The organism is Variovorax sp. JS1663, from assembly GCF_002157355.1.
Classification (GTDB): Bacteria; Pseudomonadota; Gammaproteobacteria; order Burkholderiales; family Burkholderiaceae_C; genus Variovorax.
Map to the genome: position 1 here is coordinate 1 of NZ_LYMK01000014.1, position 110,586 is coordinate 110,586.

Here is a 110,586-nt window from a genome sequence, read left to right on the forward strand (position 1 = left end):
GACGTCTGGGAGCACGCCTACTACATCGACTACCGCAACCTGCGCCCGAAGTTCGTGGAGACCTTCCTGGCCAAGCTGGTGAACTGGGACTTTGCCCAGAAGAACTTCGGCTGACCGGTCGCAGCATGAAAAAAGCCGACCTGCGGGCCGGCTTTTTTCATGGGAAAGAGGGAGTTCAGCGCCTGTTTGCGAACAGCTCTCCGCCGAGCTTGGCGCCCTTTTTGATGTTCTTGCGGGTGAACCAGCCCTGGTTCATTTCGAGCACGAAGCGAACCGGCTCCTCCGAGCAATGGGAGTCGTCGGTCATTGGCTTCATGTCCGCCAGATTGACGATGCGACCATCGTCGGCCACGAAGGCGGCGGTCAGCGGCAGCAGGGTGTTGCGCATCCAGAAGCACTGGGTAGCCGGCTGCCCGAAGACGAAGATCATGCCTTCGGTCTGCGGCATTTCCTTGCGGAACATGAGCCCGATCTGGTGTTGCTCGGGCGTTTGGGCTACCTGAGCATCGATCTGGTACATGCCGGCCGTCAGTTTCACCCGCGGCAACTGGGTCTGAGGTTCCTGGGCATGGGCGCAAGCCAATGAGGCCGACAGTGCGAGCAGGGCGAGAAGACGCTGGAACATGAAGACGGTTTTCCGAACGCGGACGACGAGAAAGAAATAGGGATGCCCGCTGCTGCTGCGGGTACGCCAATGACCGATATGCCGCAAAGCTTACATCCTAGAAAGCTGTCGTCGACCGGTCACGGTAAATTCCGGTAGACGAAAAAAAAGCGCTCCAGAGGAACGCTTTTTTTGCGTGGCGGCCCAGCTTACTGGGGCGTGCCGCCTTGAACCGGCACCGGCTTCTTGCCGCCGCCCTTGGCCGGACGACGTGCGTCGCGCGAGTCACGGCGAGCCTGGGCAGCCTTGTCGGCGCCGGTCTTCGTCACGCCGCCGCTGCCTTCTGCCACGTTCTTTTGGTCACCGGCAGCTTCCTTCACCTGGCCGGCCGGACGCGCGGCCTTGCGCGCCTCGGCGCGGTCAGCTGCCTTGCCCTGGCCCTGCGGGTTGATTTCGGCGGGTTGGGTCTGAGCGAACGCGGCAGCGGCGAACAGGCCGGCAATCATCACTGCGAGAACTTTCTTCATTACGGATTCCTCTTGTGGAGATGGTTTGAAAATGCCTCCCGGCCAGCAGAAGGTCAGCCAACAACGAGGGCTTCAGGGCCACGGTTGACAGAACCCTCGGGCTCCTCCGGTTGCATCTAAAATTCTACGGCTATTCAGCCGGCTGGAAACATAGTGTCTTCCTGCCTTCAAATCACCCCGGAGTTCCCGCTCTCATGTCCAGCTATCAGCACATCAAAGTCCCGACCGAAGGGCAGAAGATCACGGTCAATGCCGACAATTCCCTGAACGTGCCGGACCAGCCGATCATTCCCTTCATCGAGGGTGACGGCACAGGCCTCGACATCACGCCCGTGATGATCAAGGTGGTGGACGCGGCGGTGGCCAAGACCTACGGCGGCAGGAAGAAGATCCAATGGATGGAGGTCTACGCCGGCGAGAAGTCGACCAAGGTGTACGGCCCGGACGTCTGGCTGCCAGAGGAGACGCTGCACGCGGTGCGCGAGTACGTGGTGTCGATCAAGGGCCCGCTCACCACCCCGGTCGGCGGCGGCATCCGTTCGCTGAACGTCGCACTGCGGCAGGAGCTTGACCTGTACGTTTGCCTGCGCCCCATCCAGTATTTCGAAGGCGTTCCCAGCCCGGTGAAGGAGCCGCAGAAGACCAACATGGTGATCTTCCGCGAGAACTCGGAAGACATCTATGCCGGCATCGAGTTCGAGGCCGAGAGCGACAAGGCCAAGAAGCTCATCAAGTTCCTGCAGGACGAGTTCGGCGTCAAGAAGATCCGCTTCCCCAATACCTCCGGCATCGGCATCAAGCCGGTTTCGCGCGAGGGCACCGAGCGCCTGGTGCGCAAGGCGATCCAGTACGCGATCGACAACGACAAGCCCAGCGTGACGCTTGTGCACAAGGGCAACATCATGAAGTTCACCGAAGGCGGCTTCCGTGATTGGGGCTACGGGCTGGCCGCCCGCGAGTTCGGGGCCGAGCTGATCGACGGCGGCCCGTGGATGAAGTTCAAGAATCCGAAGACCGGCAAGGACATCACGATCAAGGACTCGATCGCCGATGCTTTCCTGCAACAGATCCTGCTGCGCCCGGCCGAATACAGCGTGATCGCCACCCTGAACTTGAACGGCGATTACGTCTCGGACGCCCTGGCCGCCCAGGTCGGCGGGATCGGGATCGCCCCGGGCGCCAACCTGAGCGACACGGTCGCCATGTTCGAGGCGACCCACGGCACGGCGCCCAAGTACGCCGGCAAGGACTACGTCAATCCCGGCTCCGAAATACTCTCGGCCGAGATGATGCTACGCCACATGGGCTGGACCGAGGCCGCCGACCTGATCATCAGTTCGATGGAAAAGTCCATCGTCAGCAAGAAGGTGACCTACGACTTCGCCCGCCTGATGGACGGGGCCACTCAAGTGAGCTGCTCGGGGTTCGGCCAAGTCATGATCGACAACATGTGAGGCGGTCTGCCAAGCGTCTGACGGCGCTTCCTCCGCCAAGCCCCGGTTCCACAAGGCGCCGGGGCTTTTTTTCCGTAACGGGAGGCGCAAAATCGAACGGCGGGGCACGCTGCTTGCATGTGCGCCTGCGGCGCCTTTGTGCGGTCGCCGTCTTGAATGTCACAAAGCTGCCACCAGTTGTCCGAGCACGGCCACTGCAAGCGGCGGTCGGCTCGATAAAATGAAATTCATGGCTACGAAAATCCCCTCGACTCCGCCCACGCCGCCGGCCGTGAAGCCGGGGCGGGATGACGGCGATGCGGTCGTGATCGAGCGGCGCCCGCAGAAAACCGCGCCGCCGCAGATGTATCAGGTGGTGATGCTGAACGACGACTACACGCCCATGGAATTCGTGGTGGTCGTGATCCAGGAGTTCTTCAACAAAGACCGGGAAACCGCCACCCAGATCATGCTCAAGATCCATCTCGACGGGCGAGGCGTCTGCGGCGTTTATTCACGCGACATGGCAGCCACGAAGGTCAATCAGGTGATGGAGGCGGCCCACCAGGCGGGGCACCCTCTGCAGTGCGTCAGTGAACCGGTTGAATAAATCGCGCTCCAACCCATCTGAGAATTTATTTACAGCAAAGCCAAAGGAAATCACATGATTGCCCAGGAACTGGAAGTCAGCTTGCACATGGCTTTTGTGGAAGCCAGGCAGCAACGGCACGAGTTCATCACGGTAGAGCATCTCTTGCTCGCTTTGCTGGACAACCCGAGCGCCGCCGAAGTTCTGCGCGCCTGCTCGGCCAACGTCGACGACCTGCGCGCGTCGCTCACCAACTTCATCAAGGACAACACGCCCCAGGTGGCGGGAACCGACGACGTGGACACCCAGCCCACGCTCGGCTTCCAGCGCGTGATCCAGCGCGCCATCATGCATGTGCAGTCCACCGGCAACGGCAAGAAGGAAGTCACCGGCGCGAACGTTCTGGTCGCGATCTTCGGCGAGAAGGACTCCCACGCCGTCTACTACCTGCACCAGCAGGGCGTGACCCGCCTGGACGTGGTGAACTTCATCGCCCACGGCATCAAGAAGAGCGACCCCCCGGAAGCGGCCAAGAGCAGCGGCGAATCCGCATCCGAGGGCGAAGAGGGCGGCGGCGAGAAGAACGAGAAGTCCTCCCCGCTCGAGCAGTTTACCCAGAACCTCAACCAGATGGCCAAGGACGGCAAGATCGATCCGCTGATCGGCCGCGAGTACGAGGTCGAGCGCGTGATCCAGATCCTGTGCCGCCGGCGCAAGAACAATCCGCTGCTGGTGGGCGAGGCCGGCGTCGGAAAGACGGCGATCGCCGAAGGCCTGGCTTGGCGCATCACGCAGGGTGATGTGCCGGAGATCCTGGCCGAATCCTTCGTGTACTCGCTCGACATGGGCGCGCTGCTGGCCGGCACCAAGTACCGCGGCGACTTCGAGCAGCGCCTGAAGGGCGTTCTCAAGTCCCTCAAGGACAAGCCGAACGCGATCCTCTTCATCGACGAGATCCACACGCTGATCGGCGCCGGCGCCGCCTCGGGCGGCACGCTGGACGCATCGAACCTGCTGAAGCCCGCGCTGTCCAGCGGCCAGCTCAAGTGCATCGGCGCCACCACCTTCACCGAGTACCGCGGCATCTTCGAGAAGGATGCGGCCCTGTCGCGTCGCTTCCAGAAGGTCGATGTGGTCGAGCCGACGGTGCAGGAGACAGTCGACATCCTCAAGGGCCTGAAGTCGCGCTTCGAGGAGCACCATGGCGTGAAGTACGGCCCTGCGGCGCTGCAGGCCGCAGCCGAGCTCAGCGCCAAGTACATCAACGACCGCCACCTGCCCGACAAGGCCATCGACGTGATCGACGAGGCCGGCGCGTCGCAGCGCATCCTGCCTGCGAACAAGCGCAAGAAGACCATCGGCAAGAGCGAAGTCGAGGAAATCGTCGCGAAGATAGCGCGCATTCCCCCGGCCAACGTGTCGAACGACGACCGCGGCAAGCTGCAGAACATCGAGCGCGACCTCAAGAGCGTGGTGTTCGGCCAGGACAAGGCGCTTGAGGTACTGGCCTCGTCCGTCAAGATGGCGCGTTCGGGCCTCGGCCGGGACGACAAGCCGATCGGTTCGTTCCTGTTCAGCGGTCCCACCGGCGTCGGCAAGACCGAGGCGGCGAAGCAGCTGGCCTACATCATGGGCATCGAGCTGATCCGCTTCGACATGTCCGAGTACATGGAGCGCCATGCGGTGAGCCGCCTGATCGGCGCGCCGCCCGGCTACGTCGGCTTCGACCAGGGTGGCCTCCTGACCGAGGCGATCACGAAGAAGCCGCACGCGGTGCTCCTGCTCGACGAGATCGAGAAGGCGCATCCGGACATCTTCAACGTCCTGCTGCAGGTGATGGACCATGGCACGCTGACGGACAACAACGGTCGCAAGGCCGACTTCCGCAACGTGATCATCGTCATGACGACCAACGCGGGCGCCGAGACGATGAACAAGTCGACCATCGGCTTCACCAATCCGCGCCAGGCCGGCGACGAGATGGGCGACATCAAGCGCCTGTTCACGCCGGAGTTCCGCAACCGCCTGGACGCGATCGTGAGCTTCAAGTCGCTGGACGAGCAGATCATCCTCCGCGTGGTCGACAAGTTCCTGCTGCAGCTGGAGACGCAACTGGCCGAGAAGAAGGTGGACGTCACGTTCACCGACGTCCTGCGCAAGCACCTGGCGAAGAAGGGCTTCGATCCGCTGATGGGCGCGCGGCCGATGCAGCGCCTGATCCAGGACACGATCCGCCGCGCCCTGGCCGACGAGTTGCTGTTCGGACGCCTGCAGGACGGCGGCCGTCTGACGGTGGACCTCGACGACAAGGAAGAGGTGCAGCTGGACATCCAGCCCCTGCCGAAGAAGGAAGGGCGTTCCAAGCCCGAAGCGGAAGAGGCCGCCACGGGCTGACCCGCAGGCTGCAAGCTTCTTCACGCCAGGCCGGTAGCATTCGCGCTACCGGCCTTTTTCTTTGACCCCCCTTTCCCTTGATCCTCCCCGAGCTCAGCCACGAATGGAAGACCGGCCTCTCCCTCGCCTGGAGTGGCTACATCGCGGTGCTTTCCGTCTGGATCGTGATGCAGAAGCGAGCGCCGGTCTCGACGATGAGCTGGATCCTCTCGCTCGCGTTGCTGCCTTTCGCGGGTTTCCTCATCTACTACTTCCTCGGGCCGCAGCGGCTGAAGAAGCAGCGTCTCAAGCGGCTGCGCAGCCGCGCCATCGCCCAAGCGCCTGCCGACGTGGCCAGCTTGCGCGAGGCGGCCGAACGGGCGCCGCCCGCGCTGCGGCAGATGGCCGCGCTCGGCACGGCCGCCTGCGGTCTGCCGGTGTCGACCGCGACGTCCGCGGTGCTGCTGTCCGGCGGCGCCTCCACCTTCGATGCCATCTTCGAGGCGATCCGCCGGGCGCGTGATCACATCCACCTCGAGTACTACATCTTCGAGCCCGACAGGACGGGCACCGCACTGCGCGACCTGCTCATCGAGCGTGCCCGCGAGGGCGTCACGGTGCGCCTGCTGCTGGACGCGCTGGGTTCCAAGCGCATCGGCCGCCGTTTCATGGCACCCATGCTGGCGGCCGGTATCGAGGTGGCGCTGTTCCACGACACCCGCATCGGCCGGCGGCTGCGGCCGGTCACCAACTACCGCACCCACCGCAAGATCGTGGTGTGCGATGGCCGCATCGGCTTCACCGGCGGCGTCAACATCACGGACGAGGAAGACCGCCGGATCCGCCCCGATGCCTACCATGACGCCCACCTTCGCATCGAGGGCAGCGCCGTGCGCTGGCTGCAGACCACTTTCCTCGAGGACTGGACCTACGCCACCGGCGAGGCCCCGCGCCGCCTCAACGAGACCCTCGACGCCCTGCTGCCGCGCCTGCCGGCGCACGAGAGCGCCGGCGACATTCCCGTGCAGATCGTCACCAGCGGCCCCGACAGCGCCCTCGAGGCCATCCATCGCGTGCACGTCGCGGCCATCCACTCGGCGTCGCAGCGCGCGTGGCTTACCACGCCGTATTTCGTCCCGGGCGAGCCGGCCCTGATGGCGCTGACCAGCGCGGCGCTGCGCGGCGTCGACGTGCGTCTGCTGGTGCCTCGCCGCAGCGACTCGCTGATCGTGAGCGCCGCGGCGCGTTCCTACTACGACGAGCTGATGGCGGCCGGCGTCAAGATCTGGGAGTACAAGGCGCGCATGCTGCACTCCAAGACGCTGGTGGTGGACGACCATTGCGCGATGATCGGCACCGCCAACTTCGACAACCGCAGCTTCCGGCTCAACTTCGAGGTGTGCGCGGTGATCTACGGCCCGGCACTCGCCCGGCCGCTTGCAGCCCAGTTCGAGACCGACCTGCAAAGCGCCGCGCAGGTGCGGCACCCGCGGCGCCAGCCCTTCGTGCGCCGGCTCGGCGATGCCACGGCGCGCCTGTTCTCGCCGCTGCTCTAGGATCGGGCGGCCTGCACCAACGAACGCAAAAAAGGAAAAGGGAGGAAAGCACTCTGATGATCCAGCAAACATTTCTCTGGCACGACTACGAAACCTTCGGCGCCGTGCCGCGCCGCGACCGGCCCGCGCAGTTCGCCGCCATCCGCACCGACGCCGAGCTCAACGAGATCGGCGAGCCGCTGATGATCTACTGCAAGCCCGCGCCGGACTACCTGCCGAGCCCGGAGGCGTGCCTCATCACCGGCATCACGCCCCAGCTGTGCCTGGAGCGCGGCTTGCCCGAGCACGAGTTTGCCGCGCGGATCGAGGCGGCCTTCTCCCAGCCCGGCACCATCGGCGTGGGCTACAACACGATCCGCTTCGACGACGAGGTGACGCGCTTCCTGTTCTGGCGCAACCTCATCGATCCTTACGCGCGCGAGTGGCAGAACGACTGCGGCCGCTGGGACCTGCTCGACGTGGTGCGCCTGTGCTATGCGCTGCGGCCCGACGGCATCGAGTGGCCGAAGAAGGAGGACGGCACCCAGAGCTTCAAGCTCGAGGACCTGGCGCGTGCCAACGGCCTGCTGCACGAATCGGCCCACGATGCCCTGTCCGACGTGCGCGCAACCATCGCGCTGGCGCGCTTGATCCGCACGCGCCAGCCCAGGCTTTTCGACTTCGCGCTGGGCCTGCACAAGAAAGACCGCGTCGCCAGCGAGCTGGGCCTGCCGGCCACGCGCGAGTCGGCACGGCCCTTCCTGCACGTCTCCGGCATGTTCCCGGCCGAGCGCGGCTGCCTGGCCGTGATGTGGCCGCTGGCGAGCCATCCCACCAACAAGAACGAGCTGCTCGCCTGGGACTTGGCGCACGACCCCAGCGAGCTGCGCGACCTCGACGTGGCCACGCTGCGCCTGCGCCTGTTCACGCGCACGGCCGATCTGCCGGAGGGCGTGCTGCGCCTGCCGGTGAAGGGCGTGCACCTCAACAAGTCGCCGATGGTCGTCGGCAACCTCAAGACCCTGGCGCCGGCGATGGCCGCACGATGGCGCATCGACGTCGAGCAGGCGATGCGCCATGCCGAGCTGGCCGCCGCCTTGCCTGACATGAGCGCGATCTGGCCGCAGGTCTACGAGCGGCCGCGCGAAGCGACGCCCGATGTCGACGAAGACCTCTACGGCGGCTTCGTCGGCAATGGCGACCGCCGCCGGCTCACGCAGCTGCGCGCCCTGTCGCCGGACGAGCTGGCGCGCTCGCGTACCGGCTTCGACGATCCTCGGCTGGAGGAACTGGTGTTCCGCTACCGCGCACGCAATTTTTCCGACACACTCGAGGCCGCGGATGCCGAGCGCTGGGAGGCGCACCGTGCCGCGCGTCTGCTCGAAGGCGAGGGCGGGGCGCGCAACGTGGACCAGCTCTTCGCCGAGATCGATGCCCTGGCCGAAACGGCCGACGAGCGCGGCGAGGAAATCCTGGGCGCGCTCTACGAATACGCGGAGGCGATCGCGCCCACCGCCTGAGGAAAGGAGGCATCCATGCCTGTTGGAGGAGACCCCATGATTCTCGTGACCGGAGACATCGTCGCCAGACCAGATACGCTGGACCGGGTGCTCGCCCTGAGCCTGGAGCACGTGCGCCGCTCGCGTGCGGAACCCGGCTGCATCTCGCATGCGGTGCACCGGGACGAGGAGAACGCGCTGCGCCTCGTCTTCGTCGAGCAGTGGAGCGATCGCACGGCGCTGCTCGCGCATTTCGCCGTGCCGGCCTCGCGCGCTTTCGCCAAGGCCGTCGGTGGCCTGGCGGCGCAGGCGCCGACTCTGCAGATCTACGACGCCCAGCCAGTTCAGCTTTGAGCGGACGCGGTTGCGTTTCGCTCAGCGCTGAGGCGGCATCCAGCTCGTCGACGCAGGCCGGCCTGCCAGCTGCAGCGTGGCCGTGGCCGCCGGTGTCTCGGCAAGCAGCCGGCCCTGGCGCCAGACCTTGAGCCGCGGCGCGCGCAGCCGGATCGCCTCGACCGGATCGCGCGCCTGCAGCAGCACGAAGCTGGCGTCACAGCCGGCCTCCAGCCCGTAGCCCTGCAGCCCGAAGACCTTCGCCGCATTCACCGTCACCGCGTCGAAGCACTGGCGCATGCCTTGCTGGCTGGTCATCTGCGCCACGTGCAGCCCCATGTGCGCGACCTCCAGCATGTCGCCCGAGCCCATGCCGTACCACGGGTCCATCACGCAGTCGTGGCCGAAGGCGACGTTCACGTCTTGCGCCATCAGCTCCGGCACGCGCGTCATGCCGCGTCGCTTGGGATAGCTGTCGTGGCGCCCCTGCAGCGTGATGTTGATCAGCGGGTTGGCCACCACGCTCACGCCGGCCTCGGCAATGAGCGGCAGCAGCTTGCTGACGTAGTAGTTGTCCATCGAATGCATGGAGGTGCAGTGCGAGCCGGTCGCGCGCCCCTGCAGCCCGAGGCGCTGCGCCTCGAAGGCCAGCGTCTCGATGTGGCGCGAGAGCGGGTCGTCCGACTCGTCGCAGTGCATGTCCACCGGGAGGCCGCGCTCGGCGGCCAGCTCGCACAGCAGCTTGACGCTGGCGGCGCCGTCGGCCATGGTGCGCTCGAAATGAGGGATGCCGCCGACCACGTCCACACCCTTGTCGAGGGCGCGCTTCAGGTTGTCGACGCCGCCCTTCGTGCGAAGCACGCCATCCTGCGGGAAGGCGACCAGCTGCAGCGTGAGGTAGGGCGCCACGCGCTTCTTCACCTCGAGCAGCGCATCGACCGCCAGCAGGCTCGGATCGCTGGTGTCGACGTGGCTGCGGATGGCCAGCAGCCCCTTGGCCACCGCCCAGTCGCAGTAGGCCAGCGCGCGCTCGACCAATGCCTCGGCCGTCAGCAGCGGCTTGAGTTCACCCCACAGCGCGATGCCTTCGAGCAGCGTGCCGCTCTGGTTGACGCGCGGCAGGCCGTAGCTCAGTGTGGCGTCCATGTGGAAATGCGGATCGACGAAATGCGGTGCGACCAGCAGTCCGCCGGCGTCCACCTTGTCCTTCGCGGGCGCGTCGAGTCCGGCCGTGACTTCGGCGATGCGGCCATCCTGCACCGCGATCGACATCCCGCTGCGGCCATCGGGCAAGGCGGCGTCGTGAATCAGTAGATCGAGCATGGCTTCAGCGTTCTCCCTTGCGGTAGGGCTTCATGAGGGCCTGCGGATAGCCGGCCTTGCGCGCCACCAGCACCAGCGCCACGATCGACAGCACGTAGGGCAGCATCAGGTAGAGCTGGTAGGGCAGCAGCGCGTCGCCCGATTGTTGCAGCCGCAGCTGCAGCGCGTCGAAGAAGGCGAACAGCAGGGCGCCCAGGAGGGCCTTGCCCGGCCGCCAGGAGGCGAACACCACCAGTGCGACGCAGATCCAGCCGCGGCCGTTGACCATGTTGAAGAAGAAGGCGTTGAAGGCAGAGAGCGTGAGGAAGGAGCCCGCCACGCCCATCAGCGCCGACCCGGCGACGATCGCGCCGGTGCGCACCGCCGCCACCGATGCGCCCTGGCCCTCGGCCGCCTGCGGGTTCTCGCCCACCATGCGCAGCGTCAGGCCCAGCGGCGTGCGGTAGAGCAGGTAGGCGAGCAGCGGCACCAGCAGCAGCGCCAGCAGCGTGAGCGGCGTCTGGGCACTGAGCACCGGGACGGGCAGCCAGTCCATCGGGGCGAAAGGCGTCACCGTCGGCGGCGTGTTGACCTTGGGGAAGCTCACGCGGTAGCCGTAGTAGCTCAGCGCCGTCGCCAGCAGCGTGATGCCCAGGCCCGACACATGCTGCGACAGCGCCAGCCCCACGGTGAGCAGTGCATGCAGCAGCCCGAAGACCGCGCCCGTCAACGCCGCCACCGCCACGCCTGCCCACAGCGGCGCACCTGCGTACACCGCGAGCCAGCCGGCGAAGGCGCCCGCGACCATGATGCCCTCGATGCCCAGGTTCAGCACGCCCGCACGCTCGCACAGCAGTACGCCCAGGGTGCCGAAGACCAGCGGCGTGGCGATGCGCAGCACCGCGACCCAGAAGGCCTGGTTGGAGAGGATGTCGGCTATCTCCATCGCACTCTGTACTGGGTGAGAAGGGTGGCCACCAGCACGGCGATCAGCGAGGCGGCCACGATCACGTCCGCGATGTAGGTGGGCACGCCGATGGCGCGGCTCATGGTGTCGGCCCCCACCTGCACGCCGGCCACGAACACCCCAGCGGCCAGCACGCCCAGCGGATGCAGCGCCGCGAGCATCGCGATCACGATGCCGCTGTAGCCGTAGCCCGGCGACATGTCCAGCGTGACGTAGCTGGTGCGGCCGGCGACCTCGATGGCGCCGGCCAGCCCTGCGAGCGCACCCGAGATCAGCGCCACCAGCACCACCGTGCGCGTGACCGGTACGCCGGCGAAGGCTGCGGCGCGCGCATTGGCCCCCAGTGCGCGGATGTCGAAGCCGATCACGGTGTACTTGAAGAGCACCCAGGCCAGCACCGCCAGCACCGCGGCCCACAGCAGCCCCGTGTGGACGCGGGTCTGCGCCACCAGCCGTCCGAGTTCCAGCTCGGACTGCAGCGACACGCTCTGCGGCCAGCCCATCGCGGCCGGGTCCTTCATTGGCCCGTCGAGCAGGGCCGAGACGCCCAGCAGCACGATGAAGTTGATCAGCAGCGTGGTGACCACCTCGTCCACGCCCAGCCGGTTCTTCATCAGCGCCGGCCCGAGCAGCAGCAGGGCGCCGACGCAGGCCGCGGCCGCCATCATCAGCGGGAACAGCAGCCAGGGTGGCAGTGCGAAGCCGGCGCCGCCATGCAGCCCGCCCACCGCCACCGCGGCCAGCGCACCGCCGTAGAACTGTCCCTCGGCGCCGATGTTGAAGAGCCGGGCCTTGAAGGCGACGGTGGCGGCCAGTCCGGTGAGGATCAGTGGCGTGGCGCGCGTCAGCGTCTCGCTCCAGGCGAAGAGCGAGCCGAAGCCGCCCTGCAGCAGCAGGACGTAGGTGCGGCCCACCGGCGCGCCGGCCCACAGCACCAGCAGCGCGCTGACCAGCAGCGTGAAGCCGACCGCGCCCACGGGTGCCAGCAGCAGTGCCGCGCGCGAGGTCGCGTGGCGGCGCTCCAGCCGCATCATGTGGCGCTCCCCGCCATGGCCAGGCCGATGGCCTCGCGCGTCCAGGACGACGCCGGCCGCGGTTCGCCCAGCCGGCCGCCGTGCATGACTGCCACCCGGTCGCCGAGGGCCAGCACCTCGTCCAGGTCGTCGGAGATCAGCAGCACCGCGGCGCCCGCATCGCGCGCCGCGATCAACTGCTGCTGCACGTAGGCGACCGCACCGATGTCCAGCCCCCAGGTCGGCTGGTGCGCGACGATCAGGCGCGCCGCCTTGTGCTTTGCGCCTTCCGGCGCCAGCAGTGCACGCCCCAGGATCAGCTTCTGCATGTTGCCGCCCGAGAGCGAGCGCGCCGGTGCCTCCAGCCCGGCGCCGCGCACGTCGAAGGCCTTCTCGATGCGCCGCGCGTGGGCGCGGGCGGCCGCGCGCCGCACCCACAGCCAGCGCGAGAAGGCCGAGTGGCGCAATCGTTCCGACACCGCGTTCTCCCACACCGCCAGGTCGCCCACCACGCCGACCGCGTGCCGGTCTTCCGGGATGCGCGCCACGCCGCGCTGCACCAGCCGCGCGGGCGCGGCGGAGAGGGGGCGTCCCATCAGTTGCGCCGTGCCCGCCGTCGCTCGGCGGGTGCCGCTCAGCAGCTCCGCCAACGCCACCTGGCCGTTGCCCGAGACGCCGGCCACCGCCATGATCTCGCCGGCGCGCAGGGTGAGCGAAACGTCGTGCAGCCGGTCATGCCCGCCGCCCCCGGTGCGCACGTGGTCGAGCACGCACACGGCATCGCCTACCTGCCGCGCCGGCGTGCGCGTGACGCCTTGCACCGCATGGCCGACCATCCACAGTGCAAGCTGCGCTGCGGTGGTCTCTCGCGTGGGCGCCTCGGCCACCAGGCGGCCGCCGCGCAGCACGGCCACGCGGTGCGAGACGCGCAGCACCTCGTCCAGCTTGTGGCTGATGAAGATGATCGAGAGGCCCTGGGCCACCATCTGCGCCAGGGTGCCGAACAGCGCCTCGCTCTCCTGCGGCGTCAGCACCGCGGTCGGCTCGTCCAGGATCAGGATGCGTGCGCCGCGGTAGAGCGCCTTGAGGATCTCCGCCCGCTGCCGCTCGCCCACCGAGAGGCTGCCCACGCGCGCGTCGGGCTGCACCGGCAGGCCGAAGCGCTGCGAGACCTCCAGCAGCTTTGCCCGCGCCGCCGAGCGCCGCGAGAAGGGCTGCCACAGCGGCTCGGTGCCCATCATCACGTTGTCCAGCACGCTCAGGTTGTCGGCCAGCGTGAAATGCTGGTGCACCATGCCGATGCCCGCCGCCAGCGCCGCCTTGGGCAGCCCGGGCGCCAGCGGCCGGCCGAACACCTCGATCTCGCCTTCGTCGGCCACGTAGTGGCCGAACAGGATCGACATCAGCGTGGACTTGCCCGCGCCGTTCTCGCCCAGCAGGGCAAGCACCTCGCCGGCGCCGAGTTCGAGCGAGATCGCATCGTTGGCAACCAGCGCGCCGAAGCGCTTGGTGATGCCGCGCAGCCGAAGGGCGGGGGTGAGGGCGCCGGGCGCTTGCTGGAGGCGCGCCTCATCCACCGCCCGCTGCCCTCACCCCAACCCTCTCCCGGAGGGAGAGGGAGCAGAAGCGCCTCATCGTGCCTACTTGGCCGTCGACTTGGGTTGGCCGTCGTCCACCTTGACCGTGAACTTGCCCGAGAGGATCTCCGCCTCCCTGGCCTTGACTTTGGCCACGACCTCGGCCGGCACCTTCTTCTCGAAGCTGCCCAGCGGCGCGAGCTCGGAGCCTTTGTGCTTCATGTGCGAGTAGACGCCGTAGTCCTCGGCGGTGAACTTGCCTTCCTTCACCAGTTTGATCGCGCGGTCGGCCGAGGGCTCGAAGTTCCACAGGGCAGACGCCACCACCGTGTCCGGGTACTTGTCCTGCGTGTTGATCACATTGCCGATGGCGAGCTTGCCGCGTTCCTTGGCCGCGTCGCTCACGCCGAAGCGCTCCGCGTACATCACGTCCGCGCCCTTGTCGATCATCGCGAAGGCGGCTTCCTTGGCCTTGGGCGGGTCGAACCAGCTGTTGATGAAGCTCACGCTGAACTCCACCTTGGGGTTGGTCTCCTTCGCGCCGGCCATGAAGGCGTTCATCAGCCGGTTGACCTCGGGAATGGGAAAGCCGCCGACCATGCCGATCCTGTTGGTCTTGGTCATGCCGCCGGCCACCATGCCGGACAGGTAGGCCGGCTCCTGGATGTAGTTGTCGAAGACCGAGAAGTTGGGCGCCTGGGGCTTGAGCGAGGAGCCCATCAGGAAGGCCGTCTTCGGGAAGTCCTTGGCCACCTTGCGCGCGGCCGCCTCGACGCCGAAGACCTCGCCCAGGATCAGTTGGTTGCCGGCCTGTGCGTACTCGCGCATCACGCGCTCGTAGTCCGCGTTGGCGACGTTCTCGGTGGCCTTGTACTCGATCTCGCCACGCGCCTCTGCCGCCTTCAGCGCCTTGTGGATGCGGCCCACCCATTGCTGCTCGAAGGGCACGGTGTAGACCGCCGCCACCTTGAGCTTGGCCTGCGCGAGCGCGAAGCCGGGCGCGCCGGCCGCAGCGAGCGCAGCGGCGACGGCGATGGAGCGGGCGATCAGGTGGCGGCGTAGGGGCACGGACTTCTCCTCGTTGGTTGGACGTTGTTTACTTGGTTCCGAATATGCGGTCACCCGCGTCGCCCAGCCCGGGCAGGATGTAGCCGTGGCTGTTGAGCTCGCGGTCGATGGCCGCGGTGTAGATGGGCACGTCGGGGTGCGCGGCCTGCATGGTGCGGATGCCCTCGGGGCAGGTCAGCAGGCAGACGAACTTGATCGACTTCGGGTTCAGCTCCTTGAGCCGCTCCACTGCCGCGACGGCGGAGTTGCCGGTGGCGAGCATCGGGTCCACGACGATGCAGTCGCGTTCGCCCATCTCGCCGGGCATCTTGAAGTAGTACTCGACCGCGGTCAGCGTCTTGGGGTCGCGGTACAGGCCGATGTGGCCCACGCGCGCACCGGGCACCACGCTGAGCATGCCGTCGAGGATGCCCGTGCCGGCGCGCAGGATGGAGACCAGCACCACCTTCTTGCCGTCGATCACCTTGGCGTTCATGGTCTCCAGCGGCGTCTCGATCTCGATGTCCTGCATCGCCATGTCGCGCGTGACCTCGTAGGCCATCAGCATGCTGATTTCGTTGAGGAGGCGCCGGAAGCTGTTGGTGCTGGCCTCCTTGCGGCGCATCAGCGTGAGCTTGTGCTGGACGAGGGGATGGTCGACGAGGTGGACGTTGCTCATGGAAGGTCTTCTTGGCGTTGCGAAAGAAAGCAGAGTCTAGAAGACCGTGCCGTCGCTCTCGATGCGCAAGGGTGGCGTTCCGCCACGCAAGCGTTGTGCCAGCGCGCGGCCGGCGGCCCAGGTGCCGCCCTCCAGCACGCGGGCGAGCGGCAGTTCCTCCTCGCTGCGGCCCAGCACCTGGCGCACCCGCGGCGCGAGCTCGTCGAGCAGGGCGATGGTCAGGGCCCGCCATTCGACGATGAACTCGTCGCCCACCGTCCAGAGGCGCTCCAGCAGCGCCGGGTCGCGGGGCACGATCACGCCGCTGTCGAGCAGCAGGCCGCCGTTGCGGTACTCGGGCAGGGCCGTGAGGGCATCGAGGTGCCGTACCTTGACGCCGGCCCATTCGAAGGGCTCGATCAGCGAATAGGTGAGCCACTGCGAGAGCTTGTGGAAGGGCATCCAGCCGTTGGTGAGGCCGGGCCCGCGCACCGCGCCGTGGCGCCAGCAGTCGCCCAGTGCCAGCGCGGCGTCGTCCGGCGCGATGCCGCCGATCGCGTCGCCGGAGCGCGTGCCGCTGCTGTCGATCACGTTGGCGGCCGGCCAGATGCGGGACAGCGATTCCAGCAACAGCGAGAGGATGTCGTGTGCGGTGGTCTCGGCCGTCGGCGGCGCGGCCGGGCCGAAGGGGCTGACCAGCGCGTCGAAGATGCCACCGGGCCGGCCGTCCTCGCCGAAGGTCCCGGGCTGCTCGCTCATCGCTTCGCCCAGGCGCCGCAGCAGGGTCGCGCGGCCGGTCAGACCCACGAGCTGATTCATGTCGTTCACCTGGAAGGCATCGCCCAGGCGGTCCGTCACCAGCCCGCGCAGCCCGACGGCATCGACCTGCAGCGGGCGCTCGGGGTTGGAGGAGAACAGGCCGCCGGTGAAGGCATGGAAGCTGGCCACGCCCAGGCCCTCGGAGCGGCCGAAGCGCTTGCCGGTGGCCGGCTCGGTGTAGTGCCAGCAGGGGCCGGCGCCCGCGTCGAGCAGCACGCTCACCACCGCCAGGTCGATGTGGGCGCGGGCGCGCTGGGTCGGGTTCAGGTCGCCCAGCAGGCGATTGAGTTCCTGCAGCCGGTCCACGCCGCCCGCCTCGAAGTGGCGCCAGCGGCTGTGGTAGGGGATGGCGTGCTTCGGATAGCGCTCGCGCGTCACGTCGGCCACCGTGCGCGCCATCGCGTCGAAGGCGGCTTCGTCGCCGATGGTGAACCACTGCGACTCGCCGCGCCGCGCGCGCGCCAGCAGCGCATCCGCGCGGATGCGGATGGCGCGCGTGGTGCGCAGGAAGGCGGCGGCGCCGGCGGGGCGGCTCGTGTCCGGGGCGAACTCCAGCGCCGGGTCGACATGGCCATCCGCGTCCGCATGGCGCACCGCGGCGTTGGCGGTGGGGCGATCGGGATCGAGTCCGTAGTTGTTCTTGGTCATGAGTCCAGTGTCCTTCCCTTGGCCTTCTTGAGTTCCTCGGCATCGGGGACGACGCCGGGCGTGAAGTAGCCGGCCGCCATCTTGGCGTCCATCTCCACGCGCGCGTCGGCCGGGATCAGCTCGTCGGGGATGTTGATGCGCTCGCCGATCTCGATGCCCGAACCGACGATGGCGTCGAACTTCATGTTGCTCATCGACACGAGCCGATGGATCTTGCGGATGCCCAGCCAATGGAAGACGTCGGGCATCAGCTCCTGGAAGCGCATGTCCTGCACGCCGGCCACGCATTCGGTGCGGGCGAAGTACTGGTCGGCCGTGTCGCCGCCAACCTGGCGCTTGCGCGCGTTGTAGACCAGGAATTTGGTCACCTCGCCGAGCGCCCGGCCTTCCTTGCGGGAGTAGGCGATCAGGCCCACGCCACCGCGCTGCGCACCGCGGATGCATTCCTCGATCGCGTGCGTGAGGTAGGGCCGGCAGGTGCAGATGTCGGAGCCGAACACGTCGGAGCCGTTGCATTCGTCGTGGATGCGCGCGGTGAGCTCGACCTCCGGGTTGGCCAGGTCGCGCGGGTTGCCGAAGATGTAGAGGGTCTGGCCGCCGATCGGCGGCAGGAACACCTCGAGATCGGAGCGCGTCACCAGTTCGGGGTACATGCCGCCCGTCTCCTCGAAGAGCACGCGGCGCAGGTCGGTCTCGGAGCAGCCGAAGCGGCGCGCCACCTCGGGCAGGTACCACACGGGCTCGACCGCGGCCTTGGTGACCATGGCCGCGCCGCCGGGCGTGAGGAACTTGCCGTCGGCCTGGAGCCGGCCCTTCTGCAGCCCCTCGATCACCTCGGGCAGGATCACGTGCGCCTTGGTCACCGCGATCGTGGGGCGGATGTCGTAGCCCGCGGCCAGTTCGGCGGCGAAGGCATCTGCCACCACCGCGCCCCAGGGGTCGAGCGAGACGATGCGGCCCGGCTCGCCCCATTGCGGATAGGGTCCGATCACATCGGTCGGCGCGGTGTTGGTCAGGTCGGCCTTGTGCTCGCGCTTGAGGGCACCGGCCGCCACGGCCAGCGCGCGGTACACGCTGTAGGAGCCGCTGTGCGTGCCGATCACGTTGCGGTGGGCGCGCTTGGTGGTGGTGCCCACCACCGGTCCGCGCTCGGCCGCGGTGGGCGCGCCCCATTGGATCGGCAGGGCGCCGAAGCCGCCCGCATGCGAGGTCAGGCGGATGTGTGAGCGCTGCGGGGCGCTCGGCGCGGAAGAGGAGGGCTCGGAGGAAGTCGGGGGAAGGGTCGGTGTGGAAGGAGTCGGAACGGCGTCAACGGACATTGCAGGCCCTCAAAAAACACAATGTAGCGAGGGCTTCCGTGGCTGGCAAGCCACGGGTGCAACGGCCGGCGCGGGCTTCAGCGAAGGCGCAGCAGGCGGTCCAGCGAGAGGCTGCCCGCGCCGCGGCCGGCCAGGTACAGCAGCAAGGCGGCCCACGACAGGTGCGTGGGCCAGGCATCGGGGTAGACGAAGACCTGGATCACCAGCGTCATGCCCAGCAGGGCCAGCGCCGAGAAGCGCGTGGCCAGGCCCAGCACCAGCAGCACCGGGAACAGGTGCTCGGCGTAGGCCGCCAGGTGGGCCGCGATCTCCGGCGGCACGAGCGGCAGCTTGTATTCGGTGCGGAACAGCTCGTAGGCGCCCGGCGTCAGCATGAGGAAGCCTTCGACCTTGGTGCGGCCCGAGAGAAAGAAGATCGCCGCGATGCTCAGGCGGGAGGCGAGCGCCAGCAGGTCGTGCGAGACCAGCCGCGAGAGCAGGTCGGCGGCGTGGGTCCACCTGGCGCGCAGGCCATGCGCAGGCGTGTCGGCGAGGGCGGACGAGGTGGCGGGATGGGCGCTCATGATGATCCTTTGGCTGGATGGTCGGTGGTGGTGGTGAAGGCTCCGGCGCGCAGCAATGCAGCGAGCAGGGCCGCGAGGTCGGCATCGGCGTCGATTGCCAATGCGCATTCGGCCGCTTCGCCCAGCGGCCGGCCGGCCGCACAGGCGTCGAGGAAGGTGCAGGCGGCGTGGTCGATGGCCTGCCAGGCCACGCTGTCGAAGGGACGCGTGAGCAGGGCGCCTTCACCCTGCCAAACCAACTCCGCGTTCTCCTGACCGTCGGTGCGGTTGCGTGCCCAGATGCTGTAGATCGGCTGCTGGTCGAACCAGGCCCAGCGCGCCGCCGGATGGGGGCGCAGCACCAGCGCCGCGATCTGCTCGGGGGCATGGCGTGCGAGCCACGCCGTGTCGAGCGCAGGTGCATCCTCGGCCGCATGGGCCTCGCGCCAGAGCGCATCGAGGCAAGCGACGCCGCCGAGATAGCCCAGCTCGGCAGCGGGTTCGAAGTCTTGCAGGAAGCCGGCAAAGTCCTCGCCATAGCCAAGCAGCCGGCCGTCGCGCGGCGGGTGGGCCGCGACGTGAATCGCCGCAGCGGCGCGGAACCACTCGCTGCCCACCAGCCGGGCCACGGCCGGGAAGTTGGCTTCCAGCGCATCGATGCAGCCCTTCATCACGGTGTTGCGGTAGACCGCGAAGGCGGGCTGGGCCGCGAGGCGCTGCACTGCGGGGTTGTCTGCCGCGTCCGGTGCGAAGAGGGCGCGTGCAAATGCGTCCTGAAAGCTCATGCTGCAGCCTCCTGCTCTTCGGCGGGCGCAGCCAGCGCGGCATCGGCCACGGCACGCTCGCGCATCAGTTCCTCGAAGGCCGGCACCTGGCCGTCGCGTTCGATCAATGTGGGTCGCGCGCCGGCCCGGTCGACGAAGCGCCGGTACAGGCGCCAGACCTCGGGCGCTACCTGCGCGTCGTGGGAGTCGATCAAGAGCTTCGCGCCCAGGGCCGGGTCCTGCGAATGCCCCGCCAGGTGGATCTCGCTGACCGCTGAGGCCGGAAAGCGGTCCAGCCAGGCCTCGGCCGAGTAGCCCAGGTTGCAGGCCGACACGTGCACGTTGTTGATGTCCAGCAGCAGCGTGCAGCCGGTGCGGCAGACGAGTTCGGCCAGGAAGTCGATCTCGTCCCAGGTGTGACCATCGAAGCGCAGGTAGTGCGACGGGTTCTCGATGGCGATGGGCCTTCCCAGTACATCCTGCGTGCGGCCGATGTGGGCGGCGATGCGGCGCAGCGCCTCCGTCGTTCGGGCAAAGGGCAGCAGGTCGGGCAGGTAGCGGCCGTTCCACGCCGACCAGGCCAGGTGCTCGGAAACGAGCGCCGGCTCGATGCGCCGCTCCAGCGCCGCCAGTCGTTCCAGCTGCCCGGCATCGGGCGGCGCCTCCCCCGCAAGCGAGAGCGAGACGCCGTGCAGCGAGACCGGATGGTGCCTGCGCACCGCCTCCAGCCAAGCCAGCCGGGGACCGCCTGCCACCATGTAGTTCTCGGGATGCACCTCGAACCACAGGCCGTCAGCCCGTGCCGACAGCGCCGCGTCGTAGTGCTCCGGTTTGAGGCCGAGGCCGGCCCCGAGCGCAGGGAAGGACATGGTGACAGGCGTCGCGCGCATCAGGACTTGATGGGCGTCAGCGAGCCCATGCCCTTGGGCGTCTTGATCGCCGCGCAGGTGCCGGCCGGCACGTTCTTCCAGGCATTGCCCTGGTAGTCCATCTTCGAAGTGCCGGCGCAGGTGGTGCCGGGGCCCGCGGCGCAGTCGTTCTTGCCTGCCATCGAGACGCCGTAGCATTTCTCCATCGCTGGCATCTTGTCGGCCATGGGCTTGCTGTCCTGCGCCATGGCGGAGCCGGCGGCGAGGGCGCCCAGGGCGAGGGCGGTGATGGCGAGGGGACGTGTGATCATGGAAAGTGCTCCAGTGGTTGAGTGAAAGTTGCAACCGCGCCGCTGGTGCGCGGTCGTCTCTACTTCGCGGCCGGCGCGGGAGCCGTTACAGCACGCGGCACAATCCGCCGGATTTCTTTTTTTGTCGTGGCTGTAACCGGCGCGGGCCGAAGCGCGAATGACCCATGGGAGCAAGATGGCAAGGAACGATGCGGAAGCGGTGCTGCACGACCTGTTCGTGCGCGGCCTGGGCGGCGATGCCGTGGCCTATCGCGACTTCCTGCAGAAGCTCAGCGCGCACCTGCGCGCCTATCTGGCCCGGCGCCTGTTCGGCTGGCCGGACGAAGTGGAAGACCTTGTCCAGGAGTGCCTGCTCGCGATGCACAACCAGCGCCACACCTACCAGAGCGACCAGCCGCTGACGGCCTGGGTGCATGCCATCGCGCGCTACAAGATGATCGACCTGCTGCGCGCGAAGTCCGGGCGCGAGGCGCTCCACGATCCGCTCGACGACGACCTGGCCGTGTTCGCCGACTCCGCCACCGAGGCCAGCGATGCCAGGCGTGACCTGTCGGGGCTTCTCGAGACCTTGCCCGACCGGCATCGGCTGCCGATCGTGCACGTCAAGCTGGAGGGGCTGTCGGTGGCCGAGACGGCGAAGCTCACGGGCATGTCGGAATCGGCGGTGAAGGTGGGCATCCACCGCGGGCTCAAGGCCCTGGCGCTGAAGATCGGAAAGACCTCATCATGAAGACAGACGAACTCGTGGCCCTGCTGGCCGCGCAAGCGGAACCCGTGCAGCGGCATGCCGCTGCGCGCCGCTTCGCGATCGCCCTCGCGCTCGGCGTGCCCCTGGCGATCGCGGTGATGGCCATCGAATACGGTGTGCGGCGCGACCTGCTGCAGACCCTGTTCTGGCCGATGTTCTGGATGAAGCTGGTATTCCCGGTCTGCGTGGCGATCGCCGGTTTCGTGATCGTGCAGCGGCTGGCGCGCCCCGGCGTGCGGGTGCGCAGGGCCTGGTTGGGGCTGGCGGTGCCGGTGCTGCTGGTTTGGGCGATCGGGCTGGCCAGCTGGCTGGCGGCACCGGCCGAGGATCGTGCGGCCATGGTCTGGGGCCAGACCTGGCGCAGCTGCGTCTTCAATATCTCGGTGATCACGCTGCCCGTGTTCATCGCCTCGCTGGCGGCATTGAAGAGCCTCGCGCCGACGCAGCCGGCGCTTGCCGGCGCGGCCGCGGGCGTCATGTCCGCGGGAGCGGGCGCCGCGGTCTATGCGCTGCATTGCCCGGAACTGGCCGCGCCCTTCCTGGGGATCTGGTACGTGCTGGGGATGGCGCTGCCGGCGGTAGCGGGCGCGCTCATCGGGCATCAGTTGCTGCGGTGGTGAGCGAGGCAGGGCGCCGCAGCGTCGCCCGCCGCCGTCCTCAGCGACGCGACTTCGCCCCGAAGATCCCTCCCAGCACCCCCCGCAGGATCTCCTTGCCCACCTGCGTTCCCATGGTCCGCATCGCCGACTTGGCCATGGTCTGGGCCAGTCCATCGCGCTTGCCGCCGCGCGGCCCAGTCGAGCCGAACAGGATCTCGTTGAGGCTGCCCATCACGCCGCCCGATTCGGCCGGCGCTGCGGCGCCGGGTTTCCCGGCAGATGCAGGAGGCGCATCCGGCGCCGTCTCGGCCCGCCCCTTGAGCTTCTCGTAGGCCGACTCCCGGTCCACCGCCTTCTCGTACACGCCGGCCACCAGCGAGTTCGCCATCAGCGCCTGCCGCTGTGCCGGGGTGATCGGGCCGATCTGGCTGCCCGGCGGCAGCACATAGACGCGCTCGGTGATGCTGGGACGGCCCTTCGGGTCGAGGAAGCTGACCAGCGCCTCACCCACCGCCAGCTCGGTGATCGCGGCCTCGATGTCCAGGCCCGGCTTCTGCCGCATCGTGGTGGCCGTGGCCTTGACCGCCTTCTGGTCGCGCGGCGTGAAGGCGCGCAGCGCGTGCTGCACGCGGTTGCCCAGCTGGGCGAGCACGCTGTCCGGGATGTCGAGCGGGTTCTGCGTGACGAAGAACACCCCCACGCCCTTGGAACGCACCAGGCGCACCACGAGTTCGATGCGCTCGACCAGGGCCTTGGGCGCCTCGTTGAAGAGCAGGTGCGCCTCGTCGAAGAAGAAGACCAGCTTGGGCTGGTCCGGGTCACCGATCTCGGGCAACTGCTCGAACAGCTCCGACAGCAACCACAGCAGGAAGGTGGCGTACAGGCGCGGCGAATTCATCAGCTTGTCGGCCGCCAGGATGTTGACCACGCCCTTGCCGCCCTCGGTCTGCATGAAGTCCGAGATGTTGAGCATGGGCTCGCCGAAAAACCTGTCGCCACCCTGGGTCTCGATGGCGAGCAGCCCGCGCTGGATCGCACCCACGCTGGCGGCGCTGATGTTGCCGTACTCGGTGGTGAACTGGCTGGCGTTCTCGCCCACATGCTGCAGCATGGCGCGCAGGTCCTTCAGGTCCAGCAGCAGCAGGCCGTTGTCGTCGGCAATCTTGAACACCAGGTTCAGCACGCCGGACTGGGTCTCGTTGAGGTTGAGCATGCGGCCCAGGAGCAGGGGGCCCATGTCGGAGATGGTGGCGCGCACCGGGTGGCCCTGTTCGCCGAACACGTCCCACAGCGTGACGGGGCAGGCCAGCGGCGGGGGCAGGTCGAGGCCGCGCTCCTTCAGCGTGGCGGCCATCTTGTCGCCGATGTGGCCCTGCTGGCTGGCGCCGGTCAGGTCGCCCTTGACGTCGGCCATGAAGACCGGCACGCCGATGGACGATAGTTTCTCGGCGATGGTCTGCAGCGTGACGGTCTTGCCCGTGCCGGTGGCGCCGGTGATCAGGCCGTGGCGATTGGCCAGGCCCGGCAGCAGGTTGCATTCGATGGTGTCGTGGCGGGCAATCAGAAGGGGGTCGGCCATGGGTGCTCCCGGTCATTGGACTCAGGCGCAGTCTATCCAAGGGCGGCTCCTATAATTCCGACCCCGTGCGATAGTTCATCAAAAGTTCCCCGGAGTTGCTCTTGTCATCAGCCCAGTCTTCCCCTTCCGCCGTCGGCGATGCGCCCGAACAGTCCGCCCTGGAGAACGAGCTGGCCGTGCTTCTGGTCGAATCGCTGAACCTGGAGATCGCGCCCGCCGAGATCGTGCCCACGGCACCGCTCTACGGCGAAGGCCTGGGGCTCGATTCGATCGACATCCTGGAAGTCGCGCTCGAGGTCTCGCGCAAGTACGGTTTCCAGCTGCGTTCGGACGACGAGCGCAACCAGCAGATCTTCCAGTCGCTGCGCAGTCTCGCAGCCCACGTCGCCCAGAACCGCGGCGACTCCTGATCCATGTCTCGATGGCGCATGGCGCTCCTGCTGCTCGCGGGGGTGGGCTATGCCGGGATTTCCCATTGGATGATGCTCTTCCATGCCGCCGAGCCCTGGGCGGTGGGGGTGCTGCTCGGGCCGCTGTGGCTGACCGCGCTCGGCCTGGCGGGTAGCCGCTTCGGAACGCCCGGCCTGGCGGTGGCCGGGCTGGCCGGCGTGCTGGGCTTCGCGCTCGTGCTGCGGGGCGAGGCCGGCGATCCCAACCGGCTGTACATGCTCCAGCACGTGGGCATCAACGCGCTCTTGTGCGGCTGGTTCGGCGGCACGCTGCGGCGCGACCGGCTCTCGCTGATCGGCCAGTTCGCGCAGCGCATCCATCCGCTGTCGCCCACGATGCACGACTACACCCGCCGCGTGACCTGGGTGTGGACCGCGTACTTCGCGCTGATCGCCCTGGCATCGGTGGTGGTCTACGCGACCCTGCCCTTCGCAGCCTGGTCGGTGCTGGCGAACCTGCTGACGCCCCTGATGGTCGGCATCCTCTTCGTGGGCGAGTATCTGCTGCGCTACCGTCTGCATCCCGAATTCGAGCGCACCCGGCTGATCGATACAGTGCGCGCCTTCTACAGCGCACCGACCGACCGACCGGCAGCGCGGCAATGAATGTGAGCCGAGCTTGAGCCCTGCCGATCTTCTTCCGCTTCTGGCCCCACGCGATCCGGATGCGCCGCTCGCCTGGCGCGCCGGCCAGCCGGTCAGTGCCCGCGCGTTCCTGGCCGACGTGGCGCGCCTGGCGCCGCAACTGCCGGACGGCGGCCCGGCCGTCAACCTCTGCGGCGACCGCTACGACTTCGCGCTCGGCCTGTCGGCAGCGCTGGTGCGCGGCCAGACCAGCCTGCTGCCGCCCGACGCGCGGCCCGATACCCTGGCGCGGCTGACCGAATCCGGCGGCCATGCCTATGCGCTGGTGGACGACCCGGCGCTCGACACGCCCGGCATGCCGCGCGTGCTGATCGAGCGCCGCCATGCGCTGCCGGAGGGCATGGGCGACATGGCGGTGCCCGGTATCGCAGCCCACCTTCATGCGGTGAGCCTGCTGACTTCGGGCTCCACCGGCGCGCCGCAACCGCATGCCAAGTCGTGGCAGACGCTGGTCGGTGATGTGGCGGCCGCGGTGGGCCGTTTGTCCGAGTTCCTGGGGCGTCCCTCGCTGGCCGGGCTCACGCTGGTGGCCACGGTGCCGGTGCAGCACAGCTACGGCCTCGAATCCTCCGCGCTGCTGGCGATGCTTGGCGGGGCCGCTTTCGACAGTGGCCGGCCTTTCTTCCCGGCCGACGTGGCGCAGGCGCTGGCCTCGGTGCCGCAGCCGCGGGCGCTGGTGACCACGCCCTTCCATCTGAAGACGCTGCTGCTGTCGGGCATCGCGCTGCCGCCGGTGGACCTGATCCTCTCGGCCACCGCGCCGCTGTCGCCGCAGCTGGCGGCCCAGGCCGAGCAGGCCATGGGCGGCCAGCTGGTCGAGATCTACGGCAGCACGGAATCGGGCCAGGTCGCGACGCGGCGCCCGACCCGGAGCGAAGTCTGGGAGACCTTCGGCGAGATCCGTGTGCATGCGGAACACGACGCGGAGGGGGCCGAGCGCTTCATCTTCGCGGGTGACTTCGTCCCCGAGCCGACGCCGATGGCCGACATCCTGGAACTGGTCGACGATCGGCGCTTCCGCCTGCTCGGACGCGCCAACGACCTGATCCACGTCGCCGGCCGGCGCAGCTCGCTGGGCTACCTCAACCACCACCTCAACAGCATCCCCGGCGTCGAGGACGGCGCCTTCTGGCTGCCCGACGACGTGACCGACGGCGTGGTGCGCCCGGTCGCCTTCGTGGTGGCGCCCACGCTGGACGCGCACGCCATCATCGCGGCGCTGCGCGAGCGGCTGGAAGCGGTGTTCGTGCCGCGCCGGGTGGTGCACGTGAACGCCTTCCCCCGTGCCGGCACCGGCAAGCTGACCGTGCGCGCGCTGCGCGAGTTCGCGCTGGCGCAGCTCGCCTCCGACGGCACGCCGGTGCAGCTCAGCCACGAGGTGCCCGCGGACCATCCCGCCTTTGCCGGCCATTTCCCGGGCCAGCCCCTGCTGCCCGGTGCATTGCTGCTGGCCGAGGTGCTGGAGGCCGCGCAGGGCGTGCCGGCGCTGGCCGCCCGGCTGGGCCCTCGGCCCACGCTCGCGGCCGCCAAGTTCCTGGCGCCGGTGCGCCCGGGCAGCCGCCTCCTGATCGACCTCGTGCCCGAGACGGGTGCCTCGCGCGGCCTGCGCTTCGAGGTGCGGATGGACGAGGTAGTGGCCGTCAGCGGCCGCTGGACACCCGGCCCCGAACCATGAGCATCGCGCAGCCCCCCGAGGCCGGCGACGCGAAACCGCGCCAGGCCGACTGGGCGCGCGCGCCCGAGCGCAGCAACATGCTGGCGCTGCGCGTGATCTGCTGGATCGCGCTGCGCTGCGGGCGGCCGGCCGCGCGGCTGGTGCTGCATCCGGTCTGCCTGTATTTCCTGCTGTTCGCGCCTACGCCGCGCCGGCACATCAAGCGCTACCTGTTCCGCGCCATCGGCCCGCGCGCCGGCTGGGCCGACGGCTACCGGCTGCTTCATGCCTTCGCCTCCACCGTGCTGGATCGCATCTACTTCCTGCGCGGCCGCATGGACCTGTTCGACGTGCGGGTGCAGGGCAATGTGCCGGTGGAGGAAGAAGCGCTCGCCGGCCGCGGCGCCTTCATGCTGGGCGCGCACATGGGCAGCTTCGAGGCCCTGGGCGGCTGCAAGCACCATGCGCCGCGGCCGGAGGACCTGCGCATCGCAATGCTCATGTACCCCGACAACGCCCGGCAGATCAACGCCGTGCTGGAGGCGATCGCGCTGCCGGAGCTGCGCCCGCACATCATCGCGCTGGGCCGCCCGCATGCCATGCTGGCGCTGCGCGAATGGCTGGACGGCGGCGGCCTGGCCGGCCTGCTGGCCGACCGCACGCTGGCCGGAGCGGATGAGGCGGACGCGCAGCGCAGCAGCACCGTCCCGCTGCCTTTTCTCGGCGTACCGGCGCCCTTCAACGACGGCCCCTTCCGGCTGGCCGCACTGCTGCGCCGCAAGGTGTTCTTCATGGCGGGGCTCTATGCGGGCGGGGCGCGCTACGATGTCCATTTCGAGCTCCTGGCGGACTTCAGCGAACGCGTCACGGACCCGGCCGAACGGGAACGCCGCATCCGCGCCGCGCTCGAAAGCTACGTCGCGCGGCTCGAGGCCCTGTGTCGCGCCTACCCCTACAACTGGTTCAACTTCCATGATTTCTGGCTCGAAGATTCGGCTTGAGCGCTGGTGCCGGTGGCTGCTGGGGCCCCTGGCCCTGGCCCTTTTCGCATCGTCCGCCTGGGCCTTCGATCTGCCCGAGCTGATGAGCCTGCTCGCGAAGCAGAAGAACGGCGAGGCGCGCTTCACCGAGCAGCGCTTCGTGCGCGGCCTCGAAGGCCCGCTGGATGCGAGCGGCACGCTGAGCTTCCAGGCGCCCGACAAGCTGACCCGGCGCACGGTCTCGCCGCGGGCCGAGACGATGACGGTCGATGGCAACATGCTGACCCTGTCGCGCGGCGGCCGCACGCGCACGCTGACGCTGGACAGCATGCCCGAGCTGCTCGGCATGGTCGAGGCCATGCGCAGCACGCTGAACGGCAACGCGCAGACCCTGCAGCGCTACTTCCGCAGCACGCTCACCGGCACGTCCGACAAGTGGGCGCTGGAGCTGGTGCCCATCGACGACAAGCTCGCGGCCCAGGTGCGCTCGTTGCGCCTGAACGGCAAGGCGGGCGAGGTGCTGGGCGTCGAGATGGAATTCATCGGCGGCGACCGCTCGGTCATGGTCATCACGCCGGTGCGCGGCGCGTCGTGACGGCGCGGGAGGCACCGACATCGAACCGTCGGCGCATGGCGCTGGCGATCGTCGTCTGGCTGCTGGCGCTGGCGGCCGGCATCGCGCTGATCGCGCGCACGCATTTCAGCGCCGACCTCTCGGCCTTCCTGCCGGAGAGCCCGGACGAGCGGCAGCGCGTGCTGATCGAGCAGCTGCAGAGCGGCATCGCCTCGCGCACGCTCTTCATCGGCATCGAGGGCGGGCGCGACGCGGCGCAGCGTGCCGACGTGTCGCGCGCGGTGGCGGCATCCATGCGCGAGAGCAAGCTGTTCGACCAGGTACAGAACGGCGAGACCGGCGACTGGAAGGAGGCCGGCACCTGGCTGTTCGACAACCGCTACCGGCTCGCCCCCGATATCGCGCCCGAGCGCTTCACCGCGGAGGGCCTGCGCGAGGCCATCGGCTACACCCTGTCGCTGCTGGGCACGCCGGCCGGCAACCTGGTCAAGCCGCTGCTGGAGCGCGACCCCACCGGGGAGACGCAGCGCATCGCCGAAGGGTTGATTCCGGCGAGCTCGCCGCGCAGCGAGCAGGGCGTGTGGGTCTCGCGCACGGCGCCGCGCGCCCTGATCCTGGCCACCACCCACGCGGCCGGCAGCGACCTGGATGCGCAGGCACAGGCCATCGCCCGCATCCACCAGGCCTTCGATCAGGCCACGCGCGCGATGAAGGGTGCAGGTCCGCGCCTGCAGCTCACTGGCGCGCCGGTGTTCTCGGTCGAGAGCCGCGACCAGATCAAGCAGGAGGCCATCCATCTCGCGGCCGTCGGCGGCATCGTGATGGGCGCCTTGCTGTTGCTGGCCTTCGCCTCGCCGCGCGCGCTGGTGGTGGCACTGCTACCGGTCGCCACCGGCGTGGTCGGCGGGACTGCGGCCGTGGCCCTGGTCTTCGGCGAAGTGCATGGGCTCACCATGGGCTTCGGCAGCACGCTGATCGGGGAGACGGTGGACTACGCGATCTACTACCTGATCCAGGCGCGCGGCGCCGCAGTCGCCGGCACCGGATGGATGCGCTGGCGCGAGATCCACTGGCCCACGGTGCGGCTGGGCCTGCTCACCTCGGTCTGCGGTTTCGCGGCGCTGGTGTTCTCGGGCTTTCCGGGGCTGGCGCAGCTGGGTGTGTTCTCGCTGGCCGGCCTGGTCGCCGCCGCGCTGGTCGCGCGCTTCGTGCTGCCGGTGCTGGCGCCGGACGGTGCGGCCGGCATGGGCATGCGGCGCCAGATGGCGCACATCGCCGGCCTGATCGTGCGGGCGCTGCCGCGGCTGCGCTGGATCTTCGCCGGCCTGGGCATCGCGGCCCTGGCACTGGTGCTGTGGCAGGGCGGCCACCTGTGGCGCGCCGACCTGAGCGCGATGAGCCCGGTGCCGAAGGCTGCGCAGAAACTGGACGAGGAACTGCGCGCCGACATCGGCGCCAGCGACGGCGGCACTCTGGTGGTGGTGCGCGGCGCCGACGAACAAGCTGCGCTGCGCAACACGGAGGCGGCCGCGGCGAAGCTCGAGGCGCTGGTCGGGCAGGGCGAGCTCGCCGGCTTCGAGAGCGTGACCCGCGTGTTGCCCAGCGAGGCGGCGCAGGCGGCGCGCGTCGCCAGCCTGCCCGATGCCGCGACGCTGAAGACCCGCCTCGCCGAGGCGACCCGCGGCCTGCCGCTGCCCGCGGCGCGGCTGGCGCCTTTTCTGGCCGACGTGGAGGCTGCACGCGGCCAGCCGATGGTCCGTCGCGCGGATCTCGACGGTGGCCCGCTGGGTGCGGTGGTGAGCGCCCTGATGTTCGAGCGCCCCGGCGGCGGATGGTCCACGCTGATCGCGCTGCATCCTGGCGAGCGCTTCGATGCCGGCCGCCTCGCGTCCGCGCTGGAAGGCATGCCGGAGGTGCAGGTGGTCAATGTCGGCGACGAACTGCGCAGCCTGTACCGGCGCTACCTGCACGAGGCCTTCGTGCAGGTGATGCTCGGCGCCGCCGCCGTGGTGCTGCTGCTGGGCGCCTGGCTGCGCTCGGGCCGCCGCCTGCTGGCCGTGTGCGAGCCCCTGCTGGTCGCGGTGCTGCTCACGCTGGGCGGGCTGGCCCTGCTGCAGGTGCCGCTGGGCATCCTGCACCTGGTGGGCCTGCTGCTGGTGGTAGCCGTGGGCTCCAACTACGCGCTCTTCTTCGACCAGTTGCGCGAGACCGGCCGGGCCGACGAGGACACGCTGGCCTCGCTGCTGCTGGCCAACCTGACGACGGTGGTGTCCTTCACGCTGATCGCGATCTCGGACATCCCCGCGCTCTCTGCCATTGGCCGCGTGGTGGCGCCCGGCGCGCTGCTCGCGCTGCTGCTGTCGGCTGCCTTCGCGCGTGGGCCCGTGCGGGCGGAAGCGGCATCGCGCTGATGGGAGAATCGTCGCCCATGTTTTCGAGCCCGCCTGCCTCCGGAACCTGGCCCTGGCCGGTCTTCGTGCGCGCCAGCGCGCTCTGGCACCTGGTGGCGCTGGCGGTGGCACTGTTCGTTCCGGGCGCATGGCCCTGGGCCCTGGCTGCCGTGGTGCTCAACCACTTGCTGATCACCGCCGCCGGCCTTACGCCGCGCAGCCAGCTGCTGGGGCCGAACATCACGCGGTTGCCCGATGCCGCGGCCGCACGCCGGGAGATCGCAGTCACCATCGATGATGGGCCCGATCCCGCGGTCACGCCGCAGGTGCTGGACCTGCTCGACGCGCACGGGCAGCGGGCCACCTTCTTCTGCATCGCCGAGCGCGTGCAGGCGCATCCCGCACTCGCGCGCGAGATCGTGGCGCGCGGCCACAGCATCCAGAACCATACGGCGCGCCATCGACACAACTTTTCCTTCCTCGGGCCGCGTGGCTTCCAGGCCGAAATCGAGCGCGCGCAGCAGATGCTGCTAGCGGTGACGGGCGAACGCCCGATCTGCTTCCGCGCGCCGGCCGGGTTGCGCAACCCCTTCCTCGCGCCCGTGCTGCACCGCCTCGGCCTGGTGCTGGTGAGCTGGACCCGCCGCGGCTTCGACACCCGCGAGCGCGATGCGGTCACCGTGCTGGCGCGCCTCACCCGGGACCTGAAGGCCGGCGACATCCTGCTCCTGCACGACGGCCATGCCGCGCGCACGGCGGCTGGTCGGCCGGTGATCCTCGAGGTCCTGCCTCTTTTGCTCGAACGCCTGCGCACCGACGGCCTGCGCGCCGTGACCCTGCCGCAAGCCCTGACCCCCGCATGAACGACAGCCTTTCCACCGACGCCGCCTGGCGCCAACTGCATGAAGCGGCCAGCGCGCCGTACAGGAAGGCCGGCAACTTCGCCTGGCATTTCGCCCGCGGCAAGCTGGGTCGCGACCCGGTGTTCCGCGGCCTCGTCGAACGGGGCCTGATCGGCAAGCGCCGCCGCCGCGTGGTCGACATCGGCTGCGGCCAGGGCCTGTTCGCCAGCCTGTTGTCGTCGATGGCGGCGATGCAGAGGGAGCCCGGCCGCTGGCCCGCGACGTGGGCAGCCACGCCGGCCGGGGCCGACTACACCGGTATCGAGCTGATGCCGAAGGACGTGGCGCGTGCCGAGGCGTCCATCGGCCATCTTCAGCCCAGGCCGCGCTTCGTATGCGAGGACATGTGCACGGCCGCGATGCCGGCCTGCGACCTGGTGGTGATCCTCGATGTGCTGCACTACGTGGACCATGCGGCGCAGGAGCGCGTGCTGCGGCGGGTCCGCGGCGCGCTGCAGCCCGGCGGCCGCCTGCTGCTGCGCGTGGGCGATATGGCCAGCCGGCGCGGCTTCGCCGTCAGCCAGTGGGTCGACCGCACGGTCACGCGCATCCGCGGGCACAAGGTGTCGCCGACCTGGGGCCGCACCGTGGCCGAGTGGACGGCGCTGCTGCAGGGCCTCGGTTTTTCACCGGTGTTGAGCATCCCGATGAGCGAGGGCACCCCTTTTGCCAACGTGCTGCTGGTGGCCGATGCCGGCAAGGAGTCTTCGTCGTCATGAGTGCACCGCAACAGCTCGACCGCGCCGGCATTGCGCGCCTGATCCCCCACAGCGGCAGCATGTGCCTGCTGGAGCGCCTGGAGTCCTGGGACGCACAGCACATCCATTGCAGCACCGGCAGCCATCGGGAGGCCGACAACCCCCTGCGCACGGCCGGCGGCCTGCTGTCGCCCAATGCGATCGAGTACGCGGCGCAGGCGATGGCCCTGCACGGCGGCCTGATTGCAAAGGAGGGCAGCGAGCCTTCGGCCGGGTTCCTGGCCAGCGCGCGCAACGTGCGGCTGGCCGTCACGCGGCTCGACGGCATCGAGGGCGCGCTGCAGGTGCATGCGCAGCGCGTCTCCGGCGACGCGAGCCAGATCCTCTACGAATTCGCGGTGAAAGACGAAGCGGGCCGTGCGCTGGCCGAAGGCCGCGCGGTGGTCGTGCTCAACACGCCGCTTGCCACGGAAGGCAGGACATCCTCATGAGCCTCGACGGAAAACGTGCACTGATCACCGGTGCCAGTGGTGCTTTGGGCGCAGCCATCGCGCAGCGCCTGGCGCGCGACGGCGCCGTCGTGCTGCTGCATGCCAATTCGAGGCCGGAGGCCGTCGAGCAGCTGGCGGCTTCCATCACGGCCGCGGGCGGCCGGGCTGAGTGTCATGTCTTCGACCTCGGCAGCGACGAGTCCACGCGCCAGGCCTGCGAGACGATCCTGAAGGGCGGGCCAGTACAGGTGCTGGTCAACAACGCTGGCATTCACGATGACGCGGTGCTGCCCGGCATGAGTGCGGCGCAATGGCACAAGGTGATCGACGTCTCGCTGCACGGCTTCTTCCGCGTCACGCAGCCGCTGCTGCTGCCGATGCTGCGCACGCGCTGGGGGCGGATCATCAACATGTCGTCGGTGGCTTCGCTGACAGGCAACCGCGGGCAGGTGAACTACGCCGCGGCGAAGGGCGCGCTCAACAGCGCGACCAAGGCGCTGTCGCTCGAGGTGGCGGCGCGCGGCGTGACGGTCAACGCGATCGCGCCTGGGATCATCGCGTCGCCCATGGCGGACGGGGCCTTCGACAAGGCCTTGATCGATCAGCTGGTGCCGGTGAAGCGGGCGGGCAGGCCGGAGGAGGTGGCGGCGCTGACTGCGTTTCTGGCGAGCGAGGAGGCCGGGTACATCACTGGCCAGGTCATCTCGATCAACGGCGGAATGGTCTAGCGCTGGAACGGCGGCGCGCGCCGCAGCCGCCGCTGCAGCAGATCGGGCAGTCTGAACACGAACTCGATCACCAGCCTGGCGTGCATCCAGGTCAGCAGCGTGTTGTCGCGCAGGTAGTTGAAGTGCGAGACGCCGCCTTCCTCGGCCGTGAGGTACTTGACCGGCGCATCGATGTTGACGGGCTTGACGCCGCGCCAGGCCAGGCGCACCACCGCCTCGGTGTCGAAGTCGAAGCGGCGCATCCAGGGCTGGCGCGCCATGACGGCGATCAGCGCGCCCACCGGGTACACGCGAAAGCCGTAGAGCGAATCGCCGATGCCAGCGAACAGGGTCTCGAGCTGGGTCCAGCTGTTGGAGACCTTGCGTCCGCGCACCCGCAGGAGCGGTGCCGAGGCGTCGAAGACGGGCCGTCCCAGCACCATGGTCTCCGGCCGTGCCTGCGAGGCCTGCATGAACGCGGGGATCAGGTCCGCGGGATGCTGCCCGTCCGAATCCATGGTGAGCACGTGCGTGAAGCCCGCTTCCTGCGCCGCGCGCAGGCCGTGCAGCACGGCCGCGCCCTTGCCCTGGTTCCGGGGCAGCACCCACACGCGCAGGCCCGGGTCGCCGGCCGCCATCTGCTGCAGCCGTTCGCCGGTGCCGTCGGTGCTGCCGTCGACCACCACCCAGACCGGATTCCATTGCGCGCGCGCCGCGCTCACGGTGGAGAACAGGCGCTCGCCTGTGTTGTAGCTGGGAATCAGGACAAGGTGGGTGCGCGAGACTGCTGGCATGCGGGCTGCGCGTCGTTGGCGCGCTGTTCCATCGGGTGTCGGAAGTATTGTTCGATCTCAGCCAGCAGGGCGTCGCTGTTCTGCTGGGGTGCGAAACGCCGGCCCAGCCGCAGCGTGAAGACGATCGGTAGCGGCGGCACGCGCCACAGCGGCCAGCCTTTGGCGAGGTAGGGCGAGTCGGTGTCGATGAAAACGGTCTGGATCGGCGCCTGGGCCAGCTTGGCGATCAGGGTGACGCCAGGGCGGAAGGCGTTGAGCGGTGGCGTGACCGTGCGCGTGCCTTCGGGGAAGATCACCAACTGGCCGCCCGCCTGGAGGTCTTCCACCGCCAGCTTGATCATGGTGCGGGCGGAGTCGTTGCGGATGTAGCGCGCCAGGCGCGCGCCGGCGCCGAGGAAGATGTTTCGCATCAGGTCGGCCTTCATGATGCAGGCGCTGCGCGGCAGGCGTGCGACCAGCAGCAGGGCGTCGAGCATGGTGGGGTGGTTGGCCACGAAGATCAGGCCGCGCTCGTCGCGCAGCGCGTCGAGGCAGCTCGCATCGATGCGCATCATGCCCAGCGTCGAGGCGGTCCCCCAGAAGGCGCGGTAGGACCAGGCGATCACGGCTCGGCCGAGCGTGCGCCCCGTTCCTGCGGGCAGCACGGGGTAGAGCAGCATCGCCACCAGGTTCCACAGCAGAGAGATGCCGCCCAGCACCAGCAGCAGCGCGTAAAGCATCAAGGCAAGCGGGATGGCGAGGATCCAGCGCAGGAGGCGCTTCATGGGCAACCCGTGCGTTCAGCCGCCCAGTGAACCGCCGGCGACGGCATGGGCCTCGATCTCCACCAGCAGGTCCTGGCGGCAGATGTCCGCCTCCAGGTAGACCGCATGGCGCATCGTGTGGGAGGCGGCGCCCAGCCGCTGCGTCAGGATCTCGCGCACCGCCGGCGCGTCGGCGACGTGGCGGACGTAGACCACGGCATCGATCGCCTCCAGTGCGAAGCGGGCGGAGCCGCGCTGGTTGGCGGCGGCGATCACGGCCTCCAGGTTGCGCAGGGTTTCCTCGGTCTGCGCCCGCACGTCGCCGAGGTGCACGGTCTCGTGCCCGACGATGCTGGCGGTGCCGGAGATGAACAGCGCCACGTCGCCGCCGCCGATCTCGGCCAGTGCCGCGCGCGAGAAGGTGGGCGAGCGCGGGCCGTAGGCGGGCGGGTAGTGGTAGGCCGAGACCTGGCGCGGGTTCTCCACCGGCAGCGGCGCGACGCGACCGGCCAGGAAGCGGATGCACAGCGCGCCCTGGTGGATGCCCAGCGCACAGGCCGCGGGTGCGCCCTCGAAGGCAGACTGGCCGGCCTCCACGAAGGCCTCCTGACGGCCCAGGTTGAACTGGCGGTAGCGCTCCAGCCCGCCGCCGTCGGCGTTGATGCGAGGCAGGTAGTTCCAGATGCGCAGAAGGTGCCGGCAGCCGGTCTGCGCCAGCGCCTGGAACAGGTCGTGGTAGGCGCGGTGGGCAAGCTGAGTCAGGCCCGCGCCCTCGATCGCTTCGTCCAGGTCGATGGCGCCCAGCATCCAGTGCCCGTCGCAGCGCCAGCGCACCACGCCGGTGGTGCCCGATTCGATGTGCTCGCTGGCGTGCCAGACATCGGCCATGGCGCCGGCATCCGAGAGCACCCGGGCATTCACCGTCGGCATCCAGGCCAAATGACCGGGCGTGCCGTAGCCGAGCGCGCCGAAGGGCGGATGCCCGCCGGAGGGCAGGGCCAGGCTTTCGGACAGAGACAGCCGCTCGACACGCAGGGGCGGCACCCCGTGGAAGTCGCGCGCGCTCACCGTGCCTCGACCACGTTTTCGCCGGCAAGCGGCCCGAGGTCGCGGATGTTGCTGCGTCGCCGCCGCCAAGCCAGCCAGGTGCGGCGTGGATGGCCGGCCGAGACCAGGTAGTACAGGGTCTTGAGCACGCGCAGCGAGCGCCAGATCGGCGTCTTGCCGTAGATGTCGCCGGCCAGCAGTGACAACAGTGCTTCTTTCACGCGGAATGGGTTCTCCGGGTACATGAAGAATTCGCGAATGGTGGGGTTGGTCACGCGGAAGATGAACCAGGAAAACTCGCGCGGGCCCTTGCGCATGTCGCGCTCGAAGCGCTGACGTGCGGCCGCGGCCTGGGCGGGACGGTCGAGCGCCGTGGCCACGACCTCGGCACCCTCGAAGGCGCTGTACATGGCCAGGTAGACGCCGGAGGAGAACACCGGGTCGATGAAAGTATAGGCATCACCCAGCATCAGGTAGCGCTCACCGCTGCAGTGGGTGCTTGTGTACGAATAGTTACCGGTCGCGTAGACCGCATCGTCCACCAGCGTGGCCTGCGACAGGCGTTCGAGCAACTGCGGGCACAGCGCGATGGTGTCGGCGAAGAATTCCTTGAGCGGCTTGGTGCGGGACTTCAGGTAGTAGGGCCAGCACACCGCGCCGATGCTGGTGGTGCCGTCAGCCAGCGGGATGTACCAGAACCAGCCGTGGGCGAACCAGAAGATCGTGATGTTGCCCTCGAGCTTGCCCGGCAGGCGATCGGCGTTGCGGAAGTGGCCGAACAGCGCCGAGCTGTTGTGCCGCGGGTTCTTCTGCTTGGCCTTGAACTTGTTCGACAGGAAGGTGTCGCGGCCGGAAGCATCGAGCACGAAGCGGGCACGCCAGGTGCGCACGGCACCGTCATCGAGCTGGGCGGTGATGGTCGCGCCTTCGCCGTCGAACAGCACGTCGCGCACGCGGCACCCCTCGATCGTCTGCGCGCCGCGGGCAGCGGCGTTGCGGAACAGGATCTCGTCCATCTCCGAGCGCCGGACCTGCCAGGCATAGGGCATGGTCTTGTCCCATGCATCGCCGAACTCGACCATGGCGGTGTGGTCATGGTCGGGCGAGACGAACTCGACGCCCCACTTGGGCATGCCGATGCGCTCGATCTCCTCGCGCAGGCCCAGCCGGTCGAACAGCTGCACGTTGGCGGGCAGCAGCGACTCGCCGATGTGGAAGCGGGGATGGTGTTCCTTTTCGAGCACCACCACCTTGCGGCCCTGCTGCGCCAGCAGCGCCGCGGCGGTCGAGCCGGCCGGCCCGCCGCCGATCACGAGCACGTCGCAATGGTCGGGCGCGACGGCTTCGGCATGGGCTGTTGTCGGAGGAGTGTTCATGCGCTGTGAGGGATTGGATACCGGACGATGCCCTTGGGGACATGGCGCATCAGCGGCGGATTATCCCAAAAAGCTTCCACGCTCCCGCTGTAGGACGCGGGGCCGTCATGCGCGCCGGCCAAGTAAACTCGCTACCTGCTTTTGAATTACGAGATCGCGAGATAGCAAGCCATGGCCGGACACAGCAAGTGGGCGAACATACAGCACAGGAAGGGCCGGCAGGACGAGAAGCGCGGCAAGCTCTGGACCCGTGCCATCCGTGAAATCATGGTCGCGGCCAAGGCCGGCGGCGGCGATCTGAGCGCCAACCCCCGCCTGCGCCTGGCGGTCGACAAGGCCAAGGCGGTCAACCTGCCGGCCGACACCATCAAGCGCAACATCGACAAGGCCACCGGCAACCTCGAGGGCGTGAGCTACGAGGAGATCCGCTACGAAGGCTACGGCATCGGTGGCGCCGCCATCATCGTCGACACCATGACCGACAACCGGGTGCGCACGGTCGCCGAGGTGCGGCATGCCTTCGGCAAGCATGGCGGCAACATGGGCACCGAGGGCTCCGTGGCCTTCCAGTTCAAGCATTGCGGGCAGATCGTCTTCGCGCCCGGCACCAGCGAGGACAAGGTGATGGAGGTCGCCCTGGAGGCCGGCGCCGAGGACGTGGTCACCGACGAGGACGGGGCCATCGAGGTGCTGACCGCACCCGGCGACTTCGAGGCGGTGCGCGATGCGCTGGAAGCCGCCGGCCTGAAGCCCGAGGTGGCCGAGGTCACGATGCGCGCCGAGAACACCATCGACCTGGCCGGCGAGGACGCCGCGAAGATGCAGAAGCTGCTCGACGCACTGGAGGACCTGGACGACGTGCAGGATGTCTATCACAACGCCGCGCTTTCCGAATGAGGACGGTGCCCATGAAAGCCTGCGAATGAAGGTACTGGTGATCGGGGGAGGGGGCCGCGAGCACGCACTGGCGTGGCGTCTGGCGCAGGCCGCGCGCGTGAGCCGCGTCTACGTCGCGCCCGGCAACGGCGGCACGCGCGGGGACGAGCGCTACGAATGCATCGACATCTCCGAGCCCGCCGCGCTGCGCGCCTGGGCGCAGAAGGAGAAGATCGCGCTGGCCGTGGTCGGCCCCGAGGCGCCGCTGGCCGCCGGCGTGGTCGACGAGTTCCGCGCGCACGGGCTGCGCATCTTCGGGCCGACCAAGGCGGCTGCCCAGTTGGAGAGCTCCAAGGCCTTCTCCAAGGCCTTCATGAAGCGCCACAAGATCCCCACGGCGGAGTACGAGACCTTCGCCGACGCGGCCGCTGCGCATGCGTACGTGGACGCCAAGGGCGCCCCCATCGTTGTCAAGGCCGACGGCCTGGCCGCCGGCAAGGGCGTGGTGGTGGCGATGACACCGCAGGAGGCGCACGAGGCCATCGACTTCATGTTGGTGGACAACAAGCTCGGCATCTCCCACAACGAGGGCGGGGCGCGCGTCGTGATCGAGGAATTCCTGCAGGGCGAGGAAGCCAGCTTCATCGTGCTGTGCGATGGCGTGAACGTGACCGCGCTGGCCACCAGCCAGGACCACAAGCGCCTGCAGGACGGTGACCAGGGCCCCAACACCGGCGGCATGGGCGCCTACTCGCCGGCGCCGGTGGTCACGGCCGAAGTGCATGCGCGGGCCATGCGCGAGATCATCCTGCCGACCATCCGCGGCATGGAGAAGGACGGCATCCCGTACACCGGCTTTCTCTACGCCGGCCTGATGATCGATGCGGCCGGCCATCCCAAGACGCTGGAATTCAACTGCCGCATGGGCGACCCTGAGACCCAGCCGATCATGATGCGGCTGAAGTCCGACCTGTTCGAGGTGTTCTGGCACGCCACCGACGGCACGCTGGACCAGATCGAGCTCGACTGGGACCGTCGCGTCGCGCTGGGCGTGGTGATGGCGGCGCATGGCTATCCGCTGTCGCCGCGCAAGGGTGACCGCATCAACGGCATTCCTGCCGAGGCGCCCGATGCCGTGGTCTTCCATGCCGGCACCGTGCTGGAGGATGGCGAGCTCAGGACCAGTGGGGGCCGCGTGCTGTGCGTGACCGTGCTGGCCGACAGCGTCAAGCAGGCGCAGCAGCGCGCCTACGCGGTGGCGGCGCGCATCCACTTCGATGGTGCCCAGTACCGCAAGGACATCGGGCACCGCGCCGCGCAGGCGCGCACGCAAGGCTGAAAAAGCCGATGGGCGACGATCCGAAAGCCGTCGGCGACTACCTGCGCGGGCTGCAGCAGCGCATCATGGGTGCGGTCGAGGTGGCCGATGGCGAGACCTGTGTGCGAGATGCCTGGGAGAAGGCGCCGGGCGAGCCATTGCAGGGCAGTGGCCTGACCTGCATCCTGGAAGAAGGCAAGCTGTTCGAGCGCGCCGGCTGCGGCTTTTCGCAGGTGCGCGGCCCGAAGCTGCCGCCCTCGGCCACCCAGCACCGCCCCGAACTGGCCGGCGCGCCTTTCGAGGCGATGGGCGTCTCGCTGGTGTTCCATCCGCGCAACCCCTACGTGCCGACCGTGCACATGAATGTGCGCATGCTGGCGGCACTGCCTGCCGGCGGCGAGCCGGTCTGCTGGTTCGGCGGCGGCATGGACCTCACGCCCTACTATGGCTTCCAGGAGGACGCGGTGCATTTCCACCGCACCTGCCGCGACGCGCTGGCGCCTTTCGGCGAGGACAAGTACCCGCGCTTCAAGACCTGGTGCGACGAGTATTTCTTCCTCAAGCACCGCAACGAGCAGCGCGGTGTGGGCGGCATCTTCTTCGACGATTTCGCCGAGCTGGGCTTCGAGCGCAGCTTCGCCATGCTTCGCACGGTGGGCGACGCCTTCCTGCCGGCCTACCTGCCGATCGTGGAGCGCCGCCGCGGCATGGCCTGGGGCGAGCGCGAACGCGCCTTCCAGCTCTACCGGCGTGGGCGCTACGTGGAATTCAACCTGGTCTGGGACCGCGGCACGCATTTCGGGCTGCAGTCGGGCGGGCGCACCGAATCGATCCTGCTGTCGATGCCGCCACAGGCCAGCTGGGCCTACCGCCGCGAGCCGGAACCCGGCACGTCCGAAGCGGCGCTCTACAGCGATTTCCTCGTGCGCCGCGAATGGCTCTGAACCGGCCTCGGACGGGGGTGTTCGGCGGTGCCTTCGACCCGCCCCACAACGCGCATGTCGCCCTGGTCCAGGCGGCGCTGGCGCAGCTGGGCCTGGCCGAGCTGCGCATTTTTCCGACCGGCGACGCCTGGCACAAGGAACGTGCGTTGAGCGCCGCTGAACACCGCCTGGCGATGGCGCGGCTCGCCTTCGTGGGTCTGACCGGCGCCGTCGTCGACGACCGGGAGCTGCGGCGCGCCGGCCCCACCTACACTCTCGATACGCTGCGCGAGCTGGAGCTGGCGCAGCCCGCGGCCGAGCTGGTGCTCATCCTGGGCGCCGACCAGGCCGCTTCGCTGCCCAGCTGGCACGGCTGGCGCGAGATCCTCGCCATGGCCGTCGTCGCCGTGGCGCAGCGGCCCGGCGCCGGTGCCTTCGATCCGGCAGGCCTGGCGGAACTCCCGCCCGGCGCCCGCTTCGAGACGCTCGCAATCGTGCCGATGGACACCAGCGCGACCGGAATACGGGCGCAGGCCGCGCAAGGGCGGGACCTTTCCCGGCTGGTTCCTCCGGCAGTTGCACGCTATATTGACCAACACTACCTCTATCGAACCCCCTGATGAGCACTGAAGCCGCCGCCAAGAAAGACACCCAGAAACTCCAGAGAGCCATCGTCGATGGCCTCGAGGACGTCAAGGCGCAGGACATCCAGGTCTTCGACACCGAGCATCTCTCGCCCCTGTTCGAACGCGTGATCGTCGCCTCGGGCACCTCCAACCGCCAGACCAAGGCCCTCGCTGCCAGCGTGCGCGATGCCGTGCGCGATGCGGGTTTCAACAAACCGCGGGTGGAGGGGGAGGAGAACGGCGAATGGATCATCGTTGACTGCGGCGCCGCGGTGGCGCACATCATGCAGCCGGCCATCCGCCAGTACTACCACCTCGAGGAGATCTGGGGCGACAAGCCGGTGCGCATGAAGTTCGGCGCCGCCAAGCCGATGGCTGCCAGGTCGGCCGAGGAGCCGCCTGCCGCCAAGGCGCCTTCGCTGAAGCGAACCAGCGCCGCGAAGACGGCGCATCGCGCGGCGGATGCAACGGCCAAGCCGAGGCCGGCGGCCAAGAAGGCCGCCGCCGGAAAGAAGCCCGCGGCGAAGAAGGCCGCGGTCAAGACCGTGGTCGTGAACAAGGCGCCTGTGAAGAAGGCCGCCGCCAAGAAGGCAGCCCCGGCAGCGAAGAAGGCGCCGCGCAAGACCACCACGGCGCGCGCATGAAGCTGCTGGTGGTCGCGGTCGGGCAGCGCGTGCCCGACTGGGCACAGACCGCCTGGGACGACTACGCCAAGCGCTTCCCACCCGAGCTCAAGCTCGAGCTGCGGGCGGTCAAGACCGAGCCGCGCGGCTCCAAGACGCTGGAGACGCTCTATGCCGCCGAGCGTGAGCGCATCGAGGCGGCGATCGCCAAGGGCATGCGCATCGTGGCGCTCGACGAGCGTGGCACGGCGCTGAGCACGAAGGCACTGGCGGCCCGGCTCCAGGCCTGGCAGGAAGAGGGCGACGACGTGGCGCTGGTGATCGGCGGCCCGGACGGGCTGGACCCGGCGTTCAAGGCGGCGGCGCACGAGCGCATCCGCCTGTCGGACCTGACGCTGCCCCATGCCATGGCGCGCGTGCTGCTGGTCGAGCAGCTCTACCGCGCCTGGTCGGTGAACGCCGGGCACCCGTACCACCGCGAATGAAAGAGGCCTTCATCTACCTCGCTTCGCAAAGTCCGCGGCGCGCGCAACTGCTGGGCCTGCTGGGCGTGCGCCACGAACTGCTGCTGGCCGGGCCCGAGGAGGATGCCGAGGCGCTCGAGCACGTGCTGCCCGGCGAATCGCCGACGGCCTATGTCCAGCGCGTCACCGGGCTCAAGCTCGATGCCGCGGTGGCGCGCCATCGCCGGCTGGGCCTGCCACCGGCGCCCGTGCTGTGCGCCGACACCACGGTTGCCTTCGGCCGCACCATCCTGGGCAAGCCCGAGAGCCGTGAGGACGCGCGCCGCATGCTGGCGATGCTGTCCGGCCGCACCCATCGGGTGCTGACTGCGGTGGCGCTGCAGCACGGGCGGCGCCGGCATGCGGCGCTGAGCGCGTCCCGGGTGCGCTTCGCCGAGGTGGACGCGCGTCGCATCGCTGCCTACGTCGCCAGCGGCGAGCCCGAGGGCAAGGCCGGGGCCTACGCGATCCAGGGCCGTGCGGCGGCATTCGTCGAGCACATCAGCGGCTCGCATTCGGGCATCATGGGGCTCCCGATGTTCGAGACGGCCGAACTGTTGCGAAAGGCCGGCTTCGCGCTGTAGAGCGGCAATGACAACATGCAAGACATCCTGATCAACTGGTCTCCGCAGGAGACCCGCGTGGCGCTGGTGGAGCACGGCGCCGTGCAGGAGCTCCACGTGGAGCGCACGCTGGAGCGCGGGCTGGTCGGCAACATCTACCTGGGCAAGGTCTCGCGCGTGCTGCCCGGCATGCAATCGGCCTTCATCGACATCGGTCTGGACCGCACGGCCTTCCTGCACGTGGCGGACATCGTGGCGCCCTTCACCCCGGGCTCGCGGCCGAGCGCCGTGGCCGAGCGCGACGGCCGCAACGCCGGCGCAGTGGTGCCGATCGAGAAGCAGGTGTTCGAGGGGCAGTCGCTGCTGGTGCAGGTGATCAAGGACCCGATCGGCACCAAGGGCGCGCGCCTGTCGACCCAGATCAGCATCGCCGGCCGGCTGCTGGTCTTCCTGCCGCAGGACAACCACATTGGCGTCTCGCAGAAAATCCCTTCCGACCTGCGCGATGCGCTGCGCGCCCGCATGCAGGCGCTGATCGAAGCGGCGGCCGCAGCCGGCAACGGCGGCGCGGTGCCTGAGGCCACCGGCGGTTTCATCCTGCGCACCAACGGCGAGGATTCGAGCGACGCGGAGCTGGCTGAGGACATTGCCTACCTGCGCAAGGCCTGGTCGCGCATCCGCGAGCTCTCGACCCGCATGGCGCCGCTGTCGCTGCTGCACCAGGACCTGAGCCTGCTGCAGCGCGTGCTGCGCGACCTGACGACCGAGGACACCCAGACCATCCGCATCGACTCGCGCGAGCAATTCGACGCGCTGCTCAAGTTCGGCCTGGAGTTCATGCCGAAGGCGGCCGGCAAGCTGCAGCTCTACAAGGGCGAGCGGCCGATCTTCGATCTCTATTCGATCGACGAGGAGATCGCGAAGGCCCTGGGCCGGCGCGTGGACCTCAAGTCCGGCGGCTATCTGGTGGTGGACCAGACCGAGGCGCTCACGACCATCGACGTGAACACCGGCGGCTATGTCGGCGCGCGCAACTTCGACGACACCATCTTCAAGACCAACCTGGAGGCCGCGCAGGCCATCGCGCGGCAGCTGCGGCTGCGCAACCTGGGCGGGATCATCATCGTCGACTTCATCGACATGGTGCGCGACGACCATCGCGAGCAGGTGCTGGCGGAGTTCCGCAAGCAGCTGGCGCGCGACCGGGTCAAGACCACGGCCGGAGGCTTCTCGCAGCTGGGGCTGGTCGAAATGACACGCAAGCGCACACGGGAATCGCTCGCCCACATGCTGTGCGAGCCCTGCCTGGCCTGCAGCGGGCAGGGCATCGTCAAGACCGCGCGCAGCGTGGCCTACGACGTGCTGCGCGAGATCCTGCGCGAGGCGCGGCAGTTCACGCCGCGCGAGTTCCGCATCGTGTCTTCGCCCCAGGTGATCGAGCTCTTCCTGGACGAAGAGAGCCAGCATCTGGCCGGGCTGAGCGACTTCATCGGCAAGCCGATCTCGCTGCAGGCCGAGCCGGCGATGGGGCAGGGCCAGTACGACATCGTGTTGCTGTAGCCGCTGCGGTCTTTCGACCTCAGAGACTGGGTTCGCCGCCCTCCGGCGCCACACGCACCGCATGCGCCTGCAGTCGCGCGTAGAGGCCATCCAGCGCGATCAGCTGGGCATGGTTGCCTTGCTCCATCACACGGCCGTGATCCATCACCACGATGCGATCGGCATGCTGGATGGTCGAGAGGCGGTGCGCGACGATCAGGGTGGTGCGGTTCTGCATCAGCCGCTGCAGGGCTTCCTGCACCAGTCGCTCCGATTCGGTGTCGAGCGCGGAGGTCGCCTCGTCGAGCAGCAGAACAGGGGCGTCCTTGTAGAGGGCGCGCGCGATCGCCAGGCGCTGGCGCTGGCCGCCGGAAAGCTGGATGGCGTTGTGGCCCAGCACCGTGTCGATGCCCTGAGGCAAGCCTTCGACGTGCACGGCCAGGTTGGCGGCCTCCACGCAGGCCAGCACGCGCTCGCGGTCGATCTCGGCGCCCAGTGCCACATTGGCGGCCAGCGTGTCGTTGAGCATTACCACGTCCTGGCTGACCATCGCGAACTGCGAGCGCAGGTTCTTGAGCTGCCAGTGACCCACGTCGTGTCCGTCCAGCAGCACCTCGCCGGCGCTGGGCAGCACGAAGCGCGGCAGCAGATTGACCAGCGTGGTCTTCCCCGAGCCCGAGGGGCCGACGAAGGCGACGACCTCGCCCGGCGCAATGGCAAGAGTGACGTTGTCCAGCGCGCGCGCCTCGTCCGCGCCGCGGTAGTTCACGCAGACCGATCGCAGCTCGATGCGGCCCGCCACGCGCGCGGCCTGGAAACTGCCCTGCGGCTCCGGCGCGACCTCGTCGATCAACGCCAGCCCGCGCTCCAGCGCTGCGAGGCCACGGGTGATCGGGCTGGTCATGTCGGCCAGGCGGCGGATCGGCGCGATCAGCATCAGCATCGCCGTGATGTAGGCCACGAAGCCGCCCACGGTGAAGCCCTGCTTGCCGCTTTGCCACAGCGCGATCATCACCACCGCCGAGAGCGCGACCGCGGCGACGATCTGGGTCAGGGGCGTGGTCGCAGCCGAGGCGATGGTGGACTTCACGGCCAGGCGGTTGAGGTCATGGCTCAGGCGCTCGAAGCGCCGGACCTGGCCGGCTTCGGCGTTGTGCAGGCGCACCATGCGGTGGGCGAGCACGTTCTCTTCGACCACATAGGCCAGTTCGTCGGTCGCCTTCTGCCCGAGCTGGGTGAGCCGGTAGAGCCGCTTGGAGAAGGCCTTGATGATCCAGGCCACGCCCGGTGCCAGCACGCCCACGATCAGCGTCAGCTTCCAGTTCAGATAGATCAGGTAGAGCAGCAGCGCGATCAGCGTGAAGCCGTCCCGCGACAGGCCCAGCAGCGCCTGCACCAGCAGCATGGCACCGGTCTGCACTTCGTAGACCACGGTGTTCGAGAGCGAACTGGCCGATTGCCGCGAGAACAGCGCTAGCTCGGCCGCGAGCAGGCGCTCGAACAGGACACCCCGAAGGCGCTGCATGCCTTCGTTGGCGATGCGCGCGAGCGCGTACTGGGAGACGAATTGCGCAATGCCGCGTACTGCGAACAGCAGGATCACGGCGGCGGGTATGGCCCAGAGCGGTAGCTGTCCGCGGTTGAAGCCGCGGTCCAGCAGCGGCTTGAGCATGGCGGCCATCAGGGGCTCGGTCAATGCCGCGATCAAGGCGCCGATGAGGCCGAGTGCCCACCAACGCCGTGCGCTTCCGAACCAGGTCATGAGCCGAGCGAGTCGGCGCGTCAAAGGGGGGCGCGCCGTCTCGGCGGCGGGGGAAGGCTGCATGGCGGCGCATTCTACGGTCGCGTCTCTTGTAGGACCGCGCCGGCACATACACGTTTTGTGACGGGTGCTGCACTGCAGTGTGTACCATGTGGCCTCGTTTCATCCGGGCAGGAAACTAAATTCCCGGAAAGCTCTCCGAACCGCATGAAAAAGCCGTTGCAAGAACTCTCCCCAACCCCTTCTTCATCGTTCCTCACCCGCCGCATCCTTGTTGCGGCACTGGCTGCCTCCCCCCTCGTTCCCGCCTTTGCCCAGTTCCGGGTGGAAGTCTCGGGCGTGGGGCTGACGCAGCTGCCGATCGCGCTCGTGCCCTTCAAGGGCGAGGACGGCGCGCCGCAGAAGATCTCGGCCATCGTGCAGGCCGACCTGGAGCGCAGCGGGCAGTTTCGCGGTGTCGATGCCAGCGGTCAGGCGTTGGACGAAAGTTCGCGCCCCGACCTGAGCCTGTGGCGTCAGCGCACGGCCGACTCGCTGGTGGCCGGCAGCGTGACCCGCCTGGGCGATGGCCGCTTCGACGTCAAGTTCCGTCTCTGGGACGTGGTGCGCGGGCAGGACCTCGGCGGCCAGAGCTACACCGTGCCGCAAGGTGACCTGCGACTCGCGGCGCACCGCATCGCCGACTACGTCTACGAGAAACTGACCGGCGAGAAGGGCATCTTCTCCACCCGCATCACCTACGTGACCAAGGCGGGCAGCCGCTATAACCTGTGGGTGGCCGACGCCGACGGCGAGAACGCGCAGGCCGCGCTGGCGAGCCCTGAGCCGATCATTTCGCCGGTCTGGTCTGCCAACGGTTCCCAACTGGCTTACGTGTCCTTTGAATCGCGCAAGCCGGTGGTGTACGTGCACTCTGTCGCCAGCGGACAGCGGCGCCTGGTGGCCAACTTCAAGGGTTCCAACAGTGCGCCGGCCTGGTCACCCGACGGCGGCACGCTGGCTGTGACACTGAGCCGCGACGGCGGCTCGCAGCTCTACACCATCCCTTCGGGTGGCGGTGAGCCTCGGCGCCTCACGCAGAGCAACAGCATCGACACCGAGCCAACCTACTCCGCCGACGGCAGCACCATCTATTTCGTGAGCGATCGTGGCGGTGCGCCGCAGATCTACAAGATGAGCGCCGGCGGTGGCAACCCCACGCGGGTGACCTTCAGCGGAACCTACAACATTTCTCCATCCGTCAGCGCCGACGGCCGGTGGTTGGCCTACATCTCGAGGGTGGGCGGCGCCTTCAAACTTCATGTGATGGAGCTCGCGACCGGCAATGTGGCGGCGCTGACCGACACAACCGCCGATGAGAATCCCAGTTTCGCCCCCAATAGCAAGTTGATCGTCTACGCCACCCAGCTGGGAGGCCGTGAGGCGCTGATGACCACCACGCTGGACGGAAAAATAAAAGCACGACTGGCCGGGCAGGCAGGAGACATCCGTGAACCGGACTGGGGTCCGTTTCAAAAGCAATGAATGATCAACCTGAGGAGTTCGAAATGTTAAGACGTACGATTTATTCGCTGGCCATCGTGGCGCTCATCGCCGGATGCTCGTCCGGCACCAAGCTCAACGATGCGCCGGTGGTGGATCGCGCAGGCGGTACTGGTTCTGGCGGCGCTGCGAGCGGTGTGGCGCCGGTCACGATCGACCCGAACGCGCAGACCGCGCAGGGGCCGGTGGGCGTGGCGCGCATCGTCTATTTCGACTTCGACAGCTACACCATCAAGCCCGAGTTCCAGTCGCTGATCGATGGCCATGCCCGCTTCCTGAAGGCGAACCAGCAGCGCCGCATCTCGATCGAAGGCCACACCGACGAGCGCGGCGGCCGCGAGTACAACCTGGCGCTGGGCCAGAAGCGGTCCGAGGCCGTGCGCCGTGCGCTGGTGCTCCTCGGCGTGTCGGACAACCAGATCGAAGCGGTGAGCTTCGGCAAGGAAAAGCCGGCTGCGCAGGGCGGCGGCGAAGAGGTGTGGGCGCAGAATCGCCGCGCTGAGATCACCTACCGTCGATGAAACGATCCGGATCCCCGCTGCGCGGTGCGGCACTTGCCGCCTTGCTCTTGTGCGCCTCGTTCGGCGCGCAGGCCGCGTTGTTCGAGGACGACGAGGCGCGGCGTGCCATCCTCGACCTGCGCCAGCGCGTCGAGACGATGCGCCAGCAGGCCGAGCAGCGGCAGAACGACGAGAACGCGCAGTTGCGGCGTAGCTTGCTCGAGTTGCAGACGCAGATCGAGCAGATGCGCGGCGATCTGCAGCGCATGACCGGCCAGAACGAGCAGCTCACGCGCACGATCACCGAGATGCAGCAGCGCCAGGGCGAGATCGACAACCGGTTGAAGCAGAGCGAGCCTTCGAAGGTCACCGTCGACGGCCGCGAGTTCTCGGCCGATCCTCGCGAGAAGGCCGACTTCGAGGCCGCACTGGGCGTCTTTCGTGGCGGCCAGTTCGCGCAGGCGCAAACGGCCTTCGCCGAGTTCGTGAAGCGTTACCCGCAAAGCGGCTACAACGCCTCGGCGCTGTTCTGGCTCGGCAATGCGCAGTACGCCACGCGCAATTACAACGAGGCCATCGCCAATTTCCGCTCGATGCTGTCGCTGGCGCCTGACCATGCGAAGGCCCCGGAGGCGGTGCTGTCGATCGCCAACTGCCAGATCGAGCTCAAGGACACGCGCGCGGCGCGGCGCACGCTGGAAGACCTGGTGAAGGCCTACCCGCAGTCGGAGGCCGCGCAGGCCGGACGCGAGCGCCTGTCGCGACTGCGTTGAAGGGGCGCGCAATTGAGCGCCATCGCTGCTGCTGTCGCCGACCTAGGTGAGGCCGACCTGGCCCGCCGATTCGGCGGGCTGGAGCGACTCTATGGTGTGCCGGGTGCGGCCCGCATCCGCGCGGCCCACGTGCTGGTCGCCGGGATCGGCGGCGTCGGTTCCTGGACCGTCGAGGCGCTGGCACGCAGCGGGGTGGGCCGGCTCACCTTGATCGACCTTGACCATATCGCCGAGTCGAACATCAACCGCCAGATCCACGCGCTCGACACCACCGTCGGCCAAGCCAAGGTCGAGGCGATGCGCGAGCGCATCGCGCACATCCATCCGGGCTGCGAGGTGCTGGCGATCGACGACTTCGTCGAGCCCGGTAACTGGGGCTCGCTGCTGGCGGGCGCCGAGGCCGCGAACGGCCCGGTTGCGGCCGTCGTCGATGCCTGCGACCAGGTGCGCGCCAAGCTGGCCATGGCTGCTTGGGCGCGCGACACCGGTACGGGATTCGTCACCGTGGGGGCGGCCGGCGGCAAACGCCTTGCGCACAAGGTGGATATCGACGATCTCGCCGCGGTCACGCATGACCCGCTGCTGGCCCAGTTGCGCCAGCGACTGCGCAAGGAGCACGGCGCACCGCGCGAAGGCAAGAAGATCGGCGTGAACTGCGTCTTCAGCCGCGAGAGCGTCGCGCCACCTGATCCGTCGTGTGCGGTCGACGCGGGAGATGGCTCGCTCAACTGCCATGGTTACGGCTCGGTGGTCAGCGTCACCGCCACCTTCGGGCAATGCGCTGCGGGCTGGGTGCTGGATCGGATCGCGCGCGCGGCAACGCTATAATTGTGGGCTTTGCCGACATCGACGGCAGAGCAGAAAAAGAATCGGGGGACGTTAGCTCAGTTGGTAGAGCAGCGGACTTTTAATCCGTTGGTCACAAGTTCGAATCTTGTACGTCCTACCACCCGAAATGCCTTGATGTGATGGGCTTCCGATGCCAGTTTCCACATCTGCGAACGCTGCAGCGCTCGTCTTCGCCGTCGTTGTTCTGGTTGGTTGTGCTGCCCCGAAGCCCCAGGCTCCAGTGGTTGACCTGCCTGCTCAGCTCCACCGTCCGCAGCCGACGCACGATTGCAGCGTGACCCTGTACGGCGACAGCATCCTCCACGGCGTGGCGGACGCTGCAGGGAAGTCCCGCCTCGAGGAGCACCCCGCTGAAGTCATCGAGCGTCTGCGGCCGGCTTACCTGGTCATCGATCGCACTGTGCCGGGCGATTTCGTCGTCTACCGTTCCAGCCAGTTCCACCGCGAGCGCATCGGCACCCGTCTGGTGGTCATCGAACACGGCATGAATGACGCCAGCCAGCGTTTCGACTATGCGGAGCCATTGCGGAAGATGGTCCGCCGCGTCAAATCGCTCGGCAAGACCCCGATCGTCACCGGCCTGTCGCGGTCTGCCATCGGCACGCGCGACGCCTACGATGCCCTGGCGCGGCGGATCGCTTCGGAAGAAGGGGTGGTCTTCGCCAACTGGGGCGCCGTGGCCATGACCAGCGAGGACCTGATGGACGGGCTCCATCCGCGGCAGGCCTATTCCACGCGCCTCGCCGAGCAACTCGTGAGGGCACTCGACCAAGCGGCGCCGGAATGCGTCACGGCGACACGCTAGCCTCCCTCAGCGCCGGCCGCGCTCATAGGCCAACGCCTTGAACTGCGCAAAGCTCGGCACATCCCATTCGACGTCCTGGGAGAAGCGATAGCTCTCCAGCCAGGCCGACCAGCAGGCAAACTGCGGCGGGGAGGGCGCGACGACCGGGCGCTGCTTCTTCATCAGCGCCAGCGCCTCGAGGGGCGGCTGCCCGCGGTGTACCAGCAGGCACAGTGCCAACGTGGCGGAGCGGCCGATGCCGTACTCGCAATGGATGAGCACTCGCTGCCCCTGGTCGAGGAATTCGTTGGCGAAGCGGATGCCATGCTCCAGATCCGGGGTTTCCACGGGGTGCATGTCGGACGTGGGCAGATGCAGCAGGGTGATGCCGTGCCGGTGGTACAACTGCGCATCCGGCATCGCTTCGCCCCTGAGGTCGATCACGGCCTGGATTCGATGCTCGCGTGCAAGCATCTCCGCACACTCGGAGGGAAAGCTGCCGCCGACGGCGATCAGCTCGGTGATCCAGTTGAAATTGGGTTGCCAAGCGTCCACGAAAAAACTCTAGCGCCTCCGGGTCAAGAGCCGTGTAAGCGCATGTCCGGGCCAAGGATATGACTCCATCACCGTGGTTTTGGAGGCCGAAAGTTCTAAAAAATCCGTGCATTACTACCTTGGTTTAAATCCATGAAGTAAGCACAATGGTTTACATGATGACGAACCAAGCCCACTCCGTCGCCCACGAATGGTGGAAAGACCACAGCGATCCGGCCGAGCAGCGCGCCTTTCTCGCGTCCTACCGCGCAGCCCAGCGCACCGAGCGTGCCGTGGCTTGGCGGCGCAACGTGATGCTGGGTTTTCTCGCACTGGCCGTCCCGATCCTGGTTCGCCTGGTCAGCACCTTGTGATGGTGCTGGAGGACGACCTCCACCTTGCGCGCCTGAGCAGCGACGATCTCCACGAGGTTGCCGAAGAGCTGCTTCGACGTGCGGCGACGCAAGGCGATGCGACCGCGTCTCTGGTTGCGAAGGCCATCGAATCGGTGGCCCGCCAGCGACGCGCCGCTGCTGCCGCGCGCGAACGAGTGCTTGCTGCGCGCAGAGCCTGGGCTCCCCTGCGGCGGGCCGCCGAGTGGGCTTCATCGCGTCGCTAGCCCGGATGCGGCCTCGGGGCGCTGGCTAGAATCGTCCGCATGTCTTTTCACGATGCCGACTACGCGCTTGACGCGTTCGAAGTCACGATTTCCCAACTGCTGGTGGCAACAAGTGACAGTGCTGACGAATTGATCGATTCGTCGGTGGGCGAAGTGCTCCGACTCCTGCGTGAGCATCTGCAGATGGACGTCGCCTTCGTCTCCGAGTTTTGCGACGGCCGACGCGTGTTCAGGCGTGTCGATGCCCGACCCCAGGCGCGGGTGATTGAAGCAGGGCAGTCCTCGTCGCTGGAGGAGTCTTTCTGCCAACGCGTGGTTGACGGGCGTTTGCCACAGTTGATTCACGACGTCGCGGCGCTGCCTTCCGCCTCCGAATTACCTCCCACGCCATTCCCCGTCGGTGCGCACTTGAGCACGCCGATCGTGCTGGATGACGGGCGTGTCTACGGCACCATCTGCTGCTTCAGTTTTGCGCCGAACGAGCAATTGACGCAGCGTGACCTGAAGAAGCTCGAAATGTCGGCGCAGTTGACGGCCAAGAAGATCAACGAGCGTCGCGCTCGCGACCCGTCGAAGGCGACAGCCGACTGGTTGCTGGCGCCGCAGTAACAGCGACGCCGCTGAGCTCAGTTCTCGGGCTGGGCACTCGCGATCGCTGATACGAGGCCGACGGCGCTCGCGCGCAGCAACTCCTGCCGCAACGCAGCTTCCAGCTGCCGACGTGCAACGTCCGGCCGCTCATGGTCGTATTCCTCGTCCAGCTCGCAGTGCAGGTAGTAGTCAACTCTTGCCATGAGCCTTTCCACCGACGCTGCGAGATCCGTCTCATTCATCGTGCACTCCTCGCCTCGATCTTGAATCTTGACTCCGGGCCCACTCCTTGAGGGAGTGTTGTTGTTATGCCGCCATTATCGCCCGCTGGCCAATGGCACTTTTTCCCGCTCCGTGGTAGGCCAATGTCCTGTGGGGATAAGCATGCAGAAAGATACATCGGTTTCAGTGCCATCGCAGGCCAGGCCAGCCCCGCCGCCGATGGCTGGCCGGTACCGGTGGGGCCGTGCTTTCCGGCGCGCCAGGAGCCGGTAGCAGATGACGGACCGATTGCGCCACCTGGACGCAATCCCGGATGTGAAGCTCGCCCAAGGCACGCAGCGCGGCGTAGCCGATGGCTGCCGACACGACCTGGCCCGCGACGGGCACGTACTTGGTGGCCTGCTTCGCAGTGAGGCGGATACCGGCATGGCGGGCCAGCTTGAGAAGGAGCTCGCGCGTCACCAGCTTCCCCACAAGCAGGGCGCCGGCCGCGGTGGCGGCCTGCTGGATGCGATCGCGATGGTGGGGTGCCAGGCCCTGGAGCTGGGTCACCGACAGGCCGAATTCGGCGCTGATCTTCGGGATGAGCCGGGACAGCAGCGCGGCGTCGGCGACCCAGTCTACGCCCGGAAGGGGCACCGCGCTGGCTGCTGCAGCGATCAGGGCCTTGCGCCCGAGCAGGCGCCGGCTGCGCTGGATCGCCGCAATCAGCTGCGGATCACCGCGTGCGAGTTCGATGGCCGAGGGCATGGTCTGCCGGAGGCTATCACGTCCGGTCAGCCCGCGGTCAGTGTCTCGATTTGATCCGACAAGGCCAGCCAGCGCTCCTCGAGCTGGCCGATTTCGTCGTTCAGCGCCTTGAGGCGGCGGCCGGCTTCGGCGATCTCGGCAGCCGGAAGTGGCGCCGACAGCCGTGCCTCGAGCGTTGCCTTCTCGGCGGCGGCGGCTGCAAGCCGTTCGTCCAACTGCTGCAGCTCGCGCCTGAGGGGCTTGGCCTGGCTGCTGCGTTGCTGGCGCTCCTGCGCCGCCGCCTGGGGCGATGATGCCGCGGCCGGTGCTGCGGACGGCGCGGGACTGGCGGTTTCGCGCGAAGCCAGCTTCGCTTCCTCCCTGAGGCGCCGGGCTTCCTCCAGCAGGTAGCGCTGGTAGTCGTCGAGGTCGCCGTCGAAATCGCCCACGCGCCCGCGACCCACCAGCCAGAACTCGTCGCAGACCGAGCGCAGCAGGGCGCGGTCGTGGCTGACCAGCATCAGCGTGCCCTCGAACTCGTTGAGGGCCACCGCCAGGGCCTCGCGCGTGGCCAGGTCCAGGTGGTTGGTCGGCTCGTCGAGCAGCAACAGGTTGGGCCGTTGCCAGACCATCATGGCCAGCACCAGGCGCGCCTTCTCGCCGCCGCTCATGGTGCCGACGGACTGCTTGACCATGTCGCCGCTGAAATTGAAGCTGCCGAGGAAGCCGCGCAGATCCTGCTCGCCGGTGCGCTCGCGGGTGGAGCCCAGCTCGCGCGCCAGGCGCACCATGTGCTCGAGCGGCGTGTCCTGCGGGCGCAGCACGTCCAGCTCCTGCTGGGCGAAGTAGCCGATGTTCAGGCCCTTGCCCTCGGTCACCGTGCCGGCGAGCGCGCCCATCTCGCGGGCGACGGTCTTGACCAGCGTGGACTTGCCCTGGCCGTTGGCGCCCAGGATGCCGATGCGCTGGCCGGCCAGGACCGAGCGGTTCACGCCGCGGAGGATGGTCTTCGGCGGGGCATCGTCCTGCTGGTAGCCGAAGCTCGCCTCGCTGATGGTGAGCATCGGATTCGGGATGTTGCCCGGCTCCTTGAACTCGAAGCTGAATTCCGCTTCGGCCAGCAGCGGCGCCACTTTTTCCATGCGTTCCAGCGCCTTGACCCGGCTCTGCGCCTGCTTGGCCTTGCTGGCCTTGGCCTTGAAGCGGTCGATGAATTTCTGCAGGTGGGCGATCTTCTCCTGCTGCTTCTCGTAGGCGGACTGTTGCAGCTCCAGTTGCTGCGCACGCAGGGTCTCGAAGGCGCTGTAGTTGCCGCCGTAGCGGGTGAGCTGCTCGTGCACGATGTGCAGCGTGACGTCGGTCACCGCGTCGAGGAACTCGCGGTCGTGGCTGATCACGACCATGGTGCCCGGGTATTTCTGCAGCCAGGATTCGAGCCAGACCAGGGCGTCCAGGTCCAGGTGGTTGGTCGGCTCGTCGAGCAGCAGCAGGTCGCTCGGGCACATCAGCGCACGCGCCAGCTGCAGGCGCATGCGCCAGCCGCCGGAAAAGCTGTTGACGGGCTGGTCGAGCTCGTGGACCTTGAAGCCCAGGCCCAGGATCAACGCCTGCGCCCGCGGCACGGCGTCGTGCTCGCCGGCATCGTGCAGGTCGGTGTAGGCGTGGGCCAAGGCCATGCCAATTTCGGCATCGTCGGGGTTGGTCTCGTGGCCGGCCTCGGCACGCGCCAGCGCCTCGCGCAGCTCCACGAGGCGCGTGTCGCCGCCGACCACGAAGTCGGTGGCGGACTCCTCGGTCTCGGGCATGTTCTGCGCGACTTGGGCCAGGCGCCAGGCGGCGGGCATCGAGAAATCGCCACCGTCTTCGTGCAGCGTGCCGTTGAAGAGGGCGAATAGGGTGGACTTGCCGGCACCGTTGCGGCCCACCAGGCCGACCTTCTCGCCTGGATTGATGGTGACGCTCGCGCCGTTCAGCAGCACCTTGGCGCTGCGGCGCAGGATGACGTTCTTGAGGGTGATCATGTCAGCGCCCGCCCGGCCGCCCGAAGGGCGCGAGCCCTCGGGGGCAGCGATACACGAAGTGATGAGCGTGGGGGTATTTCATATCAGGGAATCGCGGGTGACCAGGAGCACCTGGTCGTCGCCCGCGCTGGTGGCGAGCCACACCACCTCGAGTTTCGGGAAGGCCGCCTCGAAATGCGCGCGCTCGTTGCCGATCTCCAGCACCAGCACCGCGTGTTCGCTCATGCGGGAAGGCGCGTCGGCCAGCAGCTGGCGAACGAAATCCATGCCGTCGGAGCCGCCGGCCAGCGCCAGCTCGGGCTCGGCGCGGTATTCGTCAGGCAGCGCGGCCATGCTCTGCGCGTTGACGTAGGGCGGGTTGCACAGGATGAGGTCGTAGGGGCCGGGCAGTACGGCGAGGCCATCGGAACCGATCAGCGTGATGCGTTCGTCGAGTTGGTGCCGCGTGACGTTGATGGCCGCCACCTCCAACGCCGTGGTCGAGAGGTCAGCCGCATCGACACGGACTTCGGGGTAGATCATGGCCGCCAGCACGGCCAGGCTGCCGTTGCCGGTGCACAAATCCAGCACCCGCTGCGTATCCTCACTCAGCCAGGGGTCGATGCTGCCGTCGGCCAGCAGCTCCGCAATGAAGCTGCGCGGAACGATGGCGCGTTCGTCGACATAGAAGGGCACGCCCTGGAGCCAAGCCTCCCTCGTAAGGTAGGCCGCGGGCTTGCGCGTGGCGATGCGCATGGCCAGCAGCTCCGCCACGCGGGCGGCATCGGTCGGCGACACCGGGCGCTCAGCCGCTTCGTCCAGTCCGTCCAGCGGCAGTCCCAGGCGCCACAGCACGAGCCACGCCGCCTCGTCGAAGGCGTTTGTCGTGCCGTGGCCGAAGGCAACGCCGGCCTCGGCCAGCTGCTTCTCGCCGGCCTCGATCAGCTCGATAACGGTGCTCATACGTTCTGGAGCGCTTCGAGCCGATCCAGCGTGCGTTGATAGATGTTCTTGAGCTGTTCGATCTCGCCGACGGCGATGTGCTCGTCGATCTTGTGAATGCTGGCGTTGACCGGTCCCAGCTCGACCACCTGCCGGCAGATACGCGCAATGAAGCGCGCATCGCTGGTGCCGCCGCTGGTGGAGAGCTCGGTCTCGATGCCTGTCTCGTCGCGGATGGCTTGCTGCACGGCGGCCACCAGCTCGCCCGGCGTGGTCAGGAAGGGCAGGCCGCCCACGGTCCAGGCCAGGGTGTAGTCCAGGCCGTGCGCGTCGAGCACGCCCTTCACCCGGGCCTGGAGCGACTCGGGGCTGGCCTCGGTCGAGAAGCGGAAGTTGAAGTCGATCACCGCGCTCCCGGGGATCACGTTGCTGGCGCCGGTGCCCGCATGGATGTTGCTGATCTGCCAGCTGGTCGGCTGGAAGTAGGGGTTGGCCGCCACATCCCAGCCGCCCGCGGCATTGATGGCGACCAGTTCGGCCAGCGCCGGCGCGAAGGCATGGACGGGGTTCTTCGCCAGATGCGGGTAGGCGATATGGCCCTGCACGCCCTTGACGGTGAGCCGGCCGCTCATGGTGCCGCGCCGGCCGTTCTTGATCATGTCGCCACAGCGCTCCACCGACGTGGGCTCGCCCACGATGCAGTAGTCGATGCGCTGGCCACGCGCGGCCAGCGCGTCGCAGACCACCGCCGTGCCGTCCGTTGCCGGGCCCTCCTCGTCGCTGGTGAGCAGCAGGGCCAGGCCCAGGCGCGGGTCCGGCGTGGTGGCCAGGAAGTCCTCGATGGCAACGACGAAGGCAGCCAGGGAGCTCTTCATGTCGCAGGCGCCGCGACCGTAGAGCCGGCCGTCGCGGTGCGTGGGCGCGAAGGGCGGACTGGTCCACTGTTCCAGCGGTCCGGTGGGCACCACGTCGGTGTGGCCGGCGAAGACCAGGGTACGCACTGCATCGCCGGAGGCGCTGCCGGGCCGCAGCGCCCAGAGGTTGGTCACGCGGAAGTCCGCAGGGCCGCTTTCGATGGTCTCGAGATGAAAGCCCAGCGGCGCCAGCCGCTCGCCGAGGATCTGTTGGCAGCCCGCATCGTCCGGGGTGACGGAGGGGCGGGAGATCAGTTGTTCGGCGAGCGGGAGGGTGCGGGACATGGAAAAGGGAGCTAGTGGCGGACGTCGAGCGTGATGTCCGTGAAGGAGGGTTCGTCCACCTGATCGAGCAGGGCGCGCTCTTCCTTGTGCGACGGCGCGGCGTTGCGGTTCTGCAGGCGCCACATCAGGTTGGTCGGGGAGTCGGCCTGCGACAGGCCTTCGTCGCGGGTGATCCGGTCCTCGATGATGAGGCGGGCGATGTCTTCCTCGAAGGTCTGCGAGCCCTCGGCCATGGACTGCTCCATGGCTTCCTTGACGCCCGAGAAATCGCCCTTGCCGATCAGCTCGGCGACCAGCGCCGTGTTGAGCATCACCTCGAGCGCCGGCACACGGCTGCCAACAGGCGTGCGCAGCAGGCGCTGCGCGATGATCGCACGCAGCGCACCGCTCAGGTCGTTCAGCAGGGTGGGGCGCACCTCCACCGGATAGAAGCTCAGGATGCGGTTGAGCGCGCGGTAGCTGTTGTTGGCATGCAGCGTGGCCACGCACAGGTGGCCCGACTGGGCGTAGGCGATCGCGGCCGTCATGGTCTCGCGGTCGCGGATCTCGCCGATCTGGATCACGTCCGGCGCCTGACGCAGCGCATTCTTGAGCGCGATCTGCAGCGACTGGGTGTCGCTGCCCACGTCCCGCTGGTTCACCATCGACTTCTTGTTGGTGAAGGTGAACTCGATCGGTTCCTCGACGGTGAGGATGTGGCCGCTGGCGTTCTCGTTGCGGTAGTCCAGCATGGAGGCCAGTGTGGTGCTCTTGCCGGCGCCGGTGGAACCCACCATCAGGATCAGGCCGCGCTTCTCCATCACCAGTGTCTTGAGGATGTCAGGCAGGTTGAGCTCTTCGAAGGCCGGGATGACGGAGGCGATGTGCCGGACCACCACTGCATAACTGCCGCGTTGGCGCATCCCGCTGACGCGGAAGTTGCCCGCACCTTCGAGGGCGATCGCCATGTTGAGCTCGCCGGTTCGCTGCAACTCGGCGATGCGCTCCTCCGGCACGACCTCGGCCAGCAAGGCCAGCGGCGCCTCGGGCGGCAGCACCTGCGCATTGATCGGCACGCAGTTGCCGTTGATCCGGATCAGCGCCGGGGAGTGCGCCGACAGGTAGATGTCGGATGCCTTGCGCTCGGCCATCAGGCGAAGAATTCTCTCCATCGTCTTCATCGGCTCACTCCTGCAGCGGTGTTGTGAAAGCGGGTGTTCGGCGGTGCGGCGGATCAGTCCCGCAGCAGGTCGTTCAGCGAGGTCTTGGCACGCGTCTGCGCGTCGACGCGCTTGACGATGATCGCGGCATACAGGCTGTACTTGCCGTTGTCCTTGGGCAGGGTGCCGCTGATGACCACCGAGCCGGCCGGGACGCGGCCATAGCTCACCTGGCCCGTGGCGCGGTCGTAGATGGGGGTGCTCTGGCCGATGTACACGCCCATCGAGAGCACGGAGTTCTCTTCGATCACCACGCCCTCGACCACCTCGGAGCGGGCGCCGATGAAGCAGTTGTCCTCGATGATGGTCGGGCCGGCCTGCAGCGGCTCCAGCACGCCGCCGATGCCCACGCCGCCCGAGAGGTGGACGTTGGCACCGATCTGGGCGCAGGAGCCGACGGTGGCCCAGGTGTCGACCATGGTGCCTTCGCCCACGTAGGCGCCGATGTTCACGTAAGAGGGCATCAGGATCGCGCCCTTGGCGATGTAGCTGCCGCGGCGCGCCACGGCGGGCGGCACGATGCGCACGCCGGACTCCTTGAGCTCGTTGGCGGAGAGATGCGAGAACTTGGTCGGCACCTTGTCGTAGAAGCCCAGCGCGCCGGCCTGCATCTGTTCGTTGTCGCGCAGGCGGAAGGACAGCAGCACCGCCTTCTTGATCCACTGGTGCACGGTCCACTGGCCCACGGCCTCGCGGGTGGCGACGCGCAGCTGGCCGTTGTTGAGCTCGGCGATCACATGCTCGACCGCGTCGCGGACCTCCTTCGGGGCGCTGGTGGCGGAGATGTTGGCGCGGTCTTCCCACGCGGCGTCGATGGTCTGCTGGAGTTGTTGAGTCATGAGAATCCGGGCTCAGCGGCCCTGTTGAATGAACTGGACAATGCGCCGCGCGGCCTCCACGCACTCCTTGGTGCTGGCCACGAGCGCCATGCGGACCCGGCCCCGGCCGGGGTTGGCGCCTTGGGCGTCGCGTGCCAGATAGCTGCCCGGCAACACGGTCACATTGTATTGAGCGTAGAGGTCGCGGGCGAAGGCGGTGTCGTCGCCATCCCACGCTTCGGGCACCCCGGCCCAGAGGTAGAAACTGGCGTCAGGCAGGTGCACGTCCAGCACCGGCTCGAGGAGAGGCATCACGGCCGCGAACTTGGCGCGGTACTGGGCGCGGTTGTCGACCACGTGGAGCTCGTCGCCCCAGGCGGCGATGCTGGCCGCCGCCACCGCGCCGCTCATGGCGCTGCCGTGGTAGGTGCGGTAGAGCAGAAACTGCTTCAGGACCGCGGCATCGCCGGCCACGAAGCCGCTGCGCAGCCCGGGCACGTTGCTGCGCTTGGACAGCGACGTCAGGGTCACCAGGCGGCGAAAGTCGCCGCGGCCCAGCTTCGATGCCGCTTCGAGGCCGCCCAGCGGGGGGTCGTCGCGGAAGTAGATTTCGCTGTAGCACTCGTCCGAGGCGATGACGAAGCCGTGCCGGTCGGATAGGGCGAAGAGCTTTTCCCATTCGTTTAGCGGCATCACCGCACCGGTGGGGTTGCCTGGCGAGCAGACGTACACCAGCTGGGTGCGAGCCCAGACCTCGGTGGGCACGCTGCCCCAATCGACGGCGAAGTTGCGTTCTGGCACGCTGGGCGCGTAGCAGGGTTCGGCACCTGCCAGCAGCGCGGCGCCCTCGTAGATCTGATAGAAGGGATTGGGTGACACCACGATCGGCGCCGGCTGCGCGCTGGCATCCACCACCGTCTGCGCGAGCGAGAACAGGGCTTCGCGCGAGCCGTTGACTGGAAGCACCTGGGTCGCGGGGTCGAGCGCCAGGTCGTAGCGGCGCTGAACCCAGCCGGTGAAGGCCTCGCGCAGCGGCAATTCACCCGCGGTCGCGGGGTAGACCGACAGCGTGGCAAGGCTGTCGCGCAGGGCGTCCTGGATGAATGCCGGCGTCGCATGCTTGGGCTCGCCGATGCCGAGGCTGATCGGCTGGTATGCGGGGTCAGGCGTGACGCCCGAGAAGAGTTCGCGCAGGCGCGCGAAGGGGTAGGGCTGCAGCTTGGCGAGCAGGGGATTCATGAGGGTGATTATCCGCGTCGCCCTGGTCGCTGCATCCGGGCCAGGGCTCAGGAGGCTTGTGGTCCTGGGCCCGCGTCAGCCGAGCTTCTTGACCAGCACCTGGCTCTTGCGGTCCCAGTTGTACTTGCGCTTGCGCGCCTCGGGCAGCCAGTCGGGGTTGACCTGCTGGAAGCCGCGCTTGAGGAACCAGTGCATGGTGCGCGTGGTGAGCACGAAGATGCTGTCCAGCCCGCTGGCCTTGGCGCGATGCTCGATGCGCTTGAGGATGCGCTCGCCGTCGCCTTGGGACTGCGATTGTGGTGATACGGTCAGCGCCGCCATCTCGGCCGTCTTCGCCTCGGGGTAGGGGTACAGGGCCGCGCAGCCGAAGATCACGCCGTCGTGCTCGATCACCGTGTACTGGCCGATGTCGCGCTCGATCTCGGTGCGGCTGCGCTTGACCAGGGTGCCATCGCGCTCGAAGGGTTCGATCAGCTGGATGATGCCGCCGATGTCGTCCGCCGTCGCCTCGCGCAGCGACTCGAGCTTCTCGTCGATCACCATGGTGCCGATGCCGTCGTGCACGTACACCTCCAGCAGCAGCGAACCATCCACCGCGAAGGGGATGATGTGGTTGCGCTCCACGCCCGCCTCGCAGGCTTTCACGCAGTGCTGCAGGTAGAAGGCGGTGTCGGTCGGACGCTGCGCCGGCGCGAGCGAGGCCAGCAGCTTGCGGGCGCTGTCCAGCGGCAGCTCGGTGTCGATCGGGTTCTCCTCGCTGATGGGCAGGTCGGGATCCTGCGGGATGCCAGGCACCTCGGTCAGGAAGATCAGCTTGTCGGCCTGGATCGAGATCGCCACGCTTGTTGCGACCTCTTCCATGGTGAGGTTGAAGGCCTCGCCGGTGGGCGAGAAGCCGAAGGGCGACATCAGCACCATCGCGCCGAAGTCGAGCCCGCGGCGGATGCCGGCGGCATCGACCTTGCGCACCAGGCCCGAATGCTGGAAATCGACCCCGTCCACCACGCCGACCGGCCGCGCGGTGATGAAGTTGCCCGAGATCATGCGCACGGTGGAGCCGGCCATCGGCGTGTTCGGCAGGCCCTGGCTGAAGGCGGCCTCGATCTCGTAGCGCAGCTGGCCGGCTGCCTCCTGCGCGCAGTCGAGCGCGACCTCGTCCGTGATGCGGATGCCGTGCGAGTACCTCGCCTCGTGCCCCTTGGCGCGCAACTGCTCGTTGACCTGCGGCCGGAAGCCGTGCACCAGCACCACCTTGACGCCCATGCTCTGGATCAGCGCGAGGTCCTGCGCAATGCTGGGCAGCTTGCCCGCCGCGATGGCCTCGCCCGCCATCGCGACCACGAAGGTCTTGCCGCGGTGCATGTGGATGTAGGGCGCCACCGAGCGGAACCAGGGGACGAAAGTGAAGTTGAAGACGGTGGACATGAGGCGTCAGAGAAATGGATTGACGAGCTTCAGCGGGCCGAACTCCTGCCCGTGCTGCAAGTCTTCGCTGTAGAGGGTGGTGGCGCCGCTGCGCAAGGCGGCCTGCACGATCATGGCATCGAAGATGGACAACCGATGCTGCACGGACATGGCCATCGCACCGTGAAACAGCTTGAGGTCGCTGTCGACCACGGGCCAGAGGGTGTAGGCCTGGACCAGCTCGGACGCGATCAGGTCCGGCACCTTCTGCTGTCGCGTCAATACGCTGAACAACTCGATCAGCACCTGCGTGCTGACGGTACCGGTGCTCGCGGCGCTGGCGGTGGCCACCAGCTCACGGGCGAGGGCCTGCTTGCCGACGTCGCGCGGATCGACGCAGTAGACCAGCACATTGGTGTCGAAGAAGACGGGCATTCGGCTAGCGCGAGTCCCGGCGGGGCGCCTGTCGGTCGCGTTGGCGGAAGTCGCCTGCGTAGAGCTCGTCCCGCAGCGTGCGGCGGGGGAGGCTGTCGTCGGCAGGCGCGGGGCGCGCCTGCGCGGCGGCCGTATCGATCGCTGCCATCAGCCGCGCCGTGGCTTCGCTGCGGCGCCGCTGCTGCGTGTCGTCGCTTTCGTTGACGTACTGCTGCAGGAATTCGCGCACCTTGGCGCTGAGCGAGGTGCCTTGCTGGATGGCACGCACCCGGGCCTGCTTGATCAGCTCGTCGTCGACGGAGATGGTGAGGTTGGACATGACTGCTCCTGTCGCGATGTTACACGGAAAGCTGTGAATCCGTGAATCTGTGGAGCCAGGCATAATCATGCTGTGATCGAGTCCCAAGCTTCTCCTCGCCTTGCCATTTCTTTCCCGGAATCACTCCCGGTATCGGCTCGCCGGGACGAGATCGCCGAGGCCATCGCCGCGCATCAGGTCGTCATCGTCTGCGGCGAGACCGGCTCGGGCAAAACCACCCAACTGCCCAAGATCGCGCTGGCGATGGGCCGCGGCAAGCTCAATGCGCCGCCGGGCCGCGGCCGACTGATCGGCCATACGCAGCCGCGGCGCATCGCCGCCTCGTCGGTGGCCAAGCGCATCGCGGAAGAGCTCAAGACCCCGCTGGGCGAGGTGGTGGGCTACAAGGTGCGCTTCCAGGACCGGCTGTCGCGCGACGCCTCCGTCAAGCTGATGACCGACGGCATCCTGCTGGCCGAGACCCAGACCGACCCGTTGCTCAAGGCCTACGACACGCTGATCATCGACGAAGCGCACGAGCGCTCGCTCAACATCGATTTCCTGCTGGGTTACCTGCGCGAAATCCTGCCGCGGCGGCCGGATCTGAAGGTGATCGTCACCTCGGCCACCATCGATGCCGAGCGTTTCGCGCAGCATTTCGCCTCCGCCAAGGGGCCCGCGCCGACCATCTTCGTCTCGGGCCGCATGTACCCGGTCGAGCAGCGTTACCGGCCCTTCGAGGAAACGCGCGACCACGACCTCAACGACGCCATCGCCGACGGTGTGGACGAGCTCTGGCGCGACCCGCGCGACGGAGGCGACATCCTGGTATTCCTGCCCGGCGAGCGCGAGATCCGCGAGGCCGCGGACCACCTGCGCAAGCACCTGGCCCATCAGCCGCTGCTGCGCAATGCCGAGGTGCTGCCGCTCTTCGCTCGGCTCTCGCAGGCCGAGCAGGACCGCATCTTCGACAGCCACACGGGCCGGCGCATCGTGCTGGCCACCAACGTGGCCGAGACCTCGCTGACCGTGCCCGGCATCCGCTACGTGATCGACGCCGGCACGGCGCGCGTCAAGCGCTACAGCTTCCGCAGCAAGGTGGAGCAACTGCTCGTCGAGCCGATCAGCCAGGCCGCGGCCAACCAGCGCGCCGGCCGCTGCGGCCGGGTCGCCAACGGCATCTGCATCCGGCTGTACGACGAGAAGGACTTCCTGGGCCGCCCGCGCTTCACCGACCCCGAGATCCTGCGCTCCTCGCTGGCCGGGGTGATCCTGCGCATGAAGTCGCTGCACCTGGGCGACGTGGAGCGCTTTCCCTTCCTGGAGGCGCCGCAGCGCCGCGCCATCGCCGATGGCTACCAGCTCCTCAACGAGCTCGGAGCGGTCGACGACGCGAACGAGCTCACGCCCATGGGCCAGGAGCTGTCCAGGCTGCCGCTGGATCCGCGTGTCGGCCGGATGATCCTGGAGGCGCGCGGTCGCGGTGCGCTGGAGGAGGTGCTGGTGATCGCCAGCGCCCTGTCGGTGCAGGACGTGCGCGACCGGCCGCTGGAGGCGCAGCAGCAGGCCGACCAGGCGCATGCCAAGTTCGACGACGAGAAAAGCGAGTTCAGCGGCTACCTGCGGCTGTGGAAGTGGATCCACGACGCACGTGGGGGCCACGGCGAGACGCACAAGCTGAGCAATCGGCAATACGAGTCCCTGCTGCGCCAGAACTTCGTCAACGTGCGCCGCGTGCGCGAATGGCGCGACATCCACTCGCAGCTGCTGACGGTGGTGACCGAGCACAAGTGGCGCATCAACAGCGCCCCCGCGAGCTACGACGCGCTGCACCTGTCCATGCTCTCCGGCCTCCTCGGCAACGTGGGCTGGAAGATGGAGGAGGAGGAGGCCTACCTCGGTGCGCGCGGCATCAAGTTCCACCGCCATCCCGGCGCGCATCTGAAGAAGAAGCCCGGCCGCTGGATCGTCTGCGCCGAGCTCGTCGAGACCACGCGCTTGTTCGGTCGTGGCATCGCCAACATCGAGCCGCAATGGCTGGAGCAGGTCGCTGGCCACCTGCTCAAGAAGCAGTTGCTGGACCCGCACTGGGAGAAGAAGGGCGCACAGGTGATGGCGCTGGAGCGCGCCACGCTCTACGGCCTGGTCGTCTACAGCGGTCGCCGGGTGGACTTTGGCCGGGTCGATCCGGTGGCCGCGCGCGAGATCTTCATCCGAGAGGCGCTGGTCGGTGGGCAATGGGAAAGCCGGCTGCCCTTCCTGGCAGCCAACCGCAAGCTGGTGCGCGAGATCGAGGGCCTGGAGCACAAGTCGCGCCGGCAGGACGTGCTGGTCGATGAAGAACTGATCTACGCCTTCTACGACGCGCAGTTGCCGCCCGACGTGGCCGGCGGCCAGGCCTTCGAGACCTGGTATCGGCAGGCCTCCAAGGAGGCACCGAGGTTGCTCTACCTGACGCGCGACGAGCTGATGCGCCATCAGGCGGCCGGCATCACGACGCAGTCCTTCCCGCCCACGCTGCGCCTGGGCGGCGTCGATTGCGCCGCGGGCTACCTGCACGAGCCTGGCGACCCCAAGGACGGGCTGACAGTGACCGTGCCGCTGTTCGTGCTCAACCAGGTGAGCGAGGAGCGCTGCGAGTGGCTGGTCGCCGGCATGCTCAAAGACAAGGTGCAGGCCCTGCTCAAGAGCCTGCCGCAGAGGCCGCGGTCTCGGTTCGTGCCCCTGCCCGAGTCGGCTGCGCGGCTGGCGGACGACTTGTCGGCGCCCGGGAGCTTCGGCCAGGGTTCGTTGACGGAGGTGCTGCTCAAGCGGGTGCGCGACGAGACCAGCCTGGATGTGAAGCGCACCGACTTCAAGTTGGACATGGTGCCGCCGCATCTGTTCATGAACCTGCGCGTGGTGGACGAGCATGGCCGCCAGTTGGGCATGGGGCGAAACCTGGGCGCGCTGAAGGCAGAACTGGGCGCGCAGGCGCGGGGCGCGTTCCAGGCGCTGGCGGGCCTGCAGGCCAAGCCCGCCGCGGAGGCTGCCACGGTCCTGGCCGAACCCGCGGCGGCGCGCGGCGCACCGAAGCCCGCAACCCCGTCGGCGCCTCCCGCCGGACAGCGCCACACCACCTGGAGCTTCGGCGAACTGCCCGAGTTGATGGAGGTGCGGCGCGGCGCGCAATCGCTGATCGGTTTCCCCGCACTGGTGGATGCCGGCGATGCGGTCACGGTCGAGGTCTTCGACGAGCCTGCGGTGGCTGCGGCGAAGCACCGCGCGGGCCTGCGCCGCCTGTTCGCGCTGCAGCTCAAGGATGCCCTGAAGTACCTCGAAAAGAACATCCCCGACCTGCAGAAGATGGCGGTGGCCTACATGCCACTGGGCACGGCCGAGGAACTGCGTGCGCAGATCGTCGAGGTCGCACTGGACCGCGCCTTTCTCCAGGAGCCCTTGCCCACCGATCAGGCCGCCTTCGAGCGCAGGGTGGAGGAGGGCCGAGGGCGGCTCACGCTCATCGCCAACGAGGTGGCGCGCCTGGCCGGCGCCATCCTGGCGGAGTACACGCTGGCCGCGCGCAAGATCAAGGACAGCAAGATCCAGCCTGCCGCCACGGCCGACGCGGCGCAGCAGCTCCAGCGGCTCATGGGCAGGCGCTTCGTCGCCGACATCCCCTGGCCGCGGCTGGCCCATTTTGCGCGCTATCTCAAGGCCATCGGCCTGCGGCTGGACAAGCTGCGGGCCGACCCCGCCCGGGACACGCAGCGCCTCGCCGAACTGCGGCCCCAGGAACAGCGCTATTGGCGCCTGGTCGCCGAGCGCAAGGGGGCGGTGGACGAGCGCATGGAGGAGTTCCGCTGGCTGCTGGAGGAACTGCGGGTGAGCTTCTTCGCGCAGGAGCTGCGCACGCCGCAGCCGGTCAGCATCAAGCGGCTCGACAAGCTCTGGACCCAACTGCAAGGCTGAGAGCAGGCACCGCGCCGGCCAAAAAAAAGCCCACCGGAGTGGGCTTCGTCAGTCGCGTGGCATTCGTCTATATGCGCCCCATGAGCAGGAGCACGACGACCACCAGCACTACCAGTCCCAGGCCGCCGCTCGGGCCATAGCCCCAGCTGCGGCTGTAGCCCCAACTCGGCAGAGCGCCGACCAGCAGCAGAATCAGGACAATCAGAAGGATCAACGAGAGCGACATGGAATTCTCCTTGGCGTTGTGTACCGAGGAGCCCATGGTCGGGGTGCAGGCGTGAGTCCATCGCCGGAAGGCGCGCCCTCCCGTGGTCAGGACTCTCCTACCATGCGTGTCAGAGCCGCGCCAGTCGGTCGAGCGCGCTGCGCAGGGTCTCGTCCTTCTTGGCGAAGCAGAAGCGCACCACCCGCTGATCGAAGCCGTCGGCATGGAAGGCCGACAGCGGAATCGCCGCCACGCCGATCTCGCGGGTGAGCCATTGGCAGAACTCGGCTTCGCCCAGGTCGCTGACCTCGCGGATGTCCACGCACTGGAAGTAGGTGCCGGCGCTCGGCAGCAGCTTGAGCCGCGTCTTCGCCAGTCCTTCGGCGAAGAGGTCGCGCTTGCGCTGGTAGAAGGCCGGCAGCTCCAGGTAGGGCGCCGGGTCCGCCATGTAGCGGGCCAGCGCGTGCTGCATGGGCGTGTTCACGGTGAAGACGTTGAACTGGTGCACCTTGCGGAATTCGGCGCTCAGCGCCGCGGGCGCGGCGACGTAGCCGACCTTCCAGCCGGTCACGTGGTAGGTCTTGCCGAAGCTGCTGACGATGAAGCTGCGCGCCGCCAGGCCTGGAAAGCGCGCGGCGCTCTGGTGGGCAAGGCCGTCGTACACCATGTGCTCGTAGACCTCGTCGCTGATCACCAGCACGTCGGTGGGGGCGAGCAGCTCCTCCAGCCGGCGCATCTCGGCTTCGGTCCACACGGTGGCGCTGGGGTTGTGCGGCGTGTTGATGACGATGGCGCGCGTGCGCGTCGTGACAGCCGCGGAGATCTTGTCGAAATCGGGCCTGAAGCTGCCGGACGTGAGCGGCACCCGCACCACGGTGCCACCGGCCAGCTCGATGTTGGGGGTGTAGCTGTCGTAGCAGGGTTCCAGCACGATCACCTCGTCACCCGCGCGCACCACCGCGAGGATGGCGGTGATGATGGCCTGCGTGGCGCCGGCGGTGATCGTGATCTCGCTGCCCGGGTCGTAGCGGTGGCCGTAGAGCGCCTCGATCTTGGCGGCGACGGCCTCGCGCAGCGGCAGGATGCCCGGCATCGGGGGGTACTGGTTGTGGCCCGCGGCCATGGCGGCCGTGACCGCCTCGAGCAGCTTCGGATCACAGTCGAAGTCGGGGAAGCCCTGGCCCAGGTTCACTGCGTTCTTCTCGACGGCCAGCGCCGACATCACGGTGAAGATGGTGGTGCCGACGCTCGGCAGCTTGGTCCGTACCTCCGGGGTACGCGCGACGGGGGCATTCACAATTCGTAGTCCTGGTTGTGACCGGCCAAGGCCTTGGCGATCAGGTTGCGGTCGAGCCGGTCGGACAGCAGCTCGGCGAATTTGAAGACGAAGTTGCGCAGATAGGCGCTGCGCTTGAAGGCGACGCGGGCTATGTTGGTGCCGAACACGTGGCCCATGGGGCGTACCACCAGGTCGGCGTTGGAGTCGTCGCGTACCGCCATCTCGGCGACGATGCCCACGCCCAGGCCGAGCCGCACGTAGGTCTTGATCACGTCGGAGTCGATCGCCTCCAGCGCGATGCGCGGCGCCAGCTTCTTCTGCGCGAAGGCATGGTCGATGCGCGTGCGGCCGGTGAAAGAGGGGTGGTAGGTGATGATCGGCTCGGAAGCGATGTCTTCCAGGTGGATGCGTTCCTTGTCCGCCAGCGGGTGCGACTTGGGCAGCACCAGCACGTGCTGCCATTCGTAGCAGGGCAGGGTCACCAGCTCGGCGTAATCGGCGAGCGATTCGGTGGCGATGCCGATCTCGGCGATTTCGTCCATCACCATCCGGGCCACCTGGTCGGGCGAGCCCTGGTGCAGACTCACGTTGACCTTGGGGTACGCCTCACGCAGCTTCGCCACCGGCACCGGCAGCACATAGCGAGCCTGGGTGTGAGTGGTGGCGATCGAGAGGGTGCCGCTGTCCTGGGCGCTGAACTGCTCGCCGATGCGCTTGAGGTTGCCCACCTCGCGCATGATCAGCTCGATGCTGGCCAGCACGTGCTGGCCGGGCTCGGTGACGCGCTTGAGGCGCTTGCCGTGGCGCGCGAAGATTTCCACGCCCAGTTCTTCCTCGAGCTCGATGATCGCCTTGGAGACGCCTGGCTGCGAGGTGTGCAGGGCCTTGGCCGCCTCGGTGAGATTGAGGTTGCGCCGGACCGCCTCCTGCACGAATTTGAACTGGTGAAGATTCATAACAAATTCCGTCTTATTTCGGGATTCATTATGCCTTCCCGGTCTATCGAAAGCACTGGATCTTCAGGATTCCAGCGCCAAGCGGGCCAGCAGATCGATCACCTGTGGTTCCTCGCCCACGGCGCGCGCCAATTCCACGGGGACCTGCGGATGCCGCGCACGCAGATCTTCCAGCAGCCGAGGCAGGTCTTCGCGTAGATGCTTGCCCATGCCGAGGAAGAGCGGCAGGACGCGGATCCTGGCTGAGCCGGCTGCCACCAGCTCCGCCGCCGCGGCGTGCAGATCGGGCTGCGACAGCTCCAGGTAGGCGCAGCGCACCAGCACGGCCGGGTCGCGCTCGGCCACACGCCGCGCCACGGCTTCCACGGGCGCCCGCCAGCGCACGTCGCGCGAGCCGTGCGCGAGCAGGACAATGCCAACGGGGCCTGCTCCCATGGCCGACGCTAGCGCCGCAGCACCAGCCAGGTGAAGGCCGCCAGCGACATCACCGAATAGATCATGCCGGGGGCCGCCGCCGTGATCCAGGGCCACCAGTTGCTCAGGTTGCCGAGGTAGCCGAACACGTTGTTCAGCAGGAAGAAGCTGATGCCGATCATCACGCCGCCAAACACGTAGGCCGTGATCCCCGCCTGCCGGAAATGCAGGTAGGCGAAGGGCAGGGCCAGCACCACCATCACCAGGCAGGACAGCGGGTAGAAAACCTTGCGCCAGAACTCGATCTCGTAGCGCTGGGCGGTCTGGCCGTTGGCGTCGAGGTGCTGGATGTACTCGAACAGGTCGATCGTGCGCATGCGGTCCGGCCGCAGCAGCGCAACCGACACCATCTCGTTGGTGAGGGAACTCGGCCAATTCATCACCGGAACGTCGGTGGTGACGATGCGGACCTTCTCGGGATTGCCCGTCTCGTAGTGCTGCTGCGTGACGCCGACCAGGATCCACGCGCCATTGGTGATGTGCCCCTGGGTGGCCGAGATCTGCGAAGCCAGCAGGCCCCTGGAGTCGAACTCGAAGATGCGCGGATCCCGCAACGTGCCGTTGCGCGCGATCGACGCCACGTTCACCGCGTAGGACTTGTCGCCCTGCTTCTCCCGCAGCCATGCGCCGGTATAGCCCACCATCGAATAGGTGCCCTGGTAGCGCGACTTCAACAGCTGCGCCGTGCGATCGGAGGCCGGGGACAGATAGTCGCCGATGGCAAAGGTCACGATCACGAAGCCCAGACCCAGTACCAGCAGGGTGCGCAGCGCTCGCCAGGGCCCGAGTCCGCTGGTTCGCAGGATGGTGTACTCGGAGCTCTGCGCCAGCCGCGCCATCACGAAGATGGTGCCGATCAGCACCGTGATCGGCAGCAGCTCGTAGAGATGGCTGGGGATCAGCAGCGTGACGAACATCAGCGCCTGGGCCGCGCCGTAGTTCAAGGTGCCGGGCTGTCCGATGGACTGGAGCTCATCGATGAAGTCGAAGAAGAAGAACAGGCTGAGGAAGCCCAGGGTCACGAAGGCCACGGCCTTCACGACCTCGATGTAGATCAGACGGCGGATGGTTTTCACGTCGAGGTGCGCGCGGGAGAGCGGATCGACCGCCAGCTCCAGTTGAAATGACGCTTGGCCAGCCAGAGCAGGCCGAGCGCCAGGGCGCCGCCATGCAGCGCCAGCATGAAGCCGCCCATGCTGTAGCGGCCCGTGCCGACCCAGTTCTGCCCGAGGTTGAGCAGGTTGTAGTAGAGGACGAACGCCCCCAGGGCGAACAGCAGGTTCCCGCTGCGGCCCACGCGCGGGTTCGAGCTCGACACGGTCAGCGCCAGCAGCACGAAGTTGATGGCCGCCAACACCATGCCGATGCGCCAGGCCAGCTCACCCCGATTGGGTGTGCTGGGCTCGCGCAGCAGGGCCAGCGTCGTGCGCGCACGTACGGGGGACGCCCTGTTGGCGGGGTCGATGTCGCTGCCGACCTTGGCGCCGTAGGACTGGAACTCGCTGATCTTGATCTCGCCGGGGATCAACGGACGCTCGAGGCGCTGGCCGTTGCTCAGCATCAGGTAGCGGGTGTCGCCGATGCTTTCGATGCGGCCGCTCTGCGCCGAGGTGACGATCTGGCGGTTGCGCTCGATCGAGGAGATGAACACGTTGCTGGCCGTGGCGCTGTCGGGCGAGTCCTTGTCGATGAAGAACACCCGAAGCCGCCCCGACGACTCGCGAAACTCGCCGGGCGACACGCGCTCGATGTCGCTGCGGCGCTGGTACTGGTCGCGCATGCCCTGGGTCTGCGAGTTGGCCCAGGGCCAGCCCACCAGCGCGAACACGGCAATCAACAGGAGGATGGGCCAGGCGAAGCGGAACAGCGGCGGTGCGAAGTCGGCCAGGCCGCGGCCGCTGGAGAACCAGATCACCATCTCGCTGTCGCGGTACATGCGCGACAGCGTGCCCACGATCGCGATGAACAGGCTCAGGCTGAGGATGGTGGGCATGTAGCCCAGCACCGTATAGGTCATCACGAGGAAGACCTCGGAAGGGTTCACGCTGCCCTTGGCCGCGAGGCCGAGCGTTCGGATCAGCATCATGGTCATCACGATGGTGATCAGCACCACCAGCGTGGCCCCGAAGCTGCGCGACAGCTCCTTGCGTATGGAGGAATGGAATAACATCGTCGAGGGAAAAAAAGGATTATGGACTTTCAACTCAAGACCCTCTCCATCGCCCAGGCCGCTAGCGAGAAATGCGATGTGCTGATCGTGCTCGCCGGGGCCGGAAACACCCCCTCCAAGGACGCCATCTCCACGCTCGTCGCCGAGGCCCGCAAAGCCGGCGACCTGGGCGACAAGGCCGGCAAGTTGCTGGCCCTGTACCGGTCCGCGGGCATCGCGGCGCCCCGCGTGCTGCTGGTGTCGGCGGGGGACGGCAAACCCGCCTCGGTGCGCAGCAGCGTGCTTGCCGCGCTGGGTGCGGCCAGGTCTTCCGATCCCAAGCGTGTGGTGATCGTCGCTGCCCTGGGCATCGATGCGGCCGGCCTGCGCAGCGCGGTGATTGCTGCGGCCGACGCGAGCTATGTCTACACCACCACCAAGTCCAAGCCTGAGCCGCGTTCGATCCGCCAGCTGAGCTTCGGCGTGCCCGATGCGGCGCCGCTGCGCGAAGCCTTCGGCGAGGCCGTCGCCACGGTCGCGGGCATCGAGCTGGCCAAGGAGTGGGCCAACCGCCCCGGGAACCACTGCACCCCGACGATGCTGGCCGAGGCGGCTCGCGAACTGGCCGAGCTGCCGGGCGTGAAATGCGAGGTGCTGGGACCCAAGGACGTCGAAAAGCTCGGCATGGGGGCCTTCCGCGCGGTGGCGCAGGGCTCGGCCGAGCCGCTGCGCTTCGTCGTGCTGCGCTACCAGGGCGGGCCCAAGGAACAGGCCCCCGTGGTGCTGGTGGGCAAGGGCATCACTTTCGACACGGGCGGCGTTTCGCTCAAGCCGGCGGCCGAGATGGACGAGATGAAGTTCGACATGTGCGGCGCCGCCAGCGTGCTGGGCGTGTTCCGCGCCCTCGGCGACATCCGGCCCGCGCTCAACGTGGTGGGCCTGATCCCGACCTGCGAGAACATGAACGACGGCCGCGCGATCAAGCCGGGCGATGTGATCACCAGCATGAGCGGCCAGACCATCGAGATCCTCAACACCGATGCCGAAGGTCGCCTGATCCTGTGCGATGCGCTCAGCTATGCCAAGCGCTTCGGCCCCGCCGCGGTGGTGGACATCGCGACGCTCACCGGTGCCTGCGTGGTGGCGCTGGGCGGCGTGCGCAGCGGTCTTTTTTCCACCGACGATGCGCTGGCCGACGCACTCCTTGCCGCCGGCGAGTCCTCGCAGGACCGCTGCTGGCGCATGCCGCTGGACGAGGACTATGCCGAGGGACTGAAGACCAACTTCGCGGATGTCGCCAATGTGGCGGGCCGTGCCGGCGGTGCGGTCACCGCGGCCAAGTTCCTGCAGCGCTTCGCAGGGGACTTCCCCTGGGCGCACCTGGACATCGCGGGCACGGCATGGAAGAGCGGTTCGGCCAAGGGCGCGACGGGGCGGCCGGTCGGCTTGCTCCTGTCCTATCTGCTGGCGCGGGCGGGGCAGGGCGCGGCCGAGGCGGCGCCGCACAAGGTCCGCAAGCCTTCCAAGACCAAACAGGCGGCATGACCGGAATCGACTTCCACTTCAACACGCCGGACAAGGTCGGCTATGCCTGCCGCCTGCTGCGCAAGGCGGTCGGTGCCCGTGGCGCGCGTGTCGTGGTGGTGGCCGACGCAGAGCTGCTCGAAGCGGTCGATCTGGCGCTCTGGACCTTCGCGCCCACGGAATTCATCGCCCATTGCCGCAGCGATGGCGATCCGGGCCAGCTCGCGCGTTCGCCGGTGGTGCTGGCCGAGCGTGGTGATGCCGCGCTGCCGCACCGCCAGGTGCTGGTCAATCTCGGCCTCGAGGTTCCCGGCGGCTTCGAGCGCTTCGAACGGCTGATCGACGTCGTGAGCGCCGACGATGCCGACCGCCAGGCCGGGCGCAGGCGCTGGCGGCACTATGCCGATCGGGGCTACGCGATCCAGCGCCACGACTTCGCAGGGAGCAATGCCTGACATGTCCGACCGCAAGCCGCCCCGCTTCGTGCCCACGCTCACGACCGTGCTCGAGCTGCCGGCCGAACCGGCAGCCGTGCCGGAGCCGGAAGCCGCTGCCGTGGACCCGTCGCAAGCCGTCGCGATCAGCCCGCAGGTGTCGGTCTCGGATGCTGATGCCTTCAGGCTCGAGGAACAGTTGCTGCACCGTGTGCTGCAGCGCATCGACCTCTCGCTCGAGGAACGGTTGAGCGACACGGTGTCAGCCGCCGTTCAGCAACAGCTGGACAACATGATCCCGAAACTGCGTGGCGAAATCGAAGCCGCACTGCGTGAATTGATCAGCGAAGCGCTGGCCCAGGAGCTTTCCGACAACACAGGGTCAACGCCAGCTTTTGGCCCGTAAAGCTTGGGCTACACTGCGCGCCAGGTCGCAAGCGCGAGGGCGCTCGGGGCCTGCGGCGCGGAACTTGCTGAGGGTTTGCACGCGGGTCGAAAGACCGTATTTCTTTACTCTTATCCACCAATACCTGGAGGTTCCTCATGCAATTGAAATGGACTGCAGTCGCGCTGGCAGCGCTCACGCTCGTGGCTTGTGGCAAGAAGGAAGAGGCAGCGGCCCCGGCGCCCGCGCCGGCACCGACCGCTGCTGCTCCCGCGCCAGCAGCGCCGCCGGCTGGCGCATTGGTGGTCAAGATCGGGCACGTGGGTCCGACCAGCGGCGCCATCGCCCACCTCGGCAAGGACAACGAACTCGGCGCGCGCATGGCCATCGAGGACCTCAATGCCAAGGGCGTGAAGATCGGCGACAAGGTCGCCAAGTTCGAACTGCTCGCTGAAGACGATGCCGCCGATCCGAAGCAGGGCACCGCGGTGGCCCAGAAGCTGGTCGACAGCAAGGTCAACGGCGTGGTCGGTCACCTGAACTCGGGCACCACCATTCCCGCCTCCAAGCTCTACAGCGACGCCGGCATCCCGCAGGTTTCGCCCTCGGCCACCAACCCCAAGTACACCCGCCAGGGCTTCAAGACCACCTTCCGCGTGGTGGCTGACGACACGCAGCTCGGCGGCACGCTGGGCAAGTACGCGGTCGAGACGCTCAAGGGCAAGAACATCGCCGTGATCGACGACCGCACCGCCTACGGCCAGGGCGTCGCCGAAGAGTTCGAGAAGGCCGTCAAGGCCGCCGGCGGCACCATCGTGGGCCACGAGTTCACCACCGACAAGTCGACCGACTTCAACGCCATCCTGACCAAGCTCAAGGGTGCCAAGCCCGACGTGCTGTTCTTCGGCGGCATGGACGCCGTGGGCGGCCCGATGCTCAAGCAGGTCAAGCAACTCGGCATGAACGTCAAGTTCATGGGCGGCGACGGCCTGTGCACCGGTGAGCTCGCCAAACTGGCCGGCGATGCGATCGGCGAAGAGATGGTCGTGTGCGCGGAAGCCGGCGGCGTCGAAGGCGACTTCAAGCAGCCGCTGGAAGACTTCAAGACCAAGTTCAAGACCAAGAACGGCGTGGACGTGCAGATCTATGCTCCGTACGTCTACGACGCGGTCAACGTCCTGGCCGAGGCCATGGTCAAGGCCGGCTCCGCCGAGCCCGAGAAGTACCTGCCCGAGCTGGGCAAGATCCAGTACAAGGGCGTGACTGGCCCGATCGCCTTCGACGAGAAGGGCGACATCAAGAATGGCGCGCTGACCATCTACACCTACAAGGGTGGTGCCCGTACGCAGATCGCCGTGGTGCGCGGCGCGAGCTGACGCCAGGCGGTTGGATCCGTATCAAGACAAAGGGCCCTTCGGGGCCCTTTTTTCATGCCGACGCGCGGTTGGCGTCGTTGCAGTACGCGAAGAAGGCTTCGAGCTCCCTCGACTTGTCGAACACGGCGTCCGCGCCCAGCGCCGTGCAGCGCGCGCGGATGTCGGCATTGACGTAGTTGCTCAGGACCACTGCGCGCTGGCTCGGACGACGTTGCCTGCAGCTGCGCAGCACGCCGAGGCCGGAGCCCTGCTTGAGGAAGATGTCCACCACGACCAGCTGCCAGTCGCCGGCGTGGGAGGTGAGCCAGGTGGCAGCCTCGATCTCGCTTTCGGCGAAGCCGACGATCCGGGCGCCCACCAGATCTTCAAGCGCGGGGATCAGGTTGTCGCGGATCGTCTTGTTGTCCTCGACAAGGAATGTGGAGAGCGGCATGCGGCCTCTTGCCAATGGATGGCGAGCAGCCTAGCCCTGCTCAACCCGTCTGCCATGGCGCCGGCGGCCCGCGAGGGCGTAGGAAAAGTCGGACGTTGGGTTGCGCCGCTCCAGCACGGCGGTGGCCATGAAAAAACCCGTCAAGCAGCGATGCGTGACGGGTTGGATGCCAGGTTGATCTGGCGGAGCAGGCGGGATTCGAACCCGCGGTGGGCTATTAACCCACACACGCTTTCCAGGCGTGCGACTTAAACCACTCATCCACCGCTCCGAAGCCCTCGATTGTAGCAGTCGCCTCCGGAGGCTCCGGCGGCCGGGCGCGCGAATTCAGGCCTGAGCCGATGTCTTTCCGGCCTGCACCATGCGCATCGCCGAGGCGATCAGCGCAGCGGTCTCGTTCATGTTGCTCGGCACGATCAGGGTGGTGGTGGCATCGGCCGCGACCTTGCCGTAGGCATCGACGGCACGCTCCGCGACCTTGAGCTGCACCGCCTGCTCGCCGCCCGGCTGCCGGATGGCCGCGGCCACCCGCTCGATGGCGCCGGCGGTCGCCTCCGCCACCGCGGTAATGGCGGCAGCCTCGCCCTGGGCATTGTTGATCTGGGCCTGCTTCTCACCCTCGGAGCGGGCGATGAAGGCCTCGCGTTCGCCGGTGGCGATGTTGATCTGCTCCTGGCGCCGGCCCTCGGAGGCCGCGATCAGCGCGCGCTTCTCGCGTTCCGCCGTGATCTGGCGCTGCATGGCCTGCAGGATCTCCTTGGGCGGCGTCAGGTCCTTGATCTCGTAGCGCAGCACCTTCACGCCCCAGTTCAGCGCCGCCTCGTCGATGGCCGCCACCACCTGTGCGTTGATGATGTCGCGCTCCTCGAAGGTCTTGTCCAGCTCGAGCTTGCCGATCACGCTGCGCAGCGAGGTCTGGGCCAGTTGCGTGACGGCAACGATGTAGTTGGAGGACCCGTAGCTCGCGCGCATCGGATCGGTGACCTGGAAGTACAGGATGCCGTCGACCTGCAGCTGGGTGTTGTCGCGGGTGATGCAGATCTGGCTCGGCACGTCCAGCGGGATCTCCTTCAGGCTGTGCTTGTAGGCCACCTTGTCGATGAACGGGATCAGGAAGTTCGGCCCCGGCGTCATGGTGCCGTGATAGCGGCCCAGCCGCTCGCGCACCCAGGCGTTCTGCTGGGGCACGAACTTGATCGACTGGCTGATGACGATGATCGCGATGACCAGGATGACGAGCGGGATGGTGAGTTCCATGAAGATGATTTCCTTGTTGTGTTTGTTCGTTGTCAGATCTTGTCGACCACCAGGCGGCTGCCGATCACCTCGGCCACCCGGTGTTCTCCCACCGCGGGCGTGGTGCCGGCGCGGGGCACGACCGTCCATTGCGCGCCGCGGTGGCGCACGGTCGCGGTGCCGTCGGGGTTCCAGGCGTCGACGAACACGCTCTCGCCGATGTCGAGGTTGATGTCGCGGTTGGCCGAGGCGGGTGGCTCGGCCGGGCGCTTGCGGCGGACGGCGTGCCAGGCGAGCACGGCACCGACGCCGACCACCGCCGCTACGACGAGCTGGGTGCTCACCCCGGCACCCGCATGGGCGGCGAGCGCCGCCGCCGCGAAGCCTGCGCCCAGGAGAAGCAGGTAGACCGTGCCGGAAAGCAGCTCGAGCACGATCGCCGCCCCCGCTGCCAGCCACCAGATGGTGGAACTCGCCATGACGCAACTCCTCTTTGTCTAGTTGAATGCATGCCATTCTGTCAAAGCGACAGAGGCTTCATCTGAATTCCGTACACTTCGCGCCTATTTGCCAGTCGCCTCGCCCGGAGCCGCCCCCATGAAATTCCGCTTTCCCATCGTCATCATCGACGAGGACTTCCGCTCCGAGAACACCTCGGGACTCAGCATCCGCGCCCTGGCCCAGGCCTTCGAGAGCGAGGGCTTCGAGGTGCTGGGCGTCACCAGCTACGGCGACCTGAGCCAGTTCGCGCAGCAGCAGAGCCGGGCCAGCGCCTTCATCCTCTCGATCGACGACGAGGAATTCACGCCGGGGCCCGACCTCGACCCGGCGGTGCTGAACCTGCGCAACTTCATCGGCGAGGTGCGGCGCAAGAACGCCGACGTGCCGATCTACATCTATGGCGAGACGAAAACCTCACGCCACCTGCCGAACGACATCCTGCGTGAGCTCCATGGCTTCATCCACATGTTCGAGGACACGCCGGAGTTCGTGGCGCGCCACATCATCCGTGAGGCGAAGGCCTATCTGGAGGGCGTGCAGCCGCCGTTCTTCAAGCAGCTCATCGACTATGCGGAAGACGGTTCCTATTCATGGCACTGCCCCGGCCACTCGGGCGGCGTCGCCTTCCTGAAGAGCCCGGTGGGCCAGATGTTCCACCAGTTCTTCGGCGAGAACATGCTGCGCGCCGACGTGTGCAACGCGGTGGAGGAACTGGGCCAACTGCTCGACCACACCGGCCCGGTGGCGGCCAGCGAGCGCAATGCCGCGCGCATCTTCAACGCCGACCACTGCTTCTTCGTGACCAACGGCACCAGCACCAGCAACAAGATGGTGTGGCACCACACGGTCGCGCCGGACGACGTGGTGGTGGTGGACCGCAACTGCCACAAGTCGGTGCTGCACGCGATCATCATGACCGGCGCGATTCCCGTCTTCATGAGGCCGACGCGCAACCACTTCGGCATCATCGGCCCGATCCCGAAGAGCGAGTTCGAGCCGGCCGCCATCAAGGCCAAGATCCGCGCCAACCCGCTGCTCTCGCACGTCGACGCGGACAAGGTCAAGCCGCGCGTCATGACGCTGACGCAATCGACCTACGACGGCGTGATCTACAACACCGAGATCATCAAGGGCATGCTCGACGGCTACGTCGACACGCTGCACTTCGACGAGGCCTGGCTGCCGCACGCGGCATTCCATCCCTTCTACGGCGCCTACCACGCGATGGGCAAGCGCCGGGTGCGGCCGAAGGAGTCGCTGGTCTTCGCCACCCAGTCCACCCACAAGCTGCTGGCCGGCATCAGCCAGGCCAGCCATGTGCTGGTGCAGGACTCGCAGCATCGGGCGCTGGACCGCGACCTGTTCAACGAGGCCTACCTGATGCACTCCTCGACCAGCCCGCAGTACGCGATCATCGCCAGCTGCGACGTCGCGGCCGCGATGATGGAGCCGCCCGGCGGCACTGCGCTGGTGGAAGAAAGCATCCTGGAAGCGCTGGACTTCCGCCGTGCCATGCGCAAGGTGGAAGAGGAGTTCGGCAAGGACGAGTGGTGGTTCAAGGTCTGGGGCCCCGAGAAGCTGGTGGACGAGGGCATCGGCCGCGCCGCCGACTGGATCATGCACGGCGAGTCGAAGAGCGGCCCGAACGCGAAGAACGGTGCGCGCAACTGGCACGGCTTCGGCAAGCTGGCCGATGGCTTCAACATGCTCGACCCGATCAAGTCGACCATCGTCACGCCGGGCCTGGACCTCAACGGCAAGTTCGCCGCCACCGGCATCCCGGCCAGCATCGTCACCAAGTTCCTGGCCGAGCACGGCGTGATCGTGGAGAAGACCGGGCTCTACAGCTTCTTCATCATGTTCACCATCGGTATCACCAAGGGCCGCTGGAACACGCTGCTGACGGCGCTGCAGCAATTCAAGGACGACTACGCGCGCAACCAGCCAATGTGGCGGATCATGCCGGAGTTCTGCCAGGCTCAGCCCGGCTACGAGCGCCTGGGCCTGCGCGACCTCTGCCAGCACGTGCACGAGCTCTATGCCCGGCACGACGTGGCGCGCCTCACGACCGAGATGTACCTCAGCGAGCTGACGCCGGCGATGAAGCCCAGCGATGCTTTCGCCCACATCGCGCACCGCAAGACCGAGCGGGTGGAGATCGACGAGCTGGAGGGCCGCATCACCACCAGCCTGATCACGCCGTACCCGCCGGGCATCCCGCTGCTGATCCCGGGCGAGGTCTTCAACAAGAAGATCGTCGACTACCTCAAGTTCGCGCGCGAATTCAACAAGCAGTGCCCGGGCTTCGAGACCGACATCCACGGCCTGGTGGCGCGCGTCGACGAGAGCGGCAAGAAGCGCTACTACGCGGACTGCGTGCGGGCGACCTGACTCAGCCCAGCCGCAGCATCATCACGCCGGCGACGATGACCAGCGTCCCGGCGGCGCGCTGCCAACCGAAGGCCTCGCGCAGAAAGACCACGCCGATCACGGCGGCGAACAGGACCGAGGTCTCGCGCAGCGCCGCCACGACCGCGACCGGTGCGCGGGTCATGGCCCAGAGTGCGATGCCGTAGCTGCCGAGCGAGGCGACACTTCCGATGAGGGCGATCCTCCATCGTCCTGCCATGTAGGCCAGGGCCGCGCGGCGCTGGCCCGGCCGGCGCCACAGCACCAGCAACAGGAAGGGAATGCCGTCGAACAGGAACAGCGTGGCGACGTAAGCCAGCGCGTCGCCCGCGATGCGCACCCCGATGCCGTCGACGACGGTGTAGAGCGCGATGATGCCGGCGTTGGCGACTGCGAAGGCCAACGCCTTGCCGCGCTGGCTCTCGCCGCTGTCCCGCAGGGCCGAGCGTGACAGCCCGAGCGTGACCACGCCGATGGACAGCAGCACGATGCCGGCCCATGCCGTGGCCGACATCGCTTCGCCGATGAAGCCCAGGCTCCCGAGCGCCACCAGAAGCGGTGCGCTGCCGCGCATCACCGGATAGGTGAGGCTCAGGTCCCCATGCTTGTAGGCGCCCGTCAGCGCGATGTAGTAGCCGATGTGGATCAGCAGCGAAGCCGCCATGTAGGGCCAGGCTGCCACCGGCGGCAGGCCGGTGTGCATCAGCAGCGGGATCGCCAGGAAGATGCCGATGCTGTGCACCAGCCCCGTGTCCAGTGCCTTGTCCCGTCCTGACTTGATGAGCGCGTTCCACCCGGCGTGCAGCAGCGCTGCGAAGAGGACCGCCAGGACGACAGGGCCGCTCAACGCCACGTGCGGCCTGCTTCGGGATGGAGGTCGGCTGGGCGCAGGGCGCGGTTCGGCGGGGGCGGGAGCATCCTCCGATAGTAGCGAGGCCGTGTTTTGTCACGGCGAGTGCGAATCCGATCCGGCGCGGGCGCCGTATAGGTTGCAGCCGTCGCCATTCCGGCGGCGGTCTCAACCCCAAGGAGCCATTCATCATGAGCAGCAAGTTACACCGCCTCGCATCCGTCACCCTGGCCGTCGCGATGACCGCCGGCGCGGCTGTCGCCTCCGCCCAGGTCATGGTCGGCGGTGCGCCGATGCTCGCGACCAAGGACATCATCGACAACGCCGTCAATTCCAAGGACCACACGACCCTGGTCGCCGCGGTCAAGGCCGCCGGCCTGGTCGAGACGCTCAAGGGTCCCGGACCCTTCACTGTCTTCGCGCCGACCAACGCAGCCTTCGCGGCCTTGCCGGCCGGCACGGTGGACACCCTGCTCAAGCCCGAAAACAAGGGCACGCTCACTGCTGTGCTGACCTACCACGTCGTGCCCGGCAGGCTGGACGCCGCGGCCCTGGGCAGCCAGATCATGGACGGCAAGGGCATGGCAGCGCTCAAGACCGCGGCCGGCGGCACGCTGACGGTCAAGGAGAGCGGCGGGAAGATCTGGGTCGGCGACGAGAAGGGCGGCTGGGCAACGGTGAGCACCGCCGACGTCTACCAGTCCAACGGTGTCATCCACGTGGTCGACAAGGTCCTCATGCCCAAGTGACCCGACGGCTCCGCTCAGGAGATGGTGAGGTCGTCTCTCACCCTCAGGAAGCGGGCGAAACGCGGCAGCCCGGTGGCCGTGGTGCCGGTGTGGCGGTAGCTGACCCAGCTGCCGACCGCCGGCGGATGCTCGCGTTGCACGTCGCTGAAGCCGCCACCGAGCTTGAAGCGCTTGCCCTCGGGCGTCTCGACCAGCAGCGCACCCATGCGGCCCGCATGCCGGCCCTGGCCCGGCAATTGGGCCAGCACGCGTGCATCGGCCTCGTCGTAGGGCTTGACCTTGAGCAGGTCGGCGCTGCGCTCGCCGCGGTAGAGCGAGCCACCCCGGTGCAGCATCAGGCCTTCGCCGCCCATGCGCACCGTCTTGTCGAGCAGCGCCTGCAGCTCGTCGTGCGTGGTGGCGCGCTGCTGAGGCACCGCCACCACCCAGGGCGCGGCCGGCAGCGGCAGCAGCCGGCGCAGCGCCGCCAGGCGCGCGGTGAAGTCACCGGGCTGCGCCGGCAGATCGAAGACCATGAAGCGGATCTCGCGCCAGGCTGCCTCGTCGGGCTTCTGGTCGCGCACGGCCGCCACCGTCTGGGCGAAGCGGCCGCGGCCGGCCCACAACTCGCCGTCCATCGGCATCGCGGGCAGCGTCGCGGTGAACCAGGCCGGCGCGGCGATGGGCGAGCCGCCGCGTGTCCAGAACTGCTTGCCATCCCAGTAGCCGCGCACGCCGTCGTATTTCTCGCTGACCCAGTAGTCCGCGAGCGGCAAGCCGCGCCGGTAGACCTCGGCCAGCATCAGGGGCGGCGGGGCCGCATGGGCAAGGGCGAGCGGGGCCAGCGCGAGGGCCGGCCCGAAGAGCAGGAGCTTTCGACGATCCATGTGTTGTCATTCCCTGAATTGACTTTTTCTTGTTCTGCAGAGCCGGCACGGCGCCGGCGGGCCGGCAGTTCGCTTACTCGGCGATGCCGCCGACCACCTGGCTGAAGCCGCCGTCCACGTAGGTGATCTCGGCCGTCACGCCGCTGGCCAGGTCGCTCAGCAGGAAGGCGGCGACGTTGCCCACTTCCTCGATGGTCACGTTGCGGCGGATCGGCGAAACCTCCGCGACCACCGAGAGAATTTTGCCGAAGCCCTTGATGCCGCTGGCGGCGAGCGTCTTGATCGGCCCGGCGCTGATGCCGTTGACGCGCATGCCCTTGGGGCCGAGCGATTCGGCCAGGTAGCGCACCGAGGCCTCCAGCGAGGCCTTGGCCAGGCCCATGGTGTTGTAGTTGGGCAGCGCGCGTATCGAGCCGAGGTAGGTCAGTGTCAGCAGGGCCGACTTGTCGTTGAGGTAGGGCAGGGCGGCCTTGGCCATGGCCGGGAAGCTGTAGGCGCTGATGTCGTGCGCCACCTTGAAGCCCTCGCGCGACAGGCCGTCGAGGAAGTCGCCGGCGATCGCCTCGCGCGGCGCGAAGCCTATGCTGTGCACAAAGCCGTCGAACTTGGGCCAGGTCTGGGACAGGTCAGCGAAGAGCTTGGCGATCTGCGCGTCGTCACCCACGTCGCAGTCGAATACCAGCTTGGAGCCGAAGTCGGCGGCGAATTCGGTGATGCGGTCCTTGAAGCGCTCGCCCACGTAGCTGAAGGCGAGCTCGGCGCCTTGCGCGTGGCAGGCCTTGGCGATGCCGTAGGCGATGGAGCGGTTGCTCAGCACGCCGGTGATCAGGAATTTTTTGCCGGAAAGAAAGCCCATGAAGCGACCTCGTGAAAATCTTGGGCAGAATTCTCGCATGCGGGTTCTCTGGCTCCTGTGTCTGGCTTGGTGTGCGATGCCCGCCTGGGCCGCGCATGGTTACGCCCTCTGGGACGACTTGAAGTACCCCCCGGGCTTCAGGGCCTTCGACTACGTGAACCCGGACGCCCCCAAGGGCGGCGAGCTTCGCCTGGTGAGCAACCTGCGCTACTCCACTTTCGACAAGTACAACCCCTTCACCATCAAGGGTTCGCCGCCCGCCTACCTGGCCGGCATGCTGTTCGACACGCTCCTGGCCGGTTCGATGGACGAGACCGCTTCCGGCTACGGCCTGCTGGCCGAGGACGTGAGCGTCGCGCCCGACCGCCTGAGCGCCACCTTCAGGCTGCGGCGCGAGGCGCGCTTCCACGACGGCTCTCCGGTCGAGGCAGCCGACGTGAAGCACAGCTACGACACGCTGATCGGCCCCTACGCCAGCCCGGGCTACAAGACGCTGCTGGAAGAGGTGGAGGGCATCGACGTGGTGGATGCGCGCACCGTTCGCTTCCGCTTCAAGAAGCCCAACCGCGAACTGCCGCTGGTGGTGGGCGCGCTGCCGGTTTTCAGCCGCCGATGGGGGATGGAGAACGGCAAGGCCAAGCCCTTCGACCAGGTCGTGATGGACATTCCCATCGGCAGCGGCCCCTACAAGATCGGGCCGGTGCGCTTCGGCAAGGACATCACCTACGTGCGCGACCCCAACTACTGGGCGCGCGACCTGGGCGTCAAGCGCGGCAGCGGCAACTTCGACCGCATCACCATCAAGATCTACAAGGACAACACCGCGCGGCTGGAGGCGCTGAAGGCGGGTGAGTTCGACATGATGACCTTCTATTCGGCCGGCGACTGGGCGCGCCGCGTCAACGGCAAGCGCTTCGACACCGGCGAGCTGATCAAGTACGCCTTCCAACACAAGCAGCCGTCCGGCTTCCAGAGCTACGTCCTCAATACACGGCGGGAGCGCTTGAAGGACCCGAAGGTGCGGGAGGCCCTGGGCCTGGCGTTCGACTACGACTGGATGAACCGCCAGATGTTCTACGGCGGCTATCCGCGCGTGAAGGACCTGTTCGGCAACACCGACTGCGCCGCCGAGGGTTCGCCCTCGCCCGAGGAGCGCGCGCTGCTGGAGCCCTGGCGCGGGAGGATTCCCGACACTGTCTTCGGGCCGATGGTGGAGCCGCCGTCCACCGAGGGGCCGGGCCAATCGCTGCGCAACAACCTGCGGCGCGCACAGCAGCTGCTGAAGGAGGCCGGCTGGGAATACCGCGACGGCGCGTTGCGCAACGCCAAGGGCGAGGCGATGGAGCTCGAGTACCTCGACAGCAAGGAAGGGGGCGTGCGCACCGTCTCGCCCTGGGTGCGCAACCTCGAGAAGCTGGGCGTCACGCTGAAGTTCGCTTCAGTGGACTTCGCGCTCTACCAGCAGCGGCTGGACAAGTTCGAGTTCGACATCACCACCATCAACTTCCCCGGCACCCACAATCCCGGCCAGCAGCTGGCCGAGATCTTCGGCAGCAAGGCGGCCAAGACGGAGAGTTCGGGCAACTACATGGGCGTGAGCAGCCCGGCCGTGGATGCGCTGTTGGCCGACGTCGTGCGAGCCGACACCAAGGCCGAGCTGCTGCCGGCCTGCCGCGCGCTGGACCGGGTGATCATGCACAGCCACTACCTGATCCCGCAGTGGACCCTGATGTCGCACCGCATGGTCTACAACGACTGGCGTCTGGCCTTCAAGGCGCCGATGCCGCCCTACGCGGGCGGCGAGGACTGGGTCATGTCGACCTGGTGGTCCAAGAAACCGTAGGGACAAGGACGCACGGTGCTCGGCTACGTTCTCAAGCGGCTTCTGCTCTTCATTCCGACCCTGCTGGGCGTGGTCCTCGTGACCTTCATGGTGGTGCAGTTCGTGCCCGGCGGACCGGTGGAACAGTACATGGCCGAGGCGCGCGCGAGCGTGCGCGGCGGTGTCGAGTCGGGCGGTTCGAACTACCGCGGCGATCAGGGCGTGGATCCGAAGCGGCTGGCCGAGATCAAGGCGCTGTACGGCTTCGACAAGCCGGCCCACGAGCGCCTGTGGCAGATGCTGGGCCAGTTCGCGCGCTTCGACCTCGGCCGCAGCTTCTTCCAGAACAAGGATGTCTGGACGCTGATCCTGGAGAAGCTGCCGGTCTCGATCAGCCTGGGGCTGTGGACCTTCTTCATCAGTTATGGCGTGGCGGTGCCGCTGGGCGTGGCCAAGGCGGTGCGGGCCGGCACCCGCTTCGATCTGGTGACCACGCTGCTGATTCTGGTTGGTTATGCAATCCCGGGCTTCGTGCTCGGGGTGGCGCTGCTGGTCGTCTTCGGCGGCCAGCTGCAGTGGTTTCCCTTGCGCGGCCTCACGTCGGCCAACTGGGATGACATGAGCTGGGGCGCACGCATCGTCGACTACCTCTGGCACATCACCCTGCCGGTGACCGCGATGGTCATCGGCAGCTTCGCGGTGACGGCCATGTTGACCAAGAACGCCTTCCTCGAGGAGATCCGCAAGCAGTACGTGCTGACCGCGCGGGCCAAGGGCCTGGGCGAGCGGCAGGTGCTGTGGAAGCACGTGTTCCGCAATGCGCTCATCCCGATCATCACCGGCCTGCCGGCTGCCTTCGTCGGCGCCTTCTTCACCGGCTCGCTGCTGATCGAAACCCTTTTCTCGCTCGACGGCCTCGGGCTGCTGGGCTACGAGAGCGTGATCCGGCGCGACTATCCCGTCGTGCTGGGCACGCTCTACCTCTTCACCCTGATCGCCTTGGTGACCAAGCTGATCAGCGATCTCAGCTACGTATGGGTGGACCCGCGTGTCAAGTTCGATTGAGTCCACCGGCCCCTCCCATGCCCGTCCCGACCTCGGCGCGGTGCCGCTTCCGGCTTCCGCGGAGCCGGTCCGCGCGAACGGGGTGCGGCAGGCAGCAGGCCTGAGCCCGGGCCGCCGTGCCTGGCTTCGTTTCAAGCGCAACCGGCTGGGCTTCTGGAGCCTGATCCTGTTCTGCGCGGTGGTGGTCCTGAGCCTGTTCGCCGAGGTGCTGTCGACCGACCGGCCGCTGGTCCTGCGTTACGAGGGCCGCTACTACTTCCCGGTGGTGCGCGACTATTCCGAGAAGACCTTTGGCGGCGACTTCGAAACCCCCACCGACTACCTCGATCCCTTCATCCGCGAGCGCATCACGCAGGGCGGCAACTGGGCGGTCTACGCGCCCAACACCTACGGACCGAAGACGCTGAACTACTTCGCCAAGTCACCCAGTCCCGCGGCGCCCTCGCGCGACAACTGGCTGGGCACCGACGACCGCGGCCGCGATCTGCTGGCGCAACTGCTCTACGGCTTCCGCGTGAGCGTGCTGTTCGGGCTGGCATTGACCGCCATCGGCACGGTGCTGGGCGTCGCGGCAGGGGCTGTGCAGGGGTACTTCGCGGGCAAGGTGGACCTGATCTTCCAGCGCTTCATCGAAATCTGGAGCTCCATGCCCGAGCTCTACCTCTTGATCATCTTCAGCGCGATCTTCGCCCCGAGCGTCGCGCTGCTGCTGATCCTGCTGAGCCTGTTCGGCTGGATGGGCCTGGCGGACTACGTGCGCGCGGAATTCCTGCGCAACCGGCAGATGGACTACGTCCGCGCGGCGCGGGCGTTGGGCGTGGGCAACCTGCAGATCATGTGGCGCCACATCCTGCCCAACAGCATGACACCGGTCGTGACCTTCCTGCCCTTTCGCATGAGCGCGGCGATCCTGGCCCTGACCTCTCTCGACTTCCTGGGCCTGGGCGTACCGCCTGGCACGCCCTCGCTGGGCGAGCTCTTGAACCAGGGCAAGGCGAACATCGATGCCTGGTGGATCTCGATCTCCACCTTCGCCGTGCTGGTGCTCACGCTGATGCTGCTGACCTTCATGGGCGATGCGCTGCGCGACGCGCTCGATCCGCGGAAGGCGGACCTGTGAGCGGTGCTTCCCTCCTGTCGGTGAAGGACCTGCGCGTCGCCTTCGGCGGCAAGGCCGTGGTGCATGGCATCGACTTCGACCTCGCTCCGGGCGAAAAGCTGGCCCTGGTCGGAGAATCGGGCTCGGGCAAGACCGTCACCGCCCTGAGCCTGCTGCGGCTGGCCCTGAATGCCGAGGTCTCCGGCAGCGCGCGCTTCGCCGGCAACGGCGGGGGCGAAGGTCCGCGCGAGCTGCTGTCGCTGCCCGAGCGTGCGCTTCGCGGCATCCGCGGCAAGGAGATCGCGATGATCTTCCAGGAGCCGATGACCGCGCTCAACGCGCTCTACACCGTGGGCGACCAGATCGCCGAGGTGCTGGAGCTGCACGAGGCGCTGCCCCGGCGCGCCGCGCAGGAGGCGGCCGTGCAACTGCTGGCCGACACCGGCATCCCCGAGCCCCAGCGGCGCGCACGTGCCTTCCCGCACCAGCTCTCGGGCGGCCAGCGGCAGCGGGCCATGATCGCCATGGCGCTGGCCTGCAAGCCGCGCCTGCTGCTGGCCGACGAGCCCACCACCGCGCTCGACGTCACCGTGCGCGCCCAGATCCTGGAGCTGCTGGCGGAGCTGCAGCGCCAGTATCGGATGGCGGTGCTGATGATCACGCACGACCTGAACCTGGTGCACCGCTTCGCTGACCGGGTGGCGGTGATGGAACAGGGGCAGATCGTGGAGCAGGGCGCGGTGGCCACGGTTTTTGGCGACCCGCAGCATCCTTACACGCGCAAGCTGATCGACAGCCGGCCGGCGCGCGAACTGCCGCAGGCGCCCGCCCAGGAGGCCGAGCCGGTGCTGGAAGCCCAGGCGCTGCGGGTGAGCTACCCGGTGTCGCGCCCCGGCGTGGCCGGCTGGTTCCGCAAGGGCGAGTTCGTGGCGGTGCAGGGGGCCGACTTCCGCATTGGCCCGGGTGAGACGCTGGGGGTGGTCGGCGAGTCGGGCTCGGGCAAGTCCACGCTTGCGCTGGCTGCGCTGGGCCTGCTGCCCCACGGCGGCAACCTGGACGTCGCCGGCCAGCGCTGGAGCGCCAGTGGCGCAGGCGACCGGGCCCTGCGCCGGCTGATGCAGGTGGTGTTCCAGGACCCGTTCTCCTCGCTCTCACCCCGCATGACCGTGGAGCAGATCGTGGGCGAGGGCCTGACGGTTCATGCTCCCGAGCTGGATGGAGCGGCTCGGCGCACTCGCGCGCTGGCGGCGCTGGCCGATGTCGGCCTGACCGAGGTGCAGTTTCCGGCGCTGCTGGACCGCTACCCCCATGAGTTCTCGGGCGGCCAGCGCCAGCGGCTGGCGATCGCGCGAGCCCTGATCGTCGAGCCGCGCCTGCTGGTGCTGGACGAACCCACCAGCGCGCTCGACGTCACCATCCAGAAGCAGGTGCTGGGCCTGCTGCAGCGCCTGCAGCGCGAGCGTGGCCTGAGCTACCTGCTGATCACGCACGACGTCGAGGTGATCCGTGCCATGGCGCACCAAGTCATCGTCATGAAGGACGGCGCGATCCTGGAGGCCGGCGAAGCCCTGCGGGTGCTCGATGCGCCCGAGCATCCCTACACGCAGAAGCTGGTGGCGGCGGCCGTTGGCTGATTGAAAGAAAACGGAACGCCCTGAATGTCGATGATCGGAAGCGACCGGCGCGGCGCCTGGCGCGCGGCGCTGGCTTGCATGGTGGCCCTGGCGGTGGCGATGGGGCTGGGCCGCTTTGCCTTCACGCCCATGCTGCCGGTGATGCTGCACGAAGGAAAGCTGGACTTGCAGGAGGGCGGGCTGCTGGCCTCGCTCAACTACCTCGGCTATTTCCTGGGGGCGCTGTCGTGCGCAGCGATCCGGGTCGAGGCACCGACCATGGTGCGCGGCGGGCTGGTTGCCACCGCCGCGCTGCTGCTGGGCATGGGCCTCTGGGACGACTTCACCTTCTGGGGGCTGCTGCGCACCGCTGCGGGCGTGATGAGCGCCTGGACCTTCGTCTTCGCCTCCGGCTGGGGTCTGCGCCGGCTGGCCGAGACCCACGCGCCGACGCTGCAGGGCGTGATCTACACCGGGCCAGGTATCGGCATCGCGGTCACCGGCCTGCTGGGCGGGGCGATCGGGCGTTGGGGTTCGGAGGCCGGCTGGATCGGCTTCGGGCTGCTGTCGCTGGTGCTGATCGCGGGGGTCTGGCGCATCTTCGGGGATGGCGCTCATGTCCACGCCGCGGCGCCCGCCGCTGGGGCCGCGGCGGGAGTGCCCGACTCTGCCGCCGCCCGCAGCGACGCGCGCTGGCTGGTCGCGCTCTATGGCCTGGCCGGCTTCGGCTACATCATCACCGCGACCTTCCTGCCGGTCATCGCGCGGCAGGCCTTGCCGGGCTCTTCTTGGCCGGACTTCTTCTGGCCACTGCTCGGCCTGGCGGTGGTGCCAGGCGCCCTGATCGGCGCGCGGGCCCCCATCCAGTGGGACAACCGGCTGCTCCTGGCTGCGGCCTACGCGCTGCAGGCGTTCGGCGTTCTGTTGTCGGTCGCCTGGCCGACCATCGGCGGCTTCCTGCTCGGCAGCCTGCTCATCGGCGTGCCGTTCACCGCGATCACCCTGTTCGCGATGCGGGATGCGCGGCGCCTGCGCGGCAACGCCGCCGCCGGCCTGATCGGCTACGCCACCGCGTCCTATGGCGTCGGCCAGATCCTCGGGCCGCTGTTCGCCGCGCCGCTGGCCCAGCGCACCGGTTCCTTCACCGTGCCCTTGCTGGTGGCCGCCGCCACGCTGGCAGCCGGGGCGCTGCTGTTCTGCTGGGTCTGGTGGCGCGCCAGGCAGTTGCAGAGCGCGCCGGCGGTGTAGAAAGCCGTGCTTCCTCGCGCATTTGGCATATAATCTGAGACTCACGACCAAACGGGCGGGTACTTACCGCCCGTTTTTTATTGGTCGACGCATTTCTTGAGGCGCCGGGCGGGCGGCGCCTCGGACAACCACAAAAGGCGCACTCAGACACGTGGCATTGCAGCAGACAGTGGAACGAACCGTGGCCGGGCTCGGCTACGACCTGGTCGAGATCGAACGCTCGGCCGGAGGACTGCTGCGCGTCACGATTGATTTGCCCTGGAGCGGCCCCACGTCGGATGGGGCGCCGGAGGCTTTCGTGACAGTCGAGGATTGCGAGAAGGTCACCCGTCAATTGCAGTTCGCGCTCGAGGTGGAGGCCGTCGACTACAAGCGGCTCGAGGTCTCCTCGCCGGGGATTGACCGGCCGCTTCGCAATGAGCAGGATTTCGAACGTTTCGCCGGCGAGGTGATCGACATCACGCTGAAGGCGCCCATGGGCGCCGCCGCAGGCGGCCAGGTGGCGGCCAACCGCAAGAAATTTCGCGGCACGCTGGAGCGCGTCGCAGGGGCCGATGGCTCGCGGGGCTGGCAGATCGTCTGGAGCCAGGAGCCCGAAGGCAAGGCGGCGCCGAAGCCCGGCCAGAAGATCAGCAGGAAGCGCGCGCCCGCCCCGAAGCAGGCGCTGGGCTTCGCTCTGGACGAACTGCGTGAGGCGCGGCTCGCCCCGATCGTGGATTTCAAGGGGCGCAGGCCCAAGTCCGACGCAGAGGCGTCGGAATGAACAAGGAGAGTGGTGGCATGAATCGCGAAATGTTGATGTTGGTGGATGCGATCTCGCGCGAGAAGAATGTCGAGCGCGACGTCGTCTTCGGTGCGGTCGAGTCCGCCCTGGCGCAAGCCACCAAGAAGCTCTACCAGGGTGAGGTGGACATTCGCGTGGCGGTGGATCGCGACAGTGGCGACTATGAAACCTTCCGCCGTTGGCACGTGGTGCCCGACGAGGCCGGCCTGCAGCTGCCCGACCAGGAAATCCTGCTGTTCGAGGCCAAGGAAGAGATGCCCGACATCGAGGTCGACGAGTACATCGAGGAATCGGTGGAGTCGGTGCCGATCGGGCGCATCGGGGCCATGGCCGCCAAGCAGGTCATCCTGCAGAAGATCCGCGACGCCGAGCGCGAAATGCTGCTCAATGACTTCATGTCGCGCGGCGAGAAGATCTTCACCGGCACCGTCAAGCGCCTCGACAAGGGCGACATCATCGTCGAGGCCGGCCGCGTCGAAGGCCGCCTTCGCCGCAGCGAGATGATCTCCAAAGAGAACCTGCGCAACGGCGACCGCGTCCGCGCCATGATCATGGAAGTGGACCTGACGCTGCGCGGCGCGCCCATCATCCTGTCCCGCGCGGCGCCGGAGTTCATGATCGAGCTGTTCCGCCAGGAAGTGCCCGAGATCGAGCAGGGCCTGCTCGAGATCAAGAGCTGCGCCCGCGACCCGGGCTCGCGCGCCAAGATCGCCGTGCTCTCGCACGACAAGCGTGTCGACCCGATCGGCACCTGCGTCGGCGTGCGCGGCACGCGCGTGAACGCGGTCACCAACGAGCTGGCCGGCGAGCGTGTGGACATCGTGCTGTGGAGCGAGGACCCGGCCCAGTTCGTGATCGGCGCCCTGGCGCCGGCCAATGTGAGCTCGATCGTGGTCGACGAGGAAAAGCACGCCATGGACGTGGTGGTCGACGAGGAGAACCTCGCGATCGCGATCGGCCGCGGCGGCCAGAACGTGCGGCTCGCCTCCGAGTTGACCGGCTGGAAGATCAACATCATGGACGCCAACGAGTCGGCGCAGAAGCAGGCGAGCGAGACCGACGCCAGCCGCAAGCTCTTCATGGAGAAGCTCGACGTCGACGAGGAAATCGCCGACATCCTGATCTCCGAGGGTTTCACCAGCCTGGAGGAGGTGGCCTACGTGCCGATCTCCGAGATGCTCGAGATCGAGAGCTTCGACGAAGACACGGTCAACGAGCTGCGCGCGCGCGCCAAGGATGCGCTGCTGACCATGGAAATCGCCCGGGAGGAGAACGTCGAGAGCGTCTCGCAGGACCTGCGCGATCTGCAGGGCCTCGACCCCGCCCTGATCCCGAAGTTGGCCGAGGCGGGCGTGCACACCCGCGACGACCTGGCCGACCTCGCGGTCGACGAACTCACCGAAATCACCGGCCAGAGCGCCGATGAAGCCAAGAACCTGATCTTGAAAGCCCGCGAACACTGGTTCGCCGGCCAAGAGTGACGGTCATGGAGGCACGAAAGCAATATGTCCAGTACCACTGTCGCCGAGTTCGCGAACGAGCTCAAGAAGACTCCCGAAACCCTGCTTGACCAGCTCAAGAGCGCGGGCGTGCCCAAGGCCGCCGTCACCGACGCGCTGACCGAGGCGGACAAGCAGCGTCTGCTCGGCTTCCTGAAGGCCAGCCATGGCACGGTCGAGCCTGAACGCAAGAAGATCACGCTGACGAAGAAGTCGACCACCGAGATCAAGCAGGCCGACGCGATGGGACGCGCGCGCACGATCCAGGTCGAAGTGCGCAAGAAGCGCACCTTCATCCAGCGCGACGACGGCCACCCGGCCACGCCCGAACCGGTGAAGGCAGCGGCGCCCGCGCCGGCCGCGACGGTGGCCACGCCTGCTGCCCCGCGGATCGATGAAGCCGAGCTCGCCCGCCGCGAAGAGGACGCACGCCGCCAGGCCGAGCTGATCCGGCGCCAGGAGGAAGAGCTGGCCGAGAAGCGCCGCCAGCGCGAGGAAGCCGAGGCACGCGAGCGCGAGCGCGCGGCGCTTGCCGAACAAGCCGAGCAGCAGGCCCGTGCGGCCCGTGCCAAGGCTGCCGCCGAGAAGGCGGCGACCGCCGTGACCGAGGGCGCGCCCGACGCGCCCGACGAGAGTCCGGCCGAATCCGAGCGCAAGGCCGCGGCCGAAGCCGCAGCCGCAGCGCAGGTCAAGGCTGCAGCCGAATCGAAGGCTGCGGCGGAGTCGAAGGCTGCAGCCGAGTCGAAGGCCCGCGCCGATGAGGAAGCCGCCCGTGCGCGCGACCTCGACGAGCGCCGCCGCAAGGCCCTGGCCGAGGCCGAGGCCATCCGCGCCATGATGAACGCGCCAGCGCGCGTCCTGACGCCGCCCAAGCCGCCCGAGAAACCCGTCGAGGCCAAGGCCGGCGTGAAGGGCACCCTGCACAAGCCCACAGGCCCCGGCACGCGCACCGTGGCGCCGGCCCCCGGCGCAGCACCGGCACCTGCGGGCGCCGGCGCGGGCAAGGAAGTCAAATCGGCCAAGCTCTCCTCGAGCTGGGCCGGCGACACCGCCAAGAAGAAGGAAATCAAGACCCGCGGCGACGCCAGCGGCGGCGTGGGCCGCAGCAACTGGCGCGGCGGTCCGCGTGGCCGTCGGGGCAACGATCGCCAGGAAGAGCGCGCACCGGCGCCGGTGGTCGAGCAGCGCGTGATCGAAGTGCACGTGCCCGAGACCATCACGGTCTCCGAGCTCGCGCACAAGATGTCGGTCAAGGCCTCGGAAGTCATCAAGCAGCTGATGAAGCTGGGCCAGATGGCGACCATCAACCAGTCGTTGGACCAGGACACCGCGATGATCATCGTGGAGGAAATGGGCCACAGCGCCGTCGTCGCGGCGCTGGACGATCCGGAAGCCTTCACCGATGAGGACGTGTCGGCGCAGCAGGCCGAGGCTCTGCCGCGCGCGCCGGTCGTGACCGTGATGGGCCACGTCGACCACGGCAAGACCTCGCTGCTGGACTACATCCGCCGCACCAAGGTCGCGGCGGGCGAGGCCGGCGGTATCACGCAGCACATCGGCGCCTACCACGTGCAGACCGAGCGCGGCATGGTGTCCTTCCTCGACACCCCGGGTCACGAGGCCTTCACCGCCATGCGTGCCCGCGGCGCGCAGGCGACCGACATCGTGATCCTGGTAGTGGCGGCGGACGACGGCGTCATGCCCCAGACCAAGGAAGCCATCAGCCACGCCAAGGCGGCCAAGGTGCCGATCGTGGTGGCAATCAACAAGATCGACAAGCCCGACGCCAACCTCGACCGCGTCAAGCAGGAACTGGTGGCCGAGGAGGTGGTGCCCGAAGAGTACGGCGGCGACACGCCCTTCGTGCCGGTCTCGGCCAAGACAGGCCAGGGCGTGGACGACCTGCTCGAGCAGGTGCTGCTGCAGGCCGAGGTCCTGGAGCTCAAGGCGCCTGTGGATGCCGCCGCCAAGGGCCTGGTGATCGAGGCGCAACTGGACAAGGGCCGCGGCCCGGTCGCGACCGTGCTGGTGCAGTCCGGCACGCTGAAGATCGGCGACGTGGTGCTGGCCGGCTCGACCTATGGCCGCGTGCGCGCCATGCTGGACGAGGATGGCAAGGCGACCAAGGCCGCAGGCCCGTCGATCCCGGTGGAGATCCAGGGCCTGACCGAGGTACCGCAGGCCGGCGACGAGTTCATGGTGATGGGCGACGAGCGCCGCGCGCGCGAGATCGCGACCTACCGCGCGGGCAAGTTCCGCAACACCAAGCTGGCCAGGCAGCAGGCCGCCAAGTTCGAGAACGTGTTCTCGGAAATGGGCGCCGGCGAGGTCAAGACGCTGCCGATCATCATCAAGGCCGACGTGCAGGGCTCGCAGGAAGCGCTCGCGCAATCGTTGCTCAAGCTCTCGACCGACGAGGTCAAGGTGCAGGTGGTGTACGCGGCGGTGGGCGGCATCAGCGAGTCGGACATCAACCTGGCGATTGCCTCCAAGGCCACGGTCATCGGCTTCAACGTGCGCGCCGATGCCGGCGCGCGTCGCCTGGCCGAAGGCAACAACGTCAGCATCGAGTACTACAGCATCATCTACGACGCGGTGGACGAGCTGAAGACGGCGATGGCAGGCATGCTGGCGCCAGAGCGGCGTGAAGAGGTCATCGGCTCGGCCGAGATCCGCACCGTGTTCGTGGCCTCGAAGATCGGCACGGTCGCCGGCAGCTACATCACCTCGGGCTATGTCACGCGCAATGCGCATTTCCGCCTGCTGCGCGACAACGTGGTTGTCTACACTGGCGAGATCGAGTCGCTCAAGCGCCTGAAGGACGACGTGCGCGAGGTGCGCGAAGGCTTCGAGTGCGGTATCAAGCTCAGGAACTACAACGACATCAAGGAAAACGACCAGCTCGAATTCTTTGAGATCAAGGAGATCGCGCGGACGCTGTAAGCGGCCCCTGTGATGCTGGCCATGCCCAAGAGAAAAGCCGCCGTCCCCAACCGCGCCTTCAAGGTCGCCGACCAGATCCAGCGTGATCTGACGGAGCTGATCGCGCGCGAGCTGAAGGACCCGCGGGTGGGCATGGTCACCATCCAGGCCGTGGAGGTCACGCCCGACTACGCCCATGCGAAGGTCTTCTTCAGCCTGCTCAAGGGCGACCCGGTGGAAACCACCGAGGCGCTCAACCAGGCGGCGGGCTTCCTGCGCAACGGCCTCTTCAAGCGCCTGCACATCCACACCGTGCCGACGCTCCACTTCCAGTTCGACCGCACCACCGAGCGCGCTGCCGACATGAATGCGCTGATCGCGCAGGCCGTCGCCTCCCGTTCCAAAGAAGACTGAGGATGAACGCGCCACGCACCAGGGTGCAGCGGCGCCCTGTGCATGGGGTGTTGCTGCTCGACAAGCCACTGGGACTGTCCAGCAACCAGGCCTTGCAGAAGGCCAAATGGCTGCTGCGCGCCGAGAAGGCAGGGCACACGGGCACGCTGGATCCGCTGGCGACCGGCGTGCTGCCGCTGTGCTTCGGTGCGGCGACCAAGTTCAGCCAGCTGCACCTGGAGGCCGACAAGACCTACGAGGCCATCGCGCGCCTGGGCGTGCGGACCTCGACCGGTGATGCCGAGGGCGAGGTGATCGCCACGCGGCCGGTCGCCGTTGCGGCCGAGCACCTGGCGCGCGTCCAGGCGCAGTTCACCGGGCCCATCCGCCAGGTGCCCCCGATGCACAGCGCCCTCAAGAAGGACGGCAAGGCGCTCTACGAGTACGCTCGCGAGGGCGTGGAGGTCGAGCGCGCGCCGCGCGACGTGGTGATCCATTCGCTCGAGATCGCCGCCATGCCGGACGACTGCATCCGCATCCGCGCGACCGTGAGCAAGGGCACCTACATCCGCACGCTCGGCGAGGACATTGGCGAGGCGCTCGGCTGCGGCGCCCACCTGACCGCGCTGCGCCGCGTCGCCACCGGCGGTTTCGAGGCCTCGCAATGCGTGACGCTGCATGCGCTCGAGGCCATGGATGAGGCGGAGCGCCTCGCCCGCCTGCTGCCCACCGAATCGCTGCTGGCCAGCCACACGAGCGTCACGCTGGCCGCCGAAGATGCGGCACGCTTTCTCTCGGGCCTGCGCCGTCGCGGTGGCTGGTCCGATGCCGCGGAGGTCGCCGTCTTCGGCCAGGCGCCGCGCGCCTTCCTTGGTACCGCCCACGTCAAGGGCGGCGAACTCATCCCGGGGCGCTTGCTGAACCCCATCGAAATCCAGCAGACACTTTTGACCGAAGCCACACCATGAGCACCAACCAGATCCGCAACATCGCCATCATTGCCCACGTGGACCATGGCAAGACCACGATGGTCGACCAATTGCTGCGCCAATCCGGCACCTTCGCCGCACACGAGAAAGTCGTCGACACCGTGATGGACAACAACGCGATCGAGAAAGAGCGCGGCATCACGATCCTGGCCAAGAACTGTGCCGTGACCTGGAAGGGCATGCACATCAACATCGTGGACACCCCCGGCCACGCCGACTTCGGCGGCGAGGTGGAGCGCGCCCTCAGCATGGTGGACGGCGTCGTGCTGCTGATCGACGCCCAGGAGGGCCCGATGCCCCAGACCCGCTTCGTCACCAAGAAGGCCCTGGCCCTGGGCCTCAAGCCGATCCTGGTGGTGAACAAGGTCGACAAGCCGGGCGCGCGCCCCGACCACGTGGTCAACGCCGCATTCGACCTGTTCGACAAGCTGGGTGCGACGGACGAGCAACTGGATTTCCCGGTGGTCTACGCCTCGGGCATCAACGGGTGGTCGTCGCTGGAAGAGGGCGCGCCGGGCGAGCAGTGGGGCCCCGACATGTCGGCCCTTTTCGACACCATTCTCGAGCACGTGCCGGCCCACGCCGGCGATCCGGATGCGCCGCTGCAGTTGCAGATCTCGGCGATCGACTTCTCGACCTTCGTGGGCCGCATCGGCGTAGGCCGCATCAACGCCGGCACCATCCGCCCGATGATGGACGTGGTTGTGATGGAAGGCCCTGACGGCAAGTCCTTCAAGGGCCGAGTCAACCAGGTGCTGACTTTCCAGGGGCTGGAGCGCGTGCAGGCCACCGAAGCCGGCCCGGGCGAGATCGTGCTGATCAACGGCATTGCCGACATCGGCATCGGCGTGACCGTGACCGATCCCACGAACCCGGCACCGCTGCCCATGCTCAAGGTCGACGAGCCGACGCTGACGATGAACTTCTGCGTCAACACCAGCCCGCTGGCCGGCCGCGAGGGCAAGTTCGTCACCAGCCGCCAGATCTGGGACCGCCTGCAGAAGGAACTGCAACACAACGTGGCCCTGCGGGTGAACGAGACTGAGGAAGAGGGCGTCTTCGAAGTCATGGGGCGCGGCGAACTGCACCTCACAATCCTGCTGGAGAACATGCGCCGCGAAGGCTACGAGATGGCGGTGTCCAAGCCGCGCGTGGTGTTCCGCGACATCGACGGCGTCAAGCATGAGCCGATCGAGATGGTCACCGCCGACATCGAGGACCAGCACCAGGGCGGCGTGATGCAGGCGCTGGGCGAGCGCAAAGGCGAATTGGTCAACATGGAGCCGGACGGCCGCGGCCGCGTGCGCCTCGAGTACCGCATTCCGGCGCGTGGCCTGATCGGCTTCACCAACGAGTTCCTGAACCTGACGCGCGGCTCGGGCCTGATCTCGAACATCTTCGACAGCTACGAGCCGCACAAGGGCGAGATCGGCGGCCGCAAGAACGGTGTGCTGATCTCGATGGACGACGGCGAGATCTTCACCTACGCACTGGGCAAGCTGGACGATCGCGGCCGCATGTTCGTGCGGGCCAACGATCCGGTGTACGAGGGCATGATCGTTGGCATCCACAGCCGCGACAACGACCTGGTCGTCAACGCCACACGCACCAAGCAGCTCACGAACTTCCGCGTGTCAGGCAAGGAAGACGCGATCAAGATTACCCCGCCGATCGATCTCACACTCGAATACGGCGTGGAATTCATCGAGGACGACGAGCTGGTCGAGATCACGCCGAAGAGCGTGCGCCTGCGCAAGCGCTACCTGAAGGAACATGAGCGCAAGCGCGCCAGCCGCGAAACAACCGCCTAGGACAGGCCTCGCCCACGGGCGGGCCGTCTGGCTGATGGTCGTCGTGACCCTGATGTGGGCCACGGCGGGCGTGGTGACGCGTCACCTCGAACATGCGCGCAGCTTCGAGATCACCTTCTGGCGCAGCTTCTTCACCTTCGCGGCCCTGCTCGTGATCCTGCCGGCCTGGCAGGGGCGGGCGGTGTTCGCCAGGATCCGCTCGGGCGGCAGCGCGCTCTGGATTTCCGGTGTCTGCTGGTGCGTGATGTTCACTGCCTTCATGGTCGCGCTCACGCTCACCAGCGTGGCCAACGTGCTGGTGACCATGGCGCTGGGGCCACTCCTGACGGCCCTGGCGGCGCGCCTCTTCATCGGCCACCGCCTGCCGGCGCGCACCTGGGCGGCCATTGTGGTGGCCGGTATCGGGATCGGCTGGATGTACGGCACCCAGCTCGGCGAAGGCCTGCTGGCCGGTACGCTGGTAGCGCTGTGCGTGCCGCTGGCCGGCGCCTGCAACTGGACCGTGGTGCAGCATGCCCACGCGAAGGGGCATGACGTGGACCTGGTGCCTTCCGTGCTGATCGGCGCCGCCATGTCCTCGCTGCTGACGTTGCCGCTCGCCTGGCCCTTCCAGGCGAATGCGCATGATGTGGGCCTGCTGGCCTTCCTGGGCGTGTTCCAGCTTGCCATTCCCTGCGTGCTGTCGGTGCTGTGCGCGCGCGTGCTGAAGGCCCCCGAGGTCGCGCTGTTGGCGCTGCTGGAGATCATCTTCGGCATCGCCCTGGCCTGGCTGGGTGCGGGCGAGGAACCCGCGCCGAGCGTGCTGACCGGCGGCGCGCTGGTGATCGTGGCGCTGGTGTTCAACGAATGGCTGGGGTTGCGAGGCCGGCGCACGGCCGAAGTACCCATGCCGCGGCCCCGTTAGCATCGGGGCTTTCACCGACCACGGGCCGCACAGCCGGCGCGTTCTCTAGATTTTCCACTCGAAGGGAGTTTTATTGATGCGACTTTCCGCTCTCGTCCTCGCTGCTGCGGCAGCCACGGCCTCCATGGGCGTCTCGGCCCAGGTGCAGGTGAACATCAACGTGCCGGGCCTCGTCACGGTGGCGCCACCGGCGCCGCGCTATGAAGTCGTGCCGGCGCCGCGCGCGGGCTACGTCTGGGCGCCGGGCCATTGGCAATGGAACCAGAACGCCTATGCATGGCGCGGAGGGTATTGGGAGCGGGCGCGGCCGGACTATGCGTACGCACCAGGTCGATGGGTGCGTGCCGACGGTGGCTGGCGCTGGGTGGAGCCCGGCTGGAAGCATGCCGGCAAGCGCAGGGACAGGCATGAGGACCGGGGCCACCGCCATGATCGCCACCACGACGACGACCATCATGGTGGTCATCACTGCCCCCCGGGGCAGGCCAAGAAGGGGCGCTGCTGAGCGCCGCGCCCCCGGGGGTCGATCAGGGCCGCGCGACCTTCCAGACGTTGTTGAAGCCGTCGCCGGTCTTGTCGCCGGCCTTGGTGTCCTTGGCCCAGTAGTAGAGCGGCCAGCCCTTGTAGGCCCACTGGCGCTTGCCGTCGTCACGCATGACGATGGTGTAGGCGCCCATCGGCTTGGCACCATCGGCGACCATCAGTGGCGGCCAGTTGGTCGCACAGGGGCCGTTGCAGGCGGACTTGCCACTGCCGGCCGCATCGCGGTCGAAGGTGTACAGCGTCATGCCGGTCGGGCCGATCAGCACGCCGTCGGCGGTGCGGGTCGGGGTGTCCGGCGCCGATGCCGTTGTCGACATGCCGCCGCAGCCGGCGAGTAGGGCGGCCGCGAGGATCGAGGCGCTGAGCAGTTTCATTTGAGTTTTCTCCTTGGGTTGAACAATCGTCTTCAAAGCTGGCGGTAGACCGCGTCGGCCAGCCCCAGCAGCGTCTCCCGCGGCAGCGCGCCTGCGAGTGCATAGCCGAATCCCTGATCGATCCAGTAGAAGCTGGGCACCGGCCCCTCCGCCGAGTAGCGGAATGCCGTTTCCCCGGCCGGCGCCGACGCTGCCTTCTGCGTTTCCCGGTCCAGGCTGCCGATGTAGAGGGTCAGCCGCTCACCGTCGCCGCGCTCGAACATGAACTGTGCCCGCGCCCCTTCGCTGCCCGGCAGCAGACGACCGCCGACCAGCGCGTAGCCCTGCGCCGACAGATCCGGCACCTTGAGGGGGCGGTCGAGCCGCTTCGAAAGCCACTGCACCAGGTGCTGCTGCTCGGCGGCTGCCACCTCCACCGGATGGCGCTTCTCGGGCGCATAGACCGCATGGGCCACCGCCGCGGCACGGACGAACTCGCGTGCCGCGGGCGCCACCGCCAGCGCCGGCTCGCTGCGCTGCGTCTGCCATTCGAGATGGCTGAGCCAGCCGATGCCGAAGGCCGCCAGCAGGCTGGCCGCGATGCCGCCCCAGCGCATCCAGCGCGCGTGCAGGGCCTGGCGCGCCGCGACCTGCTCCGCCGCGGCCAGCAGCGAAGGCGGCACGGGTTCGTCGAGCACCTCGCCGTGCAGCCGGCGCAGCGCGTCGCGCTGCGCCCGCCAGGCGGGCTGGTCGGTGTCGGGTGGCAGGGCGGTGGGCGGCTTCATGGCGATGCGCTTCACTTGAGACGGCGCAGGCCCGGCCGGCCGGCGGCCGGCGGCGGCGCGCCTTCCATCAGGTCCTGCAGGCGCACCCGCGCACGCGCCAGGCGCGACATGACCGTCCCCAGGGGAATGTTCAGCACGCGGGCCAGTTGCGCGTAGGACAGGTCTTCGAGCGCCACCAGCAGCAGCACGGCACGCTGCTCCTCGGGCAGCAGCATGAGGCAGCGCTGCAGGTCGATGGCACGGTCGCGGCTGCCTTCGGCGCCCGGCAACTGGGGTGCCAGCTCGTCGATGTCCACCGTGGCGCGCGGCGGCGCGCGCCGGGCCTGGCTGGCGAACACGTTGTGCATGATGGTGAACAGCCAGGCCCGCAGGTCGCTTCCGACAATCCAGAGCTGCCACTTGTGGCAGGCGCGCTCCAGCGTGTCCTGGACCAGGTCGTCGGCGGCCCAGGCATCGCCCGTCAGCGCGCGCGCGTAGCGGCGCAGGCTGGGGATATGGTCGATGAGGGCACGTGAATCCATCGCTGCAGCACAAACGCCTGGGCGCTGCAGTTTATTCCCGCGTGCCGCAAAAAAAAGATCTAGCGCTCGCTGCGCAGCACCCGCGGCTTGAGCGCCTTGGCCGGGTTGCCGCCGTAGACCGTCCAGGCGTCGAGCGACCGGAACGCCACACCGCGCGCGCCCAGCACGGCGCCTTCGCCCACCTCCACGCCGGGCCCGACGAAGGCTTCGGCCGCGATCCAGGCGCCGGCGCCGATGGTGATCGGGCTGGCCGTCAACTGAAAAGTGGCCGACGCGATGTCGTGTGTGCCGGCGCACAGATGCGCCCCCTGCGAGACCAGCGCAGCCCGGCCCAGCGTGATCGGCGCCATGTTGTAGCAGTTGACCCGCTCGGCCAGCAGCGCACGGTCGGCCAGGTGCAGGTGGGGCGGATACCAGACCCGCGCGCTGCCGCGCACGTCGCTCGATTCGCCGAGCTGCGCGCCGAAGAGCTTGAGCAGGAAGCGGCGCCAGAAGCGCATCTGCGGCGGCGTCCAGGAGGCCAGCAGGGCCCAGCTGATGTTCCAGGCCGCGCGCAGCAGGCGGTTGCGCAGCGAGAAGCTGGGGCCGCCTTCGAGCGGGTTGGTGCGCTCGGCGTCGAGCGGTTGAGCGGCCATGGGAAAGGGTTCCTTCAGCGGTTGCGGCTCTTCATCGCGCGTTCGACCTCGCGCTTGCCTTCGCGGTCCTTGATGGTGTCGCGCTTGTCGTGCTCGGCCTTGCCCTTGGCCAGCGCGATCTCGCATTTCACCTTGCCGGCCTTCCAGTGCAGGTTGAGCGGGACCAGGGTGTAGCCCTTCTGCTCGACCTTGCCGACCAGGCGGCGGATCTGCTCCTTGTGCAGCAGCAGCTTCTTGGTGCGCACCGAGTCCGGGTTGACGTGCGTCGAGGCGGACTTCAGCGGGTTGATCTGGCAGCCGATGACGAAGAGCTCGCCGTCGCGGATCACCACGTAGCCGTCGGTCAGCTGCACCTTCCCTTCTCGCAGGGACTTGACCTCCCAGCCTTCCAGGACCATGCCGGCCTCGAAGCGCTCTTCGAAGAAGTAGTTGTAGGCGGCTTTCTTGTTGTCCGCGATCCGGGAGGAGGTGTCCTGCTTTTTGGTGGCCATGGCTTCGTCAGTTGGGGGCGCATGGCATTCGCACAACCGTCAGGCGCACACACCGGGCGGAGATTCTATGAAATGAGGCAAGGCGGCCCGTCAATGCCTGGACAGGGTGTGGTGCGGCGACTCGCCGAAGCGGCGCGCGTAATCCTGCGCGAAGCGTCCCAGGTGGGCGAAGCCGTACTGGAGGGCCACCGCCGTGACGGTGGTGCCGGGCGCAGCCTCCCGAAGCACGCGATGCACGGCCTGCAGGCGCAGCGCCTTCAGGAAGGCCATCGGCGTCTGCCCGGTGTATTGACGGAAAGCCGCCTGCAGGCTGCGCACGCACAGGCCGCTGGCCGCCGCGATGTGGTCCACCGAGATGGCGTCACCCAGGTGGGCCTCGATGTATTCCTTCGCTCGCCGCACCGCGCGTGGCGATACCTCCGGCAGCCTTGCCAGCAGGCGGGCGCTGAGGCTGTGCGGCAGCTGGTTCAGCAGCGTGTGGGTGAGGGCGGCTTCGGCCTGCACCAGGAAGGGCGTGGTCAGCAGGGTGCGCCCGCAGGAGAGCTCCTGGACCAGGAAGTCGACGAGATGCCTGACGCTGGCGCCTGCGCCCTGGTCGATGGGCACGGCGGGCTCGAACTCCAGCGGCCGTGCGCCGACCGGCTGGCCGGTCAGAGCCTCCCAGTGCCGCTCGACCACGGCGGTGTCGAGCTTGACGATCAGGTGCGGCGTGGCATCGGCCCAGCGCATGCGCAGCGGCCGGCTAGGCGAGGCGAGCGAGGCGCAGTGCGGGTCGGAGACGAAGTCGCGATCCGCCCAGCGGATGTCGGCATGGCCTCCCAGTGGAATCTGCAGCAGGTAGAAGTCGCCGAGGCAGCCCGGGTCGATGTCGACCTCGGCGCCGTACTGCACGTAGTTGAGCGAGATCTCCGTCAGCGGCGCGACGTGGTGGCGCGCATCGAAGCGCTCCGAGCCGTGCCCCAGGCTCAGGCGGTGCGGGCAGAAGATGCGCGCGACCTCGTCCCGGGCCTGATCCAGTTCGGGGGTGTCGATCCGTGCGAAGGCCGACAGGGGCAGCAGGGTGCTCGTCGCGGCGCGTTCCATGCGAAGGGTCGCTGAAAGAAATTCGTTTTGCGGATAGTGGCCGCGCAATCCGGATTGGGCGGCGGCTGCGCGAAATCTAGAGTATCCGAATGCGATTGACAAACAGGAGTGACCCCATGACAGCGGATCTGCGCGACAGGACAGTGCTCATCACCGGCGGCGCCACCCTCATCGGTGCGGGCGTCGCCCGGTGCTTCCGGGATGCCGGCGCCCGGGTGGTATTGGCCGACATCGATGCCGAGGGCGGGCAGGCCGTGGCGCGCGATCTCGGTGCCGACTTCGTGGCCACCGACCTGACGCGCGACGAGCAGATCGAGGCCTGCGTCGATGCGGTGCTGACGCGTCATGGGCGCATCGACACGCTGGTCAACCTGGCTTGCAGCTACACCGACAACGGCCTGGCTTCGCCCCGCGCCGAGTGGCAGCAGGCGCTGGACGTCAACCTCGTGTCCGCCGTGATGATGGCGCGCGCGGTGGTGCCGCACATGCAGGCGGCCGGCGGCGGCGCGATCGTGAACTTCAGCTCGATCTCGTCCAAGGTCGCGCAGACCGGGCGCTGGCTCTACCCGGTCAGCAAGGCCGCGCTGGTGCAGGTCACGCGCAGCATGGCGATGGACCTCGCGCCGATGAACATCCGCGTCAACTCGGTGTCGCCGGGCTGGACCTGGTCTGCCGTGATGGACCGCCTGACGGGCGGCGACCGCGCCAGGACCAATGCGGTGGCCCGGCCCTTCCATCTGCTGCGCCGCGTAGGCAACCCGGAGGAGGTGGGCCATGTGGTGGTGTTCCTGTGCTCGGACAAGGCCTCCTTCGTCACGGGCGCGGACTGGGCCGCCGACGGCGGCTATTCGGCCATGGGGCCGGAATCGTACGAGCCGGCGATCCCCAAGCTGGCCGCCTGAGGTCGATCCTTCCATCCTGAGAGTGAGAGAGGCAAGCCATGAACGTTCTTTCTTCCGCCGCGGCCCCGCGCCGCATCATGATCGTCGGCGCCGGCCAGTCCGGCCTGCAGCTCGCGCTCGGCCTGCAGCAGCAGGGCGTGCAGGTCACGCTGGTGTCCAACCGGAGCGCCGATGACATCCGCACCGGCAAGGTCATGTCCAGTCAGTGCATGTTCGGCAGCAGCCTGCAGATCGAGCGCACGCTCGGCATCGATTTCTGGGCGAAGGGGTGTCCGCCGGTGGAAGGCATCGGCCTGAGCATCCCGCACCTGGAACGGCAGGGCGAGAAGATTGTGGACTGGGCGCACCGGCTGGACCGCATCGCGCAGTCGGTGGATCAGCGCGTGAAAATTCCCGGTTGGATGAAGCTGTTCGCCGAGCGCGGCGGCGAGATCCTGTTCCAGGAAGCCGGCGTGGCCGAGCTCGAGCACTGGACGCAGGAGCAGGACCTCGTGATCGTCGCGGCCGGCAAGGGCGAGATCGCGCAGCTGTTCGAGCGCGACCCCGAGCGCTCGCCCTTCGACAAGCCGCAGCGTGCGCTTGCGCTGACCTACGTGCACGGCATGGTGCCGCGGCCCGCCTACTCGGCCGTCAACTTCAACCTGATCGCGGGGGTGGGCGAGTATTTCGTGTTCCCGGCGCTCAGCATCACGGGGCCCTGCGACATCATGGTGTTCGAGGGCCTCCCCGGCGGCCCGATGGACTGCTGGGCCGAGGTCCGGACGCCGGCCGAGCACCTGGCCAAGTCGAAATGGATCCTCGACACCTTCGTGCCCTGGGAGGCCGAGCGCTGCCGCGACCTGCGCCTCACGGACGACAACGGCATCCTGGCCGGACGCTTTGCACCGACCGTGCGCCGCCCGGTCGGGCGCCTGCCCTCGGGCCGCATCGTGCTCGGCATGGGCGACGTGGTGTGCCTGAACGACCCGATCACCGGCCAGGGCTCCAACAACGCCGCCAAGTGCGCCCTTGCGTACCAGCGCGCCATCCTGGCGAGGGGCACAGCGCCCTTCGACGCGGCCTTCATGCAGGCGGCCTTCGACGACTACTGGCAGTACGCCCAGCACGTGGTGAACTGGACCAATGCCATGCTGCAGCCTCCACCGCCGCACGTGCTGGAGCTGCTGGGCGCGGCCGGCGCGATGCCCGCGGTGGCGCGGCGCATCGTCAACGGCTTCGACGATCCACGCGATTACGCGGACTTCTTCATGGACCCGGACAAGGCCGCGGCCTACCTGAAGTCCGAGCTGCAGGCCGAGGCCGCCTGAGCCATGGCCCACGCACTGCGCGCGCTCGAGCAACTGCGCTGCGAGCCCAACCTGGATGCCGGCGACTTCCGCCGCGCGATGCGCTGCCTGGTCGGCGCCGTCACCATCGTCACCAGCACCGACGGCCACACGCCGGTGGGGCTGACGGCCACCGCCGTGTCCTCGCTGTCTGCGCAGCCGGCGCGCATCCTGGCCTGCGTCAACCTGCAGGGCAGCAGCTTCCGCACCATCGCGCAAAGCCGGCGCATGGCGGTCAACGTGCTGTCGGCGCGGCAGTCGCCCCTGGCTCAAGTCTTTGCGGGCCGGGGCGGGGGCGCCGGCGAGCGCTTCGATCCGGACGAATGGGACACCCTGGTCACCGGCGCACCGGTGCTGCGCGGCTCGCTGGCTTCACTCGATTGCGTGGTGGACGAGATGATGGTCGCGCACAGCCACGCGGTGGTCATCGGCGAGATCAAGGCCGCCTTGCTCTGCGAGCCCGACGCGCTGCCGCTGCTGTACGCTGGCGGCCAGTTCACCACGCTGCGGCAGGGTGCGCTCGCGGCATAGCGCCGGGCCTCGCGTCCGGCTTCCCCACGATTCTTGAAAAGAGGAGATACGCCATGGCAGGTCAATGGTTGAAGGTGGCCGCTTCCGACGGCAGCGGCAGCTTCCGCGCCTATCTCGCGACCCCGGCAGCGGGCAGGGGGCCCGGCATCGTGCTGGCGCAGGAGATCTTCGGCGTGAACGCCACCATGCGCGAGGTGGCCGACTACTACGCCGAGGAAGGCTACACGGTGCTGGTGCCGGACCTGTTCTGGCGCCAGCAGCCCGATGTGGAGTTGGGTTACGCGCCGGAAGACTGGCAGAAGGCCTTCGGCTTCTACCAGGGCTTCGACGAGAACAAGGGCGTGGAAGACATCGCCGCCGCGATGGTGGCGCTGCGCGCGCGTCCAGAGCACGTGGGCAAGGTCGGCGTGCTGGGCTTCTGCCTGGGCGGCAAGCTGGCCTACCTGGCGGCCTGCCGTACCGATGCCGATGTCGCAGTCGGCTACTACGGCGTGGGCATCGAGAACAGCCTGGACGAGGCCGCGAACATCCGCGGCCAGTTACTGCTGCACATCGCCGAGCAGGACAAGTTCTGCCCGCCGCCGGCGCGCGAAAAGATCCTCACCGCTCTAGGCGGCAAGGCGAACGTGGCGCTCCATGTCTATCCTGGCGTGGACCATGCCTTCGCGCGGCTGGGCGGCGAGCACTATGACAAGCCGTCGGCCTTGATGGCGCACCAGCGCAGCGTCGCCGCTTTCCGGCAGGCGATGGGGCCGCACTACGACTTCTCGGCGCTGTGGGACAAGCACTGCGAGTACGAGTTCGCGACGCGCAACGTCGCCGACACCATGGCCACGATGGTGCCCGAGCCCTATGTGAACCACATCCCCACCATGACGGGCGGCGTGGGCCACGCGATGCTGAGCCGCTTCTACCAGCACCATTTCGTCAACAGCAATCCGCCCGACACCCGGCTGGTCCCGATCTCGCGCACCGTCGGCGCCACGCAGATCGTCGACGAGATGCTGTTCTGCTTCACGCACAGCTGCGAGATCGACTGGATGCTGCCCGGCGTGGCACCCACCGGCCGGCTGGTGGAGATCCCGCTGGTCGCGATCGTGAAGTTCCGTGGCGACAAGCTCTACCATGAGCACATCTACTGGGACCAGGCCAGCGTGCTGGTGCAGATCGGCCTGCTGGACCCCCAGGACCTGCCGGTGGCGGGCGTCGAGACGGCGCGCAAGCTGCTCGACGAGAATCTGCCTTCCAACACGCTGATGGCGGCCTGGTCTCGCTCGGGATGAGCCTTGGGGCCTGCCTCCATACAATCGAACGGAGCCCCGATTCGATTTCATGAAAGCAGTCCACAAGTCCATCCTGATCTGGTACAGCGCCGAGGAGATGTACAGCCTGGTCACCGACGTGGCGAGATATCCCGAGTTCCTGCCCTGGTGCGACAAGGCCCGCGTGATCGAGCAGGACGAGGGCGGCATGACGGCCGAGGTCGGGCTGGCCTTCAGCGGCTTTCACCACAGCTTCACCACGCGCAACACCCACGTGCCCGGCCGCGAGGTGCATTTGCGGCTGGTGGACGGGCCTTTCTCCCATCTGGAAGGTGCCTGGAAGTTCACGCCGGTCGGCGAAGAGGGCGAGCGCGCCTCCCGCGTGGAGCTGAACCTGAGCTATGGCTTCAGCAACTTCGCGCTGCAGGCGCTGGTCGGCCCGGTGTTCGACAAGATTGCCTCCAACCTGGTCGAGGCCTTCGTCAAGCGTGCCGAGCACATCTACGGCCAGAGCTGATGCCCCATGTGACGGTCGTGTACTCGCCGGGCGCGCGCGAGGTGATCGAGCAGGAGCTCGACGTGCCCGAGGGCGCGTCGGTGCGCGATGCGGTGCGTGAGAGCGGCCTTGCCGCGCACTACCCGGAACTCGACGGGGAAGCCGTGGTGCCGGGCATCTGGGGGCGCGCCGTCGAATGGACGCAGCGGGTCCAGGCGCTCGACCGCATCGAACTGTGTCGCTCGCTCACGGTCGATCCCAAGATCGCGCGGCGCGAGCGCTTTCGCCAGCAGGGTGCGCGCGCGACCGGGCTCTTCGCGCGCCGGCGCAAAGGCGGCAAGGCGGGCTACTGATGGAGCGGGAAGCGCTGCCTACTTGCAGTCGCTGTCGATCACGGATTGCAGGCGCTGTGTCTCGGCAGTGCGTGCTTTGTCGTCCATGACCTCGCGCTCGCCCTGGGCGTTCAGCCGGGCGACGCGGATGCCGCTGTCCATGGTCGCTTTGCCCTGGCGCGCCCGTTGGCAGTTTTCGGCCTTGGCCTGGGCCACCTTCTGCGCCTCGGCGGCCTGCTTCGCCTTTTCGGCTTCCTCGGCCTTGCGGGCCTTTTCCTCGAGGTCCTTGTCGACCCCGGTGGGCTTGGCCTTGGCTGCGCCGCCGGCGCTCGCGGGGGCGGCGGAGGCAGGCTGAGCGCTGCCCGCTTCCGGCGCCGGCGCGGGGCTGAAGGTCACGCGCGCAGACGAGGAAGGGCCGGGGCGGCGAAGGATGTTCTTGTCGGGGATCTCCGGCGGCGGCGCCGTGTCGCTGAAGACTTTCTTGTTGCTCTGATCGATCCACTGCCACTGGGCCTGGACGGTCGTCGCCGCGAGAAGGCAGGCGGATCCGAATGCGAGCAGGTGCGCGAACTTCATGGCGGCAGTTTAGCGCTGTTTACGTTTTGCAACGTTTTACTTCTGTATCTGCGGGATCGGGCGCGGCATTTGACCCACATCCGGAAGGACCCGCACGCCGGCCGGGCATGGTGCCATCGTTACAATCGATTTTTTGGAGCCTCACCCATGCGCCTTCTCGGCAAAGCGCTCACCTTCGACGACGTGTTGCTGGTGCCAGCCTACTCCCAGGTCCTGCCCAAGGACACCTCCCTCGCCACCAAACTCTCCCGAAACATCACGCTGAACCTGCCGCTGGTCTCCGCGGCCATGGACACCGTGACAGAAGCCCGCCTTGCCATTGCCATGGCGCAGGAGGGCGGCATCGGGATCGTCCACAAGAACTTCACGCCTGCCGAGCAGGCCGCGCAGGTGGCCAAGGTCAAGCGCTACGAGTCCGGCGTGTTGCGCGATCCCGTGGTGATCACGCCCACCCACACCGTGCTGCAGGTGCTGCAACTGTCGGAAGAACTCGGCATCTCCGGCTTCCCGGTGCTGGACGGCGGCAAGGTGGTCGGCATCGTGACCGGCCGCGATTTGCGCTTCGAGAGCCGTTACGACGTGCCGGTGAGCGAGATCATGACGCCGCGCGAAAAGCTGATCACGGTGCCCGACGGCACCACGCTCAGCGAGGCCAAGGCGTTGCTCAACAAGCACAAGCTCGAGCGCCTGCTGGTGATCAACAACGCCTGGGAGCTCAAAGGCCTGATCACCGTCAAGGACATCACCAAGCAGACCAGCTTTCCCAATGCGGCGCGCGACGCCAGCGGCCGCCTGCGCGTGGGCGCGGCCGTCGGCGTGGGGGAGGGCACCGAGGAGCGCGTCGAGGCGCTCGTGAAGGCAGGTGTCGATGCGATCGTGGTCGACACCGCGCACGGGCACAGCGCCGGGGTGATCGAGCGCGTGCGCTGGGTCAAGAGGAACTATCCGCAGGTCGACGTGATTGGCGGCAACATCGCCACCGGCGATGCCGCCCGCGCGCTGGCCGAGGCGGGCGCCGATGCCGTCAAGGTCGGGATCGGCCCTGGCTCCATCTGCACCACCCGCATCGTGGCCGGCGTGGGTGTGCCGCAGATCATGGCGGTGGACAACGTCGCCACCGCGCTGCAGGGCAGTGGCATCCCGCTGATCGCCGACGGCGGTATCCGCTACTCGGGCGACATCGCCAAGGCCATCGCGGCCGGCGCGAGCACCGTGATGATGGGTGGCATGTTCGCCGGCACCGAGGAGGCGCCGGGCGAGATCGTGCTGTTCCAGGGCCGCAGCTACAAGAGCTACCGTGGCATGGGCTCCATCGGCGCGATGCAGCAGGGGAGCGCCGACCGCTACTTCCAGGAGTCGACGACCGGCAACCCCAATGCCGACAAGCTGGTGCCCGAGGGCATCGAAGGGCGGGTGCCGTACAAGGGCTCGATGGTCTCGATCATCTACCAGAT

Annotated in this window: 112 protein-coding genes and 2 tRNA genes (1 of these 114 only partly in view); 62 read left to right on the forward strand and 52 right to left on the reverse strand. The window is 68.0% G+C overall.

Annotated features, from left to right (window positions below):
• Window positions 1–114 (forward strand): Fe-Mn family superoxide dismutase (locus A8M77_RS13555; RefSeq protein ID WP_238136821.1); only part of this gene is annotated, 114 nt, incomplete at its 5' end.
• Between the two features lie 61 nt (window positions 115–175).
• Here the strand turns inward: A8M77_RS13555 and A8M77_RS13560 are convergent.
• Window positions 176–625: a DUF192 domain-containing protein gene (locus A8M77_RS13560; RefSeq protein WP_086922036.1), complete on the reverse strand. Its 450-nt coding sequence runs from the start codon at window positions 623–625 to the stop codon at window positions 176–178.
• Between the two features lie 188 nt (window positions 626–813).
• Window positions 814–1,131, reverse strand: a complete 318-nt coding sequence (locus A8M77_RS13565; protein WP_086922037.1) for a hypothetical protein — start codon at window positions 1,129–1,131, stop codon at window positions 814–816.
• A gap of 194 nt (window positions 1,132–1,325) precedes the next feature.
• On the opposite strand from A8M77_RS13565, the gene icd reads away from it, so the two are divergent.
• From icd to A8M77_RS13595, 6 genes are all read left to right on the forward strand, one after another.
• The gene (icd, locus tag A8M77_RS13570) at window positions 1,326–2,585 is read left to right on the forward strand and encodes an NADP-dependent isocitrate dehydrogenase (protein WP_086922038.1); all 1,260 of its coding nucleotides are present in this window, start codon (window positions 1,326–1,328) and stop codon (window positions 2,583–2,585) included.
• 229 nt (window positions 2,586–2,814) lie between these two features.
• Window positions 2,815–3,174 (forward strand): ATP-dependent Clp protease adapter ClpS, encoded by a 360-nt coding sequence (gene clpS / locus A8M77_RS13575; protein ID WP_086922039.1) that lies wholly within the window; start codon window positions 2,815–2,817, stop codon window positions 3,172–3,174.
• Between the two features lie 54 nt (window positions 3,175–3,228).
• Window positions 3,229–5,547, forward strand: coding sequence for an ATP-dependent Clp protease ATP-binding subunit ClpA (gene clpA, locus A8M77_RS13580; protein WP_086922040.1), 2,319 nt, complete (start codon window positions 3,229–3,231; stop codon window positions 5,545–5,547).
• Between the two features lie 77 nt (window positions 5,548–5,624).
• Window positions 5,625–7,082: a cardiolipin synthase gene (cls, locus tag A8M77_RS13585; protein ID WP_086922041.1), complete on the forward strand. Its 1,458-nt coding sequence runs from the start codon at window positions 5,625–5,627 to the stop codon at window positions 7,080–7,082.
• 56 nt (window positions 7,083–7,138) lie between these two features.
• Entirely contained in the window at window positions 7,139–8,581 is a 1,443-nt protein-coding gene (gene sbcB / locus A8M77_RS13590) for an exodeoxyribonuclease I (protein ID WP_192871605.1), read from the forward strand.
• Between the two features lie 36 nt (window positions 8,582–8,617).
• Window positions 8,618–8,914, forward strand: coding sequence for a putative quinol monooxygenase (locus tag A8M77_RS13595; protein WP_086922042.1), 297 nt, complete (start codon window positions 8,618–8,620; stop codon window positions 8,912–8,914).
• A 21-nt stretch (window positions 8,915–8,935) separates the two neighbouring features.
• On the opposite strand, the gene A8M77_RS13600 is transcribed toward A8M77_RS13595, so the two are convergent.
• From A8M77_RS13600 to A8M77_RS13655, 12 genes are all read right to left on the reverse strand, one after another.
• On the reverse strand, window positions 8,936–10,216 hold the full coding sequence (locus A8M77_RS13600; RefSeq protein ID WP_086922043.1) for an amidohydrolase family protein: 1,281 nt from the start codon (window positions 10,214–10,216) through the stop codon (window positions 8,936–8,938).
• 4 nt (window positions 10,217–10,220) lie between these two features.
• Complete coding sequence (locus tag A8M77_RS13605) at window positions 10,221–11,141, reverse strand: ABC transporter permease (RefSeq protein WP_086922044.1); 921 nt, start codon at window positions 11,139–11,141, stop codon at window positions 10,221–10,223.
• Window positions 11,132–12,193, reverse strand: a complete 1,062-nt coding sequence (locus A8M77_RS13610; RefSeq protein ID WP_192871611.1) for an ABC transporter permease — start codon at window positions 12,191–12,193, stop codon at window positions 11,132–11,134. Before A8M77_RS13610 ends, A8M77_RS13605 begins: the two co-directional genes overlap by 10 nt.
• The gene (locus A8M77_RS13615; RefSeq protein WP_086922046.1) at window positions 12,193–13,752 is read right to left on the reverse strand and encodes an ABC transporter ATP-binding protein; all 1,560 of its coding nucleotides are present in this window, start codon (window positions 13,750–13,752) and stop codon (window positions 12,193–12,195) included. The genes A8M77_RS13610 and A8M77_RS13615 overlap by 1 nt, the downstream gene beginning before the upstream one ends.
• Window positions 13,753–13,815: 63 nt before the next feature.
• Entirely contained in the window at window positions 13,816–14,820 is a 1,005-nt protein-coding gene (locus A8M77_RS13620) for a BMP family protein (protein ID WP_086922047.1), read from the reverse strand.
• A gap of 28 nt (window positions 14,821–14,848) precedes the next feature.
• The gene (upp, locus tag A8M77_RS13625; protein WP_086922048.1) at window positions 14,849–15,478 is read right to left on the reverse strand and encodes a uracil phosphoribosyltransferase; all 630 of its coding nucleotides are present in this window, start codon (window positions 15,476–15,478) and stop codon (window positions 14,849–14,851) included.
• 36 nt (window positions 15,479–15,514) lie between these two features.
• Entirely contained in the window at window positions 15,515–16,924 is a 1,410-nt protein-coding gene (locus A8M77_RS13630) for a URC4/urg3 family protein (RefSeq protein ID WP_086922049.1), read from the reverse strand.
• Window positions 16,921–18,243, reverse strand: a complete 1,323-nt coding sequence (locus tag A8M77_RS13635) for a GTP cyclohydrolase II (protein WP_086922050.1) — start codon at window positions 18,241–18,243, stop codon at window positions 16,921–16,923. The genes A8M77_RS13630 and A8M77_RS13635 overlap by 4 nt, the downstream gene beginning before the upstream one ends.
• A gap of 77 nt (window positions 18,244–18,320) precedes the next feature.
• Window positions 18,321–18,806, reverse strand: coding sequence for a DoxX family protein (locus A8M77_RS13640; protein ID WP_086922051.1), 486 nt, complete (start codon window positions 18,804–18,806; stop codon window positions 18,321–18,323).
• Window positions 18,803–19,570 (reverse strand): HvfC/BufC N-terminal domain-containing protein, encoded by a 768-nt coding sequence (locus A8M77_RS13645; protein ID WP_086922052.1) that lies wholly within the window; start codon window positions 19,568–19,570, stop codon window positions 18,803–18,805. The genes A8M77_RS13640 and A8M77_RS13645 overlap by 4 nt, the downstream gene beginning before the upstream one ends.
• Window positions 19,567–20,439: an MNIO family bufferin maturase gene (gene bufB / locus A8M77_RS13650; RefSeq protein WP_443271168.1), complete on the reverse strand. Its 873-nt coding sequence runs from the start codon at window positions 20,437–20,439 to the stop codon at window positions 19,567–19,569. Before bufB ends, A8M77_RS13645 begins: the two co-directional genes overlap by 4 nt.
• Window positions 20,439–20,729 carry a BufA1 family periplasmic bufferin-type metallophore gene (locus A8M77_RS13655; protein WP_086922053.1) on the reverse strand — a complete coding sequence of 97 codons (291 nt, stop codon included), beginning with the start codon at window positions 20,727–20,729 and terminating at the stop codon, window positions 20,439–20,441. The genes bufB and A8M77_RS13655 overlap by 1 nt, the downstream gene beginning before the upstream one ends.
• A 157-nt stretch (window positions 20,730–20,886) precedes the next feature.
• Between A8M77_RS13655 and A8M77_RS13660 the strand changes: the two genes are divergently transcribed.
• Together A8M77_RS13660 and A8M77_RS13665 are read left to right on the forward strand one after the other, a co-directional pair.
• Window positions 20,887–21,459: a sigma-70 family RNA polymerase sigma factor gene (locus A8M77_RS13660; protein ID WP_192871606.1), complete on the forward strand. Its 573-nt coding sequence runs from the start codon at window positions 20,887–20,889 to the stop codon at window positions 21,457–21,459.
• A complete protein-coding gene (locus A8M77_RS13665; protein WP_086922054.1) occupies window positions 21,456–22,097 on the forward strand; it encodes a DUF1109 domain-containing protein in 642 nt (213 codons plus the stop codon). The genes A8M77_RS13660 and A8M77_RS13665 overlap by 4 nt, the downstream gene beginning before the upstream one ends.
• 37 nt (window positions 22,098–22,134) lie before the next feature.
• Here A8M77_RS13665 and A8M77_RS13670 read toward each other — a convergent pair whose 3' ends face one another.
• Window positions 22,135–23,655 carry a helicase HerA-like domain-containing protein gene (locus A8M77_RS13670; protein ID WP_086922055.1) on the reverse strand — a complete coding sequence of 507 codons (1,521 nt, stop codon included), beginning with the start codon at window positions 23,653–23,655 and terminating at the stop codon, window positions 22,135–22,137.
• Between the two features lie 101 nt (window positions 23,656–23,756).
• Between A8M77_RS13670 and A8M77_RS13675 the strand changes: the two genes are divergently transcribed.
• Genes A8M77_RS13675 through fabG form a run of 10 tightly spaced genes read left to right on the forward strand, consistent with a single transcriptional unit; the run spans window position 23,757 to window position 33,166 of the window.
• The gene (locus A8M77_RS13675) at window positions 23,757–24,065 is read left to right on the forward strand and encodes a phosphopantetheine-binding protein (protein WP_238136817.1); all 309 of its coding nucleotides are present in this window, start codon (window positions 23,757–23,759) and stop codon (window positions 24,063–24,065) included.
• Between the two features lie 3 nt (window positions 24,066–24,068).
• Window positions 24,069–24,710 carry a hypothetical protein gene (locus A8M77_RS13680; RefSeq protein ID WP_086922057.1) on the forward strand — a complete coding sequence of 214 codons (642 nt, stop codon included), beginning with the start codon at window positions 24,069–24,071 and terminating at the stop codon, window positions 24,708–24,710.
• 13 nt (window positions 24,711–24,723) lie between these two features.
• Entirely contained in the window at window positions 24,724–26,424 is a 1,701-nt protein-coding gene (locus A8M77_RS13685; RefSeq protein ID WP_086922058.1) for an AMP-binding protein, read from the forward strand.
• A complete protein-coding gene (locus A8M77_RS13690; protein ID WP_086922059.1) occupies window positions 26,421–27,404 on the forward strand; it encodes an acyl-CoA synthetase in 984 nt (327 codons plus the stop codon). Before A8M77_RS13685 ends, A8M77_RS13690 begins: the two co-directional genes overlap by 4 nt.
• Window positions 27,376–27,978 (forward strand): LolA-related protein, encoded by a 603-nt coding sequence (locus tag A8M77_RS13695; protein WP_086922060.1) that lies wholly within the window; start codon window positions 27,376–27,378, stop codon window positions 27,976–27,978. The genes A8M77_RS13690 and A8M77_RS13695 overlap by 29 nt, the downstream gene beginning before the upstream one ends.
• Before the next feature lie 35 nt (window positions 27,979–28,013).
• Window positions 28,014–30,368, forward strand: a complete 2,355-nt coding sequence (locus A8M77_RS13700; protein WP_086922061.1) for an MMPL family transporter — start codon at window positions 28,014–28,016, stop codon at window positions 30,366–30,368.
• Window positions 30,368–31,210: a polysaccharide deacetylase family protein gene (locus A8M77_RS13705; RefSeq protein WP_086922062.1), complete on the forward strand. Its 843-nt coding sequence runs from the start codon at window positions 30,368–30,370 to the stop codon at window positions 31,208–31,210. Before A8M77_RS13700 ends, A8M77_RS13705 begins: the two co-directional genes overlap by 1 nt.
• Complete coding sequence (locus A8M77_RS13710) at window positions 31,207–31,968, forward strand: class I SAM-dependent methyltransferase (protein ID WP_086922063.1); 762 nt, start codon at window positions 31,207–31,209, stop codon at window positions 31,966–31,968. Before A8M77_RS13705 ends, A8M77_RS13710 begins: the two co-directional genes overlap by 4 nt.
• Complete coding sequence (locus A8M77_RS13715) at window positions 31,965–32,438, forward strand: hydroxymyristoyl-ACP dehydratase (protein WP_086922064.1); 474 nt, start codon at window positions 31,965–31,967, stop codon at window positions 32,436–32,438. The genes A8M77_RS13710 and A8M77_RS13715 overlap by 4 nt, the downstream gene beginning before the upstream one ends.
• Complete coding sequence (fabG, locus tag A8M77_RS13720) at window positions 32,435–33,166, forward strand: 3-oxoacyl-ACP reductase FabG (protein WP_086922065.1); 732 nt, start codon at window positions 32,435–32,437, stop codon at window positions 33,164–33,166. The genes A8M77_RS13715 and fabG overlap by 4 nt, the downstream gene beginning before the upstream one ends.
• Here the strand turns inward: fabG and A8M77_RS13725 are convergent.
• The 4 genes from A8M77_RS13725 to A8M77_RS13740 are packed head-to-tail and all read right to left on the reverse strand — an operon-like array spanning window position 33,163 to window position 37,105.
• Window positions 33,163–33,939 (reverse strand): glycosyltransferase family 2 protein, encoded by a 777-nt coding sequence (locus A8M77_RS13725; RefSeq protein ID WP_086922066.1) that lies wholly within the window; start codon window positions 33,937–33,939, stop codon window positions 33,163–33,165. The genes fabG and A8M77_RS13725 overlap by 4 nt on opposite strands.
• Entirely contained in the window at window positions 33,906–34,703 is a 798-nt protein-coding gene (locus tag A8M77_RS13730) for a lysophospholipid acyltransferase family protein (RefSeq protein WP_086922067.1), read from the reverse strand. The genes A8M77_RS13725 and A8M77_RS13730 overlap by 34 nt, the downstream gene beginning before the upstream one ends.
• Window positions 34,704–34,718: 15 nt before the next feature.
• The gene (locus A8M77_RS13735) at window positions 34,719–35,750 is read right to left on the reverse strand and encodes a chorismate transformation enzyme, FkbO/Hyg5 family (protein WP_086922068.1); all 1,032 of its coding nucleotides are present in this window, start codon (window positions 35,748–35,750) and stop codon (window positions 34,719–34,721) included.
• Window positions 35,747–37,105, reverse strand: a complete 1,359-nt coding sequence (locus A8M77_RS13740; protein ID WP_086922069.1) for an NAD(P)/FAD-dependent oxidoreductase — start codon at window positions 37,103–37,105, stop codon at window positions 35,747–35,749. Before A8M77_RS13740 ends, A8M77_RS13735 begins: the two co-directional genes overlap by 4 nt.
• A 171-nt stretch (window positions 37,106–37,276) precedes the next feature.
• On the opposite strand from A8M77_RS13740, the gene A8M77_RS13745 reads away from it, so the two are divergent.
• The 8 genes from A8M77_RS13745 to rng are packed head-to-tail and all read left to right on the forward strand — an operon-like array spanning window position 37,277 to window position 44,097.
• Window positions 37,277–38,002: a YebC/PmpR family DNA-binding transcriptional regulator gene (locus A8M77_RS13745; RefSeq protein ID WP_086922070.1), complete on the forward strand. Its 726-nt coding sequence runs from the start codon at window positions 37,277–37,279 to the stop codon at window positions 38,000–38,002.
• A gap of 25 nt (window positions 38,003–38,027) precedes the next feature.
• Window positions 38,028–39,320: a phosphoribosylamine--glycine ligase gene (gene purD / locus A8M77_RS13750; RefSeq protein ID WP_086922071.1), complete on the forward strand. Its 1,293-nt coding sequence runs from the start codon at window positions 38,028–38,030 to the stop codon at window positions 39,318–39,320.
• Between the two features lie 8 nt (window positions 39,321–39,328).
• Entirely contained in the window at window positions 39,329–40,243 is a 915-nt protein-coding gene (gene hemF, locus A8M77_RS13755; protein ID WP_086922072.1) for an oxygen-dependent coproporphyrinogen oxidase, read from the forward strand.
• Complete coding sequence (nadD, locus tag A8M77_RS13760) at window positions 40,234–40,842, forward strand: nicotinate (nicotinamide) nucleotide adenylyltransferase (protein ID WP_086922073.1); 609 nt, start codon at window positions 40,234–40,236, stop codon at window positions 40,840–40,842. Before hemF ends, nadD begins: the two co-directional genes overlap by 10 nt.
• Window positions 40,842–41,492 carry a ribosome silencing factor gene (rsfS, locus tag A8M77_RS13765; RefSeq protein WP_086922074.1) on the forward strand — a complete coding sequence of 217 codons (651 nt, stop codon included), beginning with the start codon at window positions 40,842–40,844 and terminating at the stop codon, window positions 41,490–41,492. Before nadD ends, rsfS begins: the two co-directional genes overlap by 1 nt.
• Complete coding sequence (gene rlmH, locus A8M77_RS13770) at window positions 41,489–41,956, forward strand: 23S rRNA (pseudouridine(1915)-N(3))-methyltransferase RlmH (RefSeq protein ID WP_086922075.1); 468 nt, start codon at window positions 41,489–41,491, stop codon at window positions 41,954–41,956. The genes rsfS and rlmH overlap by 4 nt, the downstream gene beginning before the upstream one ends.
• Complete coding sequence (locus A8M77_RS13775) at window positions 41,953–42,558, forward strand: Maf family protein (RefSeq protein ID WP_086922076.1); 606 nt, start codon at window positions 41,953–41,955, stop codon at window positions 42,556–42,558. The genes rlmH and A8M77_RS13775 overlap by 4 nt, the downstream gene beginning before the upstream one ends.
• A gap of 15 nt (window positions 42,559–42,573) precedes the next feature.
• Window positions 42,574–44,097 (forward strand): ribonuclease G, encoded by a 1,524-nt coding sequence (gene rng / locus A8M77_RS13780; RefSeq protein WP_086922077.1) that lies wholly within the window; start codon window positions 42,574–42,576, stop codon window positions 44,095–44,097.
• A 19-nt stretch (window positions 44,098–44,116) separates the two neighbouring features.
• On the opposite strand, the gene msbA is transcribed toward rng, so the two are convergent.
• On the reverse strand, window positions 44,117–45,901 hold the full coding sequence (msbA, locus tag A8M77_RS13785) for a lipid A export permease/ATP-binding protein MsbA (RefSeq protein ID WP_086922078.1): 1,785 nt from the start codon (window positions 45,899–45,901) through the stop codon (window positions 44,117–44,119).
• Window positions 45,902–46,045: 144 nt separating this feature from the next.
• Here msbA and tolB point away from each other — a divergent pair, with 144 nt between their 5' ends.
• The 6 genes from tolB (at window position 46,046) to A8M77_RS13815 (ending at window position 50,307) form a co-directional block, all read left to right on the forward strand.
• Window positions 46,046–47,362 carry a Tol-Pal system beta propeller repeat protein TolB gene (gene tolB / locus A8M77_RS13790; protein ID WP_238136818.1) on the forward strand — a complete coding sequence of 439 codons (1,317 nt, stop codon included), beginning with the start codon at window positions 46,046–46,048 and terminating at the stop codon, window positions 47,360–47,362.
• A 23-nt stretch (window positions 47,363–47,385) separates the two neighbouring features.
• A complete protein-coding gene (gene pal / locus A8M77_RS13795; RefSeq protein WP_086922079.1) occupies window positions 47,386–47,901 on the forward strand; it encodes a peptidoglycan-associated lipoprotein Pal in 516 nt (171 codons plus the stop codon).
• Window positions 47,898–48,653 (forward strand): tol-pal system protein YbgF, encoded by a 756-nt coding sequence (gene ybgF / locus A8M77_RS13800; RefSeq protein WP_086922080.1) that lies wholly within the window; start codon window positions 47,898–47,900, stop codon window positions 48,651–48,653. Before pal ends, ybgF begins: the two co-directional genes overlap by 4 nt.
• 12 nt (window positions 48,654–48,665) lie before the next feature.
• Complete coding sequence (locus A8M77_RS13805) at window positions 48,666–49,481, forward strand: tRNA threonylcarbamoyladenosine dehydratase (protein ID WP_086922081.1); 816 nt, start codon at window positions 48,666–48,668, stop codon at window positions 49,479–49,481.
• A gap of 45 nt (window positions 49,482–49,526) precedes the next feature.
• Window positions 49,527–49,602: transfer RNA gene (locus tag A8M77_RS13810), tRNA-Lys, on the forward strand.
• A 174-nt stretch (window positions 49,603–49,776) separates the two neighbouring features.
• A complete protein-coding gene (locus A8M77_RS13815) occupies window positions 49,777–50,307 on the forward strand; it encodes an SGNH/GDSL hydrolase family protein (RefSeq protein ID WP_158100930.1) in 531 nt (176 codons plus the stop codon).
• Between the two features lie 6 nt (window positions 50,308–50,313).
• On the opposite strand, the gene A8M77_RS13820 is transcribed toward A8M77_RS13815, so the two are convergent.
• Window positions 50,314–50,841 carry a protein-tyrosine phosphatase family protein gene (locus A8M77_RS13820; protein WP_086922083.1) on the reverse strand — a complete coding sequence of 176 codons (528 nt, stop codon included), beginning with the start codon at window positions 50,839–50,841 and terminating at the stop codon, window positions 50,314–50,316.
• A 155-nt stretch (window positions 50,842–50,996) separates the two neighbouring features.
• Here A8M77_RS13820 and A8M77_RS13825 point away from each other — a divergent pair, with 155 nt between their 5' ends.
• Both A8M77_RS13825 and A8M77_RS13835 read left to right on the forward strand, forming a co-directional pair.
• Window positions 50,997–51,194: a hypothetical protein gene (locus A8M77_RS13825; protein ID WP_143694596.1), complete on the forward strand. Its 198-nt coding sequence runs from the start codon at window positions 50,997–50,999 to the stop codon at window positions 51,192–51,194.
• 284 nt (window positions 51,195–51,478) lie between these two features.
• The gene (locus A8M77_RS13835; protein ID WP_086922086.1) at window positions 51,479–52,048 is read left to right on the forward strand and encodes a GAF domain-containing protein; all 570 of its coding nucleotides are present in this window, start codon (window positions 51,479–51,481) and stop codon (window positions 52,046–52,048) included.
• Between the two features lie 17 nt (window positions 52,049–52,065).
• On the opposite strand, the gene A8M77_RS13840 is transcribed toward A8M77_RS13835, so the two are convergent.
• From A8M77_RS13840 to A8M77_RS13890, 11 genes are all read right to left on the reverse strand, one after another.
• The gene (locus A8M77_RS13840) at window positions 52,066–52,272 is read right to left on the reverse strand and encodes a hypothetical protein (RefSeq protein WP_086922087.1); all 207 of its coding nucleotides are present in this window, start codon (window positions 52,270–52,272) and stop codon (window positions 52,066–52,068) included.
• A gap of 163 nt (window positions 52,273–52,435) precedes the next feature.
• Window positions 52,436–53,002 carry a hypothetical protein gene (locus tag A8M77_RS13845; RefSeq protein WP_238136819.1) on the reverse strand — a complete coding sequence of 189 codons (567 nt, stop codon included), beginning with the start codon at window positions 53,000–53,002 and terminating at the stop codon, window positions 52,436–52,438.
• A gap of 26 nt (window positions 53,003–53,028) precedes the next feature.
• Window positions 53,029–55,002 carry an ABC-F family ATP-binding cassette domain-containing protein gene (locus A8M77_RS13850; protein ID WP_086922088.1) on the reverse strand — a complete coding sequence of 658 codons (1,974 nt, stop codon included), beginning with the start codon at window positions 55,000–55,002 and terminating at the stop codon, window positions 53,029–53,031.
• A 78-nt stretch (window positions 55,003–55,080) separates the two neighbouring features.
• Window positions 55,081–55,944 carry a 50S ribosomal protein L3 N(5)-glutamine methyltransferase gene (gene prmB, locus A8M77_RS13855; protein ID WP_086922089.1) on the reverse strand — a complete coding sequence of 288 codons (864 nt, stop codon included), beginning with the start codon at window positions 55,942–55,944 and terminating at the stop codon, window positions 55,081–55,083.
• Complete coding sequence (gene dapE / locus A8M77_RS13860; RefSeq protein WP_086922090.1) at window positions 55,941–57,122, reverse strand: succinyl-diaminopimelate desuccinylase; 1,182 nt, start codon at window positions 57,120–57,122, stop codon at window positions 55,941–55,943. The genes prmB and dapE overlap by 4 nt, the downstream gene beginning before the upstream one ends.
• 11 nt (window positions 57,123–57,133) lie before the next feature.
• Window positions 57,134–58,282: a PilT/PilU family type 4a pilus ATPase gene (locus tag A8M77_RS13865; RefSeq protein ID WP_086922091.1), complete on the reverse strand. Its 1,149-nt coding sequence runs from the start codon at window positions 58,280–58,282 to the stop codon at window positions 57,134–57,136.
• Between the two features lie 53 nt (window positions 58,283–58,335).
• A complete protein-coding gene (gene dapD / locus A8M77_RS13870) occupies window positions 58,336–59,160 on the reverse strand; it encodes a 2,3,4,5-tetrahydropyridine-2,6-dicarboxylate N-succinyltransferase (protein ID WP_086922092.1) in 825 nt (274 codons plus the stop codon).
• A gap of 12 nt (window positions 59,161–59,172) precedes the next feature.
• Entirely contained in the window at window positions 59,173–60,378 is a 1,206-nt protein-coding gene (gene dapC / locus A8M77_RS13875) for a succinyldiaminopimelate transaminase (RefSeq protein ID WP_086922093.1), read from the reverse strand.
• Window positions 60,379–60,453: 75 nt separating this feature from the next.
• The gene (argA, locus tag A8M77_RS13880) at window positions 60,454–61,803 is read right to left on the reverse strand and encodes an amino-acid N-acetyltransferase (protein ID WP_086922094.1); all 1,350 of its coding nucleotides are present in this window, start codon (window positions 61,801–61,803) and stop codon (window positions 60,454–60,456) included.
• A gap of 6 nt (window positions 61,804–61,809) precedes the next feature.
• Window positions 61,810–62,217, reverse strand: a complete 408-nt coding sequence (locus A8M77_RS13885; RefSeq protein ID WP_086922095.1) for a PIN domain-containing protein — start codon at window positions 62,215–62,217, stop codon at window positions 61,810–61,812.
• Window positions 62,218–62,221: 4 nt separating this feature from the next.
• Window positions 62,222–62,536 carry a DUF6364 family protein gene (locus tag A8M77_RS13890; protein WP_086922096.1) on the reverse strand — a complete coding sequence of 105 codons (315 nt, stop codon included), beginning with the start codon at window positions 62,534–62,536 and terminating at the stop codon, window positions 62,222–62,224.
• Window positions 62,537–62,608: 72 nt separating this feature from the next.
• Between A8M77_RS13890 and hrpA the strand changes: the two genes are divergently transcribed.
• A complete protein-coding gene (hrpA, locus tag A8M77_RS13895) occupies window positions 62,609–66,466 on the forward strand; it encodes an ATP-dependent RNA helicase HrpA (RefSeq protein WP_086922097.1) in 3,858 nt (1,285 codons plus the stop codon).
• A gap of 67 nt (window positions 66,467–66,533) precedes the next feature.
• Here the strand turns inward: hrpA and A8M77_RS13900 are convergent, their stop codons facing one another.
• From A8M77_RS13900 to lptF, 6 genes are all read right to left on the reverse strand, one after another.
• Entirely contained in the window at window positions 66,534–66,692 is a 159-nt protein-coding gene (locus tag A8M77_RS13900) for a DUF3309 family protein (protein WP_086922098.1), read from the reverse strand.
• A gap of 109 nt (window positions 66,693–66,801) precedes the next feature.
• Complete coding sequence (locus A8M77_RS13905) at window positions 66,802–67,968, reverse strand: pyridoxal phosphate-dependent aminotransferase (protein WP_192871607.1); 1,167 nt, start codon at window positions 67,966–67,968, stop codon at window positions 66,802–66,804.
• Window positions 67,965–68,906, reverse strand: a complete 942-nt coding sequence (locus A8M77_RS13910) for a CysB family HTH-type transcriptional regulator (RefSeq protein WP_086922099.1) — start codon at window positions 68,904–68,906, stop codon at window positions 67,965–67,967. Before A8M77_RS13910 ends, A8M77_RS13905 begins: the two co-directional genes overlap by 4 nt.
• 63 nt (window positions 68,907–68,969) lie before the next feature.
• Window positions 68,970–69,341 carry a sirohydrochlorin chelatase gene (locus A8M77_RS13915; RefSeq protein WP_086922100.1) on the reverse strand — a complete coding sequence of 124 codons (372 nt, stop codon included), beginning with the start codon at window positions 69,339–69,341 and terminating at the stop codon, window positions 68,970–68,972.
• 8 nt (window positions 69,342–69,349) lie between these two features.
• Window positions 69,350–70,456, reverse strand: a complete 1,107-nt coding sequence (lptG, locus tag A8M77_RS13920) for an LPS export ABC transporter permease LptG (protein ID WP_086922101.1) — start codon at window positions 70,454–70,456, stop codon at window positions 69,350–69,352.
• A complete protein-coding gene (lptF, locus tag A8M77_RS13925) occupies window positions 70,453–71,550 on the reverse strand; it encodes an LPS export ABC transporter permease LptF (protein ID WP_086922102.1) in 1,098 nt (365 codons plus the stop codon). Before lptF ends, lptG begins: the two co-directional genes overlap by 4 nt.
• A gap of 21 nt (window positions 71,551–71,571) precedes the next feature.
• Between lptF and A8M77_RS13930 the strand changes: the two genes are divergently transcribed.
• The 4 genes from A8M77_RS13930 (at window position 71,572) to A8M77_RS13945 (ending at window position 75,248) form a co-directional block, all read left to right on the forward strand.
• Window positions 71,572–73,074, forward strand: a complete 1,503-nt coding sequence (locus tag A8M77_RS13930) for a leucyl aminopeptidase (RefSeq protein ID WP_086922103.1) — start codon at window positions 71,572–71,574, stop codon at window positions 73,072–73,074.
• Window positions 73,071–73,508, forward strand: coding sequence for a DNA polymerase III subunit chi (locus A8M77_RS13935; protein ID WP_086922104.1), 438 nt, complete (start codon window positions 73,071–73,073; stop codon window positions 73,506–73,508). The genes A8M77_RS13930 and A8M77_RS13935 overlap by 4 nt, the downstream gene beginning before the upstream one ends.
• A 1-nt stretch (window position 73,509) precedes the next feature.
• Window positions 73,510–73,893, forward strand: a complete 384-nt coding sequence (locus A8M77_RS13940) for a hypothetical protein (protein WP_086922105.1) — start codon at window positions 73,510–73,512, stop codon at window positions 73,891–73,893.
• 137 nt (window positions 73,894–74,030) lie between these two features.
• Window positions 74,031–75,248: a branched-chain amino acid ABC transporter substrate-binding protein gene (locus A8M77_RS13945; RefSeq protein WP_086922106.1), complete on the forward strand. Its 1,218-nt coding sequence runs from the start codon at window positions 74,031–74,033 to the stop codon at window positions 75,246–75,248.
• 52 nt (window positions 75,249–75,300) lie between these two features.
• On the opposite strand, the gene A8M77_RS13950 is transcribed toward A8M77_RS13945, so the two are convergent.
• From A8M77_RS13950 to A8M77_RS13965, 4 genes are all read right to left on the reverse strand, one after another.
• Window positions 75,301–75,681 (reverse strand): response regulator, encoded by a 381-nt coding sequence (locus tag A8M77_RS13950; RefSeq protein ID WP_086922107.1) that lies wholly within the window; start codon window positions 75,679–75,681, stop codon window positions 75,301–75,303.
• Window positions 75,682–75,861: 180 nt separating this feature from the next.
• Window positions 75,862–75,952, reverse strand: a tRNA-Ser gene (locus tag A8M77_RS13955).
• A 56-nt stretch (window positions 75,953–76,008) separates the two neighbouring features.
• Entirely contained in the window at window positions 76,009–76,938 is a 930-nt protein-coding gene (locus A8M77_RS13960; protein ID WP_086922108.1) for an SPFH domain-containing protein, read from the reverse strand.
• A gap of 32 nt (window positions 76,939–76,970) precedes the next feature.
• The gene (locus A8M77_RS13965; protein ID WP_086922109.1) at window positions 76,971–77,396 is read right to left on the reverse strand and encodes an NfeD family protein; all 426 of its coding nucleotides are present in this window, start codon (window positions 77,394–77,396) and stop codon (window positions 76,971–76,973) included.
• 118 nt (window positions 77,397–77,514) lie between these two features.
• Here A8M77_RS13965 and A8M77_RS13970 point away from each other — a divergent pair, with 118 nt between their 5' ends.
• Window positions 77,515–79,809 (forward strand): arginine/lysine/ornithine decarboxylase, encoded by a 2,295-nt coding sequence (locus A8M77_RS13970; protein WP_086922110.1) that lies wholly within the window; start codon window positions 77,515–77,517, stop codon window positions 79,807–79,809.
• A 1-nt stretch (window position 79,810) separates the two neighbouring features.
• Here the strand turns inward: A8M77_RS13970 and A8M77_RS13975 are convergent, their stop codons facing one another.
• On the reverse strand, window positions 79,811–80,680 hold the full coding sequence (locus A8M77_RS13975; RefSeq protein WP_086922111.1) for an EamA family transporter: 870 nt from the start codon (window positions 80,678–80,680) through the stop codon (window positions 79,811–79,813).
• A 188-nt stretch (window positions 80,681–80,868) separates the two neighbouring features.
• Here A8M77_RS13975 and A8M77_RS13980 point away from each other — a divergent pair, with 188 nt between their 5' ends.
• The gene (locus A8M77_RS13980; RefSeq protein ID WP_086922112.1) at window positions 80,869–81,426 is read left to right on the forward strand and encodes a fasciclin domain-containing protein; all 558 of its coding nucleotides are present in this window, start codon (window positions 80,869–80,871) and stop codon (window positions 81,424–81,426) included.
• Between the two features lie 14 nt (window positions 81,427–81,440).
• Here the strand turns inward: A8M77_RS13980 and A8M77_RS13985 are convergent, their stop codons facing one another.
• Both A8M77_RS13985 and fabI read right to left on the reverse strand, forming a co-directional pair.
• Entirely contained in the window at window positions 81,441–82,292 is an 852-nt protein-coding gene (locus tag A8M77_RS13985; protein ID WP_086922113.1) for a DNA ligase, read from the reverse strand.
• 73 nt (window positions 82,293–82,365) lie between these two features.
• On the reverse strand, window positions 82,366–83,148 hold the full coding sequence (fabI, locus tag A8M77_RS13990) for an enoyl-ACP reductase FabI (RefSeq protein ID WP_086922114.1): 783 nt from the start codon (window positions 83,146–83,148) through the stop codon (window positions 82,366–82,368).
• 76 nt (window positions 83,149–83,224) lie between these two features.
• Between fabI and A8M77_RS13995 the strand changes: the two genes are divergently transcribed.
• The 13 genes from A8M77_RS13995 to A8M77_RS14055 all read left to right on the forward strand — a co-directional run bounded on the left by A8M77_RS13995 (window position 83,225) and on the right by A8M77_RS14055 (window position 99,802).
• Window positions 83,225–84,991 carry an extracellular solute-binding protein gene (locus A8M77_RS13995; protein WP_443271204.1) on the forward strand — a complete coding sequence of 589 codons (1,767 nt, stop codon included), beginning with the start codon at window positions 83,225–83,227 and terminating at the stop codon, window positions 84,989–84,991.
• Window positions 84,992–85,006: 15 nt separating this feature from the next.
• The gene (locus tag A8M77_RS14000) at window positions 85,007–86,035 is read left to right on the forward strand and encodes a microcin C ABC transporter permease YejB (protein WP_086922116.1); all 1,029 of its coding nucleotides are present in this window, start codon (window positions 85,007–85,009) and stop codon (window positions 86,033–86,035) included.
• Between the two features lie 82 nt (window positions 86,036–86,117).
• Window positions 86,118–87,155 carry an ABC transporter permease gene (locus A8M77_RS14005; protein ID WP_192871613.1) on the forward strand — a complete coding sequence of 346 codons (1,038 nt, stop codon included), beginning with the start codon at window positions 86,118–86,120 and terminating at the stop codon, window positions 87,153–87,155.
• A complete protein-coding gene (locus A8M77_RS14010) occupies window positions 87,152–88,768 on the forward strand; it encodes an ABC transporter ATP-binding protein (protein WP_086922118.1) in 1,617 nt (538 codons plus the stop codon). Before A8M77_RS14005 ends, A8M77_RS14010 begins: the two co-directional genes overlap by 4 nt.
• Window positions 88,769–88,792: 24 nt before the next feature.
• Window positions 88,793–89,995, forward strand: coding sequence for a YbfB/YjiJ family MFS transporter (locus A8M77_RS14015; protein ID WP_086922119.1), 1,203 nt, complete (start codon window positions 88,793–88,795; stop codon window positions 89,993–89,995).
• Window positions 89,996–90,146: 151 nt separating this feature from the next.
• Complete coding sequence (gene rimP, locus A8M77_RS14020) at window positions 90,147–90,758, forward strand: ribosome maturation factor RimP (RefSeq protein WP_086922120.1); 612 nt, start codon at window positions 90,147–90,149, stop codon at window positions 90,756–90,758.
• Between the two features lie 17 nt (window positions 90,759–90,775).
• Window positions 90,776–92,260, forward strand: coding sequence for a transcription termination factor NusA (gene nusA, locus A8M77_RS14025; RefSeq protein WP_086922121.1), 1,485 nt, complete (start codon window positions 90,776–90,778; stop codon window positions 92,258–92,260).
• A gap of 24 nt (window positions 92,261–92,284) precedes the next feature.
• Window positions 92,285–95,221: a translation initiation factor IF-2 gene (gene infB, locus A8M77_RS14030; protein WP_086922122.1), complete on the forward strand. Its 2,937-nt coding sequence runs from the start codon at window positions 92,285–92,287 to the stop codon at window positions 95,219–95,221.
• Window positions 95,222–95,242: 21 nt separating this feature from the next.
• Window positions 95,243–95,614 carry a 30S ribosome-binding factor RbfA gene (rbfA, locus tag A8M77_RS14035; RefSeq protein ID WP_086922172.1) on the forward strand — a complete coding sequence of 124 codons (372 nt, stop codon included), beginning with the start codon at window positions 95,243–95,245 and terminating at the stop codon, window positions 95,612–95,614.
• A gap of 2 nt (window positions 95,615–95,616) precedes the next feature.
• Entirely contained in the window at window positions 95,617–96,561 is a 945-nt protein-coding gene (gene truB / locus A8M77_RS14040) for a tRNA pseudouridine(55) synthase TruB (RefSeq protein WP_086922123.1), read from the forward strand.
• The gene (gene typA, locus A8M77_RS14045; RefSeq protein WP_086922124.1) at window positions 96,558–98,393 is read left to right on the forward strand and encodes a translational GTPase TypA; all 1,836 of its coding nucleotides are present in this window, start codon (window positions 96,558–96,560) and stop codon (window positions 98,391–98,393) included. Before truB ends, typA begins: the two co-directional genes overlap by 4 nt.
• 34 nt (window positions 98,394–98,427) lie before the next feature.
• Entirely contained in the window at window positions 98,428–99,297 is an 870-nt protein-coding gene (locus A8M77_RS14050; protein ID WP_192871608.1) for a DMT family transporter, read from the forward strand.
• 76 nt (window positions 99,298–99,373) lie between these two features.
• Window positions 99,374–99,802, forward strand: a complete 429-nt coding sequence (locus A8M77_RS14055) for a YXWGXW repeat-containing protein (protein ID WP_086922126.1) — start codon at window positions 99,374–99,376, stop codon at window positions 99,800–99,802.
• A 22-nt stretch (window positions 99,803–99,824) separates the two neighbouring features.
• On the opposite strand, the gene A8M77_RS14060 is transcribed toward A8M77_RS14055, so the two are convergent.
• The 6 genes from A8M77_RS14060 to A8M77_RS14085 form a co-directional block, all read right to left on the reverse strand.
• Window positions 99,825–100,214: a COG4315 family predicted lipoprotein gene (locus tag A8M77_RS14060; RefSeq protein ID WP_086922127.1), complete on the reverse strand. Its 390-nt coding sequence runs from the start codon at window positions 100,212–100,214 to the stop codon at window positions 99,825–99,827.
• Window positions 100,215–100,246: 32 nt separating this feature from the next.
• A complete protein-coding gene (locus tag A8M77_RS14065) occupies window positions 100,247–100,978 on the reverse strand; it encodes an anti-sigma factor family protein (protein WP_192871609.1) in 732 nt (243 codons plus the stop codon).
• A gap of 11 nt (window positions 100,979–100,989) precedes the next feature.
• A complete protein-coding gene (locus A8M77_RS14070; protein ID WP_086922128.1) occupies window positions 100,990–101,499 on the reverse strand; it encodes a sigma-70 family RNA polymerase sigma factor in 510 nt (169 codons plus the stop codon).
• A gap of 59 nt (window positions 101,500–101,558) precedes the next feature.
• On the reverse strand, window positions 101,559–102,134 hold the full coding sequence (locus A8M77_RS14075) for a putative colanic acid biosynthesis acetyltransferase (protein WP_086922129.1): 576 nt from the start codon (window positions 102,132–102,134) through the stop codon (window positions 101,559–101,561).
• A gap of 14 nt (window positions 102,135–102,148) precedes the next feature.
• Window positions 102,149–102,625, reverse strand: coding sequence for an SsrA-binding protein SmpB (gene smpB, locus A8M77_RS14080; protein ID WP_086922130.1), 477 nt, complete (start codon window positions 102,623–102,625; stop codon window positions 102,149–102,151).
• Between the two features lie 90 nt (window positions 102,626–102,715).
• Window positions 102,716–103,708 (reverse strand): AraC family transcriptional regulator, encoded by a 993-nt coding sequence (locus A8M77_RS14085; protein ID WP_086922131.1) that lies wholly within the window; start codon window positions 103,706–103,708, stop codon window positions 102,716–102,718.
• Between the two features lie 116 nt (window positions 103,709–103,824).
• Here A8M77_RS14085 and A8M77_RS14090 point away from each other — a divergent pair, with 116 nt between their 5' ends.
• From A8M77_RS14090 to A8M77_RS14115, 6 genes are read left to right on the forward strand one after another with little or no spacing between them, the layout of a single operon-like run.
• On the forward strand, window positions 103,825–104,610 hold the full coding sequence (locus tag A8M77_RS14090; RefSeq protein WP_086922132.1) for an SDR family oxidoreductase: 786 nt from the start codon (window positions 103,825–103,827) through the stop codon (window positions 104,608–104,610).
• Window positions 104,611–104,648: 38 nt separating this feature from the next.
• The gene (locus A8M77_RS14095) at window positions 104,649–105,917 is read left to right on the forward strand and encodes a styrene monooxygenase/indole monooxygenase family protein (RefSeq protein WP_086922133.1); all 1,269 of its coding nucleotides are present in this window, start codon (window positions 104,649–104,651) and stop codon (window positions 105,915–105,917) included.
• Between the two features lie 3 nt (window positions 105,918–105,920).
• Window positions 105,921–106,466 (forward strand): flavin reductase family protein, encoded by a 546-nt coding sequence (locus tag A8M77_RS14100; protein WP_086922134.1) that lies wholly within the window; start codon window positions 105,921–105,923, stop codon window positions 106,464–106,466.
• 53 nt (window positions 106,467–106,519) lie between these two features.
• Window positions 106,520–107,749 carry a dienelactone hydrolase family protein gene (locus A8M77_RS14105; RefSeq protein ID WP_086922135.1) on the forward strand — a complete coding sequence of 410 codons (1,230 nt, stop codon included), beginning with the start codon at window positions 106,520–106,522 and terminating at the stop codon, window positions 107,747–107,749.
• A gap of 49 nt (window positions 107,750–107,798) precedes the next feature.
• Window positions 107,799–108,245: a type II toxin-antitoxin system RatA family toxin gene (locus A8M77_RS14110; RefSeq protein WP_086922136.1), complete on the forward strand. Its 447-nt coding sequence runs from the start codon at window positions 107,799–107,801 to the stop codon at window positions 108,243–108,245.
• The gene (locus A8M77_RS14115; RefSeq protein WP_086922137.1) at window positions 108,245–108,577 is read left to right on the forward strand and encodes an RnfH family protein; all 333 of its coding nucleotides are present in this window, start codon (window positions 108,245–108,247) and stop codon (window positions 108,575–108,577) included. The genes A8M77_RS14110 and A8M77_RS14115 overlap by 1 nt, the downstream gene beginning before the upstream one ends.
• 18 nt (window positions 108,578–108,595) lie before the next feature.
• On the opposite strand, the gene A8M77_RS14120 is transcribed toward A8M77_RS14115, so the two are convergent.
• A complete protein-coding gene (locus A8M77_RS14120; protein ID WP_086922138.1) occupies window positions 108,596–109,132 on the reverse strand; it encodes a DUF4124 domain-containing protein in 537 nt (178 codons plus the stop codon).
• A gap of 147 nt (window positions 109,133–109,279) precedes the next feature.
• On the opposite strand from A8M77_RS14120, the gene guaB reads away from it, so the two are divergent.
• Window positions 109,280–110,586, forward strand: the 5' portion of a protein-coding gene (guaB, locus tag A8M77_RS14125) for an IMP dehydrogenase (RefSeq protein ID WP_086922139.1). It continues 163 nt past the right edge of the window; the window shows 1,307 of its 1,470 coding nt (coding positions 1–1,307); its start codon is at window positions 109,280–109,282; the stop codon falls past the right edge of the window.

Excerpts from the sequence above, each read along its gene's own strand:
- dapC (WP_086922093.1), bottom strand. The coding sequence starts at position 60,378 with ATGAATCCCCTGCTCGCCAAGCTGCAGCCCTACCCCTTCGCGCGCCTG.
- A8M77_RS13910 (WP_086922099.1), bottom strand. The coding sequence starts at position 68,906 with ATGAATCTTCACCAGTTCAAATTCGTGCAGGAGGCGGTCCGGCGCAAC.
- pal (WP_086922079.1), top strand. The coding sequence starts at position 47,386 with ATGTTAAGACGTACGATTTATTCGCTGGCCATCGTGGCGCTCATCGCC.
- clpA (WP_086922040.1), top strand. The coding sequence starts at position 3,229 with ATGATTGCCCAGGAACTGGAAGTCAGCTTGCACATGGCTTTTGTGGAA.
- rlmH (WP_086922075.1), top strand. The coding sequence starts at position 41,489 with ATGAAGCTGCTGGTGGTCGCGGTCGGGCAGCGCGTGCCCGACTGGGCA.
- A8M77_RS14075 (WP_086922129.1), bottom strand. The coding sequence starts at position 102,134 with ATGGCCGCTCAACCGCTCGACGCCGAGCGCACCAACCCGCTCGAAGGC.
- A8M77_RS13565 (WP_086922037.1), bottom strand. The coding sequence starts at position 1,131 with ATGAAGAAAGTTCTCGCAGTGATGATTGCCGGCCTGTTCGCCGCTGCC.
- A8M77_RS13995 (WP_443271204.1), top strand. The coding sequence starts at position 83,225 with ATGCCCGCCTGGGCCGCGCATGGTTACGCCCTCTGGGACGACTTGAAG.
- A8M77_RS14100 (WP_086922134.1), top strand. The coding sequence starts at position 105,921 with ATGGCCCACGCACTGCGCGCGCTCGAGCAACTGCGCTGCGAGCCCAAC.
- A8M77_RS13725 (WP_086922066.1), bottom strand. The coding sequence starts at position 33,939 with ATGCCAGCAGTCTCGCGCACCCACCTTGTCCTGATTCCCAGCTACAAC.
- A8M77_RS14110 (WP_086922136.1), top strand. The coding sequence starts at position 107,799 with ATGAAAGCAGTCCACAAGTCCATCCTGATCTGGTACAGCGCCGAGGAG.
- A8M77_RS13945 (WP_086922106.1), top strand. The coding sequence starts at position 74,031 with ATGCAATTGAAATGGACTGCAGTCGCGCTGGCAGCGCTCACGCTCGTG.
- A8M77_RS14120 (WP_086922138.1), bottom strand. The coding sequence starts at position 109,132 with ATGAAGTTCGCGCACCTGCTCGCATTCGGATCCGCCTGCCTTCTCGCG.
- lptF (WP_086922102.1), bottom strand. The coding sequence starts at position 71,550 with ATGTTATTCCATTCCTCCATACGCAAGGAGCTGTCGCGCAGCTTCGGG.
- smpB (WP_086922130.1), bottom strand. The coding sequence starts at position 102,625 with ATGGCCACCAAAAAGCAGGACACCTCCTCCCGGATCGCGGACAACAAG.
- tolB (WP_238136818.1), top strand. The coding sequence starts at position 46,046 with ATGAAAAAGCCGTTGCAAGAACTCTCCCCAACCCCTTCTTCATCGTTC.
- A8M77_RS14055 (WP_086922126.1), top strand. The coding sequence starts at position 99,374 with ATGCGACTTTCCGCTCTCGTCCTCGCTGCTGCGGCAGCCACGGCCTCC.
- A8M77_RS13630 (WP_086922049.1), bottom strand. The coding sequence starts at position 16,924 with ATGACCAAGAACAACTACGGACTCGATCCCGATCGCCCCACCGCCAAC.
- A8M77_RS13960 (WP_086922108.1), bottom strand. The coding sequence starts at position 76,938 with ATGGAACTCACCATCCCGCTCGTCATCCTGGTCATCGCGATCATCGTC.
- A8M77_RS14085 (WP_086922131.1), bottom strand. The coding sequence starts at position 103,708 with ATGGAACGCGCCGCGACGAGCACCCTGCTGCCCCTGTCGGCCTTCGCA.
- upp (WP_086922048.1), bottom strand. The coding sequence starts at position 15,478 with ATGAGCAACGTCCACCTCGTCGACCATCCCCTCGTCCAGCACAAGCTC.
- ybgF (WP_086922080.1), top strand. The coding sequence starts at position 47,898 with ATGAAACGATCCGGATCCCCGCTGCGCGGTGCGGCACTTGCCGCCTTG.
- A8M77_RS13670 (WP_086922055.1), bottom strand. The coding sequence starts at position 23,655 with ATGGCCGACCCCCTTCTGATTGCCCGCCACGACACCATCGAATGCAAC.
- A8M77_RS13940 (WP_086922105.1), top strand. The coding sequence starts at position 73,510 with ATGTCCGACCGCAAGCCGCCCCGCTTCGTGCCCACGCTCACGACCGTG.
- prmB (WP_086922089.1), bottom strand. The coding sequence starts at position 55,944 with ATGAGCACCGTTATCGAGCTGATCGAGGCCGGCGAGAAGCAGCTGGCC.
- A8M77_RS13655 (WP_086922053.1), bottom strand. The coding sequence starts at position 20,729 with ATGATCACACGTCCCCTCGCCATCACCGCCCTCGCCCTGGGCGCCCTC.
- A8M77_RS13745 (WP_086922070.1), top strand. The coding sequence starts at position 37,277 with ATGGCCGGACACAGCAAGTGGGCGAACATACAGCACAGGAAGGGCCGG.
- rng (WP_086922077.1), top strand. The coding sequence starts at position 42,574 with ATGCAAGACATCCTGATCAACTGGTCTCCGCAGGAGACCCGCGTGGCG.
- truB (WP_086922123.1), top strand. The coding sequence starts at position 95,617 with ATGAACGCGCCACGCACCAGGGTGCAGCGGCGCCCTGTGCATGGGGTG.
- A8M77_RS13840 (WP_086922087.1), bottom strand. The coding sequence starts at position 52,272 with ATGAATGAGACGGATCTCGCAGCGTCGGTGGAAAGGCTCATGGCAAGA.
- A8M77_RS13835 (WP_086922086.1), top strand. The coding sequence starts at position 51,479 with ATGTCTTTTCACGATGCCGACTACGCGCTTGACGCGTTCGAAGTCACG.
- A8M77_RS13865 (WP_086922091.1), bottom strand. The coding sequence starts at position 58,282 with ATGAAGACGATGGAGAGAATTCTTCGCCTGATGGCCGAGCGCAAGGCA.
- A8M77_RS13915 (WP_086922100.1), bottom strand. The coding sequence starts at position 69,341 with ATGGGAGCAGGCCCCGTTGGCATTGTCCTGCTCGCGCACGGCTCGCGC.
- msbA (WP_086922078.1), bottom strand. The coding sequence starts at position 45,901 with ATGCAGCCTTCCCCCGCCGCCGAGACGGCGCGCCCCCCTTTGACGCGC.
- A8M77_RS13825 (WP_143694596.1), top strand. The coding sequence starts at position 50,997 with ATGATGACGAACCAAGCCCACTCCGTCGCCCACGAATGGTGGAAAGAC.
- A8M77_RS13605 (WP_086922044.1), bottom strand. The coding sequence starts at position 11,141 with ATGGAGATAGCCGACATCCTCTCCAACCAGGCCTTCTGGGTCGCGGTG.
- clpS (WP_086922039.1), top strand. The coding sequence starts at position 2,815 with ATGGCTACGAAAATCCCCTCGACTCCGCCCACGCCGCCGGCCGTGAAG.
- argA (WP_086922094.1), bottom strand. The coding sequence starts at position 61,803 with ATGTCCACCGTCTTCAACTTCACTTTCGTCCCCTGGTTCCGCTCGGTG.
- A8M77_RS13845 (WP_238136819.1), bottom strand. The coding sequence starts at position 53,002 with ATGCCCTCGGCCATCGAACTCGCACGCGGTGATCCGCAGCTGATTGCG.
- dapD (WP_086922092.1), bottom strand. The coding sequence starts at position 59,160 with ATGACTCAACAACTCCAGCAGACCATCGACGCCGCGTGGGAAGACCGC.
- A8M77_RS13980 (WP_086922112.1), top strand. The coding sequence starts at position 80,869 with ATGAGCAGCAAGTTACACCGCCTCGCATCCGTCACCCTGGCCGTCGCG.
- A8M77_RS13970 (WP_086922110.1), top strand. The coding sequence starts at position 77,515 with ATGAAATTCCGCTTTCCCATCGTCATCATCGACGAGGACTTCCGCTCC.
- A8M77_RS13645 (WP_086922052.1), bottom strand. The coding sequence starts at position 19,570 with ATGAGCTTTCAGGACGCATTTGCACGCGCCCTCTTCGCACCGGACGCG.
- A8M77_RS13935 (WP_086922104.1), top strand. The coding sequence starts at position 73,071 with ATGACCGGAATCGACTTCCACTTCAACACGCCGGACAAGGTCGGCTAT.
- A8M77_RS13695 (WP_086922060.1), top strand. The coding sequence starts at position 27,376 with ATGATTTCTGGCTCGAAGATTCGGCTTGAGCGCTGGTGCCGGTGGCTG.
- A8M77_RS13690 (WP_086922059.1), top strand. The coding sequence starts at position 26,421 with ATGAGCATCGCGCAGCCCCCCGAGGCCGGCGACGCGAAACCGCGCCAG.
- A8M77_RS13730 (WP_086922067.1), bottom strand. The coding sequence starts at position 34,703 with ATGAAGCGCCTCCTGCGCTGGATCCTCGCCATCCCGCTTGCCTTGATG.
- A8M77_RS13610 (WP_192871611.1), bottom strand. The coding sequence starts at position 12,193 with ATGCGGCTGGAGCGCCGCCACGCGACCTCGCGCGCGGCACTGCTGCTG.
- typA (WP_086922124.1), top strand. The coding sequence starts at position 96,558 with ATGAGCACCAACCAGATCCGCAACATCGCCATCATTGCCCACGTGGAC.
- A8M77_RS13700 (WP_086922061.1), top strand. The coding sequence starts at position 28,014 with ATGGCGCTGGCGATCGTCGTCTGGCTGCTGGCGCTGGCGGCCGGCATC.
- A8M77_RS14070 (WP_086922128.1), bottom strand. The coding sequence starts at position 101,499 with ATGGATTCACGTGCCCTCATCGACCATATCCCCAGCCTGCGCCGCTAC.
- A8M77_RS13715 (WP_086922064.1), top strand. The coding sequence starts at position 31,965 with ATGAGTGCACCGCAACAGCTCGACCGCGCCGGCATTGCGCGCCTGATC.
- A8M77_RS13710 (WP_086922063.1), top strand. The coding sequence starts at position 31,207 with ATGAACGACAGCCTTTCCACCGACGCCGCCTGGCGCCAACTGCATGAA.
- A8M77_RS14050 (WP_192871608.1), top strand. The coding sequence starts at position 98,428 with ATGGTCGTCGTGACCCTGATGTGGGCCACGGCGGGCGTGGTGACGCGT.
- A8M77_RS13595 (WP_086922042.1), top strand. The coding sequence starts at position 8,618 with ATGATTCTCGTGACCGGAGACATCGTCGCCAGACCAGATACGCTGGAC.
- A8M77_RS14060 (WP_086922127.1), bottom strand. The coding sequence starts at position 100,214 with ATGAAACTGCTCAGCGCCTCGATCCTCGCGGCCGCCCTACTCGCCGGC.
- A8M77_RS13705 (WP_086922062.1), top strand. The coding sequence starts at position 30,368 with ATGGGAGAATCGTCGCCCATGTTTTCGAGCCCGCCTGCCTCCGGAACC.
- A8M77_RS13985 (WP_086922113.1), bottom strand. The coding sequence starts at position 82,292 with ATGGATCGTCGAAAGCTCCTGCTCTTCGGGCCGGCCCTCGCGCTGGCC.
- A8M77_RS13635 (WP_086922050.1), bottom strand. The coding sequence starts at position 18,243 with ATGTCCGTTGACGCCGTTCCGACTCCTTCCACACCGACCCTTCCCCCG.
- A8M77_RS13640 (WP_086922051.1), bottom strand. The coding sequence starts at position 18,806 with ATGAGCGCCCATCCCGCCACCTCGTCCGCCCTCGCCGACACGCCTGCG.
- rbfA (WP_086922172.1), top strand. The coding sequence starts at position 95,243 with ATGCCCAAGAGAAAAGCCGCCGTCCCCAACCGCGCCTTCAAGGTCGCC.
- A8M77_RS13600 (WP_086922043.1), bottom strand. The coding sequence starts at position 10,216 with ATGCTCGATCTACTGATTCACGACGCCGCCTTGCCCGATGGCCGCAGC.
- sbcB (WP_192871605.1), top strand. The coding sequence starts at position 7,139 with ATGATCCAGCAAACATTTCTCTGGCACGACTACGAAACCTTCGGCGCC.
- A8M77_RS13930 (WP_086922103.1), top strand. The coding sequence starts at position 71,572 with ATGGACTTTCAACTCAAGACCCTCTCCATCGCCCAGGCCGCTAGCGAG.
- A8M77_RS14115 (WP_086922137.1), top strand. The coding sequence starts at position 108,245 with ATGCCCCATGTGACGGTCGTGTACTCGCCGGGCGCGCGCGAGGTGATC.
- A8M77_RS14095 (WP_086922133.1), top strand. The coding sequence starts at position 104,649 with ATGAACGTTCTTTCTTCCGCCGCGGCCCCGCGCCGCATCATGATCGTC.
- dapE (WP_086922090.1), bottom strand. The coding sequence starts at position 57,122 with ATGTCCCGCACCCTCCCGCTCGCCGAACAACTGATCTCCCGCCCCTCC.
- A8M77_RS13740 (WP_086922069.1), bottom strand. The coding sequence starts at position 37,105 with ATGAACACTCCTCCGACAACAGCCCATGCCGAAGCCGTCGCGCCCGAC.
- A8M77_RS14065 (WP_192871609.1), bottom strand. The coding sequence starts at position 100,978 with ATGAAGCCGCCCACCGCCCTGCCACCCGACACCGACCAGCCCGCCTGG.
- A8M77_RS13885 (WP_086922095.1), bottom strand. The coding sequence starts at position 62,217 with ATGCCCGTCTTCTTCGACACCAATGTGCTGGTCTACTGCGTCGATCCG.
- A8M77_RS14090 (WP_086922132.1), top strand. The coding sequence starts at position 103,825 with ATGACAGCGGATCTGCGCGACAGGACAGTGCTCATCACCGGCGGCGCC.
- rsfS (WP_086922074.1), top strand. The coding sequence starts at position 40,842 with ATGAGCACTGAAGCCGCCGCCAAGAAAGACACCCAGAAACTCCAGAGA.
- A8M77_RS13850 (WP_086922088.1), bottom strand. The coding sequence starts at position 55,002 with ATGATCACCCTCAAGAACGTCATCCTGCGCCGCAGCGCCAAGGTGCTG.
- nadD (WP_086922073.1), top strand. The coding sequence starts at position 40,234 with ATGGCTCTGAACCGGCCTCGGACGGGGGTGTTCGGCGGTGCCTTCGAC.
- A8M77_RS13660 (WP_192871606.1), top strand. The coding sequence starts at position 20,887 with ATGACCCATGGGAGCAAGATGGCAAGGAACGATGCGGAAGCGGTGCTG.
- purD (WP_086922071.1), top strand. The coding sequence starts at position 38,028 with ATGAAGGTACTGGTGATCGGGGGAGGGGGCCGCGAGCACGCACTGGCG.
- bufB (WP_443271168.1), bottom strand. The coding sequence starts at position 20,439 with ATGCGCGCGACGCCTGTCACCATGTCCTTCCCTGCGCTCGGGGCCGGC.
- A8M77_RS13900 (WP_086922098.1), bottom strand. The coding sequence starts at position 66,692 with ATGTCGCTCTCGTTGATCCTTCTGATTGTCCTGATTCTGCTGCTGGTC.
- A8M77_RS13890 (WP_086922096.1), bottom strand. The coding sequence starts at position 62,536 with ATGTCCAACCTCACCATCTCCGTCGACGACGAGCTGATCAAGCAGGCC.
- A8M77_RS13950 (WP_086922107.1), bottom strand. The coding sequence starts at position 75,681 with ATGCCGCTCTCCACATTCCTTGTCGAGGACAACAAGACGATCCGCGAC.
- fabI (WP_086922114.1), bottom strand. The coding sequence starts at position 83,148 with ATGGGCTTTCTTTCCGGCAAAAAATTCCTGATCACCGGCGTGCTGAGC.
- nusA (WP_086922121.1), top strand. The coding sequence starts at position 90,776 with ATGAATCGCGAAATGTTGATGTTGGTGGATGCGATCTCGCGCGAGAAG.
- icd (WP_086922038.1), top strand. The coding sequence starts at position 1,326 with ATGTCCAGCTATCAGCACATCAAAGTCCCGACCGAAGGGCAGAAGATC.
- hemF (WP_086922072.1), top strand. The coding sequence starts at position 39,329 with ATGGGCGACGATCCGAAAGCCGTCGGCGACTACCTGCGCGGGCTGCAG.
- A8M77_RS13965 (WP_086922109.1), bottom strand. The coding sequence starts at position 77,396 with ATGGCGAGTTCCACCATCTGGTGGCTGGCAGCGGGGGCGGCGATCGTG.
- A8M77_RS13560 (WP_086922036.1), bottom strand. The coding sequence starts at position 625 with ATGTTCCAGCGTCTTCTCGCCCTGCTCGCACTGTCGGCCTCATTGGCT.
- fabG (WP_086922065.1), top strand. The coding sequence starts at position 32,435 with ATGAGCCTCGACGGAAAACGTGCACTGATCACCGGTGCCAGTGGTGCT.
- A8M77_RS13680 (WP_086922057.1), top strand. The coding sequence starts at position 24,069 with ATGTCTCGATGGCGCATGGCGCTCCTGCTGCTCGCGGGGGTGGGCTAT.
- infB (WP_086922122.1), top strand. The coding sequence starts at position 92,285 with ATGTCCAGTACCACTGTCGCCGAGTTCGCGAACGAGCTCAAGAAGACT.
- A8M77_RS14015 (WP_086922119.1), top strand. The coding sequence starts at position 88,793 with ATGTCGATGATCGGAAGCGACCGGCGCGGCGCCTGGCGCGCGGCGCTG.
- A8M77_RS13775 (WP_086922076.1), top strand. The coding sequence starts at position 41,953 with ATGAAAGAGGCCTTCATCTACCTCGCTTCGCAAAGTCCGCGGCGCGCG.
- A8M77_RS13665 (WP_086922054.1), top strand. The coding sequence starts at position 21,456 with ATGAAGACAGACGAACTCGTGGCCCTGCTGGCCGCGCAAGCGGAACCC.
- A8M77_RS14105 (WP_086922135.1), top strand. The coding sequence starts at position 106,520 with ATGGCAGGTCAATGGTTGAAGGTGGCCGCTTCCGACGGCAGCGGCAGC.